General features: G+C 59.6%; 113 protein-coding genes and 1 riboswitch (2 of these 114 cut by a window edge). Of the genes, 52 read left to right on the top strand and 61 right to left on the bottom strand.

Annotated elements, in window-relative coordinates; genetic code table 11:
* Positions 1-758 carry the 5' portion of an autotransporter assembly complex protein TamA gene (locus BUQ90_RS04535; protein ID WP_074203910.1) on the bottom strand. The gene continues 1,348 nt to the left of window position 1, outside the view, so the window shows 758 of its 2,106 coding nt (coding positions 1-758); its start codon is at positions 756-758; the stop codon falls past the left edge of the window.
* 210 nt (positions 759-968) lie between these two features.
* Here BUQ90_RS04535 and BUQ90_RS04530 point away from each other — a divergent pair, with 210 nt between their 5' ends.
* A complete protein-coding gene (locus tag BUQ90_RS04530) occupies positions 969-1,550 on the top strand; it encodes a hypothetical protein (RefSeq protein ID WP_143182717.1) in 582 nt (193 codons plus the stop codon).
* A gap of 35 nt (positions 1,551-1,585) precedes the next feature.
* Here BUQ90_RS04530 and BUQ90_RS04525 read toward each other — a convergent pair whose 3' ends face one another.
* From BUQ90_RS04525 to BUQ90_RS04510, 4 genes are all read right to left on the bottom strand, one after another.
* A complete protein-coding gene (locus tag BUQ90_RS04525) occupies positions 1,586-2,506 on the bottom strand; it encodes a DMT family transporter (RefSeq protein ID WP_239447352.1) in 921 nt (306 codons plus the stop codon).
* A 49-nt stretch (positions 2,507-2,555) separates the two neighbouring features.
* Complete coding sequence (locus BUQ90_RS04520) at positions 2,556-3,002, bottom strand: acyl-CoA thioesterase (protein WP_074203908.1); 447 nt, start codon at positions 3,000-3,002, stop codon at positions 2,556-2,558.
* Positions 2,992-4,152 carry an iron-containing alcohol dehydrogenase gene (locus tag BUQ90_RS04515; RefSeq protein WP_074203907.1) on the bottom strand — a complete coding sequence of 387 codons (1,161 nt, stop codon included), beginning with the start codon at positions 4,150-4,152 and terminating at the stop codon, positions 2,992-2,994. Before BUQ90_RS04515 ends, BUQ90_RS04520 begins: the two co-directional genes overlap by 11 nt.
* A gap of 130 nt (positions 4,153-4,282) precedes the next feature.
* Complete coding sequence (locus BUQ90_RS04510) at positions 4,283-6,904, bottom strand: TonB-dependent receptor (protein WP_239447351.1); 2,622 nt, start codon at positions 6,902-6,904, stop codon at positions 4,283-4,285.
* A 235-nt stretch (positions 6,905-7,139) separates the two neighbouring features.
* Here BUQ90_RS04510 and BUQ90_RS04500 point away from each other — a divergent pair, with 235 nt between their 5' ends.
* The 4 genes from BUQ90_RS04500 (at position 7,140) to gpmA (ending at position 11,647) form a co-directional block, all read left to right on the top strand.
* A complete protein-coding gene (locus BUQ90_RS04500; protein WP_074203905.1) occupies positions 7,140-9,056 on the top strand; it encodes a DUF3604 domain-containing protein in 1,917 nt (638 codons plus the stop codon).
* A 17-nt stretch (positions 9,057-9,073) separates the two neighbouring features.
* Positions 9,074-9,919, top strand: coding sequence for a peptidyl-prolyl cis-trans isomerase (locus tag BUQ90_RS04495; protein ID WP_074203904.1), 846 nt, complete (start codon positions 9,074-9,076; stop codon positions 9,917-9,919).
* On the top strand, positions 9,916-10,893 hold the full coding sequence (locus BUQ90_RS04490; protein ID WP_074203903.1) for a HupE/UreJ family protein: 978 nt from the start codon (positions 9,916-9,918) through the stop codon (positions 10,891-10,893). The genes BUQ90_RS04495 and BUQ90_RS04490 overlap by 4 nt, the downstream gene beginning before the upstream one ends.
* Before the next feature lie 67 nt (positions 10,894-10,960).
* Positions 10,961-11,647 (top strand): 2,3-diphosphoglycerate-dependent phosphoglycerate mutase, encoded by a 687-nt coding sequence (gene gpmA, locus BUQ90_RS04485; RefSeq protein WP_074203902.1) that lies wholly within the window; start codon positions 10,961-10,963, stop codon positions 11,645-11,647.
* A gap of 24 nt (positions 11,648-11,671) precedes the next feature.
* Here gpmA and BUQ90_RS04480 read toward each other — a convergent pair whose 3' ends face one another.
* The gene (locus BUQ90_RS04480; RefSeq protein WP_074203901.1) at positions 11,672-12,253 is read right to left on the bottom strand and encodes a GGDEF domain-containing protein; all 582 of its coding nucleotides are present in this window, start codon (positions 12,251-12,253) and stop codon (positions 11,672-11,674) included.
* Positions 12,254-12,502: 249 nt separating this feature from the next.
* On the opposite strand from BUQ90_RS04480, the gene purE reads away from it, so the two are divergent.
* The 9 genes from purE (at position 12,503) to BUQ90_RS04435 (ending at position 21,869) form a co-directional block, all read left to right on the top strand.
* Positions 12,503-12,991: a 5-(carboxyamino)imidazole ribonucleotide mutase gene (gene purE / locus BUQ90_RS04475; protein WP_074203900.1), complete on the top strand. Its 489-nt coding sequence runs from the start codon at positions 12,503-12,505 to the stop codon at positions 12,989-12,991.
* Positions 12,992-14,062, top strand: a complete 1,071-nt coding sequence (locus tag BUQ90_RS04470; RefSeq protein WP_074203899.1) for a 5-(carboxyamino)imidazole ribonucleotide synthase — start codon at positions 12,992-12,994, stop codon at positions 14,060-14,062.
* Positions 14,063-14,089: 27 nt separating this feature from the next.
* A complete protein-coding gene (locus tag BUQ90_RS04465) occupies positions 14,090-14,584 on the top strand; it encodes a dihydrofolate reductase (RefSeq protein ID WP_074203898.1) in 495 nt (164 codons plus the stop codon).
* Complete coding sequence (locus BUQ90_RS04460) at positions 14,581-15,819, top strand: dipeptidase (RefSeq protein WP_074203897.1); 1,239 nt, start codon at positions 14,581-14,583, stop codon at positions 15,817-15,819. The genes BUQ90_RS04465 and BUQ90_RS04460 overlap by 4 nt, the downstream gene beginning before the upstream one ends.
* A gap of 7 nt (positions 15,820-15,826) precedes the next feature.
* Positions 15,827-16,750, top strand: coding sequence for a bifunctional riboflavin kinase/FAD synthetase (locus BUQ90_RS04455; RefSeq protein ID WP_074204873.1), 924 nt, complete (start codon positions 15,827-15,829; stop codon positions 16,748-16,750).
* Entirely contained in the window at positions 16,747-17,730 is a 984-nt protein-coding gene (locus BUQ90_RS04450; protein WP_084192483.1) for a glycerophosphodiester phosphodiesterase family protein, read from the top strand. The genes BUQ90_RS04455 and BUQ90_RS04450 overlap by 4 nt, the downstream gene beginning before the upstream one ends.
* A 73-nt stretch (positions 17,731-17,803) precedes the next feature.
* Entirely contained in the window at positions 17,804-20,869 is a 3,066-nt protein-coding gene (gene ileS / locus BUQ90_RS04445) for an isoleucine--tRNA ligase (RefSeq protein WP_074203896.1), read from the top strand.
* The gene (gene lspA / locus BUQ90_RS04440; protein WP_074203895.1) at positions 20,866-21,378 is read left to right on the top strand and encodes a signal peptidase II; all 513 of its coding nucleotides are present in this window, start codon (positions 20,866-20,868) and stop codon (positions 21,376-21,378) included. The genes ileS and lspA overlap by 4 nt, the downstream gene beginning before the upstream one ends.
* An 83-nt stretch (positions 21,379-21,461) precedes the next feature.
* Entirely contained in the window at positions 21,462-21,869 is a 408-nt protein-coding gene (locus BUQ90_RS04435) for a DUF3035 domain-containing protein (RefSeq protein WP_074203894.1), read from the top strand.
* A gap of 27 nt (positions 21,870-21,896) precedes the next feature.
* Here BUQ90_RS04435 and BUQ90_RS04430 read toward each other — a convergent pair whose 3' ends face one another.
* Complete coding sequence (locus tag BUQ90_RS04430; RefSeq protein WP_074203893.1) at positions 21,897-23,249, bottom strand: ABC1 kinase family protein; 1,353 nt, start codon at positions 23,247-23,249, stop codon at positions 21,897-21,899.
* A gap of 3 nt (positions 23,250-23,252) precedes the next feature.
* Entirely contained in the window at positions 23,253-23,762 is a 510-nt protein-coding gene (locus tag BUQ90_RS04425; RefSeq protein WP_074203892.1) for a DUF427 domain-containing protein, read from the bottom strand.
* A 145-nt stretch (positions 23,763-23,907) separates the two neighbouring features.
* Between BUQ90_RS04425 and BUQ90_RS04420 the strand changes: the two genes are divergently transcribed.
* Complete coding sequence (locus BUQ90_RS04420; RefSeq protein WP_074203891.1) at positions 23,908-24,882, top strand: NAD(P)/FAD-dependent oxidoreductase; 975 nt, start codon at positions 23,908-23,910, stop codon at positions 24,880-24,882.
* On the opposite strand, the gene purH is transcribed toward BUQ90_RS04420, so the two are convergent.
* From purH to htpX, 5 genes are all read right to left on the bottom strand, one after another.
* Entirely contained in the window at positions 24,854-26,446 is a 1,593-nt protein-coding gene (gene purH, locus BUQ90_RS04415; protein WP_074203890.1) for a bifunctional phosphoribosylaminoimidazolecarboxamide formyltransferase/IMP cyclohydrolase, read from the bottom strand. The two genes, BUQ90_RS04420 and purH, sit on opposite strands and share 29 nt — an antisense overlap.
* A gap of 10 nt (positions 26,447-26,456) precedes the next feature.
* A complete protein-coding gene (locus tag BUQ90_RS04410; protein WP_084192482.1) occupies positions 26,457-28,250 on the bottom strand; it encodes a heparinase II/III family protein in 1,794 nt (597 codons plus the stop codon).
* A complete protein-coding gene (gene rpe / locus BUQ90_RS04405; RefSeq protein WP_074203889.1) occupies positions 28,247-28,909 on the bottom strand; it encodes a ribulose-phosphate 3-epimerase in 663 nt (220 codons plus the stop codon). The genes BUQ90_RS04410 and rpe overlap by 4 nt, the downstream gene beginning before the upstream one ends.
* A 117-nt stretch (positions 28,910-29,026) precedes the next feature.
* Positions 29,027-30,313 (bottom strand): RsmB/NOP family class I SAM-dependent RNA methyltransferase, encoded by a 1,287-nt coding sequence (locus tag BUQ90_RS04400; protein ID WP_074203888.1) that lies wholly within the window; start codon positions 30,311-30,313, stop codon positions 29,027-29,029.
* A gap of 86 nt (positions 30,314-30,399) precedes the next feature.
* Entirely contained in the window at positions 30,400-31,305 is a 906-nt protein-coding gene (htpX, locus tag BUQ90_RS04395) for a zinc metalloprotease HtpX (protein WP_074203887.1), read from the bottom strand.
* 84 nt (positions 31,306-31,389) lie between these two features.
* Between htpX and BUQ90_RS04390 the strand changes: the two genes are divergently transcribed.
* Genes BUQ90_RS04390 through BUQ90_RS04380 form a run of 3 tightly spaced genes read left to right on the top strand, consistent with a single transcriptional unit; the run spans position 31,390 to position 32,848 of the window.
* Positions 31,390-31,596 carry a DUF1674 domain-containing protein gene (locus BUQ90_RS04390; RefSeq protein WP_074203886.1) on the top strand — a complete coding sequence of 69 codons (207 nt, stop codon included), beginning with the start codon at positions 31,390-31,392 and terminating at the stop codon, positions 31,594-31,596.
* A 39-nt stretch (positions 31,597-31,635) separates the two neighbouring features.
* Complete coding sequence (locus tag BUQ90_RS04385; RefSeq protein WP_074203885.1) at positions 31,636-32,529, top strand: alpha/beta fold hydrolase; 894 nt, start codon at positions 31,636-31,638, stop codon at positions 32,527-32,529.
* Positions 32,519-32,848 (top strand): hypothetical protein, encoded by a 330-nt coding sequence (locus BUQ90_RS04380; protein ID WP_074203884.1) that lies wholly within the window; start codon positions 32,519-32,521, stop codon positions 32,846-32,848. Before BUQ90_RS04385 ends, BUQ90_RS04380 begins: the two co-directional genes overlap by 11 nt.
* Before the next feature lie 3 nt (positions 32,849-32,851).
* On the opposite strand, the gene BUQ90_RS04375 is transcribed toward BUQ90_RS04380, so the two are convergent.
* The 3 genes from BUQ90_RS04375 to BUQ90_RS04365 form a co-directional block, all read right to left on the bottom strand.
* The gene (locus BUQ90_RS04375; protein ID WP_074203883.1) at positions 32,852-33,199 is read right to left on the bottom strand and encodes a nuclear transport factor 2 family protein; all 348 of its coding nucleotides are present in this window, start codon (positions 33,197-33,199) and stop codon (positions 32,852-32,854) included.
* Positions 33,196-34,161: a subclass B3 metallo-beta-lactamase gene (bla, locus tag BUQ90_RS04370; protein ID WP_159437027.1), complete on the bottom strand. Its 966-nt coding sequence runs from the start codon at positions 34,159-34,161 to the stop codon at positions 33,196-33,198. The genes BUQ90_RS04375 and bla overlap by 4 nt, the downstream gene beginning before the upstream one ends.
* Positions 34,162-34,263: 102 nt before the next feature.
* The gene (locus BUQ90_RS04365; protein WP_074204871.1) at positions 34,264-35,028 is read right to left on the bottom strand and encodes a helix-turn-helix domain-containing protein; all 765 of its coding nucleotides are present in this window, start codon (positions 35,026-35,028) and stop codon (positions 34,264-34,266) included.
* A gap of 130 nt (positions 35,029-35,158) precedes the next feature.
* On the opposite strand from BUQ90_RS04365, the gene BUQ90_RS04360 reads away from it, so the two are divergent.
* The gene (locus BUQ90_RS04360) at positions 35,159-35,596 is read left to right on the top strand and encodes a hypothetical protein (RefSeq protein WP_074203881.1); all 438 of its coding nucleotides are present in this window, start codon (positions 35,159-35,161) and stop codon (positions 35,594-35,596) included.
* Positions 35,597-35,607: 11 nt separating this feature from the next.
* Here the strand turns inward: BUQ90_RS04360 and BUQ90_RS04355 are convergent, their stop codons facing one another.
* Entirely contained in the window at positions 35,608-36,594 is a 987-nt protein-coding gene (locus BUQ90_RS04355) for an SDR family oxidoreductase (protein ID WP_074203880.1), read from the bottom strand.
* An 89-nt stretch (positions 36,595-36,683) separates the two neighbouring features.
* Here BUQ90_RS04355 and BUQ90_RS04350 point away from each other — a divergent pair, with 89 nt between their 5' ends.
* Both BUQ90_RS04350 and BUQ90_RS04345 read left to right on the top strand, forming a co-directional pair.
* The gene (locus BUQ90_RS04350; protein ID WP_074203879.1) at positions 36,684-37,508 is read left to right on the top strand and encodes a TauD/TfdA dioxygenase family protein; all 825 of its coding nucleotides are present in this window, start codon (positions 36,684-36,686) and stop codon (positions 37,506-37,508) included.
* Positions 37,509-37,530: 22 nt separating this feature from the next.
* Positions 37,531-38,403, top strand: a complete 873-nt coding sequence (locus BUQ90_RS04345) for an alpha/beta fold hydrolase (protein WP_074203878.1) — start codon at positions 37,531-37,533, stop codon at positions 38,401-38,403.
* Here the strand turns inward: BUQ90_RS04345 and BUQ90_RS04340 are convergent.
* Together BUQ90_RS04340 and BUQ90_RS04335 are read right to left on the bottom strand one after the other, a co-directional pair.
* Positions 38,380-38,607, bottom strand: coding sequence for a hypothetical protein (locus tag BUQ90_RS04340; protein ID WP_143182716.1), 228 nt, complete (start codon positions 38,605-38,607; stop codon positions 38,380-38,382). The genes BUQ90_RS04345 and BUQ90_RS04340 overlap by 24 nt on opposite strands.
* Before the next feature lie 122 nt (positions 38,608-38,729).
* Positions 38,730-39,791, bottom strand: a complete 1,062-nt coding sequence (locus BUQ90_RS04335) for a helix-turn-helix transcriptional regulator (protein ID WP_074203876.1) — start codon at positions 39,789-39,791, stop codon at positions 38,730-38,732.
* A 196-nt stretch (positions 39,792-39,987) separates the two neighbouring features.
* Here BUQ90_RS04335 and ribB point away from each other — a divergent pair, with 196 nt between their 5' ends.
* Positions 39,988-41,295: a 3,4-dihydroxy-2-butanone-4-phosphate synthase gene (gene ribB, locus BUQ90_RS04330; protein WP_074203875.1), complete on the top strand. Its 1,308-nt coding sequence runs from the start codon at positions 39,988-39,990 to the stop codon at positions 41,293-41,295.
* Positions 41,295-41,717 (top strand): 6,7-dimethyl-8-ribityllumazine synthase, encoded by a 423-nt coding sequence (ribH, locus tag BUQ90_RS04325; RefSeq protein ID WP_074203874.1) that lies wholly within the window; start codon positions 41,295-41,297, stop codon positions 41,715-41,717. Before ribB ends, ribH begins: the two co-directional genes overlap by 1 nt.
* 44 nt (positions 41,718-41,761) lie before the next feature.
* On the opposite strand, the gene BUQ90_RS04320 is transcribed toward ribH, so the two are convergent.
* From BUQ90_RS04320 to BUQ90_RS04310, 3 genes are all read right to left on the bottom strand, one after another.
* Positions 41,762-42,274 carry a hypothetical protein gene (locus tag BUQ90_RS04320; RefSeq protein ID WP_074203873.1) on the bottom strand — a complete coding sequence of 171 codons (513 nt, stop codon included), beginning with the start codon at positions 42,272-42,274 and terminating at the stop codon, positions 41,762-41,764.
* A 141-nt stretch (positions 42,275-42,415) separates the two neighbouring features.
* On the bottom strand, positions 42,416-44,086 hold the full coding sequence (locus BUQ90_RS04315) for a hypothetical protein (protein ID WP_143182715.1): 1,671 nt from the start codon (positions 44,084-44,086) through the stop codon (positions 42,416-42,418).
* A gap of 115 nt (positions 44,087-44,201) precedes the next feature.
* Complete coding sequence (locus tag BUQ90_RS04310; protein ID WP_074203872.1) at positions 44,202-44,639, bottom strand: RrF2 family transcriptional regulator; 438 nt, start codon at positions 44,637-44,639, stop codon at positions 44,202-44,204.
* A gap of 84 nt (positions 44,640-44,723) precedes the next feature.
* Here BUQ90_RS04310 and BUQ90_RS04305 point away from each other — a divergent pair, with 84 nt between their 5' ends.
* The 3 genes from BUQ90_RS04305 to BUQ90_RS04295 are packed head-to-tail and all read left to right on the top strand — an operon-like array spanning position 44,724 to position 45,905.
* A complete protein-coding gene (locus BUQ90_RS04305; protein ID WP_074203871.1) occupies positions 44,724-45,191 on the top strand; it encodes a group III truncated hemoglobin in 468 nt (155 codons plus the stop codon).
* Positions 45,178-45,621, top strand: coding sequence for a hypothetical protein (locus tag BUQ90_RS04300; RefSeq protein ID WP_074203870.1), 444 nt, complete (start codon positions 45,178-45,180; stop codon positions 45,619-45,621). Before BUQ90_RS04305 ends, BUQ90_RS04300 begins: the two co-directional genes overlap by 14 nt.
* A 5-nt stretch (positions 45,622-45,626) precedes the next feature.
* Positions 45,627-45,905, top strand: a complete 279-nt coding sequence (locus BUQ90_RS04295) for a TehB family protein (protein WP_074203869.1) — start codon at positions 45,627-45,629, stop codon at positions 45,903-45,905.
* Positions 45,906-45,917: 12 nt separating this feature from the next.
* Here the strand turns inward: BUQ90_RS04295 and BUQ90_RS04290 are convergent, their stop codons facing one another.
* Both BUQ90_RS04290 and BUQ90_RS04285 read right to left on the bottom strand, forming a co-directional pair.
* On the bottom strand, positions 45,918-46,682 hold the full coding sequence (locus BUQ90_RS04290; RefSeq protein WP_204244732.1) for an ion transporter: 765 nt from the start codon (positions 46,680-46,682) through the stop codon (positions 45,918-45,920).
* 83 nt (positions 46,683-46,765) lie between these two features.
* Entirely contained in the window at positions 46,766-47,593 is an 828-nt protein-coding gene (locus BUQ90_RS04285; RefSeq protein WP_074203868.1) for a class I SAM-dependent methyltransferase, read from the bottom strand.
* A 145-nt stretch (positions 47,594-47,738) separates the two neighbouring features.
* Here BUQ90_RS04285 and BUQ90_RS04280 point away from each other — a divergent pair, with 145 nt between their 5' ends.
* The 6 genes from BUQ90_RS04280 (at position 47,739) to BUQ90_RS04255 (ending at position 56,826) form a co-directional block, all read left to right on the top strand.
* A complete protein-coding gene (locus BUQ90_RS04280; RefSeq protein WP_074203867.1) occupies positions 47,739-48,647 on the top strand; it encodes an ImuA family protein in 909 nt (302 codons plus the stop codon).
* Positions 48,535-50,115: a Y-family DNA polymerase gene (locus BUQ90_RS04275; RefSeq protein ID WP_074203866.1), complete on the top strand. Its 1,581-nt coding sequence runs from the start codon at positions 48,535-48,537 to the stop codon at positions 50,113-50,115. Before BUQ90_RS04280 ends, BUQ90_RS04275 begins: the two co-directional genes overlap by 113 nt.
* Complete coding sequence (locus BUQ90_RS04270) at positions 50,112-53,573, top strand: error-prone DNA polymerase (protein ID WP_074203865.1); 3,462 nt, start codon at positions 50,112-50,114, stop codon at positions 53,571-53,573. The genes BUQ90_RS04275 and BUQ90_RS04270 overlap by 4 nt, the downstream gene beginning before the upstream one ends.
* Before the next feature lie 55 nt (positions 53,574-53,628).
* The gene (locus tag BUQ90_RS04265) at positions 53,629-54,258 is read left to right on the top strand and encodes a hypothetical protein (protein WP_074203864.1); all 630 of its coding nucleotides are present in this window, start codon (positions 53,629-53,631) and stop codon (positions 54,256-54,258) included.
* Positions 54,259-54,371: 113 nt separating this feature from the next.
* Positions 54,372-55,802 (top strand): glutamate-cysteine ligase family protein, encoded by a 1,431-nt coding sequence (locus tag BUQ90_RS04260; protein ID WP_074203863.1) that lies wholly within the window; start codon positions 54,372-54,374, stop codon positions 55,800-55,802.
* 13 nt (positions 55,803-55,815) lie between these two features.
* Positions 55,816-56,826 (top strand): M14 family metallopeptidase, encoded by a 1,011-nt coding sequence (locus BUQ90_RS04255; RefSeq protein WP_074203862.1) that lies wholly within the window; start codon positions 55,816-55,818, stop codon positions 56,824-56,826.
* Here BUQ90_RS04255 and BUQ90_RS04250 read toward each other — a convergent pair.
* Entirely contained in the window at positions 56,818-58,095 is a 1,278-nt protein-coding gene (locus tag BUQ90_RS04250) for an ACS family MFS transporter (protein ID WP_074203861.1), read from the bottom strand. The genes BUQ90_RS04255 and BUQ90_RS04250 overlap by 9 nt on opposite strands.
* Positions 58,096-58,237: 142 nt before the next feature.
* On the opposite strand from BUQ90_RS04250, the gene hppD reads away from it, so the two are divergent.
* The 3 genes from hppD to BUQ90_RS04235 all read left to right on the top strand — a co-directional run bounded on the left by hppD (position 58,238) and on the right by BUQ90_RS04235 (position 61,030).
* A complete protein-coding gene (gene hppD / locus BUQ90_RS04245) occupies positions 58,238-59,341 on the top strand; it encodes a 4-hydroxyphenylpyruvate dioxygenase (protein ID WP_074203860.1) in 1,104 nt (367 codons plus the stop codon).
* Positions 59,338-59,886 carry a VOC family protein gene (locus tag BUQ90_RS04240; RefSeq protein ID WP_074203859.1) on the top strand — a complete coding sequence of 183 codons (549 nt, stop codon included), beginning with the start codon at positions 59,338-59,340 and terminating at the stop codon, positions 59,884-59,886. The genes hppD and BUQ90_RS04240 overlap by 4 nt, the downstream gene beginning before the upstream one ends.
* A 133-nt stretch (positions 59,887-60,019) precedes the next feature.
* Entirely contained in the window at positions 60,020-61,030 is a 1,011-nt protein-coding gene (locus tag BUQ90_RS04235; RefSeq protein ID WP_074203858.1) for a fumarylacetoacetate hydrolase family protein, read from the top strand.
* A gap of 336 nt (positions 61,031-61,366) precedes the next feature.
* Here the strand turns inward: BUQ90_RS04235 and BUQ90_RS04230 are convergent, their stop codons facing one another.
* Together BUQ90_RS04230 and BUQ90_RS04225 are read right to left on the bottom strand one after the other, a co-directional pair.
* Positions 61,367-61,837 carry an Lrp/AsnC family transcriptional regulator gene (locus BUQ90_RS04230; RefSeq protein ID WP_074203857.1) on the bottom strand — a complete coding sequence of 157 codons (471 nt, stop codon included), beginning with the start codon at positions 61,835-61,837 and terminating at the stop codon, positions 61,367-61,369.
* A 48-nt stretch (positions 61,838-61,885) separates the two neighbouring features.
* Positions 61,886-63,403 carry a hypothetical protein gene (locus BUQ90_RS04225; RefSeq protein WP_074203856.1) on the bottom strand — a complete coding sequence of 506 codons (1,518 nt, stop codon included), beginning with the start codon at positions 63,401-63,403 and terminating at the stop codon, positions 61,886-61,888.
* A 98-nt stretch (positions 63,404-63,501) separates the two neighbouring features.
* Here BUQ90_RS04225 and BUQ90_RS04220 point away from each other — a divergent pair, with 98 nt between their 5' ends.
* Genes BUQ90_RS04220 through BUQ90_RS04210 form a run of 3 tightly spaced genes read left to right on the top strand, consistent with a single transcriptional unit; the run spans position 63,502 to position 65,772 of the window.
* On the top strand, positions 63,502-64,719 hold the full coding sequence (locus BUQ90_RS04220; protein WP_074203855.1) for a CaiB/BaiF CoA transferase family protein: 1,218 nt from the start codon (positions 63,502-63,504) through the stop codon (positions 64,717-64,719).
* Entirely contained in the window at positions 64,716-65,033 is a 318-nt protein-coding gene (locus tag BUQ90_RS04215; protein WP_074203854.1) for a DUF1330 domain-containing protein, read from the top strand. The genes BUQ90_RS04220 and BUQ90_RS04215 overlap by 4 nt, the downstream gene beginning before the upstream one ends.
* 7 nt (positions 65,034-65,040) lie before the next feature.
* Positions 65,041-65,772, top strand: coding sequence for a class I SAM-dependent methyltransferase (locus BUQ90_RS04210; RefSeq protein ID WP_074203853.1), 732 nt, complete (start codon positions 65,041-65,043; stop codon positions 65,770-65,772).
* Here the strand turns inward: BUQ90_RS04210 and BUQ90_RS04205 are convergent.
* From BUQ90_RS04205 to BUQ90_RS04165, 9 genes are all read right to left on the bottom strand, one after another.
* Positions 65,769-66,755, bottom strand: coding sequence for an MBL fold metallo-hydrolase (locus tag BUQ90_RS04205; RefSeq protein WP_159437026.1), 987 nt, complete (start codon positions 66,753-66,755; stop codon positions 65,769-65,771). The two genes, BUQ90_RS04210 and BUQ90_RS04205, sit on opposite strands and share 4 nt — an antisense overlap.
* Before the next feature lie 19 nt (positions 66,756-66,774).
* Positions 66,775-67,407: a TetR family transcriptional regulator gene (locus BUQ90_RS04200; protein WP_074203852.1), complete on the bottom strand. Its 633-nt coding sequence runs from the start codon at positions 67,405-67,407 to the stop codon at positions 66,775-66,777.
* A 23-nt stretch (positions 67,408-67,430) separates the two neighbouring features.
* Positions 67,431-68,303, bottom strand: coding sequence for a crotonase/enoyl-CoA hydratase family protein (locus tag BUQ90_RS04195; RefSeq protein ID WP_074204867.1), 873 nt, complete (start codon positions 68,301-68,303; stop codon positions 67,431-67,433).
* 63 nt (positions 68,304-68,366) lie between these two features.
* Positions 68,367-69,149 (bottom strand): SDR family NAD(P)-dependent oxidoreductase, encoded by a 783-nt coding sequence (locus BUQ90_RS04190; RefSeq protein WP_074203851.1) that lies wholly within the window; start codon positions 69,147-69,149, stop codon positions 68,367-68,369.
* Between the two features lie 25 nt (positions 69,150-69,174).
* Entirely contained in the window at positions 69,175-70,347 is a 1,173-nt protein-coding gene (locus BUQ90_RS04185; protein WP_074203850.1) for an acetyl-CoA C-acetyltransferase, read from the bottom strand.
* A 260-nt stretch (positions 70,348-70,607) separates the two neighbouring features.
* A complete protein-coding gene (locus tag BUQ90_RS04180; RefSeq protein ID WP_074203849.1) occupies positions 70,608-72,035 on the bottom strand; it encodes an aldehyde dehydrogenase family protein in 1,428 nt (475 codons plus the stop codon).
* An 81-nt stretch (positions 72,036-72,116) separates the two neighbouring features.
* The gene (locus tag BUQ90_RS04175; RefSeq protein ID WP_074203848.1) at positions 72,117-73,424 is read right to left on the bottom strand and encodes a cytochrome P450; all 1,308 of its coding nucleotides are present in this window, start codon (positions 73,422-73,424) and stop codon (positions 72,117-72,119) included.
* A gap of 1 nt (position 73,425) precedes the next feature.
* The gene (locus BUQ90_RS04170; RefSeq protein ID WP_074203847.1) at positions 73,426-73,866 is read right to left on the bottom strand and encodes a nuclear transport factor 2 family protein; all 441 of its coding nucleotides are present in this window, start codon (positions 73,864-73,866) and stop codon (positions 73,426-73,428) included.
* Positions 73,866-75,401 (bottom strand): acyl-CoA synthetase, encoded by a 1,536-nt coding sequence (locus BUQ90_RS04165; RefSeq protein ID WP_074203846.1) that lies wholly within the window; start codon positions 75,399-75,401, stop codon positions 73,866-73,868. The genes BUQ90_RS04170 and BUQ90_RS04165 overlap by 1 nt, the downstream gene beginning before the upstream one ends.
* A gap of 166 nt (positions 75,402-75,567) precedes the next feature.
* Here BUQ90_RS04165 and BUQ90_RS04160 point away from each other — a divergent pair, with 166 nt between their 5' ends.
* The 5 genes from BUQ90_RS04160 to BUQ90_RS04140 all read left to right on the top strand — a co-directional run bounded on the left by BUQ90_RS04160 (position 75,568) and on the right by BUQ90_RS04140 (position 79,003).
* Positions 75,568-76,020 carry a DUF3429 family protein gene (locus tag BUQ90_RS04160; protein ID WP_074203845.1) on the top strand — a complete coding sequence of 151 codons (453 nt, stop codon included), beginning with the start codon at positions 75,568-75,570 and terminating at the stop codon, positions 76,018-76,020.
* Complete coding sequence (locus tag BUQ90_RS04155) at positions 76,017-76,400, top strand: thiol-disulfide oxidoreductase DCC family protein (RefSeq protein WP_074203844.1); 384 nt, start codon at positions 76,017-76,019, stop codon at positions 76,398-76,400. Before BUQ90_RS04160 ends, BUQ90_RS04155 begins: the two co-directional genes overlap by 4 nt.
* 43 nt (positions 76,401-76,443) lie before the next feature.
* Positions 76,444-76,526, top strand: a riboswitch (ZMP/ZTP riboswitch).
* An 18-nt stretch (positions 76,527-76,544) separates the two neighbouring features.
* Positions 76,545-77,228: a DJ-1/PfpI family protein gene (locus tag BUQ90_RS04150; RefSeq protein ID WP_074204866.1), complete on the top strand. Its 684-nt coding sequence runs from the start codon at positions 76,545-76,547 to the stop codon at positions 77,226-77,228.
* Positions 77,229-77,280: 52 nt separating this feature from the next.
* On the top strand, positions 77,281-78,510 hold the full coding sequence (locus tag BUQ90_RS04145; RefSeq protein ID WP_143182714.1) for an MFS transporter: 1,230 nt from the start codon (positions 77,281-77,283) through the stop codon (positions 78,508-78,510).
* 52 nt (positions 78,511-78,562) lie between these two features.
* On the top strand, positions 78,563-79,003 hold the full coding sequence (locus BUQ90_RS04140; RefSeq protein ID WP_084192474.1) for a nuclear transport factor 2 family protein: 441 nt from the start codon (positions 78,563-78,565) through the stop codon (positions 79,001-79,003).
* Positions 79,004-79,006: 3 nt separating this feature from the next.
* On the opposite strand, the gene BUQ90_RS04135 is transcribed toward BUQ90_RS04140, so the two are convergent.
* The 8 genes from BUQ90_RS04135 to BUQ90_RS04100 form a co-directional block, all read right to left on the bottom strand.
* Positions 79,007-80,011 carry an NADP-dependent oxidoreductase gene (locus BUQ90_RS04135; RefSeq protein WP_074203841.1) on the bottom strand — a complete coding sequence of 335 codons (1,005 nt, stop codon included), beginning with the start codon at positions 80,009-80,011 and terminating at the stop codon, positions 79,007-79,009.
* A gap of 29 nt (positions 80,012-80,040) precedes the next feature.
* Entirely contained in the window at positions 80,041-81,114 is a 1,074-nt protein-coding gene (locus BUQ90_RS04130) for an MBL fold metallo-hydrolase (RefSeq protein ID WP_074203840.1), read from the bottom strand.
* A 14-nt stretch (positions 81,115-81,128) separates the two neighbouring features.
* The gene (locus BUQ90_RS04125) at positions 81,129-82,505 is read right to left on the bottom strand and encodes an L-serine ammonia-lyase (protein WP_074203839.1); all 1,377 of its coding nucleotides are present in this window, start codon (positions 82,503-82,505) and stop codon (positions 81,129-81,131) included.
* Positions 82,506-82,596: 91 nt separating this feature from the next.
* On the bottom strand, positions 82,597-83,331 hold the full coding sequence (locus BUQ90_RS04120) for a VOC family protein (protein ID WP_084192473.1): 735 nt from the start codon (positions 83,329-83,331) through the stop codon (positions 82,597-82,599).
* 30 nt (positions 83,332-83,361) lie between these two features.
* On the bottom strand, positions 83,362-85,224 hold the full coding sequence (locus BUQ90_RS04115; RefSeq protein ID WP_074203838.1) for a DUF885 domain-containing protein: 1,863 nt from the start codon (positions 85,222-85,224) through the stop codon (positions 83,362-83,364).
* Positions 85,225-85,314: 90 nt separating this feature from the next.
* Entirely contained in the window at positions 85,315-85,857 is a 543-nt protein-coding gene (locus BUQ90_RS04110) for a hypothetical protein (protein ID WP_074203837.1), read from the bottom strand.
* Between the two features lie 154 nt (positions 85,858-86,011).
* Entirely contained in the window at positions 86,012-87,664 is a 1,653-nt protein-coding gene (gene groL / locus BUQ90_RS04105; protein WP_074203836.1) for a chaperonin GroEL, read from the bottom strand.
* A 46-nt stretch (positions 87,665-87,710) separates the two neighbouring features.
* Complete coding sequence (locus tag BUQ90_RS04100) at positions 87,711-88,001, bottom strand: co-chaperone GroES (RefSeq protein WP_074203835.1); 291 nt, start codon at positions 87,999-88,001, stop codon at positions 87,711-87,713.
* A 317-nt stretch (positions 88,002-88,318) separates the two neighbouring features.
* Here BUQ90_RS04100 and BUQ90_RS04095 point away from each other — a divergent pair, with 317 nt between their 5' ends.
* The 7 genes from BUQ90_RS04095 (at position 88,319) to sppA (ending at position 93,947) form a co-directional block, all read left to right on the top strand.
* Positions 88,319-88,615, top strand: a complete 297-nt coding sequence (locus BUQ90_RS04095) for a BufA1 family periplasmic bufferin-type metallophore (protein ID WP_074204864.1) — start codon at positions 88,319-88,321, stop codon at positions 88,613-88,615.
* Between the two features lie 123 nt (positions 88,616-88,738).
* On the top strand, positions 88,739-89,611 hold the full coding sequence (bufB, locus tag BUQ90_RS04090; protein ID WP_074203834.1) for an MNIO family bufferin maturase: 873 nt from the start codon (positions 88,739-88,741) through the stop codon (positions 89,609-89,611).
* Positions 89,595-90,347 (top strand): HvfC/BufC family peptide modification chaperone, encoded by a 753-nt coding sequence (locus BUQ90_RS04085; protein WP_074203833.1) that lies wholly within the window; start codon positions 89,595-89,597, stop codon positions 90,345-90,347. The genes bufB and BUQ90_RS04085 overlap by 17 nt, the downstream gene beginning before the upstream one ends.
* The gene (locus BUQ90_RS04080; protein ID WP_074203832.1) at positions 90,331-90,771 is read left to right on the top strand and encodes a DoxX family protein; all 441 of its coding nucleotides are present in this window, start codon (positions 90,331-90,333) and stop codon (positions 90,769-90,771) included. The genes BUQ90_RS04085 and BUQ90_RS04080 overlap by 17 nt, the downstream gene beginning before the upstream one ends.
* A 39-nt stretch (positions 90,772-90,810) precedes the next feature.
* The gene (locus tag BUQ90_RS04075; protein ID WP_074203831.1) at positions 90,811-91,335 is read left to right on the top strand and encodes a sigma-70 family RNA polymerase sigma factor; all 525 of its coding nucleotides are present in this window, start codon (positions 90,811-90,813) and stop codon (positions 91,333-91,335) included.
* Position 91,336: 1 nt separating this feature from the next.
* Positions 91,337-91,978, top strand: a complete 642-nt coding sequence (locus tag BUQ90_RS04070) for an NrsF family protein (RefSeq protein ID WP_074203830.1) — start codon at positions 91,337-91,339, stop codon at positions 91,976-91,978.
* A 67-nt stretch (positions 91,979-92,045) separates the two neighbouring features.
* Positions 92,046-93,947, top strand: coding sequence for a signal peptide peptidase SppA (gene sppA / locus BUQ90_RS04065; protein WP_239447350.1), 1,902 nt, complete (start codon positions 92,046-92,048; stop codon positions 93,945-93,947).
* Here the strand turns inward: sppA and BUQ90_RS04060 are convergent.
* From BUQ90_RS04060 to mdh, 13 genes are all read right to left on the bottom strand, one after another.
* Positions 93,920-94,552: a trimeric intracellular cation channel family protein gene (locus tag BUQ90_RS04060; protein WP_074203828.1), complete on the bottom strand. Its 633-nt coding sequence runs from the start codon at positions 94,550-94,552 to the stop codon at positions 93,920-93,922. The two genes, sppA and BUQ90_RS04060, sit on opposite strands and share 28 nt — an antisense overlap.
* A complete protein-coding gene (locus BUQ90_RS04055; RefSeq protein WP_074204863.1) occupies positions 94,549-95,247 on the bottom strand; it encodes a PepSY domain-containing protein in 699 nt (232 codons plus the stop codon). Before BUQ90_RS04055 ends, BUQ90_RS04060 begins: the two co-directional genes overlap by 4 nt.
* A gap of 110 nt (positions 95,248-95,357) precedes the next feature.
* Complete coding sequence (locus BUQ90_RS04050) at positions 95,358-96,527, bottom strand: serine hydrolase domain-containing protein (RefSeq protein WP_239447384.1); 1,170 nt, start codon at positions 96,525-96,527, stop codon at positions 95,358-95,360.
* 78 nt (positions 96,528-96,605) lie between these two features.
* Positions 96,606-97,925, bottom strand: a complete 1,320-nt coding sequence (locus BUQ90_RS04045) for an amidase family protein (RefSeq protein ID WP_074203826.1) — start codon at positions 97,923-97,925, stop codon at positions 96,606-96,608.
* A gap of 34 nt (positions 97,926-97,959) precedes the next feature.
* Positions 97,960-98,583: a trimeric intracellular cation channel family protein gene (locus BUQ90_RS04040; RefSeq protein ID WP_074203825.1), complete on the bottom strand. Its 624-nt coding sequence runs from the start codon at positions 98,581-98,583 to the stop codon at positions 97,960-97,962.
* A 25-nt stretch (positions 98,584-98,608) separates the two neighbouring features.
* A complete protein-coding gene (gene lpdA, locus BUQ90_RS04035; RefSeq protein ID WP_074203824.1) occupies positions 98,609-100,015 on the bottom strand; it encodes a dihydrolipoyl dehydrogenase in 1,407 nt (468 codons plus the stop codon).
* 49 nt (positions 100,016-100,064) lie between these two features.
* Entirely contained in the window at positions 100,065-100,379 is a 315-nt protein-coding gene (locus BUQ90_RS04030) for a GIY-YIG nuclease family protein (RefSeq protein WP_275425806.1), read from the bottom strand.
* Positions 100,380-100,412: 33 nt separating this feature from the next.
* Complete coding sequence (gene odhB / locus BUQ90_RS04025) at positions 100,413-101,642, bottom strand: 2-oxoglutarate dehydrogenase complex dihydrolipoyllysine-residue succinyltransferase (protein ID WP_074203822.1); 1,230 nt, start codon at positions 101,640-101,642, stop codon at positions 100,413-100,415.
* A gap of 49 nt (positions 101,643-101,691) precedes the next feature.
* Positions 101,692-104,475 (bottom strand): 2-oxoglutarate dehydrogenase E1 component, encoded by a 2,784-nt coding sequence (locus BUQ90_RS04020; protein ID WP_074203821.1) that lies wholly within the window; start codon positions 104,473-104,475, stop codon positions 101,692-101,694.
* Positions 104,476-104,566: 91 nt separating this feature from the next.
* Positions 104,567-104,860, bottom strand: coding sequence for a GIY-YIG nuclease family protein (locus tag BUQ90_RS04015; protein ID WP_074203820.1), 294 nt, complete (start codon positions 104,858-104,860; stop codon positions 104,567-104,569).
* 94 nt (positions 104,861-104,954) lie between these two features.
* On the bottom strand, positions 104,955-105,845 hold the full coding sequence (gene sucD / locus BUQ90_RS04010) for a succinate--CoA ligase subunit alpha (RefSeq protein WP_074203819.1): 891 nt from the start codon (positions 105,843-105,845) through the stop codon (positions 104,955-104,957).
* Positions 105,842-106,438 (bottom strand): hypothetical protein, encoded by a 597-nt coding sequence (locus BUQ90_RS04005; RefSeq protein WP_074203818.1) that lies wholly within the window; start codon positions 106,436-106,438, stop codon positions 105,842-105,844. Before BUQ90_RS04005 ends, sucD begins: the two co-directional genes overlap by 4 nt.
* Before the next feature lie 392 nt (positions 106,439-106,830).
* On the bottom strand, positions 106,831-107,793 hold the full coding sequence (gene mdh / locus BUQ90_RS03995; protein WP_074203816.1) for a malate dehydrogenase: 963 nt from the start codon (positions 107,791-107,793) through the stop codon (positions 106,831-106,833).
* Positions 107,794-108,035: 242 nt separating this feature from the next.
* On the opposite strand from mdh, the gene BUQ90_RS03990 reads away from it, so the two are divergent.
* Both BUQ90_RS03990 and BUQ90_RS03985 read left to right on the top strand, forming a co-directional pair.
* Entirely contained in the window at positions 108,036-109,136 is a 1,101-nt protein-coding gene (locus BUQ90_RS03990) for an Rv3169 family protein (protein WP_074203815.1), read from the top strand.
* Positions 109,133-110,197, top strand: coding sequence for a phosphotransferase (locus BUQ90_RS03985; RefSeq protein WP_084192471.1), 1,065 nt, complete (start codon positions 109,133-109,135; stop codon positions 110,195-110,197). The genes BUQ90_RS03990 and BUQ90_RS03985 overlap by 4 nt, the downstream gene beginning before the upstream one ends.
* On the opposite strand, the gene zapE is transcribed toward BUQ90_RS03985, so the two are convergent.
* The 4 genes from zapE to BUQ90_RS03965 all read right to left on the bottom strand — a co-directional run.
* The gene (gene zapE / locus BUQ90_RS03980; RefSeq protein WP_074203814.1) at positions 110,184-111,314 is read right to left on the bottom strand and encodes a cell division protein ZapE; all 1,131 of its coding nucleotides are present in this window, start codon (positions 111,312-111,314) and stop codon (positions 110,184-110,186) included. The two genes, BUQ90_RS03985 and zapE, sit on opposite strands and share 14 nt — an antisense overlap.
* Positions 111,311-111,793: a PaaI family thioesterase gene (locus tag BUQ90_RS03975; protein ID WP_074203813.1), complete on the bottom strand. Its 483-nt coding sequence runs from the start codon at positions 111,791-111,793 to the stop codon at positions 111,311-111,313. Before BUQ90_RS03975 ends, zapE begins: the two co-directional genes overlap by 4 nt.
* Before the next feature lie 18 nt (positions 111,794-111,811).
* A complete protein-coding gene (locus BUQ90_RS03970; RefSeq protein ID WP_074203812.1) occupies positions 111,812-112,594 on the bottom strand; it encodes a succinate dehydrogenase iron-sulfur subunit in 783 nt (260 codons plus the stop codon).
* A 141-nt stretch (positions 112,595-112,735) separates the two neighbouring features.
* Positions 112,736-113,397 carry the 3' portion of an NTP transferase domain-containing protein gene (locus BUQ90_RS03965; protein ID WP_159437024.1) on the bottom strand. 148 nt of this gene lie beyond the right edge of the window, so only the last 662 of its 810 coding nucleotides appear in the window; the start codon falls outside the window, past its right edge; the stop codon is at positions 112,736-112,738.

Below are 113,397 nucleotides of genomic sequence, written 5' to 3'. Positions count from 1 at the left end.
CTGTTGACAATATCGCCGGGCTGAATTTCAAACGCATTGCGAAGCGTTTCCGGATCATCGCCAGTGGCTGTTTCCAGACCCTTGAGGTCGACCGTTGCCAGCCGATATTGCGGACCGGGGACAGTATGAATGGTGATGATCACGTCATTGGGGTCGGCGGTATTGTCAGCGGCAGCAAACCGCGTAGCGACAACCGCATCGAAATAGCCCTCGAAGCGGAGTAACCGATTAAATGCCTCGGCATCGGCCTCTGCCCGGCGTTTGATCTGGGCGAAATTCGCTTCGTCCCCCTTATACTCCACCAGCGCCGACAGGCTCTCAAAGCGTCTGATGAATTCGGATCCCAGTCCGGAAGGAAGCCCCGAATAGCGCAGCTTGTAACTGCTGTCCGCCAGGACATCTTCGGGCTGAAAATTGCCGGATGCCAGAGGAGGTGCCTGTTCTGTGTTCTCATCCAGTACCGGACCGTCGGCGATGTCCGGACTGCCCTGTTCACCGGGCGATTCTTGCGTCTCCGGAAGAGTGGCGGGATTGTCCTCAGCCTCGTCAAGATCCGGCCACTCCACGCCAAAATCCGGAAAATCTGCCAGTGGCTGGTCCGGGTCAAGAGGTGGCAGCGTCTGATTTTCGGCCGGATCAGGAATTTGTGGATCCGGATTTTGGGCCAAAACCGCGGAAGCGGAAAAAAACGCCAGACTCGTCAGGCCGCTTCCACACAGCAACAGCAAGAGGCGGCAACGATACGCAGTCAGGCCCATGGCCCGTCCTTAGCTGTTCACCGCACCGGAAGCCAATAAAATAGCTGACGGCCGGGCCAGAGCCAATTCGGTACGCGACCAATGCTGACATGGATGCTGCGGATGCCCTGTCACGTATTTTTAACCGGTCGTTAACCATAATATCGCATATCCTGCTCCAACAACCGAATGCCGGACGCCGTGCGGCAGATAACGAAATGGAAGACGCAAATGTCGACAATACGCACAGTCATGCTTGAAGCCACTTTTGTTGTCGCAGTGCTGGCAACTGGATTGACCGCCGCCGAGGCCGCCCGGGCAGCACCGGTCGCTGCCACGGTTCAGGCCGCCGCCGACCCGAGGGCCGACGTCAAGATTGAGAGCCGTGTGCAAGTGGAACGGGTCGAACAGGACGCCGCTGGCCAGCCGGTGAAGAAGCTCTATGCACCGGCTGACATAAAAGTCATCCCGGGCGATCTGCTTGTAATCACCAATGTCTTCCGCAACACCGGCTCCCGGCCTGTTACCGGATTTGTCATCAACAATCCGGTGCACCCCGCGGTGGATTTCATTTCGGTGGCCGAGGACTGGGCACGGGTATCAGTGGACGGCGGCAAGACCTTCGGAAAGCTCACCGAGCTGACGGTCATCAGCACCGACAGCGCTGCGAATGAAGGCGAAAACCAGACCACCGTCCCGTCAGTATCCCGTGCGGCCCAGCCGGCCGATGTCACACATGTCCGCTGGACATTCCCGGAAGCGATTGCGGCCGGAGAATCCGGAGAACTGAGCTTTCGCGGTTCTGTCAAATAGGCAGATACCGCGCTTTTTCGGGCAATTCGGACAAATCAGACAGCCGTCGTCTCGACATGCGCCACGGGCTTGTCCCGGCGGGTCGCCAGGATACAGCCTGCCACAATCAGAATCGTGCCGCCGACCGTTGTCAGCGTGAGCGGTTCGCTGAAGAATATCCATCCAAATATCGCTGCCCAGATGAACGCGCTATATTCCAGATTGATCAGATTCTGCGCCTCCGCCCGGGCATAGCCCCAGGCGATGAACACGGCCGACACAATGGACAGGATTGCCGCGCCGCCAATCAGCGGGACAAAGGTGACATCAGGCACTACGGCCAGATACGGCGCGAAAAGCAAAAACACCGTGCCCACGATCAGGTTTTGCGAAAAACTGATTTCAATCGGGTCGGCGAGCAGCGCCTGGCGCCGCTGAATCACCAGATTTCCGGCATAGAGCAGGGCCGACAGCAGGATGGCGCCGATACCCAGCAGGGAATCCTCACTATATCCGCCTTGTGCCCGGCCCACAGCAATGACGATGACGCCAATAAATCCGAGCAGCGATGCCCAGATTGCACTGCGCTGGATGGCCTCACCCAGAAACACCGCCGCGAGATACAGCGCGATAATCGGTGCGATGAAGGACAGGGCTATGGCTTCCGCCAGCGGCACCCGGGCCAGACCCCAGAAGAAGAGATAGGACATGAACACGACGATTATGCCGCGCTGGAGGTGAATTTTGCGAGCGGCCGGACTCGGCATGCGAGGACGACGGGCAAAGAAAATCACCGACACCATGACCAGCGAGGCCAGCACCCGCCAAAGGATGGCATTGTAAGCTCCCAGGTCCATGCTGAGGCTTTTCATCGCCACATCCATCATCGAGAAGGTCAGCAGGCCGAGAAGGACGGATCCCATCGGCAGAAGCGGTGCACTGTGCTGTTCGGAGGACGCAGGCGAGGACATGGCCATCGCTATTGCCGGACGCTCCCGCTTTGTCCAGCGGGTTCAGCACCGCGAACTAGATTGCGATGGCCTCCAGCGCATTCCGGAGCGGGCCAGGCAATGGCACGGGGCGGCGTGTTTCACGATTGACATATACATGGGTGAAACTTCCCGCGGCCGAGGCCGTCTGTTCCTCTCCGCGGAACAGGCCGACGCCATAGGTCACGCTGCTATTCCCCAGCCGGTCCACCCGAATCCGCGCGGTCACGTCATCCGGGAAGGCGATGGGGGCAAAATATTCGCATCCGGTCTGTACCACCAGTCCGATCGTGTCGCCGCCGACTATATCGAGGACATCCTGCTCGACCAGATAGCGGTTGACCGCCGTGTCGAACCAGAAATAATAGATGGCATTATTGACATGGCCATAGGGGTCATTGTCATTCCAGCGCGTGGTGATGCGCGACCCCGAGCGATAATCTGCGCGGACGGGAAGCACGCGATCCTGTTTTTTACCAGGCATCGGCGTAGATTTTCCGGGCGTCCTCGCGCTCCAGTTCACGGGGATTGTTGACCAGCAACCGGGTTTGCAACATTGCGGCCTCCGCCAGTTCGTCTACCGCCTCCTCGGCGATGCCGACGTCTCTCAATTTGCGCGGGGCCTTTACCGTCACCGCCAGATCTTCCAGATAGTCGACGAAGGCCTCCGCCCGGGCTTCGGCGCTGTTCGACGGTCCCTGCGGAATATCGAGAGCATCCGCCAGTTCGGCGTACAGGCCGGCCGCCGCGGATACGTTGAAGCGCATGACATGCGGCATGACCAGGGCATTCGAAAGACCATGTGGTATGTGGTAGATCCCGCCCAGCGGATAGGCCAGCGCATGGATCGCACCGACCGGACTGTTGGCAAATGCCTGACCCGCAAGCATTGATCCTCTGAGCATCGCTTCGCGCGCCTGCATGTCGGTGCCATTGCTGCAAGCGGTCACGATATTGCCCGTCAGCAGTTTGAGCGCCTCGATCGCCAGCATGTCGGATATCGGGTTTTTGGCATGACGACCGGTATAGGCTTCAATAGCATGGACCATCGCGTCTATACCTGTGGCAGCCGTTACATCCGCTGGAAGACCGGCGGTCAGGACAGGATCAAGCAGGGCGGCATCAGCGAACAAATGCGGAGAAACGATGCCGGCCTTGGTGGTCTCTCCGGTTGTCAGAATGGAAATTGCGGTCACTTCCGACCCGGTACCCGATGTTGTCGGGATGAGAATGGTTGGCAATCCCCGCGCCGCCAGCAAGCCCACACCATAGATTTCCGAAAGGGTCTGGGCGCCGTCTACTGCCAGTGCGGCCACCACCTTGGCCGTATCCAGCGAACTGCCTCCACCGAGGCCGATGACGATGTCCGCACCCATATCCTGTGCCTTGCCGATCGCGTCGAGCACGATCGATTCCGGCGGATCTGCAATGACAGCATCAAAGACAGATGCCGGGATTCCAGCCTCTGCCAGCGCAGCTTCCACCGGGGCGATCAGCCCGGCAGCAACAATCCCGCGATCGGTGACGATCAGCGGGCGAGTACCACCCAGCGCGGTGACCTGCTCCGCCAGCAATGCCAGGCAACCCTCGCCAAAATGCAGTACGGGCACGGTCTGAAAACTGTAATTGTTCATAAGCGCGTTTTTGCATCCCCGCGCCAGAACCGCAACCGGCCCGTTGCACAAAAACCATGTGGCGAAAAAAAGGGGCCGGAAAACCGGCCCCTTCTTCTGGGTGACGAAATGCCCCCGAAAATTGTGCGGATCAGAACTTGCCGCGCAAGGTCACGCCGTAGCTCCGCGGTTGCTGGATGAATGCTGACCGCGAACCGGACCGCAGGGTCGTGCTGAATGTCACGCCCCGGGTAATCTCGTTGGTCAGGTTCGTGACAAAGGCTTCCAGTGCCCAGCTGTCATCCTGTGCCCCGATTCCGGCGCGCAGGTTGATTTTGATATTCGAATCCTGAACATCAAAAGGCAGCAGCGGCGTGTTGCCGAGTGCAGCAGCCGTTGTCGGCGGCGTGCTTGGCTGGGTCGAGGTCCGGCGATCATCTTCAAAACGCAGTTGGCCGTTCAGGAAGAAGTCGAGCGAGTCGCCAATTTCCCGCTCATAGGTCGCACCCGCAATCGCGACGATATCCGGCGCGTTGGTCAGAGGCGCACCGCACAGGTTCTGGACCCGCAGCGGATCAGCGGCCGTTGCGCAATCACCCGGATAGCTGGCATCGATGATCGTGACAGCGCCGTTAAAGGTGAAATTGTCGCTCGGACGGATGACCGTTTCAATTTCCACACCCTTCGATTCCGCTTTGGGAACGTTGAAGGTCTGGAACTGGGCTCCGGTGAATTCGAGAACCTGGAAGTTGCTGAATTCCTCGAGGAACGCAGCAATGTTCAAGGTCACCGCATCATCGATGAACTTGCCTTTCAGACCGACTTCATAGGCGTCGACTTCTTCCGAATCGAACCGTGGATCGGTGCCGCCAATGGCTGCTGTCGTATCGAGGTTGAAACCCCCGGACTTGTAGCCATGCGTGAACCCGCCATAGACCGTAATCGGCGCAGTCGGGAACTCGTAGGACAGCTTCGCGGTATAGATCAGCTCTTCATCCGAGAAGGATCCGACATTGCTGAGCGGCCCAGGGAAGGTCCGTGGCAGTGGCAGGGCCGCTGCCGCTGCCAGATCGGCCGGAGCGACAAACGGGAAACAGCCAAGAACGAGAGCGGTTCCAGCAAATCCCGCGAGCGGATTTGCTGGGCCTCCCGGAGGGTTTGAAATTGAAGGTGCTCCGTTGACCGGTACTCCCGAGGCATTGGAAACAATATTGAGGCAGGCACCGGGATTAGACGCCAGCTGCTGATATCCGCCATCCTTGCTTTCGTCCGAATAGCGCAGGCCCAGTGTCAGTTTCAGTCCGTCGGTGACTTCAAAGACATTATGCGTAAAGACCGACCAACTCTGACTGCTCTGCGTATACTGGTTGATCGAGCTCGTACCAGCCGGGCTGACACCGCCTGCCAGCAGTGACAAAGGTGTTGCACCAAGGAAAATCGGGCTGGCGGGGTTCAGCGTAGCACCACCGGTTGCACCGGCGAACAAGGCTCCGGCAAACTGGTCGTAATCCGCTCCGAGCGACGCATCGACGGTCGAGACAATATCTTCATCCGAATAATAACCGCCGATCAGCCACTGCAGACGGCCGTCAAAGGCTTCGCCCTGCAGCCGCAGTTCGTGAGTCATGGTTTCAATGTCGACATTCAATGCGTCGATGTCGAAAAGATCCAGACCGGTGAAGTCAGAGTCATAATTTTCGAACGAACTGAAGTCCCGATAAGATCCGATATAGATCAGGTCAGCACTGTCGCTGACCGGCACTTCGACTTCCAGCGTTACACCCCACTGATCGACATCGGCGATCGGGGCGAAGTTGGAGGTTGCGATACGGTCTTCCCGCGCCTGCTCGGCCGCGTTCGTGTCAAATGGCGTGGTCGCGACATTGGGCTGCGCCTGACCGCCACGCAGTCCAAGGCCAACGGCAGCAAACAGTCCGGCGGGTTCCAGTCCGGACTGCAGTTGCTCGATGGCCGAACAACAGCCAGCGGTGCTCTTGGAATAATCTGCAATGAGCCGGCCGGAAATGCCGCCATCGGTTTCAAAGCCGAGCTGGCCACGGATCAGATACTGGTCCTGGCCATTGGATTCGCCAACACGGTTGCCGCCGCCATCAACAACCGTCACATAGCCGTCACGCTCGGTATAGGCACCGGTCAGACGGAATGCGAGGGTGTCCTGCACGATCGGCACGTTCACCGCGCCCTGGAGATTGATCCAGTCGCGATTGCCATATGTGGCATTCGCAAAGCCGCCAAATTCGCTCAGATCGGGGCGAACATTGGTGATGTTCAGCGCACCGGCCGAGGTATTGCGGCCAAACAGCGTACCCTGCGGTCCGCGAAGGACTTCGACGCGTTCCACGTCAACAAATTCGGACAGGGCCACGCCGGGACGCGACTGATAAGCACCATCCACGAAAATACCGACGGCAGATTCAAAGCCGATATTGTTGGAGGTCGTACCGACACCGCGAATACGCAGCACCACCGAACCGGAAGCGACCTGCGCGTTGGATGTCGAGAAACTTGGCGAGACCTGCGTGATGTTCTGGACATCGACCACACCCTGGCGCTCGAGCTGGGTCGGGCTGACAGCGGTCACCGCGATCGGAATGTCCTGGACATCTTCTGCGCGGCGCGTGGCGGTCACGATGATGATATTGTCATCAGCGGCTTCTTCGGCGCCCTGGTCCTGGGCATCCTGGGCAAAGGCCGGGGTGGCCAATGCGGTGCTGCACATGGCAGCCATAACTATTTTGTTGAGGGTTTTCATGACTCTCTTCTCCCGTTGAACAATTGCCGACACCGGTATTTTTCCTGGATTTGGGGAAGGAAAATACTCTTTTTTCGGCTGTAACCCTTGCACAAGTCGTTCAACCGGCTCATGAAATCAAGTTGCGAAGCGCAATTGATGCACGAAAACAAAAAAGCGTTGTAAAAATGATACAAGTGCAAATCGCGGGGAAAGCATTGATTTTCGATGCAAAAGGTTGAGGAGGAACCTGAAAATGACACGCAATCTGTTGGGACTGATGACCCTGGCCACATTGCTGGCGGGCTGCGCCGGCGGCAGCGACAGCACGGATAACTCCAGTGATAGCGCCGAATTGCTGGCCCCCGGGGAAACCGCCGGAGAGGCCGCCAATCCCAACCGCAATGTCTATTTCGGTGATCTCCATATCCATACCCGCAACAGCTTTGACGCCTATATTTTCAACGTCCGTGCCACACCGGAGGATGCCTATAAATTCGGACTTGGCGAAACGGTCAAGCATCCGGCGGGTTACGACCTCAAGCTCGAGGGACCCGCGCTCGACTTCATGGCGGTAACAGACCATGCCGCCTATCTGGGCCATTTGCCGGCTATGGATACAGAGGGCACCGAGATTTCCAAGCTCGATATTGCCAGGGACATGTTCAGCACCGATCCCGACAAGATCATCGCAGCCTTCCAGCTGATCGGCGGTGCCGTCCGTGACGGCCGGAAAATGGAAGGCGTGTTTGATCCGAAAATTGTCGGAGATGTCTGGAAGCAAACAATTGCTGCGGCCGACAAATATTATGACCCCGGAAAATTCACGACTTTCACCGCCTATGAATATACTGCCGTCCGGGTGACCCGCGGCGAAGGCGGCGGCTTTGCCGGCGGGAATCTGCACCGCAATGTCGTGTTCCGCGGCAGCGCGCCGGACATGCCGTTCGCCACCGTCGATTCCACCAATCCGGAAGACCTGTGGACCTGGATGGACGACCAGCGGGACGCCGGTCATGACGCCCTCTCCATTCCGCACAACAGCAATGTCTCGGATGGCGAGATGTTCAAGATGGAAACCTATCGCGGTGCACCGCTCACCAAAGCCTATGCCGACCAGCGCATGCGCAATGAACCGATTGTGGAAATCACTCAGGTCAAGGGCACGTCCGAAACCCATCCGTCGCTGTCACCCAATGACGAATGGGCGGACTTCGGCATTTACGAATATCTGCTGTCATCGGAAGTGAAATCCAAAACCGCGACCGGCGACTATGTCCGGCAAGCCTATGGCAACGGCCTGCTGTTGCAGGACAGGATCGGCGCCAACCCGTTTCACTTTGGCCTGATCGGATCGAGCGACACCCATGTCGTGGGCGGGTCGTTTGACGAAAAGAATTTCTGGTCCAAGATAGGAGTTGTTGATGGGACACCGGAATCGCGTGGATCGGTTCCGCCGGAAGGCAAGAAAAGCTGGGATGGTGTCACGGTAGATCCGCGCGCCGCGAACTGGTTTTCGCGCTGGGGCGCCTCTGGTTATGCCGCGGTCTGGGCTGAGGAAAATACACGGGAAGCAATATTCGACGCCATGCGCCGCAAGGAAACCTACGCGACCACCGGAACGCGGATGAAATTGCGCTTTTTTGGCGGCTTTGGTTATGACGAGAGCATGCTCGACGATCCGGACATGGTCAGCAAGGCCTATGCCGGTGGCGTGCCGATGGGCGGTGACCTGATCGGCCAGGGCGACGCGCCCGGCTTCATTATCTGGGCAATGCGGGACGCGCTCAGTGCGCCGCTGCAACGGGTGCAGGTGGTCAAGGTCTGGACCAGCGGCGGGGAAGTGATGGAAAAAGTCTTCGATGTTGCCTGCAGTGATGGCGGGACTGTCGACGCGAATTTCCGGTGCCCCGACAATGGTGCAACGGTGAACCTGACCGACTGCTCGATTTCGGATGACAAGGGCGCGCCGGAATTGAAGACCTTCTGGCGCGATCCGGAGTTCGAGACGGCACAGCGCGCATCCTATTATGTGCGGGTGCTGGAAAATCCGGTTTGCCGCTGGTCGACCTGGGATGCGCTCCGGGCGGGGGTTGAGCCCAATCCTGCGCTGCAAAAAACCATCCAGGAGCGCGCCTGGTCGTCACCGATCTGGTATGTGCCTGCGACTTGAATCCCGGATAGCGACACGTGAAAATATTTCGTGATCCGATCACGCATTTCCTCCTGATCGGACTGGTTCTGGTTGCGATCAACTCCATCTGGACTGCTTGGCAGGGCGAGCGCGGTCGAACGATCCATGTCAGCACCGAGGAAATGGCCCGGCTTGAAAAGCTCTGGGCAAATACCGCGGGACGTTTGCCCACCGGTGAAGACCGACAGATGATTATTGACCAGTATGTCCAGGACGAAGTGCTGATGCGCGAAGCAGAACGGCTTGGGCTGGGCGATGATGACACGATCATTCGCCGGCGGCTGGCACAGAAAATGGACTTTCTGATCAGTGACAATGCGCTCGCAGAACCGGACGAGGCCGAATTGCGCCAGTGGTTTGAGAATAACCGGGACCGGTTCGCGGCCAGCGAGCGGCGCAGTTTTGTCCATGTCTATCTCAGTCCCGAGCGCCATGGCGCGCAGGTCGATGCGGTCGCACAGGATGCCCGCCGCCGGCTCGATGCGGGCGCGGACTGGCAAACGCTTGGCGACCCGTTCATCCAGAAACGCAGCTATGCCGCTCTTCCGCAAAGCGAGATCACCCGGTTGTTCGGCACCGCATTTGCGGAACGCCTGTTTGCGCTGGAACGCGGACAATGGAGTGAGCCGATCGGATCGGCTTATGGTCTGCATCTGGTCCGGGTCGAAACCATCGACAGCGCTGCTGATGCCGAGTTTGAGCCGATCCGCGCCGAGGTGCAGGCGGCATGGCAGGAGCAACAGGCGATTGAGGCCCGGCAACAGGCCATTCAGGATCTGGTGGCCGATTATACTGTTATCGTGGAAGAGGCGGACAGTGAAACCGGGGACAACGGAAATTGATCGCACCGCGCTGCCTGTTGCTGATCATCCTGCTCGCACTGTTCTTTCCTTTCGAATCCGTCAGCGCCCATGAAATCCGGCCAGCCGCCTTGCAACTCACCGAAACGGCAGACGGAATGGTCGAGGTCGAGTGGAAGCAGCCGGTGCTGTCTGGCCGCAAACTGAAAATGCGGCCCGTTCTGCCGGACCAGTGCCCGGTACCGGAGACAAGCCGGCAGGTGCTGACCGGCCAGGCTGTCGTCGAGACATGGTCCGTGCCCTGCCGTCTGGACAAAGGCATCTTGAAAATCGAAGGGCTCGATCAGACGCTGACCGATGTTTTTGTCCGCATCACCCGGGCCGACGGCACCGAACGCACCGATCTGCTGCGCCCGGCCAGTGCCGCGTTGCAGCTGGGAGAAGCCGGTGGCTCGCCAGCAGCCAGTTATCTGCTGATCGGGGCGGAGCATATGCTGTTCGGCTGGGATCATTTGCTGTTCGTGCTCGGTTTGCTGCTGCTCACCCCGGTGCGCCAGCTGCTTTGGGTGATTACGGCCTTCACCGTCGGTCACAGCGTGACGCTTGCAATTGTCGCGCTCGGACTGTTCACTCTGCCCGGAGAACCGGTCGAGCTGCTGATCGCATTGTCTATCCTGTTCCTTGCCATCGAGGTCGTCCGCAAATGGCAGGGGAAAACCAGTCTTACGATCCGCCGGCCCTGGCTGATCGCCCTCGCCTTCGGGCTGCTGCATGGCCTCGGTTTTGCCGGTGCCTTGTCCGAAATCGGCCTGCCTGCAGGCACCGAGCTGCTGGCGCTGCTGCTGTTCAATATGGGAGTCGAGCTGGGCCAGATCCTGTTTGTCGGCCTCATCCTTGCGGCAATGTGGCTGCTCCGCACATTGTCTGTCGACCAGCGGAAATGGATCGAGATCCCGGCCGTCTATCTGGTCGGCGGCCTCGGCGCCTTTTACACGATGAGCCGGATCATCACCTGAGTTCCTGCTTGGCGGCTCCGGCGATCATCGCTAGAGAAATCCGGGAATCGCAATAACAGGACAAATCATGCCGCAACTCATTCTCCTCCGCCACGGCCAGTCGCAATGGAATCTGGAAAACCGTTTCACCGGCTGGTGGGATGTCGATGTCACCGACAAGGGCGTGCAGGAAGCGCGCGAAGCCGGGCGTCTGATGAAGGAAAAGGGCATCCATCCCGAACTGTGCTTCACCAGCCTGCAAACCCGGGCCATCAAGACACTCAATCTCGCGCTGGAAGAGATGGACAGACTGTGGCTGCCGGTGGAAAAGAACTACCGTCTCAATGAACGCCATTATGGCGGACTGACGGGTCTCAACAAGCAGGAAACCAGGGAAAAGCATGGCGACGAACAGGTGCATATCTGGCGCCGCAGCTTTGATACCCCGCCCCCGCCAATGGCCGCCGACAGCGAGTATCAGATGACCACGGACCCACGCTATGCCGGCATTGAAGTCCCGGCTACCGAAAGCCTGAAGGACACGATCGCCCGGGTGCTGCCTTACTGGAAAAGCCGGATTGCACCCGAATTGCAGAATGGCAAGCGCGTGCTGATTTCCGCACATGGCAACAGCCTGCGAGCCCTCGTCAAACATCTGTCCGGCATTTCAGACGACGAGATTACCGGCCTCGAGATTCCAACGGGTCAGCCAATTATCTACGAACTGGATGACAGTCTGAAAGAGATTGAGCGCTATTATCTTTCCGAGAAATAGGCGGGCGGTAGTAGGGTACAGGAGTCAGGTCCCGGCGTCTTTCTTCGCATACATGGCGGCATCAGCCCGCGACAGCAATTCCGTTACCGTATCCCGCGGTCCGACAAAACAATAGCCGATCGCCACACGCAGGCTGAGGGCCGTTTCCTGGTACTGAATTTCGGATTTGCTGATTCTGTCCAGCAGAATTGAAATTTTTCGTTCCACTTCATCCCCGTCGAGATTGTCGAGCAAGATCCCGAATTCATCGCCACCGATTCGGGCAACGAAATCCGATTGCCGGACATGAGTGGACAGCAATTGGCCCAGATGAGACAGCGCCAGATCTCCGGCACCGTGACCGTGGTTATCGTTGATTTTCTTCAGATTGTTCACGTCGAGAAACAGCAATGCGCTGTTGTCGCCATAACGCAGGCAGCGCGCCACCCTGTTTTCGAGGCTTTTGATGAAGTACCGGCGATTGGGCAAACCGGTCAGAACGTCATGATGGGCCAGGCGTTCCATTTCCTGCAGGCGTGCCTGCAGACCCTGCATTTGCTGCTGCAGGTCCTCACATTTGCTGCACTCATTTTGATCGCCGGACTGGCGCGACTCGTCATCGCTCACAATGCGTATCCTTTGGAGATATCCATTATTACTATTATATGCTGCGACGCTGTTTTGTTGTTGGTGGACGTCTACAGTCAAAAAAACGTAACGCAAGCCCTGTCTACTTTTGTCAATTCTGAGATTACTTGCTTTTGTTGTGTGAAATTGCCATCTGACCGGGCTATTTCATGTTGGTCATTCTGCATTGCACCGCGTTCGATTCGAGGCTAGACGAATGTGCTTCCGGCAGAAATTTCAGGTGGGTGCATGACCGAAGCAAATCCCCAGATAGGTATCATCATGGGCAGTCAGTCCGACTGGGCCACCATGAGTCTCGGCGCACAGATCCTCGATGAGCTGCAAGTGCCGCATGAGGTGCGGATCGTCTCTGCACATCGCACACCGGACCGACTGGTCGAATATGCCAAATCTGCTGCGGAGCGCGGTCTGAAAGCGGTCGTTGCCGGGGCTGGCGGCGCCGCGCATCTGCCCGGGATGGTGGCGTCGATGACACGGGTGCCGGTGCTGGGCGTACCGATCCAGTCGCGAGCGCTCAATGGCATGGACAGTCTGCTGTCCATTGCCCAGATGCCGGCCGGCATTCCAGTCGGCACATTGGCTATCGGCGAAGCCGGAGCCAAAAACGCGGCCTTGCTGGCAGCGGCCATTGTCGCCAATGAAGACACCGCCCTCGCTGGACGTCTCGATGCGTGGCGCCAGGCACAAAGTGATGCCGTTGCAGAAACGCCGGCGTAAATGAAACCGCTCGCACCCGGATCCACCATCGGTATTTTGGGTGGCGGCCAGCTTGGCCGGATGCTGGCGGTCGCTGCTGCACAGCTCGGCTATCGCTGCCACATTTATGCGCCGGATACAGACAGCGTCGCGGCCGATGTTTCGGCAGCGTTTACCTGCGCGAAAGATGATGATCTGGACGCGCTGGGCCAGTTTGCCGACAGCTGCGACGTGGTGACCTTTGAATTCGAGAATGTCCCGGTGGGGCCACTCCATGCGATCGAGAATCGTGCACCGCTGCATCCCCCGATTGGCGCGCTCGATATTGCCCAGAATCGGGTGGCCGAAAAAACCTATGCCCGCGACCAGGGCGGGACCACAGCGCCCTTTGCCGAAGTGACCGACCTGGCTTCGCTTGAGCAGGCCCTGGACGAAACCGGCTGCCCGGCTATCCTGAAAACTGTCCGGATGGGCTATGACGGCAAGGGTCAGGCGCGGATCAAATCGGCGGACAATCTGGCGAAGCACTGGGATACGGTGGGCCAGCAACACAGTATTGCCGAAGGCTTTGTCACATTCAGCCATGAATTTTCGGTGATTCTGGTGCGCGGACAGGACGGCGAAATCCGGTTCTGGGATACGCCTCATAATGTGCACGAAAACGGCATACTCGCCCACTCGCTGGCCCCGGCACCTCCGGAAATTCTTGCCCAGGAAGCACCGGCCCGGGAGCTGGCCGCCAGAATGGCCGAAGCCATGCAATATGTCGGTGTGCTGACCTGCGAATTTTTCGCCACTGCCGACGGTCCGATATTCAACGAAATGGCGCCGCGTGTGCACAATAGCGGCCACTGGACCATCGAAGGTGCGGTCACCAGCCAGTTTGAAAACCACATCCGCGCGATTTGCGGCCTGCCGCTGGGCGACACCGGACTGGCCGCCACCCGTGTCGAGATGCACAACCTGATCGGCAAACAGGCAGATGACTGGTCCGGCCTGCTTGCCGATCCGGCCAATCACCTGCACCTGTATGGCAAGGGCGAGACCCGGCCCGGACGCAAGATGGGCCATGTCACCAAGCTGCATTTCTGATCCGTTCGAGCTGGAGATCGACACAGCATGACCGATCCTGAAATCATCCTGATCTTTGCCCGGGCCGATAATGGCGTGATCGGTCAGGATGGCGGCCTGCCCTGGCATCTCCCCGCGGACCTTCGCCGGTTCAAGGCGCTGACCCAGGGCAAGCCGCTGATCATGGGTCGCAAGACGTTTGACAGTCTCCCCGGTCTGCTGCCCGGCAGGCGACATATCGTCCTCACGCGCGATACTGAATGGCAGGCCGAAGGCGCCGAAACCGCCCATCAGCTACAGGATGCCATCGCTCTCGCCAATACGCCGGAAGCCATTGTCATTGGCGGCGCGGAAATCTATCGTCAGTTTCTGCCACTGGCCAAACGGATCGAAATGACCGAAGTCCATTTTGCGGCAGAGGGGGACACATATATGGATGATCTGGATCTGTCGGACTTTGCCGAGACTTTTCGCGAAGAGCACCAGCCCGAAAACGGCCGACCCGGCTATGCCTTTGTGACGCTCGAACGGACAGCATCATGAAAAAAGCTCTCCTGTCCCTCACGGGACTGATCGTCATCGCCGCCATCGCCTGGTTCACTCTGTCGCCGAGCATTTTCGAAAAACAGACCAACATGATCGACGGCAAGCCGCTTCCCGGGATCCGGGCCGAGGCACAGGAACTGCATGACAGCCTGTTCATCGTCGACCTGCACAGCGACACGCTGCTGTGGAAGCGCAAGATCACCGACAGTGTCGATTATGGTCATGTCGACATGAAACGGCTGCAACAAGGCAATGTCGGCCTGCAGATTTTCTCCAGCGTGACCAAGACGCCCAAGGGTCAGAATTACGACAGCAACAGCGCCGAGACCGACAATATCACGCTGCTCGCGATATCGCAGCTGCAGCCCTTCCGCACCTGGTTCTCGCTGTTCGAGCGGCAGATGTGGCACATGACCAAACTGGACCGCGCCGTGGCGGATTCGGAAGGCCAGCTTGCCGCGATGGCGGTGTCGGACAATGTCACGGCACTGCGGTCCCTGCGCCAGTCGGAACGCGAGCAGGGCACGCAGCCCCGCACGATCGGCGTCATGTTCTCCGCCGAAGGCCTGCAGACCCTGGAAGGCAACCGCGAAAATCTCGAGAAATTCTATAATGCCGGCATGCGGATGGCCGGACTGGTGCATTTTTTCGACAATGAGCTGGCCGGTTCGATGCATGGCGAGGAAAAAGGCGGGCTGACCGAATTCGGGCGCGAGATTGTCCGCGACATGGAAGAAATGGGGATGATCGTCGATATCGCGCATTGCAGCCATGCCTGTGTGGCCGACATCCTCGCCATGGCCCGGCGCCCGGTGGTGTCCAGCCATGGCGGGGTGCAGGCGGTATGCGGCGTCAACCGCAACCTCAGCGATGAGGAAATCCGCGGTGTCGCCGCCACAGGCGGGATTATCGGACTGGGCTACTGGGACGGCGCCATGTGCGACACTGACCCGAAAAGCGTCGCGAAAGCGGTGCTCCATGTCCGCGATCTGGTCGGGATCGAGCATGCCGCGCTCGGCAGCGACTTTGACGGGGCGGTCACCACCCGATTCGACACCAGCGGCATCGTCCATGTCACCCAGGCCCTGATGGACGCCGGATTGAGCGAAGAGGAAATCCGCGCGGTGATGGGCGGCAATGCGCTCAGGGTGCTGGAACAGGGCCTGATTCCGTTGCTCCAGCTGCCGGAAGAAAATCCGGAGCTTGATCAATCCGGGGAATCTGGCCAATAGCCCCGGCATGACAAGGCTCAGTGGAAATGACCGGATCGAGGGCGACCTGCGTGGCGCGATCATCGCGCTGGGCAATTTTGACGGCTTTCATCTCGGGCATCAGGCGGTTGCGCAAGTCGCACTGGACTGGGCAAAGGCGGAAGGCCGCCCCGCAATCATCGCGACATTCGATCCGCATCCGGTGCGCCATTTTCAACCCGACACGCCGCCCTTTCGGCTGACCACGCTCGACCAGCGCGAACGGTTGTTCGGCGAGGCCGGGGCAGCGGCCATGCTGGTGTTCGAATTTGGGGCCGCTCTGGCCAGCACGACGGCCGAGGACTTTGTTGCCCGCCTGCTGGTCGCGCGATTTGGTGCCGCCGGGATCGTCACGGGCGAAGATTTCACTTTCGGCAAGGGACGAGGCGGCAATGTCGAGGTGATGCGAACTGTCGGCGCACCGCTGGGCCTGACCACAAAGATTGTCGGCCCGGTCAGCGACGGCGTTGCGGTGATCTCGTCCAGCCGGATTCGCGATGCCCTGAAGGCAGGCGACTGCGCAACCGCCAACAGCCTGCTGACCCGGCCGTTTGCAATTGAAGGCACGGTCATCCACGGCGACAAGAATGGCCGCAAGCTCGGTTACCCTACCGCCAATATCGACATGGGCCAGTATCTCCGGCCGAAATACGGGATTTATGCGGTCCGCGGGCGCCTGCCCGACGGGCGTGTTGTCAATGGTGCTGCCAATCTCGGTATCCGCCCGACATTCGATCCGCCCAAGGAACTGCTCGAACCCTATTTCTTTGATTTTGCTGAAGATCTCTATGGCCAGACCATCGAGGTGGAATTGCACCACTTCCTCCGCGGCGAGCAGAAATTTGATGGCCTCGATGAACTGAAGGCGCAAATGGAGAAAGACTGCGACCGGGCGCGGGACCTGCTTGCATGATGCGCAAACTGCTCTGGGGTCTCGGCGGCCTCTGGATGCTGATCCTGGTCATCTTGTTGCTCAACAGCTCGCGCTGGGCCCCGCCGCCATCAGGAAAAATGCAAATGATCGCCCATCGCGGCGTGCATCACATTTACGACCCGACCGGAGTCGGCCGGGATGACTGCACCGCGATCCGGATGTTGCCGGGTCAGGAAGATCTGGAGATTTTCGAAAACACGATCCACTCGATCCGGGCCGCGGTCAGTGCGGGCGCCGACATGGTCGAAGTCGATGTCGCCCCGACCAGCGACGGGCATATGGTCCTCTTCCATGACTGGACCGTTGATTGCCGCACCGAAGGCAAAGGTGAAACGCGCAGCCTGACGCTCGCCCAGTTGCAGGCGCTCGACATCGGCCATGGCTATTCGGCGGACGGCGGCGCGACGTTCCCGCTGCGCGGCAAGGGGGTTGGCAAGATCCCCACGGTCGAACAGGCCATTGCCTCGGAAACCTTCAAGCCGTTCCTGTTCAATTTCAAAAACAATGACCCGGCCGAGGCCGATCAACTGTTCGCCATTCTCCGGAAAGCCGGCCGCGATCCGCTGGCAGAAGGCGACGGCTTTTACGGCGCCGAGGTACCGGTACAGCGGATGCGGGAGCTGATGCCCGGGGTCTGGACCTGGTCGAAATCGGGCGTGAAAGCCTGTACCCGGGACTATGCCTGGATGGGCTGGCTGGGGATCACGCCCGAAAGCTGCCGGGACGGCACTTTGGTGGTTCCGCTCGACTATCAATGGCTGATCGCCGGATGGCCCAACCGCACGCAGGCGCGCATGGATGCGGTCGGCGCACATATTCTGCTGATCGGTCCGATGAATGACCGCGAATCCACGCGCGGACTGACCCGGGGGGAGCAGCTGACCGACATCCCGGCCAGCTTCGCCGGCCATGTCATGGTCGAGGATATCCGCAAGGTCGGGCCGGCGCTGGTTCGCTAGCTGTCGGGACGGGGAACACCGGCGTGAAATCCCGCTTGCACCAGCGCCTTGCCTCGCCTAATCCCCGCCAATCATGACTGACAGCCCATCTGACACCAAACCCGATTACAAGGACACGGTTTTCCTGCCGAAAACCGGATTCCCGATGAAGGCCGGCCTTGCCAACAAGGAACCGGGTATTCTCGAACGCTGGGAAAAGATGGATCTGTATGGCCGGCTCCGCGCCGCGCGCGACGGGCAGGAAAAGTTCATTTTCCATGACGGCCCGCCCTATGCCAATGGCAACATCCATATCGGCCACAGCCTCAACAAGACATTGAAGGACATTGCCGTCCGCTCGCAGAACCTGCTCGGCAAGGACGCGCCGTTCGTGCCCGGCTGGGATTGTCACGGCCTGCCGATCGAGTGGAAGATCGAGGAGCAATATCGCAAGAAAAAACGCAACAAGGACGAGGTTCCCGCCAGCGAATTCCGCGCCGAATGCCGCGAATATGCCGACAAATGGGTCAATGTCCAGCGCGAGGAATTCAAGCGGCTGGGCGTGCTCGCCGAATGGGACAAGCCCTATCTGACGATGGACTATGACGCGGAAGCCGCGATTGTCGCGGAACTGCTGAAATTCGCGGAAGCCGGGCAGCTGTATCGCGGTGCGAAACCGGTGATGTGGTCGCCGGTCGAAAAGACCGCGCTGGCCGAAGCCGAAGTCGAATATGAGGATATCACTTCGACCCAGATCGATGTGGCGTTTGAAATTGTCGAAGCGCCGAATGCACCCCGTATAGAAGAAATTATTTCTGGCGGAGACAAGGTTTTCGCAGCTATTTGGACGACCACGCCATGGACGATTCCGGTCAATCAAGCGTTGGCATACGGAACGGACGTCGAGTATGTGTTGCTGCAACCATGGGTAGCCTTTCCCAATGTAGACGAAGATCAGGTCAAAGGCGCACAACAACGTCTTGAAGAGCTCAACCTACATCCTGGCCCCAAGGGATATTTCTTGGTCGCCAAAGAACTGGTGGAGCAGTTTAATGCACGGCTGACTTCGACTTTACAGAAGGTTGATCTTTCCGAATTCGGTGTCGACGAAATTGAGTTTGATCCAGAATTGGATTTTTCGATCAATGAAGACGGGACCACACCGGATAGATTGATAGTCGGCTCCCAACTCGCCGGTGCCGTCGCGAAGCACCCGATGGCGGACAAATTCCCGAGCAGTGATTTCTTCACCAAACCGCGCCCCTTCCTCGACGGTTCAAGCTTCGTTACTACCGAAGCGGGCACCGGGCTTGTCCATATGGCGCCCGATCATGGCGAGGATGATTTCGAGTTGTGCAAGGCCAACGGCCTGAACCCGGTCTTCGCCGTTGATGCCGACGGCGTGTACAAGGAAGACTGGGCCTGGCTGCCGCGCACCGACGAGCGGGCGGGCAATGTCATCAACAAGAAATTCAACGCCCCCGACGGGCCGATCTGCAGCGACCTGCGCGACGCCGGGGCGCTGCTTTCGGCCAGCGCCGATTTCGCGCACAGCTATCCGCACAGCTGGCGCTCGAAGGCGAAAATCATCTATCGCTGCACGCCGCAATGGTTTGTGCCGATGGACACCGACCTGACCCATCTGCCGGCCAAGCATCTGCACGAAAAAAGCTGGGAAGATGAAGGCGGCGCGGTCGACATGAAGGACGAGACTTTGTGCGGCTCGCCCAGTCTGCGCCAGATCGCGCTGACCGAAATCGACAGGACCCGCTTCGTTCCCGAACGCGGCCACCGCCGGCTGCAGTCTATGCTGGAGGGGCGCCCCGACTGGGTGCTGTCGCGCCAGCGCGCCTGGGGCGTGCCGATTGCGCTTTATGTCGATCGCAAGACTGGCGACTATCTCAACGATCCCGACGTGAATGCACGGATTGTCGAAGCCTTCAAAAAAGGCGGTGCCGATGCCTGGTTTGATGCCGATCATCAGGAGTTTCTGGGCAATGCCTACAGTCTTGATGACTATGAAGTGATCACCGACATTCTCGATGTCTGGTTTGACAGCGGCTGTACCCATGCCTTTGTGCTGGAAAGCGGCAAATGGCCCGATCACCAGAGCCCGGCCGATCTCTATCTTGAAGGCAGCGACCAGCATCGCGGCTGGTTCCAGTCGAGCCTGCTCGAATCCTGCGGCACCCGCGGCCGTGCGCCTTACAAGACCGTGCTGACCCACGGGATGACGCTCGACAAGAACGGCAAGAAGATGTCTAAGTCGCTCGGCAACACGCTCGATCCGCAAAAGATCATCAACGTCAATGGCGCGGATATCCTGCGCCTCTGGGCGGCGAGTGTCGACTTTACCGAAGACCACCGGATCGGTGATGAAATCCTCAAAGGCGTGACCGACAGCTATCGCAAGCTGCGCAACACCTTCCGCTACATGCTGGGCGGTCTCAGCGATTTTGCCGAAAGCGAGCGGGTCGCGGTGGCAGACATGCCGGAACTGGAACGCTATATCCTGCACCGCCTCGCCGAGGTCGATCGCGAACTCGAACAGCATCTGAACAATTTTGCCTTCGGTCCCTATATGCGCACGCTGACCGCGTTCGCGCAGGACGATCTCAGCGCGTTTTTCTTCGATATCCGCAAGGACTGTCTCTATTGCGATGCGCCGGATGATCCCAAGCGCATGGCCTACCGGACAGTGATGGATAAATTGTTCCACGCGCTGACCCGCTATATTGCGCCGGTTCTGGTCTTCACTGCCGAAGAAATCTGGCAGAGCCGGTTCCCGGACGAGGAGGACAGCATCCACCTCAAGACCTGGCCCGAAGTCGACAATCGCTGGGAAGATGCCGCGCTGGCCGAAAAATGGCAGCAGATCCGCAGCGCCCGGATGAATGTGACCGAAGCCATCGAGCCGTTGCGGCGCGAAAAGACGATCCGGTCCAGCCTCGAGGCAGAAGTGGTCTATCCGCTGGCCGACGTGCCGGTAACCGCCGAGGAATTTGCCGAACTGTGCATTGTCGCCGAAGTGCAGGATGGTGCGGAGATTGCCGTTACCAAGACCGGCCATGACAAATGCGGCCGCTGCTGGCGCCTGCTCCCGGATGTGCCGGAAGACGGCGCACTGTGCGGACGCTGTGACAAGGTGCTGAACGGATGACTGACGACAAAGCTGTCCGCCGGTACAGAATGACCGGGCTGATCATCGCATTCCTGATTTTCGCTGCCGACCAGTTCACCAAATATATGGTGATGCATCCTCTTGATCTGAAAGCGAAGGGCCAGATCGTCCTGCTGCCCTTTTTCAACCTGACCTGGGCGGAAAATTACGGCGTTTCCATGGGCTTTCTGACCGCTTCCACGGATTTTCAGCGCTGGGCTCTGGTCGCCCTGACGGGACTGATCGGCTTCGCCGTGCTGATCTGGATGTGGCGCGAACAGGCGAAATGGGATATTTTTGCGCTGTCTCTGGTTCTGGGCGGGGCGATGGGCAATATTCTCGACCGCGCCCGGCTCGGTTATGTCGCCGACTTTGCCGACCTGCATATCAATGGCTTTCGCCCGTTTCTGATCTTCAACGTGGCCGATGCCTGTATCAGTATCGGCGTGGTCATCCTGCTCGGACGCGCACTGTTGTTGCGTGACCGGACTCCAGAGGCTAATGACTGACGGCAAGATATTCAGCTTGGCGAAAGTCAGGCTGTGGCACTGGGGCTGCGAATGGCCCCGTAGAGTTTTTGAGGGAATGGAATATGCGTAAATCACTTGTTGGTCTCAGCCTGTTGTCGCTGGCCGGATTGTCCGCATGCGGTTCGAGCGGCCTGTTTGACCGGGACCGCCCGGATGAATTCGCCGTATCCCGACAGCCGCCACTGGTCATTCCCCCCGATTTCACCCTGACTCCGCCCAAACCGGGTCAGCCGCGTCCGCAGACCGGCAACACCCAGCAGCAAACCCTGCAGGCCATGTTCGGTGGCAGCCAGCCACGCAGTGTCACGGAAAATGCCATTGTCGGTCAGGCCGGCGATGCCGATGCCGGGATCCGCTCCTCCGTGGGTGACCCGGAAACCAATACGGTCGACAAGGGCAGCGTAACGCGCGACATTATCGCCGCGCCCGAAGGCGACGGCCAGAACGCCCAGGCCGCGACACCCGAGTAATTCTGCCAGGCAGTATGATGCAACCCGCTATTCGGTATTGTTGACCGGATCGGTGGCGCCCAGCTGGGCTTCGACCAGACCCCGAACATCGATCCGCACCTTGAGCCGCGCCGCAAGCAGGGCCATGCCGCTGATCTTGCGCTGCACGAACAGCAGGTCCGTCGGGGGAATATGCCAGGCCTGCCGATCCGCCGCGATATCCATGCCTTCTTCGCTCAGCGCTGCGACATATTGGCGATCGCTGAAATCAAATAATCCCGGACGGTTCAGCTCGCCGATGATGACATCAATCATCTTGTCGATCCGGGTGCGGTGGCGGCTAATAGCTGCTTCGCCGACAAAACCCGCGATCAGTGCCTGTTCGCGCACCATGTCCCGATCGCCGTTCAGCGCGGCAAAGATCAGCTGGCGATATCCGTCCGCAACGGTCTTGCCGACCGGTCTGGTCGCACCAAAGTCGAGCAGCACCAGTGTGCCGCTGTCGGGCTGATAGCGGTAATTGGCGAAATTGGGATCAGACTGGATCACGCCAAACTCGAATATCTCGCGCAATACCAGCCGGAACAGCTTGTGCATGCTGTCGTCCCGCACCTCCTGCGGCGCGTCTTCCAGCTGTTCAATCGCCTTGCCTTCAACAAAGGACATGGCCAGCACCTGACTGGTGGTGAATTCGGTGTCGAGCGAGGGAACAACATAGTCGGGCGAATCCGCCAGCAGCTGGCCGAAGCGCGCCAGATATTCGCCTTCGCGCACATAGTCGGCTTCTTCATGCAACTGCAATTTGGCTTCGGCCAGCAGCGAAGAAATATCGAGTTCCGCCGGCAGGAGGCGGGACAGGCGGAGCAAGGTCGCGACATTGTCGACATCCGCATCAATGCTTTCCCGTACGCCAGGATATTGTACCTTGATCGCGAGATCCCGGCCGTCATGGGTCGTCGCCCGATGAACCTGCCCGATCGATGCCGCCGCGATCGGCCCGGGCCCGAACCGTTTGAACCGCCGGCGCCAGTCCCTGCCCCATTGCTCGGCGAGCACCTTTTGCAGCTGCTGCGGGGGCATCCGGTGGGCATTGTCACGCAGCCGCGCCATGATCTCCGCAAGTTCCGGAGGCAGCATGTCCCCGGCGTCCATCGAGATCATCTGACCCAGTTTCATGGCGGCCCCGCGCAGGTGAGACAGCCGTTCAGCCACCCGGGTCACATTGCGCGGCGTCAGCATCATGTCGCGCATGTCCGGTCGTTCACCGTCGGCGAGACGCCGGGCCCCTTCAGCAATCATCCCGCCGGCGACACCACTTGCGAGGCGCCCGAACTGGCCCAGCCGGGACAATCTGCCACTGGGAACGGCGCGATCCTTTGGATTATTTGTGTCCCTGGCCATGTCCTACCAGCCCCGGCTTCCCGGAATGCCCTTGAACGGCCCCGCCAGGTCGGAGGTAATCCATCCGCCGTAAAAGTCTCCAGGCTGAGCTGTGGCGGTTTCGCCATCTACATTGCACCGGTCAAACGGGCCGCAGTAAAAGGCAATATGATCGCGCAATATGGCAAAATCCGGAGATGGGCTGGGGTAACTCCAGCCGACACGGGGCAAGACCGTGTCGCCGACAACCACATCCCAATAGGCAGCCGCGCCTTTCCACTCACAGTAGGAGCTGCCTTCGGCCCGGCGCAACATACCTGGCGCGATATCATCCGGAGGGATATAGTAGCTCGGCGGGTGGCTTGTCTCCAGCGTGCGGATGCTTGCGTTGGTATCGGCGACGATCACACCCTGATGCTCGATGACAATATGGGACGAACAGGGGTCCGCGATCGCAGGCCGGGGAAAGTCCCAGACACTTTCCTGACCGGGTTGCACCGGTTCGGGTTGCGGTCTGAAGAAACGGGCATTCATAATCGGAGCTACTCCTTGCACGCCCTTATGGACATGTTGTCTGCACAAGCCTCGTGGCAGAAAGCATTGGGGTCCTGTTCCAGTCCGGCCTATTCTCCAATATGGGGATCGCGCGCCGAAAACCATATGTCCGAAAGACCCTGTTATGAGAATTGCCATTATCGGCTCCGGATTATCCGGCCTTGCAGCTGCCGAACGCCTGGTCTCGGGCGGCCACGAGGTCGAGCTGTTTGACAAGGCCCGCGGACCGGGCGGCCGCATGTCGACCCGCCGTGTGGATATTGAGGGCAAACCGGTCGGCTTTGACCATGGCGCGCAATATTTTACGGCACGAAATCCGGCGTTTCGGAAGATTGTGGCGGGCTGGGAGGCCGAAAACACTGTACAGCCCTGGCCGGCAGCAGGGACCGACGCATGGGTGGGCAGTCCGGCGATGAATACACCGGTCAAGAAACTGGCCAGCAATCATCAGATCAACTGGTCGACCCGGATCACCGGGCTGGCACGCACAGAAAACCGCTGGCAGCTGCAATGTCCAGAAGATTCCCTGCAAACCTGGTTTGATGCGGTCGTTATCGCCATACCCGCGGAACAAGCCGCGGACCTGTTGGCACCCTGGCATGCGGAATTTGCCGGACTGGCCCGGTCGACACCATCGGCTCCCTGCTGGACCGTCATGATTGCGTTCGACCGGTCGCTGGAAACGGAACAGGTCACGTTTCGTGATGATCCGGTCCTTGGCTGGGCCGCCCGCAACTCGGACAAGCCCGGGCGGGCCGAAACCGAAAGCTGGGTTCTGCAGGCATCGCCCGCCTGGTCGGCGGACCATCTGGAGGATGAGACGGCCGACGTGACCGCGAGGCTAGTTAAACGCTTTGAAGAGCTGTCCGGCACATCGCTGCCAAGACCTGTCTTCCAAACCGCCCATCGCTGGCGTTTTGCCCGGTCGGGCGGCACTGAGTTTACGGGACTATATGACCCCAGACTCCGGCTTGGCGTCTGCGGCGACTGGCTGATCGGACCGCGCGTCGAATGTGCCTGGCTGTCCGGAAACGCGCTGGGCGAAATGGTGATCGCAGAGGATTTCCGGATCAGTGCCGGAAGTGACGCCTTCCGGTAAACAGCATGGCGAGGCCGGCCTCGTCCGCTGCTGCAATGACTTCATCATCCCGGATCGAACCACCCGGCTGAATCACCGCCGTCGCTCCGGCTTCCACCGCAGCCATCAGGCCGTCGGCAAAAGGGAAAAAAGCATCTGAAGCCACGGCCGACCCGATAGTGCGCGGCTCCGGCCAGTCGGCCTTCTCAGCGGCATCTTTCGCTTTCCATGCCGCGATCCGCGCCGATTCCAGGCGGTTCATCTGACCGGCTCCCACGCCAGCCGTCGCGCCATCCTTTGCGTAGACAATGGCATTGGATTTGACATGCTTGGCAACGGTCCAGGCGAACAGGCAGTCCGCTTCTTCCTGCTCGGTCGGCTGGCGCTTCGTGACGCATTTCAGATCTCCCGGTGCAATCTGGCCATTGTCGCGAGATTGCAGAAGAAAACCACCAGCGATGGATTTGAAGGCCATGCCGCCGCGCGCCGGATCAGGCAGTTCACCGGTCAAGAGCAGCCGCAGATTTTTCTTTTTGGCAAATATTTCACGGGCCCCGGCATCGGCATCGGGCGCACAGACCACTTCTGTAAATATGCCGGTCATCGCTTCGGCTGCCGCGGCGTCCAGCGGCCGGTTGACGGCGATAATGCCGCCGAAGGCCGACACGCTGTCGCAGGCCAGCGCAGCCTTGTACGCGTCAAGAACCGTGTCCGCACTGGCCACGCCACAGGGATTCGCATGTTTGACAATCACCACGGTCGGCGGCCCGTCCCGAAACTCGCTGACCAGTTCCAGCGCCGCGTCGGCGTCATTGTAATTATTGTAGCTCAACGCCTTGCCCTGCAGCTGTTCGGCCTGCGCGATGCCGGAAGCCGATGGGCCAGCAGGCATATAAAGCGCGGCCTTCTGGTGCGGGTTTTCCCCATAGCGCAATTCGGTCGGCTGGTTCATCGTCAGCGGCAATGTGTCGGGGAACATCAGTCCCTGATCAGCAAAGCCGAACCACTGCGCAATCATGCTGTCATAGCTGGCCGTTGCTGCGAAAGCCTTGGCCGCCATTTTCTTGCGGAAGTCGAGACTGGTTGCGCCGTCACCAGACTGGAGTTCGATCACCAGTGTCGCATAGTCTGACGGGTCGGTGATGATCGTGACAAAGTCGTGATTCTTGGCCGCGCTGCGCACCATGCTCGGGCCACCAATATCGATATTCTCGATAATCTCGTCACGCCCGGCACCTTTCGCCACAGTCTGGGCAAAAGGATAGAGGTTGACCACCACGAGGTCGATTCCCGCAATGTCGTGTTCCTGCATCGATGCAACATGCCCGTCATCATCCCGCCGTGCGAGCAGGCCGCCATGGACCTTCGGGTGAAGCGTTTTGACCCGCCCGTCCATCATCTCGGGAAATTCGGTGACTTCGGAAATGTCCGCGACGTCCAGTCCCGCTTCGCGCAGAGCGGCCGCCGTGCCACCGGTGGATATCAGGGCCACGCCCATCGCCGCCAGTTCCTTGCCCAGTTCGGCGAGGCCGGTCTTGTCCGATACCGACAGCAAGGCCCGCTTGATCGCAATATTTTCCGTCATAATCTTTCGTCTATCCCATATGTTTGAGCAGCCAGCCGGTCGCGCCGCCGCCGCTGCCAACTGATCCCGTAATCACCATTTGCTGCACTTCGTGCGGTATGCCCATGCCGTCGACCCAGATGCTGTCTTCCAGTTCAATCTGTCCGCCGGTGGAACGGAACTGCCACAAATTTCCGTCTTTCAGCCGCAGCAGCACACCCTTGCCTTCGGAAATCAGGTCGCTTTCGATATCCGGGCCAAGATGAAAGCGCAGCGCAAATTCGACATCATCCTTGCGCCGACGCCGCTTCTTGCCATCGGGTATCAACATATCCTCACCGCGCAGTTCGAGTCCGTCGGACCGCAGCAACAGCAGGCGTTTGTGGATCAGCCCGAAGCGCCGGCCATAGCCGTCATGACTGGCTTCGAGCCGCGTGGCATTTTCGACATCGCGGCGGAACAGCTCCACTTCATTGACCCCGCGACCGAGCTTGCCATCCGGCAAAACCGAGGTGCTGTTGCTGTTGTTGATGCACAGGGTGCTGTGCGCCGCAGTCGTGCGCAAACCCCGGGCCAGCGAGGCGGGAATGGTCGCGCCAACCAGCCCGGCCCCGCCGCAATTGGAGATGATCCGGTTGTCGCCATTGGAAAATTCAAAGGCCAGGGTCGAGGCGCAGCCGGCGACGGCCATTCTGGCAATCGGTGGCGGAGCGGCATCCAGGATCAGCACCGACCGTCCCGAGGACACGCGCTGATAGCCCCAGTCCCGTGCCTGACGCAGCGGGCGAGCACGAATGCCGCTGGCGTCGACTATCTGGTCAATCGTTTCCACCGAGGTGGCGCCACTGCCCTGCCAGTTGCCCATGCTGCCGTCATAGTGGGTCAGGCCGGTGAGCGGCGGGACCGCCATGGCCAGCGCGTTGGCGACAAATTCGGGAGGATCTTCACCGCGGGCGATATAGACCTGGCTGAGCATCGAGAGAAGGATGACCGCATCCATCTGGTTAAGCGGGGATCGCGAGACCGATCCGCCATCAGCGAAGAAAAACTCGCTCATGGATTTTTCCAGCCCCGCCTCACCGACGATCCGGCGCACTCGGCCCTCGGGAATCAGGAGCGAAGCCGCGACGACGCCGCTCCAGGCCACGAGCCGCCCCAGACTGGAGGTCGCCTTGTCCGCCGTCCGGTCGAGATGCCGTGCGGTACGGGCGATATTGTTGAGAACCCTGGATCGGTAGACCAGATCATTGGAAGACAGGATCAGGGGGGCGTGACTGGCCCAGATCAGCAACCGCCAGCCGCAATTGTCCGGCCGCCAGGCTGGTTGCCGGACCCGGGCGCCATTGGCTTCCAGCCACTGGTCCATCAGCCGTTCCGCGACGGGTACGGCCTGGTCCCGGGACGCGGCGGTATCGAGATCCCGGAGCCACTGGAACCGGTGGACATAATCCTCAAAAGCCGGCGGAAGTTTCAGATCGGCGAAATCCACCTTGTCGAGTTTCTTCTTCAGGCCGCGAAACAGGAAATGTCCGGCGCGCACCGCCATGCCTTGCACCCGGTTGCCTTCCACTGGATCAACCGGAACCGCGAGCAGTCGCAGCGGCAATTTGCCAGATAGTCGCAAGCGGTGAAGCGGCATCCGCCAGGTCATGCGGTAGTAGAGCAGCGCGGCCTGTTCAGCGAGCGACTGGCCTCGGTCACCGCTGTGGCGCAGGGTCAGACTCCGCCCCTCGGGAGCCTCTGTCGCTTCCCCGGCATAGCGATCCCGTTCCGGCTTCACCTCTTCATCCTCGCGGGGATTTTTGTCAGGCCAGTCCTGAATCATCCACCCCTCAGGCCCCGGATATTGGCGGCATAGTGATCCGCCCCCCCGCGAAATGTCGCGGTCCCTGCGACCAGCGTGTCCGCACCGGCGGCTATGGCCTTCGGGGCCGTGGTCTGGTCAATCCCGCCATCAACTTCCAGACGGATATCCTTGCCGGTCGCTTCGATGCGCTGGCGGATCGCTTCGATCTTGCGCAACTGGGTGTCAATGAAGCTCTGACCGCCAAAACCGGGATTCACGCTCATCACCAGTATGAGGTCCAGATCATCGATCAGGTAATCGAGGCAGTCCAGCGATGTTGCCGGATTCAGCACCAGACCAGCCTGTTTGCCGAGGGCATGGATGGTCTGCACCGTCCGGTGCGGATGTGCCCCGGCTTCGGGATGGAAGGAAATAATATCGGCACCGGCGGCAGCGAAATCTTCCAGATACTGATCCACGGGTGCGATCATCAGGTGCACGTCAAACGGCTTCTCGCTGTGCGGTCTCAGCGCTTTGACCACGCCCGGCCCGATCGTGATATTGGGAACAAAATGCCCGTCCATGACGTCGATATGGACCCAGTCGCATCCGGCCTCGTCAATCGCGCGAACCTCTTCTCCCAGGCGTGCGAAGTCCGCAGACAGGATGGATGGAGCAATACGGATCGGGCTGGTCATGACAGTTCCTTTGCGCCCAGCCTCTAGGATTTTTGAACCGCCGCTGCAAGCCGTGAAACCCCCGAAAACCCAATGGCCTGTGGACAAATTGGGGACAGGCCGGATTTTTCTGCAGGATCAGCTTTTCCGGCGCATCCGGGCAATAAAAAACCCGTCGAGAGTGCCCTGTTCTTCGAGCATGCCGGGAAGAGTACGAACAGTGCCGTCCGCCGTTGGCGCAATCCCCTCCGGCAACTCCGACGATGCGACAGGATCGATCACATAATCGCTATTTTCTGCGAGAAATTCCGTGACCTGGTCTTCGCCTTCTTCCGGCTCGAGCGAGCAGACGGCATAGACCAGCAACCCGCCCGGTTTGACCCAGGCAGCGGCGCGGCGCAGCAATCCGGTCTGCACTTCCGCGCGGTCGGCGATCTGGCGCGCACCGATACAATGCAGCACATCCGGATGCCGGCGAAAAATGCCGGTCGCACTGCAGGGTGCATCCAGCAGCACGGCATCGGCCAGTTCGGGCGACTCCCAGCGCATCAGATCGGCAATGACGGTTTCGCTTTCGAGCCCGGTGCGTGTCATATTCTCGTGATAGCGGATCATGCGCTTTTCGGAGCTGTCGACAGAGACAACCCGCCAGCCTGACGCCGCCAGCTGCATCGATTTGCCGCCAGGCGCGGCGCACAGATCGAGAACCGTTCGCCCCTCGCCATGCCCCAGGAGACGCGCCGGAAGCGAAGCCGCCAGATCCTGGACCCAGAAGTCCCCCTCTGCAAATCCCGGAAGTTCGGTGACAGGAGCCGGGTCCGTCAGGCGCAAATGCCGGGATGCCAGCGACAGGCCTTGCAGAGCGGGAGCGGTTTGTTCCTCACGGAAAGACAGGTCAACCGGCGGAGGAACAGCCCAGGCGCGACAGGCGGCTGCAGCGGTGTCTTCGCCCCAGTTATGCGTCCACCGATCCAGTGTCTCACCCGGAATTTCGGGATATTCTGGTATTTTCAACTTGCCGTTGTCGATGCCGCGCATGACTGTGGAGAAGACCCCATGGACCAGCCGCCTTGGGCCGCCATGCACCAGTGGCAAGGCGGTGGCGATGGCAGCATGTTGCGGGGTTTCGAGAATCAGGACCTGCGCCAGAGCAATCCGCAAGGCCATGCGGGCCTTGGCATCATCAGCCAGCCGGTTGCGGGTGGCACTGTCGATCATGGCGTCGAGCGCCGTCATCCAGCGCAGCACATTGGCCGCAATATTGTGAGCGAGCGCCTTGTCGGACGGATTGGACAGCCGTCCGGTCGCGGCGGGCATGGCCTGATCCAGAGTCTCGCCACGCCGGCAGACGGCATCGAGCAGACGCAGGGCAGCCTGGCGCGCGGGAAGTCCGGGGACCTTCCGGTCTGGTCGGGAATTGTTCATTGCGGGCGCTTCCCACAATTGCCGCCAAAAGGCCAGATCAACAATCGGTCAATGCAGGATTTGCGGTGGTCAAGACTTCTGCGCGTCTAGCGCGAACGGGTCGGATCCAGCGCGCTGCGCCGGGCTTTCAGACGGCCCATGTCTCCAATCTCGTCCGATCGTCCGGACCAGCCATCGGCGCCGCCGCCACTGGCCATGTCCTGCAGCGCCGCAATGCGATCTTCGGTGGCGGGATGGGTCGAAAACATCTGCCGGACTCCGGCGGGCACGATATAGAGCTGGGCGGCGGCGGGATTGCGCTCGGCCACCGGATTGGGAATGCGCTGGGCCTTTCCCGAAATTTTGGCGAGCGCAGAGGCCAGCGCCAGCGGCTTGCCGCTGATTTCTGCAGCCGAGCGATCGGCGCCAAATTCGCGAGTCCGGCTGATCGCCATCTGGACAATCATCGCAGCAAAGGGGGCGATAAAAATCGCCATGATCCCCGCAATGCCGCGATTGCTGCGAAAGAACATGCCGAAATTGGCCAGCATCGAAACCGCACCTGCAATCGTCGCCACCATCGTCATGATCAGTGTATCGCGATTTTTCACATGTCCGAGCTCGTGCGCCATCACGCCTTCCACTTCTTCGTGGCTGAGCACTTTGAGCAGACCCGTTGTCGCCGCCACTGCAGAGTTTTCGGGATTGCGCCCGGTTGCAAAAGCATTGGGCTGGTCCTGATCAACGATATAGACTTTCGGCATGGGAAGGTCCGCCCGCTGGGCGAGGCGCTGGACCATCGCATAAAATTCCGGATGGCTCCGGGCATCCACCTCGACCGCCTTGTGCATTTTCAGGACGATTTTGTCGGCATTCCAGTAGGTAAACAGGTTCATGCCGGCGGCCACGATCAGCGCGAGAACCGCTCCGCGGCCACCGCCAAGAGAAAAGCCCATGACCATGAACAGAGCCGTCAATGCCGCCAGAAGCATGGTAGTCTTGAGAAAATTCATTGCTGTCACTCGCTTGATATACTTGCCTGTACGTTCAATATAGGAAGAGAGGCGGGATTTTCAATTTTGCGAAAGAGCGCAGTCATGTCGGAAAAAGAGGGGAAAACCCCGAGAACAGAAAAGCGAAAGCCGGGCGAACGGCCCGCACATATCCGGCCACCGGCCCATCTGTCCAAGAGCCCGCCAGTTCCCCAGCCCGACCCGATCGATGGGGAGGACGCAGCGAAAGACAAAAAGGGTCCGACCCGTTACGGTGACTGGGTGCACAAGGGCATTGCCATCGATTTTTGACTCCGTTGCCAGATTCAGCACATGCGAGGGAGGGCTGGCATGAAATATCTTTTCGGTGCCGCGGCGCTGATCGCCATATTGGCGGTCATCGGTTATAGCCTCTGGATGCCGCTTCCCGACACGCCTGCTCGTGACGCCGTCGGTACAGCCAAAATGCTGGAGCGGGATGATCGCACGCTGGGCTATCATGTCACCGGAAAAGGGCCGCCCGTCCTGTTGCTCGCGAGCGCCGGACGCGAAGCCAGCGACTTCAATGAACTGGCGCTCGCGCTGGGTCTGGCCGGGTATCGCACCATCGCCTTTGATGCCCACGGGATTGGTAGCACGACGCTGCCCGCCGGTCCCTTTACCTTGTTCGACATGGCCGACGACGTCCATGCGATTGTCGACGCTGAGACGGAATCGGGTGAAAAAGTGACCGTCATTGGCCATGCCTTTGGCAATCGCCTCGCCCGCGCCTTTGCCAGCCGGCATGACAATCATATGCAGTCGGTCATTCTGATTGCATCGGGCGGAGCCAGGCCCATTCCCCCCAAAGCGGATACCGCGCTGCGGGCGGTCTTTGACCCGCGCCGGACCGTCGCGCAGCGGACCGCGGATATAGACTATGCGTTTTTCGCCGACGGCAATGAGATTCCCGACTACTGGCTGGTTGGATGGCATCGCCATACCGCTATTCTGCAGGGCAAGGCCAAGGGCACGGACAGTTATGACCAGTGGGGCGCTGGCGGGACTACACCGATGCTGGTGCTACAGGCCGCGGAGGACACCATCGCCCCGCCGGAAGATGCCGGCATCCCGCTCGCCGCCCAATATCCGGACCGGGTTGAACTGGTTATGATCGCCGGCGCCGGGCATGCCCTGCTTCCCGAACAGCCAGACGCTATCGCCCGGGCAATTCTTGATTTCATGGAAAAGCAAAATGACAGTTAGTGCAGAAATTGCCGCCCTGATTGGCGCCCTCATCGGTGCCGGCGCCTCCATTCTTACCGCCTGGCTCGCCTGGTGGCTGGCGCAACGGCGCGAGAACCGGCTGGATGACAAACGCAAGCAGCGCCTGCTGCTTTTGCTGAGCGGGGAAAAGTACAAATGGCGATCGATAGACACGCTCTCATCCGCCGTCGGGGCCGACGAGATCAAGACCAAGGAACTGCTGCTCGAAATCGACGCCCGCCAGAGCCTCTCCAACAACAGCAGCTGGGGGCTGATTTCACGCAATCCCTATCCCGAGGATATTCAGCCAAAGGACTGAGGCCTATTCCTCCGGGACGGCATAAAAATCGCGATAGGAAACAAGCAACCCGTCGCGCACCTTGTAGAGACCAACGCCTTCCACGTCCCCGTCCGGACGTTTCCACAACCAGCGCGACCAGGCGACCGTCTCGTCTCCGGCAATTTCGAGCACTTCGAAATGCATTTTCTTGTCGGCCAGCTCCTTCGTCAGCTGATGCAGCAACTGCGTGATCGCTTCCTTGCCTTCCACCCGGCCAATGGCCGGATCCTCAAACACCGCGTCATCGGCGAAAAGCGGGATCAGTCTGGAATAGTCATGGCCATCCTGAATCTCCCAGAATGTTTCGATCACCTGCTTTGCGTTCTTCATTTTTCAGCCCCTTTCTGTTTCGCCAATGCTCGCTCAAAAGCCTTTTCCAGCCCGGCCATCAGCCTGGGAAAAGCGTCCTGGTCGACAAAGGCGTTGCTGTCTCCGGCGGTCTGTGCGGCGCGTTTCGCCTGAAGGCCGAAAAATTCGGGATGATTGGCGAGCAGGATATCCGGTTGCCAGTCCCGGGTCAGAGCAAATGTCCGGCGGTAATCGGCAACGATGCCTGCATATTGCGGCGGTCCGACCAGCCGGTTGGCGGCAACCGTCGCCGAACAAAAGAACAGCACCTGCAGTGATTTTCCTTCATGCGGCAGATCCATCATCCAGCTGGTGCAGCCCCGTGTATGGCCCGGCGTTATCCGGGCGGTGAGCGTAATCCCGCCAAGACCAACCTGCTCGCCATCGGCAATGATCCTGTCTACCTCGACGGGCGGGGCATTGAGGGCGCTGTCCTCTTCCGAGCCAAGATAGAATCCGTCCTCGAGAGCCGAACGGTCGCCTTCGCTGGCCACCATTTGTGCACCGCTGAGTTGCTTCAATTCCGCCAGACCGCCACTATGATCGAGATGCGCATGGCTGTTCAGCAGGATTTTGATGTCTGCCGGATCAAAGCCGAGCGTGCGGATGGCATCGGCAACATATTTCCCCTGCCCCGGCATCCCGCCGTCCAGCACGATATGCCCGTCCGGTGTGGGAATGAAATACATGCCGAGACCAGCGGTGCCGACATAATAGACCCCGCCCATTTCCGGTCCGGCGACACGAAAAGGGGGTACAGCAGCAAACCAGGAGGGAAAGGTTTTTTCCCAGTCAAAGCTCTCGGGAATTTCGCCTTCTGCAATTTTTGATATTGTCGCTATCGGATCATCATCTCCCGCTGGCGGAGCTTTGTCCGCCTCTGGCTGGACCGGCGCACAGGCGGCCAATGCCACGATTATCGATGCACAAACCGCTTTTCGCATCGCTGGATAATTTCCGCAAAAGCCCATCTTCTTCTCCCTGCCATGCCGGTGCTACCGGGCGAGAGATGAACAGGCAATGTCTTATCCCGCGTGACGGGAATCTTATCTTTGCGCAAAGAAGCGCCGGGTATCGTCGTCCATCGGGAACATCATTTCGATGCGGGTTTCCCCTGCCCGCGTGTCCTGCACCGAACCGAACTGGGCGATGGTCGAGAACAGCGACAGCCGGTTTTCTCCGACCCGGAAAATGGTCGGGATCACAGCCTGGTTGAAGTTGATCGCAGCGACATCAATCTGCTTGACCCGGTCAAGATCCGACAGCCTTTTCGCTAGCGCCGACAGCTTCTCGTCGCCGCCCAGTTCGAGTATCTCGGTTCGCAGCCGGGACAGCGACAGCACCGCCACTTCGTCCCAGTTTTCAATCAGGTCGAGATTGGCGCTGTTGATCAGGATATCCATCAGATTGGCCCCCCCGTTCGGGCTGGCCAGGCCCAGCATCATCGCCGCGCCCTGATTGGACTGCACCACATTCCAGTGCCGGTCGACAGCAATGCCAGGAAACGGATCATGATGGCGCAACATGGTGGCAATCGCCTCGTTCACCGGTGCCAGCTCGGGCGCATCCTGCGGCAGATTCGGATAGACCGGCGCAAACCCCGCAGCATGCAGGACCTGATTGGCGGCAGGCTTGGGCAGTTGCAGCGCGTCCGACAGACGCAGCACCATCGCCCGGCTGGGATTGGCGCGCCCGGATTCCAGAAAACTGAGATGGCGCGCCGACATGTCGGCTTCCAGCGACAGGTCCAGCTGGCTGAAGCGACGAATGCTCCGCCACTGTTTCAGCATCGCTCCAAATTCCGTCTGCATGTCCGGTTCCTTTCCTTCACTGCGGCCTGTCATGACATCTTGTAGCAGGGCTCGCACTTACCTGACAGGTAATTGCCCTGATTATGCGGCCATGCTTTGACCGGGAAACCATCAATCAAGGAGATTTTCCATGTCACCTCAGGCTGCTGCCCGGACCATGCGTATCATCGGCTGGATATCGATACCTGTCGCCCTGTTCTTTGCCTGGGGCAGCGTGTCCGATGTCACCGGTGCGAACAATCTGTTCTTTCAATATGCCGCTTCCGGCGACGAGGGCATTGCCGGGATCGCGACGCAGCAGGCCAAGCTGGCGCTGGCCATTGGCGGCGGGCTTTTTGGCGGTCTTATGGGTTATTACGTTTTCATTTCCGCACCCGGAATAGCGGAAGGCAATGCGTTGATCCGGCGCGGGACAATCTATGCCTTCCTGACCTGGTTCGTCATCGACAGCAGTGCATCGATCGGCACGGGCAACGCGTTCAATGCCGTGATCAATGTCGCCATACTTGCGCTGTATCTGGCACCCGTCCTGCTGGCGCGGACCGAAGCCTCAGCGCAGCAGGCCTGAGCATATCCGATTCAGCTGACGTTGTGTACGTCTTTGATCCAGGGGCCAAAGGGCGAATTGCCGAGCATTGCAACCTGCGTCTTTGCGCTCACCTCATTGATCGCAAGCGCAGGTTTGCGGCCCGGGTGCACTGGCAAACGTAGCGGTCGCTTGCCCGGCGCCATGGCGATGACATCCGCAATGGCCCGGGGGACATCCATCGGATCGGTGGAACCGCCGATATCGCGCAAGGCCCCGGCGACCAGTTCCGGATAGGCGGCTTTCTGCGCATCCGAGGCCCGTTCGAGCATCGGCGCCGTGAGTTTGCTGCCGTTAGTCCAGATTTTCGTCGGGAAGCCGCCGGGCTGGACGACCGTGACATCCACGCCGTGCGGCACCAGTTCATAGGCCATTTGCTCGCTCATCGATTCCAGTGCGAATTTGGTAGAGCTGTACAGCCCCATGCCCGGAATCATCACCCGTCCCAGCTGCGACGAGACGTTCATGATCAAACCCGATTTCTTCGCCCGCATGGCCGGCAGCACCGCACGCGCGACGCGTTGCGGCCCCATGACATTGGTGTCGAACAACAGCTGCATTGCTTCCATATCCTGAAGTTCGACCGGTGCTCCGGTACCGATACCGGCATTGTTGATCACGACTTCCAGCGCACCGCCATTCTGCTTTTCCGCTTCGGCGATCGCCTTGCTTACCGAATCATCCGACAGTACATCCAGTTCGAGAATCGTGACATCGCCCTCTCCCGCATCGGCTTTCAGGCTATCTGCCTCGGCTCGCGGGAGGTTACGCATGGTGGCAAAGACCTTCGCGCCCATTGCCGCATAGTGCAGTGCCCCGAGATAGCCGAAGCCAGAGGAACAGCCCGTAATCAGCACCGACTTGCCCTTGAGGCTGGCACTGCCTTCGGTGGCAGCAACCGACTGGCAGGCGGTCAGCGCGACACCGGTGGCAGCAGTTGCCGCGAGCAGCTGGCGGCGGTTGATCGTCTTGTCGGTCATGATTTGTCTCCTGATGGGGTTTCGGCTCTCAACATTGCACAATAATGCGGTATAGCTCGACGGATAACAAGAGTCGGGAGGAGTGATGCATGAAAATTTCCAACGCAAGCGTAGCTGTTGGTGGACTGGTGGAGGATGTAGATCTTGCCCATGTGACCGATGACCAATTTGCCGAACTGCGCGATGCCTTTCACCAGCATGGCGCCTTGTTCTTTCGCAACCAGTCGCTGACACCGGAACAGCATATTGCCTTTGCCGAGCGCTGGGGGGACATCGATATCAACCGCTTTTTCACGCCGGTTGAAGGCTACCCCCAGATCGCGAAGGTTCTCAAGGAACCCGATCAGCAGATGAATATCGGAGGCGGCTGGCATACCGATCACAGCTATGATGAAATCCCTGCCATGGGCTCGGTACTATACGCACTGGAAATTCCGCCCACGGGCGGCGACACCCTGTTTGCCGGCATGGCCGCAGCCTATGATGCGCTCGATGACGAGATGAAAGAGCGCGTTGACGGACTGAACGCGCGTCACGGCAATGCGCATATTTTCGGCAAGGATAGCGATTATCAGAAAAAATTCGGCGGTCGGTTCGGCAATACGGAATCGGCGGTGCAGGAAGCCGTGCATCCCGTGGTCCTCGAGCATCCGGAAACCGGGGTCAAAGGGCTATATGTCAATCCCGGCTTCACGCTGGGCATCGAAGGCATGGCGCCGGAGGAAAGCGGCGAACTGCTGGCGACGCTCTATGCCCATATCATGCAACCGCAATTTCATTTCCGTTTCCAGTGGAGCGAGGGCGCGCTGGCCATGTGGGACAATCGTTCCACTTGGCATTACGCGCTGAATGATTATCAGGGGCACCGGCGCTATCTCAACCGGATCACGGTTGCCGGTGTGCCGCTTCACTGATTTCGAAGGATTGCACAATATCATGGATTTGGTCGGCCCGGCTTCGCACAGCTATTTCTCCCAGCGCCTCAAACTGCATTATGCCGACTGGGGCAATGCGGACAAACCGCCGCTGATATTGCTGCATGGCGGCAAGGATCATTGCCGCAACTGGGACTGGGTCGCGCAGGAAATGCGCAGCGACTGGCATATCATCGCCCCCGACGTCCGTGGTCATGGCGACAGCCAGTGGAGCACCGACGGCAATTATGCGACCATGGCAATGGTCACGGACCTCGCCCAGCTGATCCATCAGCTCGACCTGTCACCGGTCACCATCGTCGCGCACAGCATGGGCGGAAACATCGCCTTGCGATACACTGGCCTGTACCCCGAAACCGTCCGCAAACTGGTGGCCATCGAGGGGCTCGGCCCGTCGCCGGAAATGCTCGCTGAACGCGAGAAGATCGGCCAGCTGCAGCGGGTGCGCAATTCGATCGAGGAAAAACGGCGGTCCGCTGGGCGGCAGGTCAAACGCTATGCAAGCTTCGACGCCGCTCTGAAACGCATGCAGGAAGCCAATGGGCATCTGTCCGATGATCAGGCCCGGCATCTCACCACCCATGCTGTCATCCGCAACGAAGACGGGAGCTACAGCTGGAAATTTGACCCTTATGTGCAGCACTGGGACAGCATCGACCTGCAGCAATCCGACATCCAGGAATTGTGGCGCAATATTACCTGCCCGACCCAGCTCCATTATGGTGCGGACAGCTGGGCCAGCAATCCGGAAAAAGATGGGCGGATGCAATATTTCGGAGACAATGTGGAGGTGAAGGAGTTTGCCGATGCCGGACACTGGTTGCATCATGACCAGTTTGATGCCTTCGTGTCAGAATTGCGCGCCTTTCTTTGAACCGCGGTCCCGATTGTGATCCCGTGCATCGCTGGCGAGCTTCGGGCGGTTTTCGCCATTTCCCTGCTCGCGCACGGATTTCAATTCTTCCAGTGCTTCGTTGATCCGGATCGCGGCAATGCGCAACTTCAGACCATCCGCTGTCTCCAGGCATTGCCGGAGGTCATGCTCAAGCTGCATGAGTTCACGCTCCTCGTTTGTCAACGCGGGTTCCTGTTTCAGGTTTCTGGCCTAACTATTGGGACAGGTTGTGCCAGATGCCCAACCCTGTCTTCTCAAAATGTGAAATTTTCCATTTTGCAAGAAATGAGAAGTGCAACGCCCCGCTAGCCAGACACCTGTCTGGCGGCACCAGGCTGCTGGTTTTCGGCTCGGTATTCCGACGGCGATACCCCGAATTCAGCCTTGAAGACGCGGTTGAAAGACGGGATCGAATTGAACCCGGCATCGAGCGCGATTGTGGTGATCGGCACGGTTTCAAATTCGGGACGGGACAGATGAGCCTGCACTTCCCGCAACCGGTAGCTGTTCAAAAATTCCCGGAAGTTTCGGTACCCCATCTCCTGGTTGATCAGCGCACGCAGCTGATATTCATGGATGCCGGTCTTTTGGCAAAGCTGGTTCAACGTCAGATCATGCTCCCGGAAGAGCCCGGTTTCCATCACCTCCCGCAGCTGCCGGATCTTTTCGTCATGCGATACCGGATCGCTGCCCGACGGGCGTTTTGAAACTTTTCCGGCCTGGGCGCGGACATAATCAAGGCCGCAGACGGCAAACAGCGTGATCGCCATCATCAGGGTTATGAACGACAGCACCAGATTCAAAACCGAATAATAGACCGAGCCCCGATATTCCGAATTGAGCAGTTCGCCTTCCACAGCCAGCACAGCCGCCGGCCGGACCACAAACTGGATCGCCATCAGGATGAAGAGAATGAACAGCCAGTAGTCAAGCCGATGGCTGTTGCGATTATGCCAGAGATTTCCGGCAGCGAGCAGCACAATGGCGGCATAGGAGGCATTGGCCACGATGATCCGGAGATTGGCGAGTCCGCTGACCGAATGAATCCAGATCAGGACAGGTGTTATGCCTGCCAAAATGACCAGCGCCAGCAGAGTGCCGGATTGATGACCCGCCCTTTCGCTCACCCCCCGGAAAAGCAGTAAGGCCGAAATGGAGTAGAATAAATGGGTTCCGAAAACATGCCAGCTACTCTCGGCACCAATCGCCACGTTCGACACGAATATCCCCGCACCAAAGGCCAGATAGGCCCCGGCAAAAGCCAGTATGTAGCGCTTGTCTTTCTGGACCAGCCAGAAAGCAAAAAAGGTCAGGCTGAAGGTCACCGCCAGCAACGGGTTTAACAGACCAATAATCTGTTGGCTCATAGAGGAATCCAGCACCTCATTAGAATTTACCCGCATGTCCTGCCTAAGAGCAAAAGGCCTTTTCGGCAAGCCGTTTGCACCTGTCACGGCTCCGGAGCGAAAGCACCTGACCGAACAGGGCCCCACATCACATCCTGTCACTTTTGATGTGATCAGCCTATGGACATATCACATTACAGTGTGATAGGCGGCCCGCATGAGCAAGATTTTGATAGAGCAACTGATCGAATTGATCGAATCCGGAACCGAAACACGCGCCGGCCTCGCCCGGGCTGCCGGCCTGCATGCCAACAGCTTGCGGCGGCTGGGGGAAGACGACTGGAACCCGACCGCGGAAACGCTGGGCAAGCTGGAGACCTGGCTGGCACGGGGCGGCAGTGATGTCATGGCCAGCGCCGAGGAAATCATCAACGAGGCGCGCAATGGCCGCATGTATATCCTCGTCGATGACGAGGATCGTGAAAATGAAGGCGATCTGATCATCCCGGCGCAGATGGCCACACCGGACGCGATAAATTTCATGGCCAAATATGGTCGCGGCCTGATCTGTCTCGCGCTCGACAAGGAACGGGTCGAGGAGCTGGGTCTCGACATGATGAGCCAGAATAATCGCACCCAGCACGAGACCGCCTTCACCATTTCGATCGAAGCGCGCGACGGCGTAACCACCGGCATCAGTGCTGCCGACCGGGCGCGGACCGTGGCTGTGGCGATTGACGGGACCAAGAACAAGGACGAGATTGTCACCCCCGGCCATGTCTTTCCGCTGCAGGCGCGCAATGGCGGCGTGCTGGTGCGCGCAGGGCATACCGAGGCGGCCGTTGATGTGTCCCGGCTCGCCGGGCTCAATCCTTCGGGCGTGATTTGCGAGATCATGAAAGATGACGGCGAAATGGCCCGGCTCGATGACCTGATCGAATTCGCCCAGCATCACGGCATGAAAATCGGAACCATCCGGGATCTCATCGCTTACCGTCTGCGCAACGATCACCTCGCGGAAAAACGCAGCGAGGCCCGGTTCCAGAGCCAGTGGGGCGGCGAGTGGAATGCCATCGCCTTTTACAACAAGGCGACGGAAACCGAACAGATCGTGCTCCAGAAAGGTCATGTCGATCCCGACCAGCCCACTCTGGTCCGGATGCATGCCTTCAACATATTCGGTGACATTTTCGGCAAGGACGGCGCCGGCGATCAGATCCTTCGGCGTTCCATGGAAATAATCGGAGAGGAAGGCGCAGGTGTCATCGTCATGATCCCGCGGTCCGACAGCCGCTTTCTGTCCAATCAGGTGCGCAAGCTCAATGGTGAGCCCATGCCCCCCATGGATCAGCTTCGGGACTATGGCGTCGGCGCACAGATCCTGACCGAGCTGGGTGTCAGTGATATGGAATTGCTGTCCAATGCCAGTCATGAGCTGGTGGGTCTGGATGCCTATGGGCTGCGCATCGTCGGGCAACGGGCCGTTCCCGCCACCAGATCCATCAAAGAAGCGGAGATTGCCTGATGGCCAAATTCCTGATCGTTGAAGCGCGCTTTTACGAGCATTTGAATGACATGCTGCTGGACGGTGCGCGCGGTGCACTGGAAGCCGCTGGCCATGAACATGAAACGCTCACCGTACCCGGTGCCCTCGAAATTCCGGGCGCGATTTCGCTGGCGATCGACAGCGGGGAATATGACGGATATGTCGCGATCGGCGTCGTGATCCGGGGCGAGACCTATCATTTCGAAATTGTCGCGGGCGAGAGCGCACGCGGGATCATGGCACTGACCATGGATGGCGCGGCGATCGGCAATGGCATTATCACCACTGAAGACGAGGAACAGGCTCTGGCCCGTGCGGACAAAACCCGCAAGAACAAGGGCGGAGAAGCCGCTGCAGCGGCCATCGCCATGTATGATCTGGGTCAGAAGTTCGCCGGTTAACGAGCGCCGTCTGCAAGACAGCGCTCGCATATCGGTCTTCCGCTTTACTGAACGCTTGCGACAGCCTGCTTGAACTGGTCAGCGGTCATGGCAATCGCAATGCCTTCGCCCTGCATCATGAAGGACGCAACCGGGAGCTGAACCTCCTGCCCTTCGCCATGCGCGACAGTGACATATTGCTCGTCGCGATCACTGATCGTCCCGATGATCGCCGTGCCGTTGATGCTTTTCACTTCCGTGCCAGGGGTCAGACTTGCCAGCAATTTCGCCTGCGCATCTGCTGCTGCCTTTTCCACGGCGGCGTCCAGATCTGCCTTGGTCATGGAAATAGACAGGCCAGAATCTGTCTTGGCAAAGGCACTGGTCGGCAGAGCGGCCTTGTTCTTGCCGGTGTCCACAACGACAACGCCGTTGCTGACGGATTCGACCAAACCAACATCACCACCTTGTGGTCCGGAAACTTTCATGCCGGGTGTCGCCTGAACGGCATCTTGGGCCAGTGACGGCGTAGCGGACAACAAAGCTGCGCCCGTAGCCAGCGCCAGAAGATTCTTCATCTATTACTCCTTGAATATAGAAAAACGGCGGATAACCGCCGAAGGCGTCTGGCTAAAAAATCAGCGCAGCGATTGTTAAGAATGTTGAGGTGAAAGGAGCCTCAGCTGCGACGGATGCACAGCCATTTCGGGCATTGCAGCTCAGTAGCGGGAAGTTTGCAGAGGCTTGTCCGCTTCCTTCCAGGCCAGTGCCAGACGCTTTTCGATCTCGGCCGCGACTGATGCATTATTCTGCGCCTTCAGACTCTGATGCAGGCCGAACAGGGCATAGCCATTATTCGGATTGCGGCGCAGATCTTCCCAGTAGACCGTCTCTGCCTCGGCCGGGAGACCGGCCTCCAGCAATACTGCTCCGAGCATATGCCGGGTCGGCATGTACCAGTCGGTGGGTTCATTGTAGCGCAGGCTGTCCTCCAGTCGCACCGCCCGTTCGAGATGGGCGATGGCGCGGGGGAAATCTTTCTCTTTCGCCAGTATTTCACCGGTCAGCAATTCCTCGGCGATGGTGAGCAGGTCACCCGCCACGGCAAATCCCGTATAATAGTCGGTGTCGGCAGCGGTCCTCTCCCGGAAGCTGATCAGCGCGGCCAGTTCCTTTTTGGCCTCATCGAGCCGGCCCTGATGGGCATGTGCGAGGCCCCGCCCATAGTGCCACACCCCGTTCATGAAACGCATGCGGTCAATCGGCTGCGGCTCGTTCAGCATCGCCTCCCACTGACCAAAGCGCATCATCACAAACATGGGCTGAGACCGGAACAGTTCGTTGAGCGCCCAGGTATCATCCTTGAGGTCAACGGGTATCTTGTCCTTTACCTGCCGGGCCGCAGCCATGGCCGCATCGGCCCGCCCCTGAAACATCGCTGACCAGACCATGAAATGGATATTGTGCGGATAATAGGTCACAGGATACATGCCCTGCGCCCGGCACTGGACGATATAGGCATTGTCCGCCTTTGCCGCACTGGCATTGGCCGCATAGGAATCCGCATAGCGTCCGACGCGCATGTAAATATGGGACGGCATGTGTACGAGATGACCGGCACCCGGCATGAGATCACCGAGCTGGTCAGCGCTGGCAACACCGAGCTCGGGCCGGAAGGCTTCGACTGCGTGGATCAGATAATGGTGTGCACCGGCATGATCCGGATGTTTGGTCACCACTTTCTGCAATGTTGACAGAATCGTTTCCGTGGATCCCTTCGGGGTCCCGTCACGATACCAATAGTCCCACGGATTGGTGTTCATGATCGCCGCAGCGTAGAGAGTGGCGGCGTCCGGATCGTCGGGATAGCGCGCCTGGAGCGCTGCCATGCTGTCGACATAGGCGGCATCCAGCGGCGCGCGATCCGCCTTCGGATCATCGGTGTAACGCACCGCGAGCGCCTCGATAAAGGCGCGCTCTTTTTCTGACACGCTGTCCTTCAGCGCGACTGCTCTTTGCATCGCCTGATAGGCGGGGGCGACGACATTTTCCTGCATCGGCAAATTCAGATTTGGCCCGAGCACCAGCGCCACGCCCCACCAGGCCATGGCATTGTCAGGATCGAGGCGTATGGCTTCCTTGAACGAACGCAGCGCCTCGCTGTGATTGAAGCCGAGAGTCAGGCGAAAGCCCTGATCGAAAAAATACTGCGACTCCGGATTGTCCGTCGTCACCGGGATATGGTGCTTGCCCAGGCCGGTCAGCCGTGGTGCAATCGCGCTGGTGGCTGTCGCCGGGTCGGCTTGCAGCGCGCGGGGATCATGAATTTGGGCAGCTGCCGGCAGGGAAAAAGCCATTGCCAGCGCCGCTATCATCAGGCGAATCGTCATTTTCAGGGCCTCCACTCTGCCCGGTTAATAACCGAAAAACCCTGTTTTGTCACATGGTTCGCAAGCAAGTGAAGACGGACGCATCACCGGAAACAGATTGAATCGGTCTGGTGCATCAGGTGTTCTGCAAATCAAATATTCTGGCAAAGTCCCGGCGGTTCCTGCTGATGTCGGCCAGCGTAAACTTGTCCAAATGGCTCAGAAAAGCCTCTACTGCATCAGCCAGCACTGGTTTCAGTCCGCAAACCGGGGTGAGAATACAGCTATTGTCTGAACGCATCTGACATTCGACAAATTGATCAGTGGTTTCCATTGCCCGCACGACGGCCCCGACATTGATCTCTCCGGGATCCCTGGCCAGAGTGAGGCCGCCGCCCCGCCCGCGCTGACTGACAACAAATCCGGCACTCACCAGGCGCTGCGCCACCTTCATCAGATGGTTTTTCGAAATCCCATAGGTCCGCGCGATGTTATCGATTTTCTGACTGCCTTCCTGCGTTGTCAGGAACATCAGCATGCGCAGGGCATAGTCGGTCTGAGCCGTCAATTTCATTAAACATGCATATTTTATATTGCTTTTATAATCAAGCGTTGTACAAAGAGGTATATTATATACATGTTTAAGTGAGTCGCACCGATGACCCATCCCCAAACGATTGCTGCAAGAGAGGAAAAAGCCGTCCAGGCGGCCGCCCTGGGCATCACGGAAGACCGGATTTCTGATCTGGTTGAAGCCTTTTACATTCGCGTCCGTAGCGACGAGATACTTGGCCCCATTTTCAATAACCGGATTACGGAATGGCCTCCACATCTTGCCCGGATGAAGGATTTCTGGATTTCCATCGCCATTGAAGCGGGCCGCTTTCATGGCAACCCGATGGTCAAGCATCTGGCAATCCCGGACATCGACCAGTCGCATTTCACCCGCTGGCTGTTGCTCTTCGACGAAACCTTGCCCGAAGTCATGCCCAATGCTGCCGCCTGCCGCTTCTTTTCCGAACGGGCAGCACGCATCGCGGACAGCCTGCTCACCGGCATTGCCATCCACCGCGATGGCCTTCCTGACATTCCCCAGAACAAGGAGAAGCACAATGTTGCTCGATGAAACCAGTCTTGCCGTTCAAGGTGACATATTCTCTGGCGAACCGACCACGGCCTGCTCAGCACCCGGCCCCGCACCGGTCCAGCCGGAAGCCGGGACCTTTGGAATACCACCGGTGATCTGGGGCGTCATGGCGGCCAGCTATGGCTTGTTTTTCGGAGGCCTGATCCTCGGCACGGGTCATGACGGGCGGGCGATGTTCATGATCGTCATCAGCATCCTCTACACATTGATGTATTTTGGTACGGCTTTCGCGCTCAACAGTTTGCGGCGTGGGAGTTCGCGGGAGAAAAGCCAGTGGATCAAAGGGCGCTTCGACACCCTTACCGGTCCCATGAGCTTCGGTTCCGTCTTTGGCCAGATGCTGATTGTCCCGATGATGTTCGCGGCGTTCGGGCTCGCCATCGCGGTCATCCGCTTCACGGTGATGTAACTGTCATGCCGGATCCACAGGAGCCCTATTCCTCTACCCCCGTTTTTGACGAGACCAGCCTGCCCAAGGCGTTGCAGAAGGCGCATGACACCAAGGCCGGAACCTGGGGCGTGCTCGAACTGATGGCTGGTGAACTGGTCTATGTGGTGGAGGGCACAGGCTGTCGCCGGGTCATGCAAGCCGGAGATTGCCAGTTGATCGAACCACAGCAATTGCATCATGTCGAGCTGATCGGACCGATGCAGATGCAGGTCCATTTTTACCGGCAACCGCCAGAGCTTTAGAAAGGCCGGCGACTAGAGCCTGGCTTTCAGTTCCGTCATCTCTTTTCTGAGGCCGCGGATTTCCTCCAGTATCTCGTCACGCTGCGCGGTCTGTTCCTCATCGGCTTCCTCGTGCATCGCATTGACGATGATCGCGATGAACAGGTTCAGCACCACAAAGGACGTGACCAGCACAAAGGGCACGAAAAACGCCCAGGCCCAGGGGTGAACCTCCATGATCGGGCGGACGATGCCCATCGACCAGCTTTCGAGTGTCATGATCTGGAACAGCGAATAGAGCGAGGCGCCGATCGAGCCGAACCATTGCGGGAATTCGGATCCGAACAATTTGGTCGCCATGACCGCGGCAATATAGAAGACCAGCCCGAGCAGCAGGATCACCGTACCCATGGACGGGATGGCGGCAAACAGCCCCTGCACCACCTTGCGCATTTTCGGCATGGCGGAAACCAGCCGCAGGGCGCGCAGGATGCGGAGCGCACGCAGCACCGACAGCGCACCGCCAGTCGGCATCAGCGCCACGGCGACAATCACGAAATCAAAAACATTCCAGCCGTTTTTGAAAAAGCTCAGCCGGTAGACCAGCAGCTTCAACAGGATCTCGATCACGAAAATCACAATCGCGATCTGGTCGAGCCCGATCAGGACCGGGCCGAACCGGTCCATCAGAGCCGGTGATGTTTCCATCCCGATGACAATCGCATTGAGCACGATCACCGCCATGATCGCATTTTGAAAACGCGATGATTCTATCAGATTTCGGATTTTCTCGATCACGAACGCACGACTCCCTGAGGATCTTTGGTCCATTTGGAAGTTCATGCGCTGCTAATCAAGCCGCGATACTGTTATTCCCGCGATTATTGATCCTTGCCCGGTTTCGGTTTGGTCAGCTTGAGCACGAAGCGATCGGTTTTGCCGCGCAGATCCGGTCCGAAAACATTGCCTGTATGATCATCCTGCGGATTGGCGAGCATGGTCCCCTGCTCGACCATGAAGCCGGCTGCTTCGGCGGCCCTGACCGCCAGCGCCGGATCCATCCGGTGCAGAGGCGTGTTATCCGCACCGGGTTTGCCGACATGATCAATCACGCCAAAGACGCCGCCCGGTTTCAGCGTCGCCTTGACTGCGGTGAGAAAACCGATCGTCGCCTGTTCTCCGAAACTGTTATAGACATCGTGCAGGTTGAGGCCGGTGATCGCGACATCGACGCTGTTCGGTGGAATCGACAGCGCGGTCATTTCCTCGTCCAGCCGGACCACATTGGGCAGACGGTTGTCGGCCAGCCGGGCGGTCAGCGCCTTGTCATTCGCACCATCGCGCATTTGCAGAAGCACGGCCGGATTCTGGGCATAAACCTTGCCCTCGGGTCCGACCGCAATGGACAGGGCTTCGCTGTACCAGCCGCCGGAAGCCAGAACGTCAAACGCCGTGTCGCCCGGTTTCAGTCCCAGAAAGTGCAGCACTTCCGACGGTTTGCGTCCCGCATCGCGTTCCTTGTCTGCATCAGACCGGCCCGGTGCACTGGCCAGAGCCGCGCGGGTCTGGGCGATATCCACAGCTGCGCTCGCCTTCTCATGATGCGCCGCCTGAGCCGGCCCCGACATGATCATCGCCCCGGCAAGTACGGGCCCCATTCCCAGGACAGCCGTTTTCCATGCAACGGATTTCAGTGGATTTGTCTTCATGGCATTTCTCCTCCCGCGCAAGGAGACACCCGGTTTGCCGACCGGTCAAGTTCTGTTCGACCAAAAGCCTTTGCAGACATTGTTCACCCGCATTTGATGCAGGTGGCTTGACCAGAGCGACATGTTCCTTACACTGGAACAAACCATGAACATACCCGATTCGAAATCTCGGCTGAGCGAACCGCTTTTGCCCGCAGGACAGACATCTGTGAACAGGAGAGCCGCGCTCAGGGCCCGGCTGGCGCGCATTCTTTCCGCCTCGCCCGCTGGCAAGACGGAACCAGCCGACCAACGGCCAACCCATTTCACCTTTGGGGTCGATGCGCTTGATCAGGCGCTGCGCGGCCATGGTGGTCAACCGGGCATGCCCTGTGCCGCCCTGCACGAAATTCATGGCGCTGGCCGGGATGATCTGACCAGCGCCGCCGCGATGAGCCTGCTGCTGGCCGAGCGCTGCCGGGATGCAGACAAAGTCCCGGATCGCCCGGTGCTGTGGGTGTCGGAAAGCGCAGAAGCGCGGCGACAGGGCCGGCTCTATCCACCGGGACTGGCGGAACTGGGTGTGGATCCTGCACACATCATCCATGTCGAGGCAGCAGACAGCATCGCGGCGTTGCGGGCTGCGGCAGAAGGCACACGCTCGCCTGCCATGGCGGCGGTCATTATCGCGCTGTCCGGCCGCAAACCCAGGGGTCTGAACCTCACCGCAACCCGGCGGCTGTCGCTCTCGGCCCGCGAGTCGGGCGTCCTGACCCTGCTGCTCCGTTCGGGCAGCGACAAGGACGATCCGATGCCGAGCGCTGCCTGGAGCCGCTGGCAGGTGGCCGCCGCCCCATCGGCACCACTCGCCGCCAATGCCCCGGGCCATCCGGCTTTTGATATCAGTCTGCTGCGCCATCGCAGCGGACTCTACGGGCTCAACGCCCGACTGGAGTGGAATCGTGAACACCGTATCTTCCGCGCTCTGCCGGCCGGACAGGACACGCCGGACACTGGCGCTGTTCCTGCCCTTCCTGTCGTCCGAGCGGATCATCCGGCAGCACAGGTCGCCTGATCCGGCACCGGACCCTGCCACCGCCCTGCCATTTGTCCTGACCGAAAAACAGCGCGGCGCGGTGGTGATCGCGGCTGCCGACCGGCAGGCCGTGGCGCTGGGGCTCGGTCCCGGCATGAAACTCGCCGATGCCCGGGCCCGGGTCCCCGAGCTGCAGGCCCGCGAACATGAACCGCTTGCCGATGCCGTACGGCTCGCCCGGCTCGCGGAGGCCTGCGAGCGCTATACGCCAATGGTCGCGATCGATGCGCCGGACAGCCTGATTCTCGACATTGGCGGCGCGACCCATTTTTATCCGTCCGAAACCGCACTCGCGCAGGACGCCGAGGACCGGCTCGATGCCGCCGGTCATGCCGTGCAATGGGCACTGGCCGGCACGCCGGATGCCGCGCTGGCCCTCGCCCGGCATGGCCTGAAGGAGGGTGCCGAAGCGCAGCTTCCGGTCAGTGCGCTACAGATGGACAGCAAGACTCATCAGGCACTGGAACGCGCCGGGCTCTATCTTGTCGGAGACCTTGCCGAGCGGCCGCGTCCGGCACTGGCTGCGCGTTTCGGCATGGAGCTAACCCTGCGGCTCGACCGGCTGCTTGGTGTGGAGGACCGCCCGATCGACCCGCTGCGCAGTCTAGGCAATGTCGTGACCGAACGCCGCTTTGCCGAACCGCTGACGCATATCGATGCTGCGCTCGACATTCTTGGCGAGCTGTTCGGGGAGGCGGCAGAACAGCTCGCCGAACGGGGCCAGGGCGCGCGAATGATCCGGATGCTGCTGTTTCGCTGTGATGGCGATGTTGCGCGACTGGGGATCGAGACCGGCCAGCCGACACGGGACAGCGCCCTGTTCAAACGGCTGCTGCGAGAGCGGATCGACGCGCTCAATGACGAACTCAATCCCGGTTTTGGCTATGATCTCATCCGCCTCACCATTGTTGCGGCCGAGCCGCTCGCCGCAAAGCAGCTGCGTCTCGCTGGTGGGGAAGACCGGGAGGGAGACCAGGCCGCCCTGATCAGCCAGCTCAGCACCCGTCTGGGCCGTGATGCCGTCCAGCATTTCGCCCCGGCGGACAGCCATATCCCCGAACAGGGCCTGCTCGCCCTGCCGGCACTTGATGTTCCCGCGCCTGCCCCGTGGAAAATTCCCGAAAGCGACCATTCCCCGCCGCGTCCGCTGCACATGTTTGACCCGCCGCAGCGTGTGCAGGTCATCGCCGAAGTCCCGGACGGTCCGCCCTGGCGCTTCACCTGGCGGCGCAAGACCCATCAGGTGCTGCGCTATGAAGGGCCGGAACGGATCGCCTCCGAATGGTGGACCCGGCGCGATGGCCAGCAGCCCGGCAAAGGCGGGCTGACCCGTGACTATTACCGCGTCGAGGACGCGCGGGGCCGGCGCTACTGGCTGTTTCGTCACGGGCTTTATGGCGACGAAAAGGCCCGTCCCGACTGGTATATTCACGGCCTGTTTGCATGACCCTCTTCGCCGAACTCTGCGCCGCCAGCCATTACAGTTTCCTGCGCGGCGCCTCGTCTCCGGCGGACATGGTGATGCAGGCCATGGCGCTTGGCATGACCGGGATCGGGATTGCCGATCGCAACAGTGTCGCCGGGGTCGTGCGCGCGCATGTCGCGCTGCGGACAGCCCGCGAGGATGCCGAGGAGGAAGGCCTCGCCCTGCCAGATTTCAAACTGGTCGTCGGATCACGGCTGGTCTTTGCTGACGCGACACCCGACATCATCGCCTATCCGCTGAACCGGCGCGGCTGGGGACGGCTGACCCGGCTGCTATCAACCGGCAATCTGCGCGCAGAGAAGGGGGATTGCTTTCTCCATGCCGCCGACCTGCTGCACTGGGCCGAGGACATGGCGCTGATCATCCTCCCGCCACCCGACATATGTCCAGACGACGAACTCATCACAGAGCTCCGTACCCGCGCACCCCATCTCTGGCTGGCGGCGACCATGCCGCGCCGCGGACCGGACCGGCGACACCTGGAGGAGCTGGCCGCACGGGCGGCGGGCTGGAATATCCCGCTTATCGCCACCAACGATGCGCTCTATGCCGATCCCGACAAGCGACCGCTGCACGATATCCTGACCTGTATCGCCGAGAAGACAACGATCACCAAAGCCGGCCGGCTGCTTGCCGCCAATGCCGAACGGCACCTCAAGAGCCCGGCGGAAATGGCGCGGCTGTTCCGGGACTGGCCGGAGGCGATTGCCGAAACGCAAAAGCTGCTCGGCATGATCGATTTCACACTGGACGAGCTCAGCTATCATTATCCCGACGAGCCGGTCCCCAGGGGCTGGACACCGCAGGACTGGCTCGAACATCTCGCCTGGTCGGCCGCGCACGAACAGCATGGCGAGACCCTGCCCGAACGGCTGCGCGACAAGGTCGAGGACGAATTGCGGCTGATCGCGCGCATGGAATATGCCCCCTATTTCCTGACCGTCCACGATATTGTCAAACATGCACGCAGCCTTGGCATATTGTGCCAGGGGCGGGGCAGTGCGGCGAACAGTGCGGTCTGCTATCTGCTCGGGATCACCTCGGTCGATCCGATGGAGCATGACCTGCTCTTCTCGCGGTTCATTTCCGAAGAGCGCCGCGAGCCGCCCGATATCGACGTCGATTTCGAGCATGAACGGCGCGAGGAAGTCATCCAGTATATTTACGAACGTTATGGCCGGCACCGCGCCAGCATTGCCGCAACGGTCGTCCATTACCGTTCGCGCAGCGCGATCCGAGAAGTCGGCAAGGCGCTCGACCTGTCGGAAGATATCACCTCGCGCCTGTCGAGTACGGTCTGGGGCAGCTATTCCAGCAGCGCGCCGGACAAGAGATTTCAGGAAACCGGACTCGATCCCGACAGTCCGGAAATCCGCCGACTCGGTGATCTGGTGAACGAGATCCTGCAATTCCCCCGTCATCTGTCGCAGCATGTCGGCGGCTTTGTCCTGACCCAGGACCGGCTCGACGAGACCGTGCCGATCCACAATGCCGCGATGGAAGACCGCACGTTTATCGAGTGGGACAAGGACGATATTGATGCGCTCGGCCTGATGAAAGTCGATATACTTGCGCTGGGCATGCTGACCTGCATCCGCAAGGCCTTTGACATGATCAACGATCTGCAGCTCCAGCCGGCTACGCTCGCTGGTGATGCGCTGACACTCCACAATATCCCGCATGAGGATCCGGCGACCTATGACATGCTGTGCGAGGGCGACAGCATCGGCGTGTTCCAGGTCGAGAGCCGCGCACAGATGAACATGCTGCCACGCTTGCGTCCGCGCGAATTTTACGATCTTGTCATCCAGGTGGCGATTGTCAGGCCCGGGCCGATTGAGGGCGATATGGTTCACCCCTATTTGCGGCGGCGCTCGGGAGTCGAGAAAGTCACCCTGCCCTCGCCCAAACCGCCCCATGACCCGGACGAGCTCAAGTCGGTGCTCGGCAAGACCTTTGGCGTGCCGCTGTTCCAGGAACAGGCGATGAAACTGGCGATTGTCGCCGCCGAATTCTCACCCTCCGATGCCAACAAGCTGCGCCGCGCCATGGCGACATTCCGCAATGTCGGGACGATCCATCATTTCGAGCAGAAGATGATCGAGGGGATGACCGCCAAGGGCTATGACCGCGACTTTGCCGAGCGCTGTTACAAACAGATCCAGGGTTTTGGCAGTTATGGTTTTCCCGAAAGTCACGCGATCAGCTTTGGCCGACTGGTCTATGTGTCGAGCTGGATCAAATGCCATCATCCGGCAATCTTTGCCGCGGCGCTGCTCAATTCCCAGCCGATGGGATTCTATGCCCCCGCGCAGATCGTCCGGGATGCCCGCGAACACGGGGTCGCGGTGCGCGAGGTGGACGTGAACCACAGCGACTGGGACAACCGGGTGGAGTCACAATCCCCCTCCCGCTTGCGGGAGGGGTTAGGGGAGGGATTGAACATATCGGCAGGCCCTCCCCCGACCCCTCCCGCAAGCGGGAGGGGAGAAGAGATCGCGCTGCGCATCGGGTTCCGCCAGATTGACGGGTTCCGTGAAGCCTGGGCGGAGCAGATCATGGCAGCCCGGCCGTTTCGCAGCATCGAGGAGCTGGCCCGCAAGGCCGATCTGCCGTCCCGCGCCCTTCGCTTGCTCGCTGACGCCGATGCCTGCCGCTCGCTCGGCCTCGACCGGCGACAGGCGCTGTGGGAAGTCCGCCGGACTCCGGTCAGCACATTGCCCCTGTTCGAGGCGGCGCAGGCGCGCGAACTGGGTCAGGAGGAGGATTCCCGATTGCCTGCCATGACCAAGGGCGAGCATGTCGTCACCGATTATCAGAGCATCCGGCTGTCACTCAAAGGCCATCCGATGGAATTTCTGCGCGAGGACCTGCGCCAGCATGGCATTCTCAGTTGCGCGGAACTGGCACAGGCCAGGAACGGGTCGTTCCAGCGCGTCGCTGGTGTTGTCCTGATCCGCCAGCGGCCCGGCAAGGGCAATGCGATATTCATCACGCTGGAGGACGAAACCGGCGTGGCCAACCTGCTGCTCTGGGCCAGCCGGTTCGAAAAGATGCGCCGCCCGGTCATGGCTGCGCGCCTGATGATCGCCAGCGGCGAGGTGCAGAAAAGCCGCGAGGGCGTGATTCACCTGATGGTCAGCCGGATCGAGGACGCGACAGCCATGCTGGACCATATCGGCGTGCGGAACCGGCCCGCCATTCCCGCTGCGCATGTCGATGCCGCCCGGAGCGGCGGTGATCCGCGCACCAGAACGCCGGTCGCCATGGCCCGGGCCGATGAAGTCAACCGCCCGGTCTATCGCAATGAGGACAAGCAGGCCGCGCTCCGCGAGCCAGCCGTCCCGCAGCCCGTCTATCCCCGCCACGGTCACCCGCGCAATGTCCGCATATTGCCCAAGTCCCGGGATTTTCATTGACCTGCGCCGCGGAACGACAATGGTGGACTTCCGGTTAACAGCCAAAGGATGATCCGTGACACAAAACCCCTCCATCTGGAGCTGGACCCTGACCGATGCCCCGGAACCGCTGTTCCGGAAACTGGTCTCTGCGTCCGACGAGGAATTCGAGTCGGAGGCCGCCACCGCGATGCTGGCCGCGGCGCCTGCTTTCGACGACAGTTTCGACGAAGCACTGGCCGAATCTGAGGCCGCCGAGTTTGCGGATGACGAAGACTGGGAAGAGGATTGGGATGGGGATGGCGAAGATGAAAATCTTGCCCCCCAGACCGATATTGCACTGTGCACCTCTCACATGTTTTTTGACGATCCCTGGGCATCGATGGAATATGAGGAGATCGACCGGCAGGTCGAGCAGCGCCTCGCATCCTACCGGGCCGCCATCAGCCAGGCAGTCGGCCATGAAGGCCAGCGATTCACCGATTTCATCGGCGCAGATCCCGCCACAATGGATGACGAAAAGGCGTTCACGCTGTATGAAATGGACGAATGGGCAGATCATGACCGGGTCTGGGAAAAAGGCGGGCATATCTACTTTCTGAACGTCCATCACGAGGACAAGGAACTGCCCATCGATATCGGTTTCGGGCGGACAACGGCAGACCGCTTCCGGAAACTCCGGGAAGTCGCCGCCCGGCTGACCTGAGGAGCGCCACCTCACCCGCCCGACGGCACCACAAACGATCCCGATGAATAAAAGCCTTGCCCGGGATATTGCCAAAGCTGGTCAAGGCGATATGCTGATTTCAGGGAGAGCCTATGGGGCAGGAAATCGAGACCACCAGTTTCACGGATGCTGATTCCCGCGAATTTGCGGAACATCTGCGAAAAGAAACCGACCTGCTCATGGCCTGGGAGAAGGAAGGCCGGATATCCGGTTCGCCGCGCACGGCAGGCTTCGAACTGGAATGCTGGCTGGTCGACCAGGACATGCAACCAGTTGCCCGCAACGAGGAATTTATCGCCGCGCTGGACAACGACCTGGTCGTGCCGGAGCTGTCCCGATTCAATCTGGAGTTTAACGGCGATCCGGAAATCCTGTCCGGAACCGGCATATCGGAGCTGCACAAAAATCTCGAGAAATTGTGGCGCGACGCGCGCGATACTGCAGCGCAGATGGATCTGCGGCTGGCGATGATCGGCATCCTGCCGACCGTGACCAGCGCGCATCTTTGCGAAGAGAACATGTCCGACGCCCGGCGCTACAAGGCGATCAACAACCAGATTTTCCGCCTGCGCAAGGGCCAGCCGATCCTGCTTGACATAGACGGTATCGAGCATCTGCAAAGCGAGCATATGGACGTGATGCTTGAAGCCGGAGCCACCTCGTTCCAGATCCATCTCAAGATTCCGGAAGGCGGCGGCACGGATTATTACAATGCCTCGAAATTGGCGTCAGCCCCGCTGATGGCGGTTTCGGCCAATTCGCCCTATCTGTTTGGCCGGGACCTTTGGGCCGAAAGCCGTATTCCCCTGTTCGAGCAGGCGGTGTCGGTCGGAAACTGGGACTATGCCGAGCGGGTCACATTTGGCGTCCGCTTTATCGAGGAGGGTTTTGGCGACATATTCTGCGCCAATCGCCAGCGCTATCCCGTGCTGCTGCCGCAATGCTCGGACCGGCCGCCGGAAAAAATGGACCATCTCCGCCTCCAGAACGGGACGATCTGGCGCTGGAATCGCCCGATTGTCGGCTGGGATGAGGACGGGACACCGCACTTCCGCATGGAACAACGCGTGGTACCGGCGGGCCCGACGATCGTCGATTCCATGGCCAACGCGGCCTTCTACTACGGTCTTGTCACCTGGTTTGCCGAGAATGAGGTCAGGCCGCATGCGCAATGCCAGTATCATACCGCGCGCGACAATTTTTATCTCGCAGCACATGATGGCCTAGACGCCAGAATCCGCTGGCAGCAGATTGACGACCGTCCGATTGACGAGCTGATCCTCGACCTGTTCCTGCCCATGGCCCATGCCGGACTGGAACAGCTGGACATTGCAAAAGCCGACCGCGAACTCTATCTCGGCATTATTGAACAGCGCGCCCGCACCGGGCAGACCGGTGCCGTCTGGCAGCGCCAATTTGTAAAGGAACATGGCGGCGACATGGCGCAGCTGCTCAAAAGCTACCTGCATTATCAGGATCTGGGCGAACCGGTGCACAGCTGGCCGCTGGACCCGTCGGAATAAACCGCTCACCATCATGCAACTTGCCCGTCCCGAACGCCTGCCGGATGCCTTTCTGACCTGCTCGCCCGCCGAGCTGCATGGCCTGCTTGACGGCCCGACTCTGGTATATCTGAAAGGCCGTCGCGATCCGCCGCTTTTTCTGACCATCCTGCAACATGGCAATGAACCGGTCGGCTTTCATGCCGTGCAGCGGATATTGCGCAAATATCAGGACAGCGAACTGCCGCGCTCGGTCTGGCTGTTCATCAGCAATGTGGAGGCAGCGGAACAGGGCGCACGGGTGCTGGGGCACCAGCAGGATTTCAACCGGGTCTGGCCGGGAACCGAATTGCCACCATGTCCCGAAAGCCGGATCATGCAGGAGGTGGTCGAAACCGTTACCGCCCGGCCACTTTTTCTCAGTATTGACCTGCACAACAATACCGGGCGCAATCCCCATTACGGATGCATCAACCGGCTCGATCCGGAATTTCTCCAGCTGGCGAGCCTTTTCGGGCGCACCGCCGTCTATTTTCGTCAGCCGGTAGGTGTCCAGTCACTGGCCATGTCGGAACATTGTCCGGCGATCACGATCGAATGCGGCAAGCCCGATGATCAGAGCGGCGTCGACGATGCGACCCGCTTTATCGACGACTGCCTGCACATGCATCATCTGCCCGACCATGATCCGGCCAGCGGCGACCTGATCCTGCTTCGGACGCACGCGAGGGTAAAGATCCGCCCGGAGCGGGATTTCAGTTTCGACAATAGCGGCAATGATGTCCGGTTCCGACCGGATATCGACCAGTTTAATTTCGGCCTTTTCCGGAAGGGCGAAACCCTTGCCGAGCTGGAAGCAGACGGTGACCTGCCGCTGACCGCGACGCTCGACAATGGGCAGGATATCGGATCAGAGCTGTTCGACATCCATGATGGCAAGCTGATCGCCAAAACCGATATCATCCCGTCCATGGCCACCACCGACGCGTTTGTGGCCCGACAGGACTGCCTGTTCTACGTCATGGAGCCGATGGACTCAGTGTGAGGTGGCGGGCTGTGATGTCTCAGGTGTGAACTGCCGCTCGCCGCTGCCGAACAGCAGATAGAACAGCAATCCGAAGGCTGATACAGCGGCCGCGACCTGAAAGACCAGCGCCCAGGACCCGGTACTGTCCAGTATCCAGCCGCTGACCATCACACCGACAATCCCGGGAATGGTGCCCGCCGTGTTGGTGATGCCCATCAACGTGCCGGCATGTTCCGGCGCGATGTCCATGTGGTTGACGAAAAAGCCGCTGACCGCAAATCCGCCAATGGCGCTGCCAACCGTCATGATGGCAATGGCGCCAACAGCGGATTCCACCTGCCCGACCAGCAGCAGGGCAATGATGCTGCCGCCAAAGCCGATGATCATCATCAGCTTGCGGACATGGGTGATGGTCATGCCCCGGCCAATCAGCCGGTCCGCGACCAGACCCGAAATGTTCATGCACAGAAACAGCGCGATGTGCGGCATCATCGCGAACAGGCCGACAGAGGCGTAATCCACGCCCAGCCCCTGTGTGACAAAGGTCGGTAGCCAGGCCAGCAGGACATAGAACCACCAGTTATTGCAGAAATGGGCGACAATGATGGCCCAGACCGGCATGTTGCCCAGCAAGGCGCCCCACGGTGTTGCCGTGGCCGGCGCCTCGGCGATCGTGTCGGCGGAAATCCGGTCGAGCTCGCTCTGGCTGATCCCGCTTTGCCGGGACGGGGTCGGAGCGATGGCATAGTACCAGATCACGCACCAGATAAAGCCGACGCCGCCGAACAGGTAAAACACCCATTCCCAGCCCCATTGCGCGACGATTATCGGCGTGGCGAGCAAGGCAAATACGGTGCCGAGCGGTATGCCGCTGTTCGAGAAACCGGCCGAGCGTGAGCGTTCCTTGACCGGGATCCAGCGGGCATAGAGTGCATAAATGGCAGGAAAGGTGACGGCCTCCCCCATGCCCATCAGAATCCGCGCAACGATCAGAACCGTGATGCCGAGCGCGGCTGCCGGCGGCGCGACCAGCGTGAACAGCGACCAGATGAACACACCGAAGCCGAGCACGACCTTGCCGCCATAACGGTCGGCCAGTTTGCCACCGACAACCTGGGTCAGCAGATAGCCGATGAAGAAACTGGAGAGCACCAGACCCTGAGTCGACAGGTCCCAGCCATAAGTCTCGACCATCGGGATGATCGCCACCGATATGGCGACCCGGTCCATGTAACAGATAAAGATGGCGAGAAACGCCATGAGCACCAGTTGATGGCGTTTTTGCATATGCTGACTTCCCCTGTTTTCGTCCCGATTCTTCTGTGATTTGCCGGGTGGCTATTTTCTTGCATATCTGGTGCGAATCCCCTATAGTTTCATTTGTAACTAAATTCTGCTTCCCTGAAACTATCTGTCCCAAGGAACAATCATGGCTGATCTGTTTGAAAATCCCGCTGGCCTGGACGGCTTTGAATTTGTTGAATTTTGTGCACCTGAAAAGGGTGTTCTGGAGCCTGTGTTCGAGGTGATGGGATTCTCCAAAATCGCCGAGCACCGGTCCAAGGACGTGCATCTGTGGCGCCAGGGCGGGATCAATCTGATCATCAATTACGAACCCAAATCTGCCGCCTGGTATTTCGCCCGCGAACATGGGCCTTCCGCTTGCGGCATGGCCTTCCGGGTACGCGATGCGCGCAAGGCTTGGGAACATCTGATCGCCAACGGGGCGGAACCGGTGCAGGTCGAAACCGGCCCGATGGAATTGCACATCCCGGCCATTCGCGGCATTGGGGGTGCGATTCTCTATCTGGTCGACCGCTATGACGGCGGTGAGCGCGGCGAGAATCTCAGCATATATGACATTGATTTCGAATATCTGCCCGGTGTTGATCGCCACCCGGTCGGTGCCGGTTTCAACATTATCGATCACCTGACCCATAATGTTTATGGCGGGCGGATGAAATACTGGGCGGACTATTACGAAACCCTGTTCAACTTCCGCGAAATCCGCTTCTTTGACATCAAGGGCGAATATACCGGCCTGACATCCAAGGCGCTGACCGCGCCGGATGGCAAGATCCGCATACCGCTCAATGAGGAAGGCGAAGGCGGCAAGGGCCAGATCGAGGAATTCCTGCGCGAGTTCAACGGTGAAGGCATCCAGCATATCGCGCTGATCTGTGACGATCTTGTGGCCTGCTGGGACCGGCTGAAGAAACTGGGCGTGCCGTTCATGACTGCGCCGCCGGCCACCTATTATGAAATGCTTGCGGAACGCCTTCCCGGCCATGGCGAAGACCCGGCAGCGCTCCAGACCCGGGGCATCCTGCTGGACGGAACCACAGAAGGTGGCGAACCGCGCCTGTTGCTGCAGATTTTCGCCGAACCGCAAATCGGCCCGGTCTTCTTCGAATTCATCCAGCGCAAGGGCGATGACGGTTTTGGCGAAGGCAATTTCAAGGCGCTGTTCGAAAGCATCGAACGCGATCAGGTTGCACGCGGTGTCCTCGACGTGAAGGAACCCGCCGAATGAGCGCGCCCAACCTTTCCGGCATCCACCATGTTGCCTATCGCTGCCGTGATGCGAAGGAAACGACCGAGTTTTACCAGCGCGTGATGGGCATGGATTTTGATATCGCCTTTGCCGAAAATGAAGTCCCTTCGACCGGCGAGCATGATCCCTATATGCATATTTTCCTGAATGCTGGGGGCGGTAATATTCTCGCCTTTTTCGAGCTGCCCGAACAGCCGGACATGGGCAAGGATCCCAACACGCCGGAATGGGTGCAGCATATTGCGTTCAAGGTCGAGACGCTCGACGAATTGCTCGCGGCCAAGGCCAATGCCGAGGCCGAAGGACTGGAAGTGCTCGGCCCGACCCATCACGGAATTTTCAAGTCCATCTATTTCTTCGATCCCAACGGGCATCGCCTCGAAATCGCCTGCGATATTGGTACGGATGAGGAAATGGCCGAATTGCGCCGCGTGGCTCCGGAGATGCTCGAGGAATGGAGCCAGACCAGGAAGGCACCCCAGCATGCCGCCTGGCTGCACGAAAAAGCCCGCGACGAGCATTGATCTCTCTCTTGATGCCCACCGATCATGCCGAGCTTGTCGAAGCATGAATTGCAGTGCATTGTCCCGTCATCTCTGCGTTCATCCTTCGACAAGCTCAGGATGAGCGGATCTGGAAAACCGCCGAAGGAAAAAGATGAAACTCGCCACGCTGAAAAATGATACGCGCGACGGCCGACTGGTTGTCGTATCCAGGGACCTGACGCGCTGTTGCGAAGCCGGTAATATTGCGCCGACGCTGCAGGCGGCGCTGGATGACTGGGAACAATGCGCGCCGAAACTGGAAGCGCTCTATCGCGATGTCGAGCATCAGGCGGTGCCCTGTGAGCGGTTTCACGAGAATGATGCCCACTCACCACTGCCCCGTGCCTATCAGTGGGCCGATGGCAGCGCCTATATCAATCATGTCGAACTGGTCCGAAAGGCGCGCGGTGCCGAGGTTCCGGAAAGTTTCTACCATGATCCGCTAATGTATCAGGGCGGCTCCGACGCGTTTCTGGGGCCCCGCGATGATATCCCGCTCGGTGATCCGGCCTGGGGCTGCGACATGGAAGGCGAAGTCGCGGTCATCACCGACGACGTGCCGATGGGCGCCAGCGATGCAGATGCCGCGGATCACATCAAGCTGGTGATGCTGTGCAACGACGTCTCGCTGCGCGGCCTGATCCCGGGTGAACTGGCCAAGGGCTTCGGCTTTTTCCAGTCCAAGCCGCCCTCGGCCTTTTCTCCGGTGGCGGTGACCCCGGACGAACTGGGCGATGCCTGGAAGGATTCCGTTGTCCATCTGCCGCTGCAGGTCGATTATAATCGCGAGCCCTTCGGCCGCGCCAATGCCGGGGTCGACGCGACCTTCAGCCTTGCCCAGCTCGTGGCGCATGCGGCAAAAACCCGCCCGCTCTGCGCCGGAACAATTATCGGTTCTGGCACGGTCTCCAATCAGGATGCCGATGGCGGGCCCGGCAAGCCGGTGTCCGAAGGCGGATTGGGATACAGCTGTATCGCCGAAATCCGGATGATCGAGACGATCAATGAGGGCGAAGCGAAAACCCCGTTCATGCGCCCAGGCGACACTGTCAAAGTCCAGATGCTGGATGCCGACGGACATTCGATCTTTGGTGCCATCCGGCAGGAAGTTGTGGCGGTTTGAGGGAGAGTTTATTTTGTTCCCTCAAGCGCCGGATTCTTTTTCTAACCTCAAGCGCCGGGCGCGGGAAGATTTTTTATTTGAACCTCAAGCGCCGGGCGCAGGCATCCGCCCGCTTGGCTACGCGCCATAAGGCGCGGCGGCCAGTCGGCCTTGCCTCCGCTTCGCGTCGGATTGGTGCCCTCTCGATAGATCGGTGAACCGAGCGCAGCGAGGCAAGCGCGACCGCGCGCCCGAGCTTATGCGAGGAAAGCCAAGGGCACGGATGTGCCCGCCCGGCGCTTGAGGGAAAAAATAGAGACTCAAGAGTCGCACGCGGAAACTTCTGTTTCCAGCCCGTTACACCGGCACCGCGGTTTCATATTTGATCCGCTCCATCGCAAAGCTGGCCGAGACGTCCGACAAAGGCACCGCCTTGATCAGCTTTTTGTAGACCCGGTCATAGTCCGCCATGTCGCGGACCAGCAGCTTCAGCATGTAGTCGACCTCGCCGGCCATGCGGTAAAATTCGACGACCTCATCAATCCCGGAGGCCGCGGCCGCGAATTTTTTCAGCCACTGGTCGCTATGGTCATTTGTCCGCACCGCAACAAAGGCGGTCATGCCGAGCCCGACCGCTTCCGGTTCGACAATGGCAACCCGCCGGGCGATAATACCGTCAGCCTCCATCCGCTTGATCCGGCGCCAGCAGGCATTGGTTGACAGGCTGAGCTGCGCCGCAAGATTTTCGAGGGACAGGCTCGCATCCTGTTGCAGCGCCTTCAATATGTTGCGGTCATTCTGGTCCAGTTTTTTGATTTCATTTGCCATTCGGTGAAAATATCACCGGAAATGGCAAATATACAGAAATATTTTCCGCTATCCCGTCAATGTTGCAACGTTACGATTGTCGTCGGTCCGCACGTCGACCGTCATGCCGATGAGATCGGTATCCTCCGGCGCGTCCGGCAGTACGCCGATCGCGGGCAACCCCTGTTCATCTTCCAGCCACAGGCTCGCGGCGCCGCGGCTTTTCTTGCCATAGGGCATGGCGTAGCTTTTGATCACGGCCTTGCCGTCAAAATAATATTCCTCCCGGATATGGTCGGTCTTCCCGATCCGGTGCGGAGCGGCAATCCGGTCTGGTGACCATCCGCCCTCCACCGGATGTGCGGCATAAATACCGACTGATTCCTTGTTGATCACGCCGCCATTGGCCGAGATCAGGCCGGGCCTGCTGCCGTCCCTGCGCAGTGCCTGGGTCAGGGCGACAATCCCGTGCGTGCTGTAGCTGTTGCCCGGCCCGCCGAAGAAACTGAGGCCACCGGTCAGCGTGTAGGAGCCCGGCGCCCGGTCGGGTGAGCCGAGCGCGTCGATGGCGAGCGACACCGCCACGGGGAAACAGCTGTAGATATCCATCGGGCCGATATCTTTCGCCTGCAGACCAGCGAGATCCATTGCGGTCGGGAAGGCATGTTCCATCGCGGAAGACACCGAAAGGTCCGGGCGCAGGCTCATCAGCGGTTCGCTCGCATCGGCCCCGCTGTGGAGGTAGATCATCTGGTCTTCGGCAATCCCGAGTTCCGCGGCATGACCCGCCGTCGTCATGATTACCGCAGCCCCCAGCTCCACCGCATCCTGTGCGACCATCCACCGGCGATAGGGATCGTTGAGGCGGTAATTGCCGTGCGCCTCTTCAAGCAGCTCTTCCGGAGTCCAGTGGCGTGCAAACTGGGCATGTTCGCGGGTCATCGAGACTTCAGAGAAGGCCGACCAGAGGCGGGCCATGTCCTGGGCATAGCTGTCCCGGTCCAAGCCCAGCCGGTCCCGTCGCGCATTTTCGACCATCGCATAAGCCATCGGCATATCGATAATCGCCTGCCGCCATTCATAAGGCGTGAGCATCTTGTCATCGTCCGTGCGCAGGTCGGTCATCTCGCGCGTGGCCGCCTGGTTCCAGTCCAGCGCCTTCTCGCTGCGCCGGGCCCGTTTGACCGTGCCGGTATTTTCCGCACTGGCAATGACAACCGCGGTATATTTGCCCGCATACAGGTCACAGGCCAGCTGGTTGACATGCTTTTGCGGACTCTGCCCGCCGACATCGCCATAAAGCAGTGTCGCAGGATCCAGCCCGGACGCGATGGCCACTGCTTCGGGATGGTTTTCCGGCGAGCCAAAAGGATGCGGCAATCCGCTGTCATGAAACAGGCGCGTGGACAGCAGACAATCAACGGAAGCGGCCAGTTTCTCCGCCGCTCCGCTGTCCGCCAGCGCGACCTTGACCGCAGCAGAAGCCAGCTCTGCCGTCGATGGCCACTCGGTGCCCTGCGCCGCTTTCAGAGCTTTTCCGCTCGATTCACCAACCCCGACCAGGACCGGCGCTTTCGGATCTGACATATTCAAAACAACATCCCTCAAATAAACAGTTCATCAATCGATTAAAACTGATAACAGACAGCCATATTCATGCACCTGTTAAATTGAGGATAGTGTCGATGAGCGGATGGCCCGAACTGGAATGGGACGAAGAACCAACGGGGCCGCTAAAGGGCCTCAAGATTGTCGACATGTCGACGGTGGTGCTCGGGCCCTTCGCCACCCTGAACTTCGCCGACATGGGCGCCGACGTGATCAAGATCGAAAATGGTCAGGGCAAAATGGCCGGTGACATGATGCGTCATGCCGGGGACAATCCCACCGGCGATCTCGGCCCGATTTTCACCGCGCTCAACCGCAACAAGAAATCGGTCACACTCAACGGCAAGGATGCGGCCGACAAGGCGGTCATTCTCGAACTGCTCAAACATGCCGATGTGTTTTTTCACAATGTCCGCCTCGCCGGCATGGAACGGCTCGGGCTGGACTATGAGAGCGTCAAGGCCGTGAATCCGGGTATTGTTTACGTCCATTGCGCCGGATTCGGTCAGGGCGGGGATTATTCGCATCGCCAGGCCTATGATGACCTGATCCAATGCGTGTCCGGCTTTGCCTCGCTTTTCGAAATGCGCGGTGACAGCGGCCGGCCGCTCTATGCCCCGTCTCTGATCGCCGACAAGACCATCGGGCTGTTCGCAGTCAATGCGACGCTGGCGGCCATGTATCACAAGGAAAAGACCGGCGAGGGACAGTTTGTCCAGGTGCCAATGTTCGAGGCCTTCACCTGGTTCAACATGGTCGAGAACCTGTGGGGGGAAACCTTCATCCCGGGCAATGGCCGGCTCGCCTATACCCGCTCGATCAACGCCAATCGCAAGCCCTATCCGACCAGGGACGGCTATATCGGACTGGTGCCTTACAATGACGCCCAGTGGCGAAAGTTTTTTGAACTCGGCGGTCGGCCGGGTGTGTTCGACGAACCGCGCTTCGCTACTTATTCGGAGCGGACAAAGAATATCACCGCACTCTATGGCATTATCGAGGAAATCGCCTCGACCAAGACATCCGAAGAATGGCTGGCACTGCTCGACGAACATAATATCCCGGCGATGCGCTACAACAAAATCGGTGATGTTCTGGAAGATCCCCATCTCGAGCAGGTCGGCTTCTGGCAGGAGCGCGAGGGCGAGAAAATCGGCAAATATCGCACCATCACCCACCCGGTCCACTATTCCGCAACCCCGGCCAATATCTATGCCGACCCGCCGACTCTCGGCGCGGACAATGACGAAGTTCGCGGCGCGCTTGGCATGCCGAAAGAGGAGAATGCAACATGAGCGACGCAGCGCCGGTCCACGTCATGGCGAACTTCACCGTACATGATGCGGCGAAATACCGGGTCTATGAAAAGGGCTTTTTCCCGATCCTCAAAAAACATGGCGGGACGTTCATCACCTTTGACGACGCATCCACCACGTTCGAAGGCAGTCATCCGCCGGAAGGCCGGGTGGTATTGTTCAAATTCCCCAGTGCCGAGGCTGCGACCGCCTGGTATAATGACCCCGACTATCAGGCCCTGTCCGAGCACCGCCGGGCCGGAACGGAGCTCAGGTTCCTGACCATGTTGCACGGCCTGCCACCCCGGGACTAGGCCCGGCATGGCGGCGCTTTATGACAGAATCGGCTCCGGTTATTCCCGTCTCCGCCAGCCCGATCCGCGCATTGCAAAGGTCATACATGCAGCGCTTGGTGACGCGCAATCGGTCCTCAATGTCGGTGCCGGTGCGGGGTCCTATGAGCCGGCGGATCGCACGGTAACGGCGCTGGAACCTTCCGCCGAAATGATCAGCCAGCGCCCACCGGATGCCGGCAAGGTCTTTCAGGGCGCCGCCGAGGCGCTGCCGTTCGAGGACCGGTCCTTTGACGCGGCCATGGCCATTTTGACGGTTCATCACTGGACCGATCTGGAAGCCGGTCTCCGCGAGATGCGACGCGTGGCAAAAGGGCCGCTGGTGATCCTCACCTTCGATCCCCACGCCCCCTATTTCTGGCTCGCCGACTATATCCCGGAGATCGTCGAACTGGACCAGCCGATCATGCCGGTTATGCCGGAATATGGACGGATTCTGGGTGATGTGGAAATCGCACCGGTTCCCATCCCTCATGATTGTACCGACGGCTTCCTCGGTGCCTACTGGCGACGACCGCATGCCTATCTCGATGCCGATGTCCGGTCGGCGATTTCCACCTTTGCCAAGCTGGATGATATCACCGCACCCTTGCAAAAGCTGGACGAAGACCTGGGCTCCGGTCTGTGGGAAGACCGCTATGGTGATCTGATGGAACGAGGCGCGCTCGATATCGGCTATCGGCTGGTGGTCACCAGCTAGTCCCGCGTCAGGCTGGCATGGACCCGGCTCAGGAAGCTGGGCACCATCATCGGATTGGCCTGGAACTCCTCATCGAAATCTGCCGTCGGTTTGGCTGCAACAATGTCATCCAGGCTTTTGCCTTCATCAATCAGTGCCTGCACCCGGTCGCGGACGATGGTCAGAACTGCGATATAGCGGGCCAGCTTCGCTCGCGTGGTGACAGGGCCGTGCCCGGGAACGACCTTGGTTTCGTCGTCAATCGCATCATGCACGGCCTGGCAAAAAGCAATCATGCCATCCATGTCCCCGCCATTGTCGGCGTCGATGAAGGGATAACCGGCATTGTTGAACACATCGCCCATATGCACCGCATTGACGCCGCGGAAAATCACCGCTGCGTCACCCGTCGTGTGCGCCGGTCCGACATGAACCAGCTCGATTTTCTGGTCGTTGATGTGGAACTGCATGGTCTTGTCAAAAGTGATGTCGGACAGGGCATGTTCCGGATAAGCCTTTTGCTCGGTTGCAAAGGGTCCGAAATTGATGACATGATCATTCAGCATCTTGTCACGGCTGTTGGATTGCGAGACGATCCAGCTGCCTTCCCTGCCCAGCGTCAGGTTTCCGTCGGCATGATCAAAATGCCAATGGGTATTGATCACGAAATCGACTTTCTCGCTGCCCAGTTCGGCCAGCGCGGCCTTGATCTTGGGCATCAGCTGCGGGAACTGGTCGTCCACGATCAGCGTGCCGTCCTTGCCCACCGAAACCGCGATATTGCCGCCCAGCCCGAACAGGACATGGAAGCCTTCGGCCAGCGTCTCGGTCCGGATTTCGGTTTTATCAAAGTCCCAGCCAAACAGCTTGAGCATCTGATCCATCGGCATGACCTCGACCGCCGGTGTGGTCCGGGCATGCGGATCTTGCGCGCCATGTGCGAGCGCAATCTGGCTCGCGCCCAAAGTCATCAGCGCGGCGGCATATCCGGCCAGTTTTTGCATTTTCATTCCCCTGAAAGGTCTATTTCGCCAATATTCCCGCCATGATCAGATCCACAGTCTGTTCCCGATAGGCATCGCGCATGCGTTCATCGAAATCCTCGCGGCCATAGCAATATTTCCAGACCAGCTTTCCGGTGAAAAACCGGTCCGCTGCACCGGTGACCGCCGAATAGAACAGATCCGGATTCATGTCGCGAAACACGCCGGATTTAATCCCCTCGCCAACAAAGATGTTATAGGCCTCGGACAGGGGTTTCAGATATTTGTCGGCAATATTGCGAGCCCCTTCCGGCGGAACATCGCGGATCAGCCGCATGGTCAAACGGTTGAGATAGGGAAATTCATAATAAGTATCGATCACCGCACCAATATGATGCCGCAGCTTGTCCTCGGGCGGCCAGTCCTTCTCGATGAGCAGGCCAATCTGCTCGAGGATATTGTCCATGTCGCGTTCGAGGATCGCCTCCATCAGGCCATCCTTGTTGCCAAAATAATATTTGACCAAAGCGCTGTTCAGGCCCGACCGCACCGACAGTTCGCTGAAGGAAATGTCGATCGTGTCACCTTCGCGCATGATCTGGCTGGCCGTTTCGATCAGCTTCTCGCGCGCGCCTTCGTCATTTGCCTTTGTCGCCAGTTTTTCGACACTCATGCTCTTCCCCCACGCAATACAGGTTACTTATAAACAGGTTCGTCCCACCAAGGGAAGGTGTCCGGCATGTCGGATGACACTTTGTCCGGATATTCCGGTGCGCGTTTCTCAAGAAAACTTGCCACGCCCTCGGCGGCATCGGCAGACTTGGCGCGATTGTAAATGAGCCGGCTGTCGACCCGGTGGGTATCCATCGGATGCGCGCCCTGGGGCAGTTGCCAGAGCATCTGGCGCGTCAGGGCTATCGAAACCGGCGCCGTGTTCTCGACAATTTCCCGGGCAATGGCATAGGCCGCCTCGAGCAGCTCTTCCCGCTTGTGCAGCGAACGCACCAAACCGCCCTTGAGCGCTTCGTCGGCATCGAACACGCGGCCGGTCATGCACCATTCGAGGGCCAGCGGACGCCCGACAATATGCGGCAGGAACCAGCTCGCCGCGGCATCGGGCGCAATGCCCCGCCGGGCAAAAACAAATCCGAAGCGCGCGGTATCCGCAGCAAGACGGATATCCATTGGCAGCTGCATTGTTGCACCAACGCCCACTGCAACGCCGTTGACCGCTGCGATTACCGGTTTGAGGCACTGAAAAATCCGCAAGGTCAGTTTGCCGCCGCCATCGCGCACGCGCAAGTCCGAATAATCCTCGACCGGGTCCTCGCTGGCGAAGGGCTTGCCGCCGCCTTCTGGCGTCAAGTCGGCGCCTGCACAAAAGGCGCGATCTCCAGCTCCTGTTACCACCACCGCACGGACATCATCATCCGCATCGATGCGATCAAAGGCATCGATCATTTCCTTCAGCATGACATTGGTGAAGGCATTCATCTTGTCCGGGCGATTGATCGTGATCGTCGCGATATTGTCGGCGACATCATAAAGGATCTGGGTATAGTCGGTCATCAGCTTCTCCTGCAGATACAAAAAGGGCCGCGAGTTTTTCGCAGCCCCCTTGTTCCAGTCTGTCTAGCGCGGGGCCATTCGGATACCGCCGTCAAGCCGGACATCCTCGCCGTTGAAATATCCGGTCTCGATCATGCACAGCGCCAGCTTCGCATATTCGTCCGGCACGCCCAGACGCGGCGGATGCGGCACCATGGCGCCCAGCGCATCGCGGACATTTTGCGGTGCACCGGCGAGCAGCGGTGTATCAAAAATACCAGGCAGGATGGTGTTGACGCGGATACCTTCGCGCGACAGATCGCGGGCGATCGGCAATGTCATGCCGACCACGCCGCCCTTGGACGCGGAATAGGCCGCCTGGCCGATCTGGCCATCTTCTGCCGCCACCGAAGCGGTGTTGACCATCGCTCCGCGATCGCCGTCAGCCAGCGGATCGAGCGTGAGCATGCCGGCCGCCGATTTGGCGATACAGCGGAAGGTGCCCACCAGATTGACCTGAATGACGAAATTGAAGGCATCCATCGGGAAATGCTTGATCGACCCGTCTTCCTTGGACCGGCTGGCGGTCTTGATCGCATTGCCGATCCCGGCACAGTTCACCAGGATGCGCTCCTGTCCGACTGCAGCGCGGGCTTTTTCAAAGCCGGCGTCGACGCTTTCGTCTTCGGTGACATTGACCTTGCAGAAGACCCCGCCCAGTTCCGAAGCGAGCGCTTCGCCCTTTTCCTCATTGAGATCGAACAGCGCGACCTTCACGCCTTTTTCCGCAAGACGCCGCGCCGTGGCCGCGCCAAGTCCGGAAGCACCGCCAGTGATCACGGCGGAGATATTTTCATTGAGTTCCATTATTGTGTCTTTCTTCTGTCTGTCGTCAGTTCAATCGTTCGATAATCGTGACATTGGCCTGGCCGCCGCCTTCGCACATGGTCTGCAGGCCGGTCTTCGCGCCTTTCTGCTCCATCGCGTTGAGCAAGGTTGCCATCAGCTTGGTGCCCGACGCGCCGAGCGGGTGACCCAGCGCAATGGCGCCGCCATGGACATTGATCTTGCTGCGGTCGGCACCGGTATGCTTGAGCCAGGCCAAAGGCACCGGGGCAAAGGCTTCATTGACTTCATACATGTCGATATCATCAATCTTCATGCCCGCCCGTTCCAGTGCGCGATCGGTTGCGAACAACGGTTCTTCGAGCATGATCACCGGATCACCCGCGGTGACCGTCAGATTGAGGATCTTCGCCCGCGGCGTCAGTCCATGGTCTTTCAAAGCCTGTTCCGAGCAGACCAATACAGCACTGGATCCGTCACAGATCTGGCTGGCATTGGCCGCGGTAATCGCGCCGCCTTCCTGCAGCACTTTCACGCCGCTGATGCTTTCCATCGAGGCGTCAAAGCGGATACCTTCATCGACCTTGTGCATTTCCTCACCTTCCGGGGTTTCGACTTTCATCGCGACAATCTCGTTGGCAAAGGCCCCGGATTCAGTCGCGGCAATCGCCTTCTGGTGGCTTTCCAGCGCAAACTGGTCCAGGTCGGACCGGTCAAAACCATGCTTTTTCACCAGCATTTCGGCGCCCATGAATTGGCTGAACTGAACGCCAGGATAGGCTTCTTCGAGCCGCTCGGACTTGTTGGTGCCGAGGCCGGCATCCTTAAACAGTTTGAAGGTTGATCCCATCGGTACACGGGTCATGCTTTCAATGCCATGCGCGAGGACCATATCCTGGGTGCCGGACATGATGCCTTGGGCCGCGAACTGGATCGACTGTTGCGAGGAACCGCACTGGCGGTCGATAGAAACCGACGGGATGCTGTCCGGCAGCTTCGATGCGAGAACCGCGTTGCGGCCAACATCGCCCGACTGCTCTCCGCCCTGCATCACACAGCCGGTGATCACGTCTTCGATCGCAGAGGGGTCAAAGTCATTGCGGTCGGCAATCGCATCAAGCGTTGCCGCGCCAAGATCTACCGGGTGAACACCGGCGAGACGGCCACCGCGGCGTCCTCCTGCGGTACGTACTGCGTCTACAATATAGGCTTCTGCCATGTTCCTGCTCCTTTGAGATATGTAATGGGATTCGAAATTTAACTGACCGATTAAACCGCCGACGCTCTAGCGTCAAATGAAAAAGCCGGTCATCACAATAGTGATAACCGGCCTGTTACTCCCCTTCCGCAAGCGGGAGGGGCTGGGGGAGGGATTGGTGAGAATGCTACCTCATGCCCTCCCAGTTTGCCGGCAGCTTCGTCCCCCGGACGAAGCCGGGAGCCGTCAAGCTCACCTCCCGTAAACGGGAGGGGGATTATTCAGGCAGGGACATTGTCTTTCTTGACCGTGATCACCTGCGGATAGGTGAACTCAAGCAGGCCTTCCTTGCCATATTCGGCGCCAAAGCCGGACTGCTTGTGTCCGCCAAAGGGGGCAAAGGGTGACAGGTGAAGGAATTCATTCACCCACACCGTACCGGTTTCCAGCTGCTCGGCAATTTCCACGCCCTTGTCGGGATCGGCGGTCCAGACCGCACCGGCAAGGCCATATTCGCTGTCATTCGCGCGGCTGATGGCTTCCTCTTCCGAACTGAACTTCATCAGCGGCATGACCGGGCCAAATTGTTCTTCCGCAACAATCCGCGCATCTTCGGGCGGGTTGTCGAGAATCGTGATCGGCATATAATAGCCCGGCACGTCCGGATCATGGTCGCCGCCGACCAGGAACTTGTAGCCATTGTCCTTGGCGTCCTGGACCAGCTCAATCACCCGCTCATATTGCTTCTTGTTCTGGATCGGGCCCACGGCAGTACCCTGCTGGGAGCCGTCACCGACTTTCACATGTTTCGCATATTCGGCGATCGCGGCGCTCAGCTCGTCATAGATATCCTCGTGGATATAGATGCGCTTGGCAGCCACACAGATCTGGCCGGCATTGGTGAAACTCGACCAGAACAGCTGCTCCGCGACCTTTTCCACATTGGCGTCCGGCAGGACGATCGACGCATCATTACCGCCCAGCTCCAGCGTGATCCGCTTGAGGTCCTGCGATGCGCCTTCCATGATCTTCTTGCCAGTCGCGGTCGAGCCGGTGAAGGTGATCTTGTCAATATCGGGATGTGCCGTGATCAGCGGCCCGAGGCTGTCTTCCCCGGTGATGATGTTCACGGTCCCGGCCGGCGCCACATCTTTGATCAGCTCTGCCAGACGCAGTGTCGTGAGCGGCGTGAAAGGCGACGGCTTGAGCACGATGGTGCAGCCTGACAACAGCGCTGGCGCAATTTTCTGCACCGCCATCATGACCGGGAAATTCCACGGCACGATGCCGCCGACAACACCGACCGGCACCCGGCGGGTGCGGCTCAGCCGTTCCTCGGTATCTTCGTTGATCTCGTCTTCCAGCTCCAGCGTTGCCTGGGATCCCGCCATATAGGCCGCGCCCATGATCTCGCCCTGGGCCTGCTGATGCGGCTTGCCCTGCTCGGTGGTCAGCAAACGGAACAGCTCGTCACTATTGTCGTTGATCACGCCGGCAATTGCCTGGACCACGGCGCGCCGTTCGTCGATGGGCTTTTTCGACCAGGTCTTGAACGCGGCCCGTGCAGCGGCCACCGCCTGATTAAGCTCATCTTCGCCGCACGCCGGAACCTGGCCGATAACCTCTTCATTGGCCGGATTGACGACGTCCAGCATGTCGCTGGTACTGATCAGCTCTCCGTTGATCAAATTCTTGTACTGGGTAACCATGTTGCTCTCCTTTGGGAATTTTGCCTGAATTCTGTTTCTATTTGAGTCGCTTGTAGCGCATTACAAGGGCGGCGACGCCTCTCATTTTGATAGAGTATATCTAACGGGGAGCGTCTTGAGCCCGCCAACAAAAGTGGAACGGGCGCGTTTCGGTTCTCCGGCAAGCTCGATCGTCTCGATCCGGTCGAGCAGCTCGTTGAACAGGATTCGCATTTCCAGCCGGGCAAGGTGCAGCCCGAGGCACTGATGCGCACCGGCACCAAAGGCCGCATGGCGATTGGGAGACCGCGCCGCGTCAAATTTGCGGGGATTTTCAAACTGGGCAGGATCATGATTGGCGGCGACATAGTTGATCATCAGCCAGTCATCCTTGGCGATCTTCTGACCGGCAATTTCCGTGTCCTCGGCCGCTGTGCGCATGAAATGCTGTACCGGGGTGGTCCAGCGAATCGCCTCCTCGACAATGCCGGGGAGCAGGTCGCGATCCGCCTTGACCCGCGCAAATTGTTCGGGATCCTGCGCCAGAGCCATCATCGCACCCGCGGTCGAGGCCGAGGTGGTGTCATGCCCGGCACTGGCGACGATGATATAATATCCGGCCATGTCCCGGTCATTCAGTGGTTCTCCGTCAACGGTGGCATTGGCAATTACACTCGCCACATCGTCGGTCGGATTGGCCCGGCGATCCGCCGCCATTTTTGCAAAATAGGCCTCAAAATCGGCCACTGCGCCGGCCACGATCTGGGTGATCTGCTCCGGTGTCATGTCCTTCATGCCGGAGCCCGACAGGTCTTCATCCTGCCCGCCGAACATCTGCTGGGTCAGGAACAGCATGCGCTGCTCATCCTCTTCCGGCACGCCGAGAATCTGCATCACCACATGGAGCGGATAGGGCGCCGACACCAGCGGCACAAAATCCGCCTCCCCGCCCGCTTCGGCCAGCCGGTCCACCGTGGCTTTCGCGATCGCTCCAATCTCTTCTTCCATCTTGCGGAGGTTTTTCGGCATGAACCAGTCCTGCGTCAGCCGGCGATATTTGGGATGTATCGGTGCATCGAACACGACCAGCGAGTCGACCAGCATCTTGCTGCCCGTCACTTTCAACGAGAATTCGATGGCCTCCCGGGTTGACAGGACCACGGGTCGCGGATTGTTCAGAAAGGTCGCATTGTCCTTCGAGATGCGCATCACATCTTCATAGCGCGTGACCAGCCAGAAGGGATCGAAACCGCCGTCGGCCAGGTCGACCCGGGCCACGGGCATGGTGTCCCGGATATGGTCGAACGTGTCGAGCAGGCCGTTCCATTCGGCATAACTGCCCGGATCGATGACGGCGGTCGCCAATTGCGGCGACAGGGTTGGCGTATCGCTTTCTGCTGTCTCGTTCATTTCACCTCTCTCCATGGTCTTTCTGTCGGGTCGCGCCTGCGGCAAAGCCTTCCGTCGGCAGGTCACTCATGTAGATCACGATCTTTTCGATCTGCCCGGCCGCATCGCAATGGAAGAAATTGCAATTGTGCATGTCGGTTCTGCTGCCATCGGCGACGCTGGTCAGCGCGATATGAAATCTGACGGCGACAGTGCCGTTCTCCGGATCCGCTGTCGTCTGGAAATCATCAATATCGATCGGCGCATAGCTCTCCAGAAATTCCTGAAAATGCGCCGCTATTGCCTCTTTTCCTTTAAAGGCAATGGCCAGTGGCGGAATGGCCATGGTCGCATCCGGGCTGATATTGCCCATTAGTCCATCCATGTCCCGCGCCACGACTCGCCCGAAATATCCGTCCACCGCCAGCTTGCGCAACGCTTCGGAAGACAGGCCGGGGTTCATCAGACGATCCGGCTGCCGGTCTTGCCCCAATATTCATCGCGGAGCAGCCGCTTGTACAATTTGCCCGTCGCCTCGCGCGGCAGTTCGGCGCGGAAATCGATCTGGCGTGGCACCTTGACGCCTGAGAGGCTTTCGCGCAGCCACGCTTCCAGTTCCTGCGCGAAATCTGCACCGGCATCGGCCATGTCCATCGGCTGCACCACCGCGACCACCTTTTCGCCCATATCCTCATCCGGCGCGCCAATCACGGCGGCATCGGATATTTTCGGATGTGTCACCAGCAGATTCTCGATCTCCTGTGGATAGATATTCACCCCGCCGGAAATGATCATGAAGCTCTTGCGATCGGTCAGATAGAGAAAACCGTCGGCATCGACTTTCCCGACATCACCCAGTGAAGTCCAGCCGTGGCTATTGGCCGCTGCTTTCGTTTTTTCCGGATCATTGTGATAGGAAAAGGGGCTGCCGCCCTCGAAATAGATCTGTCCTTCCTCGCCGGTCGGCACCTCATTGTCATTTTCGTCACAAATGCGGACCGTGCCCAGCAGAGCCTTGCCCACAGAGCCCTTGTGTTCGAGCCAGTCAGCGGAGTTGATAAAGGTAAAGCCGTTGCCTTCGGAACCGGCATAATATTCCATGATCACCGGTCCCCACCATTCGATCATCTTTTCCTTCACCGGAACCGGGCAAGGCGCTGCCGCATGGACTGCGCTCTTCAGCGACGACACGTCATATTTCTGGCGCACCTCGTCGGGAAGCTTGAGCATGCGGTTGAAATGGGTTGGCACCCACTGGCTGACATCGACCTGATATTTTTCGATCAGCGCCAGCGCCTGCTCGGGATCGAATTTTTCCATGATGATCGTGGTGCCGCCCAGTCTGTGCACGGTCATGCACCAGCGCAGCGGCGCCGCATGATAAAGTGGAGCAGGTGAAAGATAGGTACATCCCGGCGCAAATCCGAACGCGCCCTGCGCGATCGCGACGAGCGCATTGGGCTGGGCAATATCTTCGTTCTCGGGAAACGGTATACGCACCCCTTTCGGTCGGCCGGTGGTGCCGGAGGAGTAGAGCATGTCCATCCCGTGCCGTTCATCCGCAATCGGCGTATCCGGCTGCGCCGCCAGTGCAGGCACGACAGCACGTTCGTCATCCACGCCATAGGCATATTGCTTCACACCGGGATTGAGGTCTCGGAGCTCGTCAATGACGGCCAGTTTGGCCGCGGAACTGATCAGCATGTCGGCCGCACTGTCCTGCAGGATGTAGCTGACCTCTGCTGCGGTCAGCCGGCTGGGAATGGCGACATAATACAGCCCCGCACGCTGGGCGCCCCAGACGATCGAAAAATAATCCGGGTCATTGTCGAGAAAGACAGCAACCGTGTCGCCAATCTTCAGGCCTTCCGCACGATAGAGATGCGCATAGCGATTGCTGGCCCGGTCCAGCTCTGCATAGCTGCGGGTTTCACCGGAACCGGCCATGATGATTGCGGGTTTGTCAGGATGTTCTTGCGCATGCAGACTGGGATGCATTTTGTATTTCTCTCCATCAGGGCAGGATTCACCTCTCGGCGGGTGATTCGCTCAGCCTTATCATGTTTTAATTGTGTGATTAAATCAATCTGTATGTATGGCCATGTCGACCCGGATCATACCGGTGTGCGAAATGCGATCATCGTCAATTCTGCCTGGATGAATCATGCTTGCACCCGGAAAATCACTGCCTCCGTCCGCCCTGTGGCTGGGTCTGGCCGGACTGTTGCCGCAAACTCTCTGCCTGGTTCTGGTCTTTGATGACCAGCACCGCTTCTCGGCGCTGGCGGCTGGCTGGCTCTACGCCGCGCTGATCTTCAGTTTTCTGGGCGGGGTCTGGTGGGGTCTCGGCGTTGCAGATGAGCGGCCACCCGCCTGGTTGTTCCCGATAGCCGTCTTGCCCAGCCTGATCGCTTTTGCCAGCGGCATTCCCTGGATGATCGGCACGACCTGGCCGGGGCCCTCCATGCTCCTTCTCGGCGCGGGTCTGATCCTCGCGCTGTTCGTCGATCGTGCGCTGTTTCGGCGACAGATCATGTCCGCAGCGATGTTCCGGCTGCGCATTCTCCTGTCCGCCGGACTGGGATCCCTGACTCTGGCGCTCGGACTTCTGGCGTGACGACCGCGCCCAAATCCGGGAAACAGGTGAAGGTCTGGTATGACGGTGCCTGCCCGTTATGCATTCGCGAGATCCGCATCATGCAGCGGCTGGACCGGCATGACCGGATTGCTTTCATTGATATCTCTCCGGCAGAGGCGGCCTGCCCGCTCGACCGGCAACTGATGCTCGAACGGTTTCATGCGGAGGAGGGCGGGCAACTCCTGTCGGGCGCCGCGGCATTTGCCGCGATGTGGCGTGCCTTGCCGGCGATGCGCCCACTCGGTCAGATCGCCCGCAACCGGATTGTCCTGAAAATCCTCGAAGCTGGATACAGGTTGTTTTTGCACATCCGGCCGCGGCTCCAGAAACTGGTCCCCGCCCCGAAGACGGACAGCTGACCCGGTTTTTGTGCTTTTCGGAAATCGCGCGGATCGCTATGACCGGATTGTTCGCGACTGGCGAGACAGGATGGATCACCATCGGGGAGCGAACATCATTGCGTGCCGTTCGCCTGGGCAGTTCCATCACAAGGAGACATGCTCATGACCGACAATCCTGCCCCCTTTCATATCGTTTTCCTGTTGTTCGACGAGATCACCCAGCTGGATTTCACGGGACCGGCCCAATTTCTCGCGCGGCTCCCGGGAGCCGTCCTGCACAGTGCAGCCAAAACCGTACAACCGATCCAGACCGACAGCGGCTTTGCCATGCTGCCCACCACGAATTTTGCCGACTGCCCGCAAGCCGACCTGCTGTGCGTGCCGGGCGGGTTCGGGACACGGCAGGTTATCCAGGATGAAGACACTCTCGCATTTCTGCGCAATCAGGGCGCGGGCGCCAGATATGTCACCTCGGTCTGCACCGGCTCGCTGGCGCTGGGTGCTGCCGGGCTGCTCCAGGGCAAGCGTGCCACCACGCACTGGGCCTATACTTCGCTGCTCGAGAAATTCGGTGCGCAACATGAGAAATCCCGCGTTGTGCAGGACGGCAACGTCATCACCGCCGGGGGTGTGACCTCGGGAATCGACTTTGGCCTGACCATCCTGGCCGAAGTCGCCGGCCCGGAATTTGCGCAAATGATGCAGCTTTCGCTCGAATATGATCCCCACCCGCCGTTCGACAGCGGCCATCCGGACCGGGCTGATCCGAAACTGGTGCAACTGCTGCATGACCGGGTCTATGGCAAGGTGCTCGACAATCTCGATCAGATCATCGACGCTCCCTAAAAGAACAGAGGACGTTGCCCGCGTGTCTTGGCATGGGTGCTGTCTTCCGTGACTGAAAGTTTCCAACCTGTCTCAAACCGATCTCTCGACCAGGACCGCGCCGCGCCGGATCAGCGAGCTGAAGCTGTTCCTGTTTTCCGCCGCCTGCGCCGCCTCGGTCGCACACGGCTATTACATCCATCCGCTGATCGCGCCGGTTGGCGCGGAATTCGGCGTCAGCGGAACCTGGCTGGGACTGGTGCCGGCGTTCAACCAGATCGCGCTGGCGCTCGGTATCCTGCTGCTGCTCCCGCTCGGCGACAGGGTCAATAACCGCAAGCTGCTGACATATTTTGCCGCTGGGCAGCTCATCGCCCTGCTGGCCATGGCGCTGGCCGCCGATTTCCGGATCTTCGTCATCGCCTCATCGTTGCTCGGTTTTGCCACGATCGCACCCTATCTGGTTCCCGCCTATGTCACCAGGCGCGTCAAGCCGGAACGCGTCGGCCATGTCACGGGCATATTGACGGCCGGGATCACCGCCGGGCTGCTCGCCAGTCGCGGTGGCGCCGGCGTGCTGGGCCACTATTTCGGCTGGCGCGCGGCCTATTGGGTGGGCGCGGCACTGGCGCTGGCGGTGCTCGTCATCGTGCCGCTGATCATGGAGAAGGACGAGAAATTGCGTGATGACGACGCGCCGCGGGAAAGCTATGGCGCGCTGATCGCCTCGCTCTGGCCGATCATCCGGACCATGCCGGACGTCCTGCTCGCCGGTATTCTCCAGGCCCTGTCTTTCGGCTTTTTCCTCGCCCTGTGGCTGGGCATTGGTCTCCATCTGACCAGCGCGCAAATGGGATATGGTGTCGACGTGGTCGGCTATCTGGCATTGCTTGCCGCCAGCAACATTCTGGTCGCGCCCTGGTCCGGGCGCCTCGCCGACCGGATTGGTGCGGAAAAGGTACGGGTGCTGTTCGCGGTCATCCAGTGGATTGGTGCCATCCTGCTGTTCGTGGCCGGCACCAGTATCTGGATCCTGATCGTGCCGATCATCTTAAGCAATTTTGGCGGCGCCTCGATGGATGTGGCCAACCGCACCATTTTGTTTGGCCGGGCGCCGGAGATCCGCACGCGGCTGATGACCGTCTATATTGTCACCATGTTTCTGGGCGGAGGCTTGTCGAGCTGGCTCGGCACCGCGGCCTATGCCTGGGGCGGTTGGAACGCCATTGCTGGCATGTCACTAATATTCGCCACGCTGATCCTCGGCCTCGCCCTGTGGGGCCAGCATCGTCACAACACTTGACGGCCAGGCCAACCCGGTCGAAACTGGGCGAGGAGAACAGGGGAGGAAAATCATGACACGGTGGATGCTGGTATTAATGGCATTTTTGATGCCTGTGGCGGTTTCAGCAGAAACACCGCCACCTCCACCTGATCATCAGGTGCTGGTGGAAAAATATACCGCTGCGTTCAACGCGCAGGATGTCACCGCCATGAGCAACCTGATGCATTCGGAGATTCAGTGGATCATGATCAGCGGCGCCAAATCGGAAGTCGCCACCGACGGCAAGGATAACATGGTCCGCGACATGACATCCTATTTCCAGGGGCCCACCAAGGTCAGCAGCAGTCTCAGCGGCTGGTCGGTCAATGGCGACTATGTCACGGTGATCGAAACCGCATCGTGGCAGAACAGCAAGGGCGAGCGGCAGGCGCAGAGTGCAACCGCAGTCTATCAGATCATGGACCGGCTGATCCGCCGGGTCTGGTACTTTCCGGAACAGAAAGCCAAATAGCGCTCAGATTTTGACCAGCACCTTGCCGATATTGCCGCCGGTGAACAGCTTTTCATAGGCGGTCAGCACATTCCCGATACCGTCCGTCACATCAAAGGGCGTGTCGATCAGCCCCTGGTCATGCCATTTGGCCAGCTGGATCGTGAGCTCTGCGCCCTGATCCATGAAGTCGGGGGAGAAAAAGCCCTCGATACGCAGCCGCTTCATCAGGATCTGGTCAAAATGTTCGGGGCCGCGACCACGGCCGTCCCCCTGATATTGAGCAAGCAGACCACAGAGCGCGATCCGCCCGTGCATCGCCATATTGGGCAGTACCGCATCCAGTATCGGTCCGCCGACATTGTCGAAATAGGCATCAATGCCGCCATCCACCTTTGCCAGTTCAGCAGCGACGTCCGCATTCTTGTAGTCGATTGCCCGGGTGATGCCGAGTTCCTGTTCCAGCCACCGGCACTTGTCGGGGCCGCCGGCCAGCCCATGGACATTTGCGCCCAGGATTTTGGCAACCTGACAAGCGAGCAAGCCGGTCGACCCGGCCGCGGCCGACACCAGCACATTGTCGCCGGCTTTTACCGCCGCCGTCTCGCGGATGCCCCAGAGCGCGGTCCACCCGTTAAAGCCGAGCACTCCGAAATGCTGGCGGATGTCGGGGATTTGATCGTCCACTTTCATCAGACCTGCCAGTTCCGGCTGGACCACGGCATATTCCGCCCACTGGCCGAACCCGCGCACCAGATCGCCCTCGGCAAATTGCGGGTCGTTCGACCGGGCGACATGACCGAGCACCAGCCCAACCATTCTGGTGCCCAGTTCGAGGGGTGGCTGATAGCCGTCCTCGCGTTCGGTCATCCACATCCGGGTGCCCGCATCCATCGACAGCCAGGCGCATTTCACCAGCACTTCCCCGGCGCCAATATCCGGGACGGCTTCGGTTTCGAGCGACAAGGCGCCCGAGACATCACTGCCTTCCGGACGCCTGTTCAATTGCCAAAAGCGGTTGGACGTCATCTGCTCTCTCCCATCATGGAGCAGGCAGTCTAAAGAAGTTGGTCCTGATCGATACTGTTCTTATTGGCGGGCAGGCTGAACAGCATGCCGTCGCGCCCCAGCACGATTTCGCCGTCAAAGGCCTCCGCCGTGCCTTTCAGATAATAGCTTTCCAGATAGGTCAGCGGCACCGCCGGTACGATGTGGCTTAACACCAGCATGCGGGTTTCCGCCTCGCCGGCGATTTCCGCCACCTCAACCGGTGTCGCGTGATAGGAAGGGATGTCCGCCATGATCTTGGCCACCCGCGCATTGCCCGCCTGCTTCGCCGCGGCCTGCATCTTGCCCACCATCTCGGCGTTCAGCACTTCGTGCACCAGCAGGTCACAACCTGTGCAGATCCCGGCAATCCGCGGGTCTTTCGCTGTGTCGCCACTGAGCACGACCGAACGGCCCTTGTAATCGAAACGGTATCCGAAAGCCGGTTCCACCGGTTCATGATTCACCCGAAAAGCGGTGATCTTCAGGCCCTCTCGATTGTAGACAACCGCTTGCTCCTGGCCTTCCGGCAGCGCAAATGGCTGCGCGATACCGCCCGCACCAGAGGGCGGCATGGTGGCTGCGCCATGATGCGCGATGCGATATTGCACGTCAGCGGCATAGGCGCCGTTCAGGCCATCCACGATAGCTTCCACACCTTCCGCGCCATATACCGGCAGCGGACTGTCATGACCGCCGCCCGCCCAGCGCTGGAGCAGCAATTCGCCCATGCCGTCAATATGATCGCTGTGGAAATGTGTCAGCAGCAAAGCCTCGACATTCGCCATGGGCAGTCCCATTTGCCCGAGATTGCGGACCGCGCCGCCACCGATATCGACAATGAATATCCGCTCGCCCGCGATCACCGCCGTGCATGGCCCTGCGCGTGAAGGGTCAGAGAGCGGCGAGCCACTACCGCACAGCACGACATGCAGACCGTCAGGCAGATTGCCGATCAGGTCGCGGGCAAAAGCCTGTTCGACAGCCCGCGCAAACAGCCGTTCGCCAATCTGTTTCTGGAATATCCATCCGGCGGAACCGGCAAGCACCAGGATCAGGATTAGTCCGGTCAGCAGTTTTCTCATGATTCCTGTTCCCCTCAGCATTCAACCAGATTCACGGCAAGTCCGCCCTGCGATGTCTCCTTGTAGCGTTCCGACATGTCGAGACCGGTCTTGCGCATCGTTTCGATGACCTCGTCCAGACTGACCCGGTGCGTTCCGTCACCCAGAATGGCGAGGCGCGCTGCTTCGATCGCTTTCACCGCGCCGACCGCATTGCGCTCGATACAGGGCACCTGGACCAGTCCGGCAACCGGATCACAGGTCAGCCCGAGATTATGCTCCATCCCGATCTCGGCAGCATTTTCGACCTGCAGCGGCGTCCCGCCCCAGGCAGCGGTCAATCCGGCTGCGGCCATCGAACAGGCCACGCCGACCTCGCCCTGACAACCCACTTCCGCGCCCGAAATCGAGGCATTTTCCTTGAACAGTGATCCAATCGCTGCAGCGGTCAGCAGGAATGTCTCAACTCCCGCGGCATCGGCCTTGGGCGAAAAACGCTCATAGAAACGTAGCACCGACGGCACGATCCCGGCAGCACCATTGGTTGGTGCGGTCACTACCTTGCCACCCGCGGCATTTTCCTCGTTGACCGCCAGCGCCCAGAGATTGACCCAGTCCAAAATGGTCAGCGGATCCGAAAGTGCGCGTTCCTGACGCTCCATCAGCTGGCTGTAGATCAGCGGTGCCCGGCGTTTCACTTTCAGGCCGCCAGGAAGAATGCCTTCGCTGCGAATCCCCCGATCAATGCAGGCGGACATGGCATCGGCAATCGCGCGAATGTCGCGGCTGATCTCGGGGTCTTTTTTGCCGGTCTGCTCATTGCGGCGCATGATGTCGGCAATCGACAATGATTCCCGTTCTGTGATCTCAAGCAGGTCTGCGCCCGAACAAAAGGGAAAGGGCACATCCCACAGGCCCGCGTCCGGATCATTGCTGCCAATCTGGTCCTCATCGAGAATCGCACCGCCGCCGACCGAATAATAGACCCGGCTGGCGATCATCTCCTCACCCGAAAAAGCGCTGAGCCGCATGGCATTGCTGTGAAAATCCAGCCGTTTCTTTTGATCAAAAATCACATCCCGCACTTCGTCAAAGGGGATTTCGTGCGTGCCGTTCAGGCTAATTTTTGCGCTGTTGCGGATGTCCTCCACCTGACGATCTGCCGCATCAGGTTCGATCATGTCGGGACGCTGACCGGACAGGCCCAGCAATATCGCGCGGTCGGTAGCATGTCCCTTGCCGGTGAGCGCCAGCGATCCGAAAAGGCGGGTTTCCAGCCGGTTCACATTCTGCAGAATGCCGGAGTCCGAAAGACGCGCGACGAACAGCGCCGCTGCCAGCATCGGGCCCATGGTGTGCGAACTGGACGGCCCGACACCGATCTTGAACAGGTCAAAAGTACTCGCGACCATGGCTGGATTCTCTCCCCTTACACCCGCACGCTTTAGCCTGCCAGATCAGGCCTGGGCCAATGAAATAATCGCATCTGCTTCGGCTCCATGCTCATTGACCACCCGTTCCGAACAGAATAACTGTCCGGTCAGCCGCTTTGATCTGCGCCCTGAGAAACGGTTTTGGGGCCGTAACAATGGTGATTCCGATTCCCAGTGCGTCATAGATTTTCTGCAGGTCTTCCGGTGCAGGGTGACCGACTTCCCAGCTGATCAGCTGCGGACCGCCGACCGATGTTGCGGAAGGATGCGGGGTCCCGCCCCAATCGATGAAAAAGGGCACCAGAAAATCATGGGCAGGGTCGATGACGGACATCGTGCGCCACTGCAGCATCGTGCCATCCGGCGTCTTTCTCGATCCGGCCCGGATTTCACCTGTGGTCATTCCGGCGGCCTTTGCCGCTTCGCGGACGGCTTCGATATTGCGGGTCTGAACCGCAAATCCGATCAGCTCGGGATGGGTCAGTTTTGCCAGACGTTCGGCAAATCCGCCGCGATTATCGCGGCTCGCCGGACCGATAATTTCCAGATAGATCCCCTCGCCCAGTCCGACGAGGCTATTGGCGGTTCCGAGGTCAGGATGCTCGCCGCCCGGAGTGGGTTCCACGGAGAGCATCTCGCCCAAGTCCGCAGAACCGGACGCCAGGTCGGGGACGGCAAGAAGAATATGGTCAACCGGATGGTCAGCCATGGTTCCGGTTCCTGGACTTTGGGCCTCGACCCGATCTGCCAGCAACGTGGCGGCGACCAGCCCGGAGAGCAGAAAGCGCAGAATGATCTGATGCATGGCCGGATGCTCCGCTGTGAGGATGGAAGATCAGGATGATTTCATCTCTGCGATCCACTGGTCTACCTGTTTCTCCAATATGCTGAGCGGCACCGAACCGCCGCCGAGCACAGTGTCATGGAAGCCGCGAATGTCGAAATCCTCGCCCAGCTCCTTTTCGGCCTTTGCGCGCAAATCCTGGATCTTGATCATGCCTATCTTGTAACTGGTCGCCTGCGCCGGCATCACCAGATAGCGCCGGACCTCGCTGCGCACCGCGGTTTCCGGGATCGGGGAGTTGGCGAGGAAATAGGCGACCGCTTTCTCCTCGCTCCAGCCTTTGGTGTGCAAACCGGTATCAACAACCAGCCGGATCGCGCGCCAGATCTCGGTCGTCAGCCGGCCAAAATCCGAATAGGGATTTTCATAGGCGCCCATTTCCTTGGCGAGCAGTTCGGAGTAGAGCGCCCAGCCTTCCCCGAATGCCGGAATATAGGCACCCTGCGCCCGAAATTGCGGCACGCCTTCCAGCTCCTGGGCAATCGAGGATTGCATGTGATGCCCCGGATTGCCTTCATGATAGGCAATCACCTCAAGGCTGTGGATCGGCATCGCCCGCATGTCGGACAGATGCGCATAATAGGTGCCGGGCCGTGACCCGTCCGGTGTTCCCGAACGGTAATGCTGGGCCGCACCATCCTGCTCGCGGAACGGTTCCACCCGCTTCACCACCAGATCGGCCTTGGGCAATGTCCCGAAGAAATCCGACAGGCGCGTCTTGATGAAAGCCAGGTGTTTTTCGGCGGCGTCAATATAGTCCTGCGCGCCCTTGTCATCATTGGAGAAATAAAACTGGTCATCCTCGCGCAGGAACGTGAAAAAGGCCTGGAGATCACCCTCGAAATTGACACTCTCCCGGATCGCTTCCATCTCGCTGCGGATCCGCGCCACTTCGCTCAGCCCGATATTGTGGATCTGGTCGGCGGTCAGGTCCGTGGTCGTCTGGTTGGCGAGCCGGTAGGTGTAAAAGGCCGTTCCGTTGGGCAGTTCGGAGACGCCAAAAGACTCGGCCCTGGTATTCGGCAGGTCGGCCTCGAACCAGCTGATGATGCGGCGATAGGCCGGCTGCAGGCTGTCGGTCAGCGCCACACGGGCCTGGTCTTTCAGCGCATCCGCCCGTGCTGTGCCGATCTTGCCGTCTTTCACCAGCGCAGCGAGCTTGTTTTCCGTCGCTTGCCAAAGCGCCGAGGCCCCGCCGTTGTCAAAGGGCGCGCCTGTGGTGATTTTCTGCGACTGCTCAATCACCCCTTCATAGGCAAAACGCGGCGGCCGTGTGCCTGCAGCAGCATTGGCCTGGGACCGCGCGAGCAGCTGGTCCAGTGCTCGCGCACTGCCCTTGAGCCGGGCGATAAAGGCAAGCATGTCGGTCTCGCTTTCCACCCGGTGCTGATTGATCAGGAAGGTCGGGAAGAAGGACTGCTGTCCGTTAAACTGGTGCAGGACATAGGCATTGTTGCGAAACGGCACGCCCGATTCGGCTTCGGCGAGGCGGAATTTCCACATGTCCCAGGATATTTTCGCATCGGGCGAGAGCTTGTCATAATCAAATGACCGCTCCATCTCCGCGGTCGCGTCCTGCATCCATTTGAGCTGGCGGTCCGCAGCCGCAATCGAGAAATCATCGATCTGGTCATAGGCGGTGCGGCGTCCGAGAAATGTCTGGGTAATCGGGCTGAACGCCAGCTGTTCTTCGAACTTTGCATCAAACCAGGCGTTCAGGCGGTCCGTTTCCGATTGCTCCGGGGCTGGCGCAGATGTTTCGGAAGCGCTGGCCGCTGCTCCCGTGTTACCTGTTGTGGCACTGCATGCCGCCAAAGCTGTTGTTGCCAGCAAGATTGCGAAGATTCTTGTCATTATGCCCGGTCCTCACCCAATTGGTTTCCTGTGAAACGGCATGGCACAGATGACGGCGGCGGTAAATCGGAACCGGACGGCGGGACCTTTCTAGCGGCGGGCCAGCACTCCCAGGGCAAGACCGAATGCCGCTATCAGACCGGCGACGATCAGCAGCATCATGTCGGGAGACCGGACATTGCCCTTGACCCGCATGCCGACGGACTGAAGCTCGACATTTTCCCCCGGCCGAACGTCGACGGATATCCGCCAGGCCCCGGCCGGACGGTCGTTCAGTTTCACCGGGAAATATGTGTGAAAATAGTTGGCCTGACTCGAATTGGCCTTCGCCCGCGGACGGAATATATGCTCAACCGGTGGCAGCCCGTCACCAAAATGCAGGGTCATCGGAACCGCGCGATCCGCGCTTCCATGCGTCACTCCACGCCGGACACCTTCGGCATCGAGAATGATCCGCACCGGCCGGTCTTCCGGTCGGACAACTGCGATAATCGTCTCTGACGGTGCCCCCTGCTGATATACTGGACCTTCCGCAATAGTGGATCCGGAGAACATCATCGCCAGCACAAATTCTCCGGCCGCGACAAGCACGCCGCCCGCAAAAATCAGCCATCCGGCAATCGACAGGTTCACAAAGTCTCTCCGGCCAAAATTCAGCAAAAATCGATGGAAAGAAACCTTAGAGGCAACTGGTTAGAATTTCCTGACCATGGATGGAATGAACAAAAAAGGGCCGGAGGTTTCCCTCCAGCCCTTTCTGATTTCAGACTGTGCTGAACAGCGGGGCCTAGAAGCCCATGCCGCCGCCCATGCCGCCCATGCCGCCCATGTCGGGCATGGCCGGAGCCGCAGACTTGTCTTCCGGCAGTTCGGCAACCGCCGCTTCGGTGGTGATCAGCAGACCGGCCACGGAAGACGCATCCTGCAAAGCCGCGCGGACAACCTTGGTCGGATCGATCACGCCAGACTTGACCAGATCTTCGTATTTGTCGCTGAACGCGTTAAATCCGAAATTCTTGTCTTTCTGGTCGAGCAGCTTGCCAGCGACAACCGCGCCGTCAAATCCGGCATTTTCAGCGATCTGACGAACCGGAGCCTGCAGCGCCTTGCGGACAATGTCGACGCCGCGGGTCTGGTCTTCATTTTCGCCTTCCAGGCCCTTGAGCGCCGCCGTGGCGTAGAGAAGCGCGGTACCGCCGCCAGGGACAATGCCTTCTTCGACAGCAGCACGGGTGGCGTGCAGCGCGTCATCGACGCGGTCTTTCTTCTCTTTCACTTCGACTTCGGTGGCTCCACCGACCTTGATCACGGCAACACCGCCAGCGAGCTTCGCGAGACGCTCCTGCAGCTTTTCCTTGTCATAGTCAGACGTGGTGGTTTCGATCTGCGCACGGATCGCTTCGACACGGGCCTTGATTTCGCCCTTCTTGCCGCCACCGTCAACGATGGTGGTGTTGTCCTTGTCGATCGTCACCGACTTGGCCTGACCCAGCATGTTCAGTGTGACGCTTTCCAGCTTGATGCCGAGATCTTCGCTGATCATTTCACCCTTGGTGAGGATCGCGATATCTTCGAGCATGGCTTTCCGGCGATCACCGAAACCAGGGGCCTTCACGGCAGCAATTTTCAGGCCGCCACGCAGCTTGTTGACAACCAGGGTCGCCAGCGCTTCGCCTTCAATGTCTTCAGCAATAATCAGCAGCGGACGTCCGGCCTGCACAACAGCTTCCAGAATCGGCAGCATCGGCTGCAGGTTGGTCAGCTTTTTCTCGTGGATCAGGATGTAGGGATTTTCGAGTTCCGCGAGCATCTTGTCCGGATTGGTGATGAAGTAGGGCGACAGGTAACCGCGGTCAAACTGCATGCCTTCAACAACGTCCAGTTCAAAGTCGAGACCTTTGGCTTCTTCCACCGTGATCACGCCTTCCTTGCCGACCTTGTCCATCGCTTCTGCGATTTTCTGGCCCACTTCCTTGTCGCCATTGGCGGAGATCACGCCGACCTGGGCAACTTCTTCGCTGCTCTTCACGTTCTTCGAACGCTTCTGCAGCGAGGCAACGACGGCAGCGGCGGCCTGGTCGATGCCGCGCTTCAGATCCATCGGGTTCATGCCGGCGGACACGGATTTCATGCCTTCGGTCACGATCGACTGAGCCAGAACCGTTGCGGTGGTGGTGCCGTCGCCAGCCACGTCATTGGTTTTCGATGCGACTTCACGGAGCATCTGCGCGCCCATGTTTTCGTACTTGTCCTTCAGTTCGATTTCCTTGGCAACCGAAACACCATCCTTGGTGATGCGCGGCGCGCCGAAAGACTTGTCGAGAACAACGTTGCGGCCTTTGGGGCCGAGAGTGACTTTTACGGCGTCGGCCAGCGTGTTCACACCGGTCAGGATGCGTTCGCGGGCGTCACGGCCAAATTTTACGTCTTTTGCAGCCATGTTGATTTCCTCTGCTTACAAATGTGATGATTGGTGCTGGAAAGTCTTACTTCTCGATGATGCCGAGAATATCGCTTTCCTTCATGATGATCAGGTCTTCACCTTCCACGGTGACTTCCGTGCCGGACCATTTGCCGAACAGGATGCTGTCGCCTTTTTTCACGTCGAGCGCGGTGACCTTGCCATTGTCATCCTTGAGACCGCCGCCAACTGCGACAACCTTGCCTTCGGACGGCTTTTCCTGCGCGCTGTCCGGAATGATGATCCCGCCAGCAGTTTTCGCGTCCGCCTCTACCCGGCGCACCAGTACACGGTCATGTAATGGACGAAATTTCATATGTTTCCCTTTCTTGTCCAAATCTGCATTTCAGCGGCCGGCTCCTTTTGCCCGGGCCATCAGAAACGCCTGTGATGAGGATTAGCACTCACATGTGACGAGTGCTAACGACGCCCATATGGGCGCTTGCGCCGCTGGGTCAAGCTTATTTCGATTCTTTTTTGTCGCTTTTTCCGGCTGGTTTTTCGGGACTTGAACCCGGCACACCCGAACCCGCAAAAAAATTTGTAACCGCACAAGCCGAAGCAGCGAATGCCAGATTGAGCCAGCGTCAGCGGGCTCGTTCATATCCCCCCATTCCCAAGAGAGGAAAAACCATGTCCAATTCACTGATCAAGGCCACTGCCGCTGCTGCTGCCCTGGCTGCTGCCGCCACCATTGCCGTGTCCCCCACGACCGCCCAGGCTGCCGGCGCCAAGGAAAAATGTTTCGGCATAGCGCTCAAAGGCAAAAATGACTGCGCCGCAGGACCGGGCACCAGCTGCGCCGGAACCTCCACTGCCGACTATCAGGGCAATGCCTGGAAATATGTTGCCAAGGGCTCCTGCGTCAAAGCCGGTGGTTCACTGACCGCCAAAAAAGGCAACAAGAAGCCGGTTCCCCAGCGCGGCTAAGCTGCCTGGTCAGTTCCTGACCTCTGGCAAAACTCTGGTACAGCACCGGGTTTTGCGATAGGTTTTGCGGATGTTTCCCAACGCCCAGCCTCAATTTTCGGTCTGTTTGCTATGCTAGCACCCATGTTGCCCTCCCTCCCTCCATCAGGCGGCATTGGTCTGAAATCGGTACATTTCCAAGACGTGCTGAATGAAGAAGACGGAGCGAAACACCCCGGATGGGTCGAGGTACATCCGCAAAACTACTTCGGGGATGGTGGTCCGCTGCATCGCTGGCTGACCGCCATCTCCGGAGTTTACCCGCTCAGCCTGCACAGCGTCGGGCTGTCGCTGGGTTCCGCCGAAGGGCTCAACGCGCATGATCTGGAAAAGATCGCGGATCTCTGCGAACGCTATCAGCCGGCCATGGTTTCGGACCATCTCAGCTGGAGCGGCAATGCCCATGACCGCTATCCCGATCTTCTTCCCATTCCCTATACACAGGAATCGCTGGACCATTTCAGCGCCCAGATTGCCCGCGTCCAGGACCGGCTGCAACGGCCGATCCTGATTGAAAATCCCTCCCGCTATCTCAGCTACCGGGATGACGAGATGGGCGAAACCGATTTCATTTCCGCGCTGTGTCGTCAGGCCGGATGCGGATTGCTGTTCGATATCAATAATGTCGAAGTCACCGCCACCAATGTCGGACTCGACATGGAAGCCTATGTCGATGCGATCGATCCCGAAATTGTCGGGGAAATGCATCTGGCCGGCCATGCCCGTGAAGATCATGAATCCGGACCCCTGCTGATCGATGACCACGGATCGATTGTCAGCGATGTGACCTGGAAACTCTATCAGCGGTTTATCGAGCGCGCCGGTCCGAAACCGACCCTGATCGAATGGGACACGGACATTCCGGAATATGACGTGCTGATGACCGAGGTCGACAAGGTCGAAGCCATTTTGTCTGCGCATTCCGGAGAGGAAGAGCCACATGCCCTCGCTGGCTGACGGCCAGAACCGGTTCATGGCCTGCCTGCAAAAGGGTCCGGGCCATTTCCCGGCAGACCTGTTTTCCGAAACTGATGACCGCGCCCTGCTCGGTCTCCGCGCACATGCCAACACCGTGTCCCATGCCCGGCTGGTGGCGCTGGAAAACGCCTATCCCAAATTGCACGCCCATATGGGGCACGAGCCATTTCACAAGATCTCCCGCGACTATATCGAGCAGGATCATATCCTGACCTGCGACATGAACAACATCGCCCGCGACTTTCCGGAATTTCTGCACCAAAACGGGCTGGGTGCCAGCGAGATCGATCTCGCCCGGGCCGAGTGGGGCTGGATCGAGAGTTACAACAGCGCCGAAGCGCCGCCGCTGGTGCTCGAAGATATCGCTGCACTTGCAGAAGATCAGCTGCTCGCCTTCCCGGTCGCCGCCCATCCCGCTGCCCGCCTCATCCGGATGGCCGGCCCGCTGTCTCCCGAGCTGTCAGAACTGGGTGAAGAAACCCCTGCCGGACTGATTATTGCCCGTCCCGAAGCCGAGGTCCTGTTCCATCCTGTAGACGCCACAAGTGCGGATATTGCGGAAAAAATTGCAAATATTTCAACTATGGGTAACCTTTTGTCGCTGGCCATCGAACTGGGTGATGAAACCAGTGCCATGGACCGGATCGTTCACCTGATCCGGGCAGGCACAATGACCAAAAGAAAACAGGACCAAGACAATGATGAAACTGATTAACAAAGCCATTGATATGGTCAGCGGGTCCGTCCCCGAGGCCATTGCCCTGCTCTTCACCCGCGTCGCACTTGCCGGCATTTTCTGGCGTTCGGCCCGCACGAAGGTCGAGGAAGGCACCTGGCTGCAAATGAGCGACACCACGGTTTTTCTGTTTCAGGAAGAATATGGCATGCCATTTCCCGAGATTACCGGCCTGATCGCGACTTATGCGGAACATTTTCTGCCCATTCTCGTGGTGCTCGGACTGTTCACCCGCGTCGGCGCTGCCGGATTGCTGGTCATGACCCTGGTTATCCAGTTCTTCGTCTATCCCGATGCCTGGTGGGTCACGCACATCGTCTGGGTTGCACTGGCCAGTATCCTGATCGTTCGTGGCGGCGGCCTGCTCTCCGTCGATCGGTTGCTCGGACACAAGTTCGGGTAAGATCGCGAGAGATAATTTAGCCGGGGCCGGAGAGATCTGATGATAGCCAACGAAGAAACATTGCGCCACCTGATGGTCAAGGCCCAGGCCGGCGACAAGCAATGCTATTCGAGCCTGCTGGTGGAATCCGAAAAATGGCTCCGGCGCTATTTTGCGCGCAAGATCAACCCGGCCGCGATCGATGACCTTGTTCAGGAAACCCTGATCTCGCTCCACCGCAAGCGGGCCAGTTATGATCCGACCAAGGCATTTCTGCCCTGGCTTGCGGCGATTGGCCGGTACCGCTGGATCGATAGCCTGCGCAAGATCTATCGCCACGAACATGGCGAACTCAACGAGGAGCTGGTGGCCGATCCGCAGGACGAAACCGTATCGGCCAAGGTCAGCCTCGAACGCTTGCTGGGGATGATCCCGGAACGTCAGGCAGAAGTGATCGCCAAAGTCAAAATCGAAGGTTTCAGCATCGCCGAAACCGCTGCCATGACCGGGCAGTCTGAATCGCTGGTCAAAGTCAATATCCATCGGGGGCTCAAGAAGATGAGCGCCCTAATCGAGAGTGAATGAAATGAGTAATGTAGCCAACAGCCTGATAGATGATCTGGTCGACGACCTGTCTCCGGTGCGCTCGCTGAAGCCGTCCGGCGGCATGGCGGTCGCTGCCGCTTTGACCATGCTGGCCTGTGGATCGGTCGCCTGGTTCCTCGGCGTGCGCAATGACCTGGCCATGGGCATGGCCGACGAGATGTTCTTCCTGCGCAGCGGGGTTCTGCTGATGCTGGGCATTGCGACGGCCTATTCGGCGGTCAACCTGGCCCGGCCCGGCGTGGGCAATCTCAACCGGGGCTGGATCTGGGCTCTGGTCACCGCGGCTCTGTTCCCGCTGACTGCGGCAATCATGAGCATGATTAACACCCCGCCTGTCGAAGCGCTGCGTCCGTCCGAAGGCCTGCGCTGCCTGACGGTCAGCGGCATGTCGGCCTTTGTCATCGGTTCCGGTCTCACCCTGTGGCTGCGCCAGGGCGCTCCCACCTCGCCGGAACGCGCCGGCTGGCTGGTCGGAATTGCCTCCGGTGCACTCGGCGCGGCGGCCTATAATATTTTCTGCCCGTTTAATGACATTTATTATATCGGCCTGTGGTTCACGCTGCCGGTCCTTGCCAGCGCCATTGTCGGCCGGATTGTCATTCCGCGGCTTATCCGCTGGTAATTCGCCACAATCCTACCCATATTGAATGCGGCCGGCCGGAAACGGTCTGCCGCATTTTTTATGGAGAATGTTGACGATGCAATTTGCCCGGGCTGCATGGAAATTTCTGGTGGCGATCAAGGACGGTCTGGTTCTGATCGCAATGTTGCTGTTTTTCGCCGCGCTCTACGGCGCCCTTTCTGCCCGGCCCAATGTCGCGGCGGTCAGCGAAGGGGCATTGCTGCTCGACCTCAATGGTGTCATCGTCGAAGAACCCGCCCGACCCGATTTTGCAAGCTTTCTGTCCGGAAGCCAGAATGACATTACCGAATATCGCTTGCGCGACGTGGTGCGTGCGATCGACGCCTCCGCAGGTGATGACCGGGTCAAGGCGGTGGTTCTGGACCTCAGCCTGTTCATGGGCGGCGGCCAGACCAGCCTGACCAGCATCGGCGAAGCGCTGGCTCGCGTCAAAGAGGCAGGCAAGCCCATCTACGCCTTCGCAAATTTCTACAGCGACGACGCCTATCAGCTTGCGGCGCATGCGGACGAGATCTGGATGGATCCGATGGGCGGAATCATTTTTGCCGGACCTGGCGGCAACCGGCTCTACTACAAGAATCTGATCGACCAGCTCGGCATCACGGCACATGTCTATCGTGTCGGCACCTACAAGAGCGCCGTCGAACCCTATTTGCGCAGTGACCAGTCTCCCGAAGCGAAAGAAGCTTCGGCCGCGCTCTATGCGGTACTATGGGACAGCTGGGTCGGCGAAATCAAAAAGGCCCGCCCGGACGCCAATGTCGAAGCCTTTGCCCGGGACCCGGCCGCGATGATCCAGGCCGCCGGGGGCGATTATGCGGAACTGGCCATGGCCCAGAATCTGGTCGACAAGATTGGTGACCGGGTCGCATTCGGACGCTTTGTTGCCGAAAAGGTCGGGACCGACCAGACGCCGTCTCCGGATGATTTCAAGGCCATCGCCTATGATAATTATGTCGCCGCAAACCCCTTGCCAACCAGTGGTGACGCGATCGGCGTGGTCACCGTGGCCGGAGAGATTGTCAGCGGTGACGGGGGGCCTGGCATCGGTGCCAGCGGCCGGATTTCGGAACAGATCTACAAGGCGCTGGAAGCGGATGACATCAAGGCGCTGGTGGTCCGGGTCAATTCGCCCGGCGGCTCGGCTTTCGCCAGTGAGGAAATCCGTCTCGCCATCGAGGATTTCCGGAAAAAGGACATTCCGGTGGTCATCTCGATGGGCGATGTCGCCGCCAGTGGCGGCTACTGGATCGCTGCGGCGGGCGATCATATCATGGCCGAACCCGATACCATTACCGGCTCGATCGGGGTGTTTGCGGTACTGCCCAGTTTTGAAAAAGCGCTCGGAAAATGGGGTGTGACCGCCGACGGTGTGCAAACCACACCGCTGTCCGGTGAGCCCAATTTCGTCGGTGGCTTCAGCGAAGATCTCCACACCGTGCTGCAATCCGGTGTCGAAAACAGCTATGGCGATTTCCTCGGACTGGTCGCCAAGGCGCGTGACAAGACCCCGGGGCAGATCGATGAAATCGGCCAGGGCCGGGTCTGGGATGGCGGCACCGCCCGCCAGCTCGGGCTGGTCGACAGCTTTGGTGGCCTCGACGACGCCCTGAAAGAGGCGGCCAAACGGGCCGGACTGGAAGACGGCGGCTATCACGCCAAATATCTCGAAGAGCCTCTGGGCTTCGGCTGGTGGGCACTGGATGGCCTGCCCTTTGCGGAGGATCGGGAACGGGCACCGGTCAACGGCATTTTCGGCTGGGTGGCACAGGAACAGCAGCGCCTGTTCTTCCAGGCGCTGAATACCGCGCAGGGACTGATGGCGCGGCAGGATGTGCAGGCGCTGTGCCTCGAATGCGGTGCCGTCAATCCGGTCGCCGGATTCCGTCAGGATATCCGTCTGTTTGACTTGCTGAGAAGCTACTCGTCTTCCGCCGCGCCCCGGTAAACGGGCAGCGCCAGCCCCTTGACGATCGCCAGCGCGCGCAAGGCAAAACCGGCGGCAAAGGCAATAGCCGCCGCGACAATGCCATCCATCCCGGTTTGCATCAGCGCGACAAAGGAAAAGGCCGACAGCGCTCCCGCCGTGACGTAAAGTTCCGGGCGGATGATGATCGACGGCTCTCCCGCAAGCAGATCGCGGATCACCCCGCCGACACAGGCAGTGATGATGCCCATGATCGCCGCCGGCACCGGATCAATGCCGAGCTGCATGGCCTTCGCCGCACCGAATACCGAATAGGCCGCCAGCCCCATGGCATCGAACCAGTCGACGGCGCCGGCCCGCCAGATCCTGACCGGCGTGACCCAGATGATCAGCGCAATGGCAAGACACAGGATCGGCACCCGGCTGTCCTGTACCCAGAACACCGGTGCGCCGATCAGCAAATCGCGCACTGTCCCGCCGCCAACGCCGGTGACCAGCGCAAAAAAGGCAAAGGTGACAAGCGTCTGCCCCTTGCGCGCCGCGGCCAGGGCGCCGGACGTAGCGAACACCGCGATCCCGAAAAGGTCGAGCCAGCCCAGCAGACCAAAGAGAAAGGCGCTGTTCAAGCCGCTGACCCGTCTGTCGCAGACCGGCGTTTCCGGCGACGTGTAAACAGCATCACAAACCCGAGAATTGAGCTGAGCAGGGCGAGGGCCGCCGACCCGATCAATATCGGATGGCTGGTATCCTCCCGCGTCTGCAGGTCCATGATGTGGAGACCCCACATGAAATCAAACGTCCGCCAGAAGCGGGTTCGCACCGCCAGCGTTTCACCGGTCTCCGCATGCACATATATGTTCGTTCCGTCGGCAAATCGCACCTGCCATGCGGGCACCTCCCGTCGCAAATCGACAGGCGGCGCGCTGGCTGTAAACAGCCGGGTCGACAGGACATCCTCTTCGGGAAGATACAGCCGTTCCGCCGCGAGACGCGCGCTGTCACGGGTAACCGGCGGCAGGGCCGCACCAGATGTGGCGCTGTAACGTGCTGTCGCGCCGCTGGCATAGGTCACGATCCAGACCGGCTCGTCGCCTTGCCGGACCAGTTTCGCCCCGGTCACGTCATTGCCATTATCGGCAAACAGCACGATATTCTCGTAGGACAGGATCAGGTTTTCGGCCGGGGCGCGCAAATGCGTCCCGCGGACCTCTTCAATCGGCCGGGACACCATGAACAGCCCGCTCGCTGTCCACAATATCAGCGGCACACCGATCAGCCAGCCCAGCCAGATATGCCATTTGAAAAACAGTCGATGTTTCATGAGAGTCCCGCGCGTTGCTGTTCGCAAACCGCGATAGCGGTTCATGCGCGCAGATTCATCTCTTTCTTTGCTCTTCCTTCCGAGGCCGGGCCTTTCGGTCGCTGCCGCAATCAATTCCCGCCGGAGGATTCCATCAGCGCGATCAGGGCACTGTAATAGCGCACCAGGGGCAGGTCCGGGTCAACAGCCGCGATAATCTCGAGCCCGTGCCGGAAAGCATTGCCGCCGGTCATGAAGAGAACCATCCCGTTTCCGCTCTCGGTGTCAAACCACACCTGGGCATGTTCGGCAAAATCATTGCCCCCATGGTTGAGAATGACCTGCCCTTCATGTTCGAATACAGCCCAGCCGAGTCCATAGCCGAACCGGTCCGGGCAGAAACCGATATTGGGCGGACAGTCGTAACCCATGTCGCGCTTTGACCCCGAGGACAGCATGTGCCTTCTCTCGGTGGCCAACCGTTCCGGCAGGTTCCGGTTGGCGATGATCGCCGACAGCAACGCCGCATATCCCGGTACCGTCGCGTACATATTGTCCGCTGCGCTATAGTCGGAGCGTTCGATGATCGAACCGCCCTGGGATCGCCGGAACGCATCCTGCCACTCGCCGTCCTTGTTGATGCCGCGCGTGACTGCGACCTCGACATCCGCGCTGCGGCCGACACGGACCCCCTTGATGCCCAGCGGTGCCAGCAATTCGGCGTCGACCAGCTCCGGATAGGTCTTGCCGAAGCGTTGTTCGAGATAGCGCATCAGAATCTCGACGCCTGCGCCGGAATAGCTGATCTGGCCATCGCCGGGCTCGCCCTGAAAAGCCAGCTGGCCGTCTTCATAATTGTTCGGCCAGTTTTTGAGCGTCGTCTGGTGCGACAGGATGATGCGGGGCGTCAGAAGCGCATAGCGCGGATCGTCGGCGAGGTCGGGATGGCGATAATGTTCGGCAACGGGATCATCCAGACCCATGGCATCGCGCGCCACCAGCCGCAAAACGGTTTCGGCAATCAGTGTCTTGGCGACCGATGCGGTGTTGAACCAGTGTTTCTGGCTGACCGGGACACCCGGTTCGGCTTCGCCTGCATAGAGCGTGTGAACCAGGTCCCCGTCCCGGATGATAGCCATGCCAATGCCGCCCACATTGGCCTTGTCCGCCACTTTGTCCATCGTCGCCTGCAAGCCCACCACATTGACAGGGGCCGGTTCAGAATTGTCTTTTGCCAGCGCCGTCGGGGCGGCGAGGGACAGACTCCCTGACAAAATCAGGGCGGCGGCGGTTTTCAGCATTTTCACAAGAATCTCCATCTTGGTGACTTACTGTAATAAAACACTAAGATGGTCACAGGTCAAGGCCTGTTTCCCGGGTCAGCCGGTCAGCAGCGCTCCAATTTGCCGGGCGGCTTCGATGGTCTGAAAGTCCTCCAGCTTGTCACCGATCACCTGCATACCGACCGGCATGTCATCCACCTGCCCGACCGGCAATACCGTCGACGGCAGGCCCGGGAAGGTCACAATGCCGGCCCAGGCCAGTTGCGGGGCAGCCGGCAGGCTTTCACCATCCACGGCAATGTCACTCTGGAAAATCTGTCCGTCATGATGCGGAAAGGCCGGAGTAGAGCTGACCGGAGCCAGGACAAAGTCAAATTTACCGAACAGATCCCGCCACTGGCGTGTGATCCGCGCCTGAATGTCGCACAGGTCGAACCAGTCCCGCACCGTCGCCTGGGTGCCATCGGGCGCCGGTAGTCCTCCGGCCATCGCGATATTGAGCATTTTGAGATAGCTCGCATGCGACTGTTCCAGATCCGGCAGCAATTCGCTGCGCCGCTCCACCTGTCCGCCCGCATCTTCGATCTTCCCCGCAACCCGGTCGAGCTCGGCGCGATAGGCCCTGGCGCATCCGGTCATCGGCTGTTCGTCGATCAGCAGGAATTTTGCGCCCTGAATCCGCACCTCGCGCCGCGCCAGCGGATGATCCAGCGTGACCTCCAGCAAGGTCGCCAGATCTTCCGCCGAGCGGGCCAGCGGGCCACAGACCGACAAGGCCGGGCGCGCGGAATCCGTACCCGGATAGCTGTGCCCTTCCAGGCTGATCACATCAAAAGTCGGCTTGTGCCCCCAGATGCCACAATAATGAGCCGGGACACGGATCGACCCGCCAATATCGCTGCCATATTCGCACGGTACCATCCCGGCGGCTACCGCTGCCGCCCCGCCACCCGACGATCCGCCCGGAGACCGGCCGGGATCATGCGGGTTATTGGTCCGGCCATAGACCGGATTGTTCGATTGCCAGTCGGCCAGTTCGGGCGGGACATTGGTCTTGCCGATAATCACCGCGCCCGCCCGCTTGAGACGCTGCACAACCACGGCATCGGCCTCCGCGAAATTGTTGCGGGCATGCTCCAGACCCCATGTCGATGGCGTGCCTGTCAGATGGAAGCTTTCCTTCACCGTCATCGGTACGCCAAAAAGCGGCTGATTTTCGCCGGGACCGGCCGCGTCCAGCTGTTTCGCCGACTCCCGCGCCTTCTCAAAGTCCCGCACAACGACGGCATTTATCGGCTCGTTCAAATTGCCGATCCGGGCGATAGCAGCTTCGGTCGCATCCCGGACCGTCATTTGGCCCGCGCGGATTTGGGCCGCAAGCTCCGTCGCCGTCAATTCGTCCGTCACCTGAGTCATTACACTTCCCCGCTTCCCGTTCTTTCGTTGCCGTTCACCCTCTCTTATAGGCGGGTAACCGGAGATTGAAATGGATGGCTGCCCCGCGCAGCGCGAATCCGGCCAGCGCGCCGATCAGCCCGGCAAGCGACAGGGGGACACCCGATATGGTGAGAATGATGAATGAGGCGGCGGCCAGAAATGCCGCCGAGATATAGATATTTTCGCCCATCACGAGCGCCGTTTCCCCGACAATGACATCGCGCAATATACCGCCCGCCACGGCCGCAATACAGCCGATCAGCACGGCCGGTGCCGGATCGACGCCAAATTCCAGCGCCTTGGCCGCCCCATAGACTGCGTAGGCCGCCAGTCCGACGGCATCAAACCAGTCAATCATGTTTTCCCGCCACCAACTCGCAGGCACGAACCAGACCAATATCGAGGCCAGGATGGCGATGATCGGCAGTGCATTGGAATGGATCCAGAACAGCGGCGCGTCGATCATGATGTCGCGCACCGTGACCCCGCCCATCCCGACCACCAGGCCGAGAAAGACAAAGGTGACGATCGTCTGGTTTTTCCGTGCCGCCGCCAGCGCGCCCGTTGCCGCAAAAAAGGCAATGGCAATATAGTTCAGGGCGCCCAATACGGGCTCAAGGGACAGATCGACGGTCATCGCGGCATTGGGCGATCGCGAAGCATCAGATGTGGATCGGTTTGCCCTGCACTGCCATCGCCGCTTCCTTCACCGCTTCCGAATGGGTCGGGTGGGCGTGGCAGGTATAGGCGATGTCCTCGCTGGTGGTGCCGAATTCCATCGCCTGCGTGACCTGAGCGATAAGTGTGCCGGCCAGCGACGAGATAATGTGTGCGCCAAGTACGCGATCGCTTTCGGCATCGGCAATGACCTTCACATAGCCATCCGTATCACGATTGGTCTTCGCCCGGCTGTTGCCCATGAACGGGAATTTGCCGACCTTGTATTTGATGCCCGCTTCCTTGACCTCTTCCTCGGTCTTGCCAATTGAGGCGATTTCGGGATGGGTATAGACCACGCCGGGAATCAGGTCGTGATTCACGATTCCCTGCTGGCCGGCGACAAATTCGGCCGCGGCAATGCCCTCATCTTCGGCCTTGTGCGCGAGCATCGGGCCGGGCGTCACATCGCCAATCGCATAGACACCGGGCACGCTGGTCTGGAAATCATGTCCGACTTCGATCTGGCCGCGATCATTGGTACTGAGCCCCGCCTTGTCGAGCGCCAGGCCCTCGGTATTGGGCTTGCGGCCAATGGCGACCAGCACGACATCGGCTTCCAGCGTTTCCGCATCTCCGCCCTTCGCCGGTTCGATGGTGAGCGTGGCTTTCTTGCCCTTGACGCTGGCGCCGGTGACCTTTGTCGAGGTCTTGATGTCGAAACCCTGTTTCTTGAAGATGCGCGCAGCATCCTTGCGGATATCGCCGTCCATGCCGGGCAGAATCTTGTCGAGATATTCGACCACCGTCACCTTGGCACCAAGCCGCAGCCAGACCGATCCGAGCTCAAGTCCGATCACTCCGCCACCGATCACCACCATGTGGCCCGGCACCTTGGGCAAGTCGAGCGCGCCAGTGCTGTCGACGATGACATGCTTGCTATTGTCAATGTCGACGCCGGGCAGCGGTGTGACCGAGGAGCCGGTAGCGATCATGATGTTTTTCGCGGTCACGGTCTTCTTGCCGACCTTCACGCTGTTCGCGCTTTCAAACGCGGCATGGCCCTTGATCCAGTCGACCTTGTTCTTCTTGAACAGAAACGCGATCCCGCCGGTCAGCTCTTCCACCGCCTTCGACTTTTCCGCATGCATCTGTTTGAGATCCAGTTTTGTACCGGTCAGCTTGATGCCGAATTTCTCGAGCGCCCCCGAATGGGCTTCATGATAGATTTCCGAGGCATGCAGCATCGCCTTGGACGGAATGCAGCCGACATTGAGGCAGGTTCCGCCGAGCGTCTCGCGGCTTTCGACACAGGCGGTTTTCAGTCCCAGCTGCGCGGCGCGAATGGCCGCCACATAGCCGCCCGGGCCGGAACCGATTACGAGAAGATCATAGTCAAAATTGTCGGTCATTCTTTTAGCTCCTTTGTGCTCCGGGCGAAGACCCGGAGCCCAGGGTGGATCAGAACAGTGTCTCGAAAAGATCTTTCCATTGCGGATTGTCTTTTTCGATCAGTTCCAGCTTCCATCCCCTTTTCCACTTCTTCATCTGCAATTCTCTGCGCCGCGCTTCCTGAATATCGTCAAACGCTTCGAACCACACCAGCTTCACACATCCATGTTCCTTTGAGAATCCCTCCATCAAGCCTTCGCGATGCTGCCAGGCCCGTTGTTCCAGCCGACTGGTTACACCCAGATAGAGCGTACCGTTTCGCTTGTTGGCCATCAGGTACACAAAACCAGGCTTCGTTTCGGGTCTCCTTTCGTTTTTTGTCACTCTGGGCTCCTGCTTTCGCAGGAGCACTATTCCTTACAAATCAATCAGCAGTCGTGTCGGATCCTCGATCGCTTCCTTGATCCGGACGAGGAAGGTCACGGCTTCCCGGCCGTCGATCAGGCGGTGGTCATAGCTCAGTGCGAGATACATCATCGGGCGCGCCTGGATCGACCCGTCGGGCATGACGACCGGGCGTTTCTCAATCCGGTGCAGGCCGAGCACCGCCGACTGCGGCGGGTTGATGATCGGTGTCGACATCAGCGATCCGAACACGCCGCCATTGGAAATGGTGAAAGTCCCGCCCTTCATGTCCGCCATGGTCAACGTGCCGTCTTTCGCACGCTTGCCGAAATCGCCGATCGTATTCTCGACATCGGCAAAGCTCATCGCCTCGGCATTGCGGATGACCGGAACGACCAGACCATTGGGTGCGCTGACCGCGACCGAGATGTCGACATAGTCGTGATAGACAATTTCCTCGCCATCAATCTGCGCATTGACCGCCGGTACGTCTTTCAGCGCGAGGCAGGCCGCCTTCGCGAAAAAGCCCATGAAGCCCAGCTTCACGCCATGTTTCCTGGCGAACAGCTCCTTGTACTTGCTGCGCGTTTCCATCACCGCGGTCATGTCGACATCGTTGAAGGTGGTGAGCAGAGCTGCCGTGTCCTGCGCGTCCTTGAGCCGCTTGGCCACGGTCTGGCGCAGTCGGGTCATCCGCACGCGTTCCTCATTGCGGTTGCCGCCAGCAGCAGCCGGCGTCGCGGCCGGCGCTTCGGCACCGGTAGCCGCGCCTTTCTCGACCAACGGCGCCGAGGTGCCGGATTTCACATATTTCTCGACATCATCCTTGGTCAGCCGGCCATCCTTGCCGGTTCCGGAAATCTTGCTCGGATCGACGCCATGCTCCAGTACGAGGCGGCGGACCGCCGGGGACAGGGTCATCGACGCCGCCGGTTCTTCCGATGCAGCGGGAGCCGGCGCGGCCTCCGCCTTGGCCGCGGGCGCCGCTTTCGCAGCAGATCCGTTGCCCGCCTCGATGGTCGCAATCACGGCACCGACTTCGACCGTATCACCCACTTCGACCTGCAGCGGGCCGAGGACACCGGCTTCCGGCGCGGGAACTTCCAGCGCGACCTTGTCGGTTTCCAGGCTCGCAATCGGCTCGTCCGCTTCCACGGCATCGCCGGGCTGCTTCAGCCATTCGCCCAATGTGGCTTCGGTAATGGATTCGCCCAGAACCGGAACTTTTACATCTGTTGCCATAATCTCATGCTCACTTTCATCGGCGGATCACTCCGCTCCAATTTCAAACCTAGTTTGCGTGCCCCAATGCTTCCGCGACCAGTTTTTCCTGCTGCTCCTTGTGCCGCGATGCCAGTCCGGTCGCCGGTGACGCAGACGCCACCCGGCCGGCATAGACCGGTTCCACCGGACCCACCCCGGCCTGCTCCAGACAGTCCTCCAGATAGGGCCGGACAAAATGCCAGCTGCCATTGTTGCGCGGCTCTTCCTGTGCCCAGACCAAAGTCTCGAGATTTTTCATCCGCTTCAGACGCACCACCAGCGGTTCCGACGGGAAGGGGTAGAGCTGTTCGATACGGACGATGGACGTATTCTTGTCCCTGGCCGCGTCGCGTGCCTCGATCAGGTCATAGGCAACCTTGCCCGAACACAGCACCAGCCGCCTGATATCCTTGTCCGCGGGCGGACTGGTATCCGACTTGATCCGCATGAAATGATGGTCGCCCTGGAATTCCTCGGCCGTGGACACCGCCATCTTGTGACGCAGCAGCGATTTCGGTGTCATGATCACCAGCAGCTTGCGGAAGCTGCGCAGCATCTGCCGGCGCAGCACGTGGAAATAATTGGCCGGTGTGGTGATGTTCGCAACCTGGATATTGTCCTGCGCACAGAGCTGCAGGAATCGCTCAAGCCGCGCCGAACTGTGCTCCGGTCCCTGCCCTTCATAGCCATGCGGCAACAGCATCACGAGACCGTTGGCACGCAGCCATTTGGCTTCGCCCGAGGCGACAAACTGGTCGATCATGATCTGCGCGCCATTGGCAAAATCGCCAAATTGCGCTTCCCAAAGGACCAGCGTTTTCGGATCCGCACCGGCATAGCCATATTCAAAACCCAGCACGCCATATTCGCTCAGCGGGCTGTCGAGCACCTCAAACCGGCCATGTGGTACGGTGTCGAGCGGAATATGTTTGGCTTCCGTGTTCTGGTCGACCCAGACAGCATGGCGCTGCGAAAAGGTGCCGCGGCCACTGTCCTGGCCGGACAGGCGAACGCCATACCCTTCCGAGACCAGCGATCCGAAGGCCAGCGCTTCGCCGGTCGCCCAGTCGAAATTCTCGCCGCTGTCGAACATCTTCTTTTTCGCATCGAGCACCCGGCCCAGAGTCTTGTGGATCTGGTGACCATCGGGAACCGTGGTCAGGGTGCGGCCGAGGCTGTCGAACAATTTTCCGTCAATCGCGGTATCGACATTGCGCCGCGCGGTTTCCGGATCAGCCGGTGCATGCAACCCCTGCCAGCGTCCGCCAAACCAGTCGGCCTTGTCGGGTTCATAATCCGATGCGGCCTTGAACTCGCCTTCGAGATGTTCGGCAAAGGCCTTGCGTGTCGCCGATCCCCAGTCCGCATCAATTACGCCTTCCTCGATCAGGCGCTGCTCGTAAAGCTTGCTGACCTTGGGATGTTTCTTGATCGCGGCATACATGATCGGCTGGGTGAAGCCCGGCTCGTCGCCTTCATTATGACCGAAGCGGCGATAGCACCACATGTCGATCACAATATCACGGCCAAAACGCTGACGGAACTCGATCGCGATCTTGCAGGCAAAGGTCACCGCTTCGGGATCATCGCCATTGACGTGAAAAATCGGCGCCTGAACACCCTTGGCCACATCCGACGGATAGGGCGAAGACCGCGCAAATTGCGGGCTGGTCGTGAAGCCGATCTGGTTGTTGATCACAAAGTGGATGCATCCGCCGGTATTATATCCGCGGATGCCGGAAAAGCCGAGACATTCCCAGACGATACCCTGGCCGGCAAAGGCCGCATCGCCGTGGATCAGAACCGGGAGCACCTGCTCGTGCTTGGAAAGGTCATCGCGCGCCACCTGCTGGGCCCGGGCCTTGCCGAGCACCACCGGATCCACGGCTTCGAGATGCGAGGGATTGGGCACCAGCGACATGTGCACGTTGATCCCGTCGAATTCGCGGTCGCTCGACGTGCCGAGATGATATTTGACATCGCCCGAACCGCCGACATCTTCGGGATTGGCGGACCCGCCGTGAAATTCGTGAAAGATCACCTTGTAGGGCTTGGCCATCACGTTCGCGAGAATGTTCAGCCGGCCGCGATGGGCCATGCCGTAGACAATGTCGCGTACGCCGGACTGGCCGCCATATTTGATAATGTTTTCCAGCGCCGGCAGCATCGACTCCCCGCCATCGAGGCCAAAGCGCTTGGTGCCGACATATTTGCGACCGAGAAACGCTTCATATTCCTCGCCCTCGATCACCTTGTTGAGGATCGCCTTCTTGCCTTCCGGAGTAAACTGGATGGCGGCGTCCTTGCCCTCCATCCGGTCCTGCAGAAAGCGCCGTTCCTCGGTATCGGCGATATGCATATATTCGAGCCCCACCGACCCGCAATAATTGGCGCGCAGAACCGCTTCGATCTCGCGAATGCTGGCATGCTGAAAACCCAGTACGCCACCGAGATAAACCGGCTTGTCCATCTCGTCGGCCTTGAAGCCGTGAAATTCGGGAGTCAGGTCAGCCGGTTCTTCGAGCTTGGACAGACCCAGCGGATCGAGATTGGCGCCGAGATGTCCGCGCACCCGATAGGTGCGGATCAGCATCATCGCCCGGATCGATTTTTCCGCTGCCAGTTCCACCTCGGAATCGGACATCGCCGTGCCGGCTTTCGCCGCCGCAGTCTTGATCTCGATACCCATGGCCGTCGGATCGAGCGCGCTGTTCAGCTCGTCCGCATCATCGATCGGCCAGTGCTTCTTCTGCCAGCTGGGACCGGGTTCCTTTTCGGTACCTACGCCGAATTCCTGATTTTCAATGCCCATATCTAGTTCCGATCATCGTGCCCCGCCGAAGGGCGGGGTCCAGAAAAGTCCTGTGCAATCGCCTGGACCCTGCCCTTCGGCAGGGAACCAATCATCTTGCAATTTCATCCCACAAATCCCGCCACTCCGGGTTCATCCGTTCAATGCGTTTCAACTTCCACTGGCGGTTCCAGTTTTTCATGCGCAATTCTGCGGCCCGAGCCTCTTCCAAGTCGTCATATTGTTCAAACCAGACCAGCATTTTGCATCCATATTTTTGGGTAAATCCCTCGATCAAACCGTTCCTGTGTTCATAAATGCGCTTTGGCAGATCGCTTGCAACACCCAGATAAATTGTTCCGTTTCTCTTGTTGGCCATGATGTAAACATAGCCAGGTTTTGTCACTGCAATTTTCCGCACCGAAGGGCGGGCCCCAGTCTGGCAGATGCGCACATTCTGGACCCCGGCCTGCGCCGGGGAACAGAGTAATCATGATGCACTAAACCATCTCCTTCAGCATGGCGTCGAGTGTCGTGCCCAGCTCACTCGGCGAAGGCGAGACTCGGATGCCGGCGGCTTCCATGGCCGCGATCTTGTCTTCTGCGCCGCCCTTGCCGCCGGAAACGATCGCGCCGGCATGGCCCATGCGGCGTCCCGGAGGGGCGGTCAGGCCGGCGATGAAGCCAACGGTCGGCTTGCTGCGGCCCTTTTTCGCTTCGTCGGCGAGGAACTGCGCGGCTTCTTCTTCCGCGCTGCCGCCAATTTCGCCGATCATGATCATCGACTTGGTCTCGTCATCGGCAAGGAACAGTTCCAGCACGTCGATGAAATTGGTGCCGTTGACCGGGTCACCGCCAATGCCCACCGCGGTGGTCTGACCGAGGCCAACCGCCGTGGTCTGATGGACCGCTTCATAAGTCAGCGTCCCGGACCGGGAAACCACGCCAACCGAGCCTTTCTGGAAGATGCTGCCCGGCATGATGCCGATCTTGCATTCATCAGGTGTCAATACACCGGGGCAATTGGGACCGATCAGGCGCGACTTGCTGCCCTGCAGCGCGCGCTTGACGCGAACCATGTCGAGCACCGGCACGCCTTCGGTAATCGCGACGATCAGTTCGATCTCGGCATCAATCGCTTCAAGGATGGAGTCCGCGGCAAATGGCGGCGGGACATAGACCACCGACGCCGTTGCGCCGGTCGCTTCCTTGGCTTCGTGGACCGTATCATAATTGGGCAGGCCAAGATGTTCGGTACCGCCCTTGCCCGGCGTCACGCCAGCGACCATCTGGGTCCCGTAGGCCAGTGCCTGTTCGGTGTGGAACGTGCCGGTATTGCCGGTCATCCCCTGGGTGATGACCTTGGTGTTCTTGTCGATGAGTATGCTCATTTTTCGGTTTCTCCAACAAAATCTGCTTTCAGTGCGATGCCGTGAAATTGCGTCAGGGCAATAACCGGGCTGCCTTCCGGCACGTAAAAAATCTCGAAACTGTCATGGCTGGTGTCATAGCCCGGCGACCAGTTGGTCAGCGAGATTTCCTCCCGCTCGACGCTCCGGTTTGCTGCACGGTCGATCCATTTCGCGCCGTCTTCCGGACTGATCTTCCGGGTCTCGTCAACATCATAGAGCCGACAGCCATTGACCATCGTCCCCTCGGATTCGACCTGCGACAGGATGATATCGAGCCGTTCGCCGCTAACGGTCTTCGTAAACACGCTGGTGTCGGACATCCGGTCATCGGGACCGTCGAGAACCTGCTCCGCCTGCGCACGGCCAATCGCGAGCAGCTTGCCGAGCGGGCTGTCAGCCGGCGGTATTTCGGCGGCCCAGCCCTGATCGACGAGGTCTGTCTCGACCTGCGCGATATCCTGAATGTTCCGGCAGGCGTCGCCAAAGGCATCCAGCACCGATGCCGCCGGATATGGCGCTGGTGCGGGAGTGGCTGTGGCCGCCTGGGCGAGGAAGAGGAGCGCAAGGGTCATGATCTGGTTGGCGATGATTGCTTTAGATTGGACAAAATCGCATTTCCCGTCATTCCATGGGTGTGAGCCTCGTTGCTCCTATCAAAGAATATGCTCATTTCCGCTCCCTCGAAGGATTCAATACAATTTTGATTGTGACCGATGATACAGTGCGATTGCCGTACCTGTACCGCCAAGGACAACAAAAAACGCGCCGAGAAACATCAGTCCTAACCCCTCATAATCGCCGGTGGCCAGGTTTTGGATTGGGCGGAGGAAAGCTAACATCCCCAACAACGCGAGCGTCAGTCCAGCAATGGCCGGCATAAATGTCTTTCGCCAAGTTTTGATCAAAATTGCGAAAAGCCAGAAAATGGCAATCAAGCAACCGACCGCAAGAAAAACTAGGGTTATCACGCCAGGCTCGAGTCCAGCCCCTTGCACGCTTCCAGCAATTCCTTCACCGCATCGACCGACACGTTGAAATTGCCTTGGGCTTCGTCGCTCAGTTCGATCTCGATCACCTTCTCGACGCCATCCTTGCCGATGATCACCGGCACGCCGACATAAAGGTCATCAACCCCGTACTGCCCGGTCAGGTGGGCCGCGGCCGGGAGCACCCGGCGTTTGTCCTTGAGATAGCTTTCGGCCATCATGATCGCGCTGGTCGCCGGGGCGTAATAGGCGCTGCCATTGCCGAGCAAGGCGACAATCTCGCCGCCGCCGCCGCGGGTCCGCTTGACGATCGCGTCGATATTTTCCTGCGTGGTCCAGCCCATCTTGATGAGATCGGGGATCGGGATGCCGGCAATCGTCGAATAGGCCGGAACCGGAACCATGGTGTCGCCATGGCCACCCAGCACGAAGGCGGTGACGTCCTCGACCGACACGTTGAACTCTTCGGCAAGGAAGTGGCGGAAGCGCGCGCTGTCGAGCACGCCCGCCATGCCGACGACCTTGTTGTGCGGCAGTCCGGAAAATTCGCGCAGCGCCCAGACCATCGCATCCAATGGGTTGGTGATGCAGATGACAAAGGCGTCAGGCGCATGTTCCTTGATGCCGTCGCCGACCGCTTTCATCACCTTCAGGTTGATGCCGAGCAGGTCATCGCGGCTCATGCCGGGCTTGCGCGGCACGCCGGCGGTGACGATGATCACGTCCGCGCCAGCAATATCGGCATAGTCGCCGGTACCCTTGAGATTGCTGTCAAATCCGTCCACCGGCGCCGCCTGCGCGAGATCGAGTGCCTTGCCGGCCGGCATGCCTTCCGCAATGTCGAACAGGACAACATCGCCCATTTCCTTGGAAGCTGCGAGATGAGCAAGGGTGCCGCCGATCATGCCGGCGCCGATCAGCGCGATTTTGTTACGGGCCATGTGGGAATTTCTCCTGAAAACAGAGTCGTGAAAAGGTTCTCCGCGGGATTAGGCTTATCCACAGGCAATTTCAACCGCCTAAAGCCCGGATTCCCGACCTATCTTTGCTAATAGTTTGCAGTAGCAATTATGGTGCTGCTGATATCTCTGTTCTAGCGTCCAGCCGGTCCAATCTTTTGCTTTGCAATGGCTTTTTCGGGCAGGCATGATGCCGCAAAACACAAGGCGAGAGGATTACCGGCATGCTGACAAAGGGCGATGACTATCCGCTGCACCAGACCCCCGAACCCATGGCGGTTTCCGGGGACAACCGGAACTTTTACGACCGCTATTTCTTCAATGGCTACAGCGCGGACGGCAGCCTGTTTTTCGCCGCAGCCCTCGGCGTCTACCCCCAGCTCAACATCATGGATGCGGCCTTTTGCGTGTCGATCGGCGACAAACAGTATAATCTGCGCGCATCGAAGCGGATGGGCAGCGAGCGACTCGACCTCGAAGTCGGTCCGATCCGGCTAGAGATTGTCGAACCATTGCAGAGCCTGCGGCTGGTCATCAGCGACAATGACAGTCCGCTCCGCGCCGATATCCGGTTTCAGGCGCGCCATCATCCGATCGAGGAACCCCGCTTCATCCGCCGCGACGGGCCGCGCATGCTGATGGATTATACCCGTCTGACCCAGAATGGCGGTTGGTCCGGCACCCTCTCCGTCGATGGCGAGTCCTTGTCTCTCGACCCCGCCAGTCATCGCGGCACCCGCGATCGCAGCTGGGGCATAAGACCGGTTGGCGCGCCCGAATCCCAGCCTCCGCCGATGGGATCACTGCCGCAATTCTGGTGGCTTTGGACGCCGCTGAATTTCGATGACCATGCCTGTTTCTTCCACAGCAATGACGACGGCGAGGGCCTGCCCTGGAACCGGCGCGGCGTGGTTGATGCCATCGGATCCGGAGCGCGGGAATTTGAGCCGCCGGAGATTGATCTCGACTATCATGCCGGCACCCGACGGATCCGGAATGTGCGCCTCGATACCGGAAACGGGTCGCTGTCGATCACGCCCCGCACCGGCGATGCCGCGCGGACCTTCTACATGTCCGGCCTCGGCTACATGCATCCGGAATGGGGGCACGGCATGGACCATGGCGATCTTGCAACCGCCCATGACGTGATTGATCTCGGTCATGTGCCGGACCCGGACATGCTCTACCTCCATATTCAGGCACTCAGCGATGCCGTGCTCACCACCGATACGGGTGAGTTTCAGGGGGTTGGCATTGTCGAGCAATTGTTCGTTGGCCCGCACAAGTCGAGCGGTTTGCAAGGCGTCCTGGATCCCGCATCATGAGCCGGAACTTTCCCCTTCGTCCCGAAGAATTTGAAAAAGGCTTTGTCGAACAGGTGTTCGGTCAGTCTCTCGGATCGTTGCGGACCCTGGATCACGAGCCGGTCGGGACCGGTCAGGTCTGCGACAGCTACCGTTTCACCTGCAGCTGGGCCGAAGGTCCGGACGAGGCCAGCCGCCCCGAAACCTTCATCGCCAAATGCCCCAGCGCCGATCCGGTCAGCCGCAACGCCGCCGCAATCTTCCACCTCTATGATATGGAAACCGGCTGGTACCGGGACGCCGCGAACAGTGCGGGCGTAGCCTGCCCGCGATGCTATCATGCGGATATTGCCGGCAATGAGCAGGAATTTGTCCTGATGCTGGAGGATATGGCGCCGGCCAGTCAGGGCGATCAACTGGCGGGAGCGTCGCTAACCCAGGTCGAAACCACACTCGAACAGGCCGCGGCCCTGCACAGCTACCGCCCGGAAGCCGGATTTGCAGATCTGAGCTGGCTGCATCATGCGCAAGCGAACGGGGAGTTTTCAAAGAATACGCTGATCAACGGATATCCCGTTTTTCGCGAACGGTTCAGTCAGCTGTTGTCGGCCGAGGTGCTCGATCTTGGGCAAGAGCTGGTGGACCATATGGGGAGCTACATTGCCCGCGAGCCGCTGGAACAGACAATCACCCACGGCGACATGCGGCTCGACAACATCCTGTTCCATGCTGACGGGAAGCTGGCGGCGCTGGTTGACTGGCAGACCTGTACCCTGGGCAACCCGGCCAATGATGTCGCCTATATGATCGGGACCAGTTTTGCCGATCCGGCACAACGCCGGGAACATGAGGAACGGCTGGTGCAGGATTATCTGGCCCGCCGCTCTGCCAGTGCGGCACCCGCACCAGATTTCGAACCCTTCTGGGCCGAATACCGCCGCCATGCCTTTTCCGGCTTTGTCATGGCGATCAATGCGTCGCTGCATGTCGAACAGACTGACCGCGGGGATGCGATGTTCGCGGCGATGGCTGAGCGACCGGCGCAGATGGCGATGGATCTCGACAGTCTCAGTCTGCTCTAGCAGGCTCCATCGATCCGTGCCCCAGTGCCAGATAGTCATCCGACTGCATCTCGATCAGCCGGGAAGCCGTCCGTTCAAATTCAAAAGACCCGTCACCCTCGACATATAGCGCATCGGGTTCGGCATCCGCGCTGGCCAGCAGTTTGACCCGATATTCGTACAACGCATCGATCAGCGTGACAAAACGCGCCGCCTCGTTGCGATATTCTTTCGACAATTGCGGAATGCCGACAACAAATACCGTGTGATAATGACGGGCGATCGACAGATAATCCGGCGCGCCCCGGGCATCTGCACAGAGTCGCTTGAACGAAAAGACCGCCACGCCCTTGAGCGCTTTCGGCACATGCATGGTCCGGCCGCCCACAATATCCAGCTCTTCCGACGGCACATGTTCCGCATCATCCGGCGAATAGTCGGTGAGCCGGAAAAAGGCATCACGCAAGGCCGCAGTCGCCACCTCGCCATTTGGGACATGCCACAGATCAACACCGCCCAGCCGTTCCCGGCGATAGTCGGTCGGCCCGTTGAGCGAGATGACATCCAGCCGCTCCTTGACCAGATCAATGAAGGGCAGGAACAATTCCCGGTTGAGGCCATCCTTGTAGAGCTCATCGGGGTGACGGTTGGATGTCGTGACGATGGTGACGCCCTGATCCATCAGGGAGGTAAAAAGCCGTGACATGATCGCCGCGTCCGCCATGTTGTTGACGACCATTTCGTCGAAACAGAAACAGCGCCCCTCCTGCGCCAGGTCGCGCGCCACCTTTGGAATCGGGTCCCCGGGATCCTTGTCGCGCCAGGCCCGCATCATGTCGTGCACCCGCAGCATGAACTCGTGAAAATGGGCCCGCGTCTTGTGATTGATCTCGAGATTTTCGTAGAACAGGTCCATGAGCATCGACTTGCCCCGGCCAACCCCGCCCCACATGTAGACGCCCTTGGGCGAGGGCGCCTTTTTCCGCAGGGCGCGCCACAAGATGCTGCCCCGCGGCGGTACCGCTTCCAGTTCTTCCTGCAACTGCGCCAGCCGCTGCGCACAACCATCCTGATCGGCATCCGGTTTCAGTTCGCCCTGCGCAATCAGCTCCTGATAACGCTGATAGAATCTGCTCATTTGGTCTGGGGGGCTTTTTTGACGATCGCTGTCCACGAGGCGACATTGCTGTCCCCCTTTTTCCCCTGGACAACCAGCCCGCGCATGAACAGGAACTTGCGGGTTTCCCGGGCAATTTCCACCTGCGCCTCAAGCGGCTGGTCCATGCGGGCCGCACCAATAAAGTGCGTCTGCAGCTCCATGGTCACGGCCGGACCGGACGGCCCCAGTTCAAGCACCCGCATCGCGGCGAACAGCGCGCAATCGATAAATCCCATCATCGTCCCGCCATGAACAACATCGCCGAGATTCCGGTGCCGGCGCTCGGGGAACATCCGGACGCGCCCGATATCCTCGCCGAGCCCGTCGCCGCCTCGACGAATGATCATCGGGCCGAGGAAGCTGTTGTAACAATCAGGATCGTTGAGCACCCACTGATACCAGCCCGGATGGTCCGGGTCGGGGTTGCTCGTAAAAAATTCGTGTTCTTCGTCCGCCACGAGTCGGTCCGGACCAGATCAGATTTCGCGCGCGGCGGTCATCTTCTTGATCTCGGCAATCGCCTTGGCCGGCGACAGACCTTTCGGGCAGGCATTGGCGCAGTTCATGATCGTGTGACAACGGTAGAGACGGAACGGATCTTCCAGCTCGTCAAGGCGCTCGCCGGTCATTTCGTCCCGGCTGTCGGCCAGCCAGCGATAGGCTTGCAACAGGATCGCGGGGCCCAGGAACTTGTCGCTGTTCCACCAGTAGCTCGGGCAACTGGTCTGGCAGCAGGCGCACAGGATGCACTCGTACAATCCGTCCAGCTTCGCCCGGTCTTCCGGAGATTGCAGCCGTTCCTTGCCGGAAGGCGTCGGCGTCACGGTTTTCAACCAGGGCTGGATGGATGCATATTGCGCATAGAAATGCGTGAAGTCCGGCACCAGATCTTTCACAACCTCCATATGTGGCAGCGGCGTGATCTTCACTTCCTTGCCGCAATCTTCAATCGCCGTGGTGCAGGCGAGGCCATTTTTCCCGTCAATGTTCATCGCACAGGAACCGCAAATGCCTTCGCGACAGGACCGGCGGAAGGTCAGGGTCGCGTCCTGTTCCGACTTCATCTTGATCAGCGCATCCAGCACCATCGGTCCACAATCTTCGGTATCTATCTTGAACGTGTCGTAGCGCGGGTTCTCTCCGCTGTCGGGATCATAGCGATAGACCTTGAACGACCGTGTCTTGCCGCCGGTCAGCGCTTCGTGCACTTCTCCGGTCTTGCGGATCTTGCTGTTCTTCGGGAGCGTGAAAGTTGCCATGTGCCTGTCTCTTGTTTTGACCCGCGCGCCGGAATCGGCGGAAAATTGCTTGAATTCAGTCTTTCATAGCCGGTTTTGCAGTGATTTCAATGCCTGAATACTAGTGCTTTTGGCCGTACCGGCCCGGAAATTGGGGGATTGTCAGTCCTCTATAACGAGGCTGTCAACATTACCGTTCAGGACCGCTTCGACGATCCGGTAGGTGCGGTCATTATCGACATCAATCGCCTGTGTACCATCGGTCAATGGCACCCGGCGCATGGTGATACCGAACCGTTTTGACATGCGCCTGAACGCTCCGTCTATCGTGACCAGCCGGAACCGCATGAGCAAGATGTTGAACAGGCCAAAGGCGTTGATCAGCCGTTTCGGATTTTTCATGAACTGGCCCCCCTCCCGAAATATCTCTGCAGCCTTCAAAGCATGCATCCCGGCGATCCCGTACATGTTGCAATTGGCATAGCCATGATCGCGAAATTCATAATATCCGCCCTGCGCCTTCGGATGAATCGCGCGAATATCATTCCGGTTCGCCAGCCCTGCGACGGCATCTGCGCCGCCATTCAGCGCCGCCAACACCTTGTCGAATGTCTCATGCTTGACGAGCACATTGTCGGCAGTGGTGACAATGAATGGTGCGGTGCCGTTCTGACAGCCCAGAATGACACTTTCCGCAATGCTGGAGTCGGATGCGATAAAATGGATCGGCAAGTCTTCCCGCGCATATTTCATGGCCACGGGTTCCACCGATTCCCGTCCGTCCGGTTCGATCAATATATGGACCGCCCGGCATCCCGGATGGG

The organism is Parasphingorhabdus marina DSM 22363 (assembly GCF_900128895.1).
GTDB lineage: Bacteria > Pseudomonadota > Alphaproteobacteria > Sphingomonadales > Sphingomonadaceae > Parasphingorhabdus > Parasphingorhabdus marina.
This window is presented reverse-complemented; position numbering and strand designations above follow the sequence as displayed.

What these genes read in the sequence shown, in the direction of transcription:
- groL (WP_074203836.1), bottom strand. Translation starts at nt 87,664, where the DNA reads ATGGCTGCAAAAGACGTAAAATTTGGCCGTGACGCCCGCGAACGCATC.
- BUQ90_RS04270 (WP_074203865.1), top strand. Translation starts at nt 50,112, where the DNA reads ATGACCCTCTTCGCCGAACTCTGCGCCGCCAGCCATTACAGTTTCCTG.
- hppD (WP_074203860.1), top strand. Translation starts at nt 58,238, where the DNA reads ATGGCTGATCTGTTTGAAAATCCCGCTGGCCTGGACGGCTTTGAATTT.
- BUQ90_RS04225 (WP_074203856.1), bottom strand. Translation starts at nt 63,403, where the DNA reads ATGTCAGATCCGAAAGCGCCGGTCCTGGTCGGGGTTGGTGAATCGAGC.
- BUQ90_RS04210 (WP_074203853.1), top strand. Translation starts at nt 65,041, where the DNA reads ATGGCGGCGCTTTATGACAGAATCGGCTCCGGTTATTCCCGTCTCCGC.
- BUQ90_RS04500 (WP_074203905.1), top strand. Translation starts at nt 7,140, where the DNA reads ATGACACGCAATCTGTTGGGACTGATGACCCTGGCCACATTGCTGGCG.
- odhB (WP_074203822.1), bottom strand. Translation starts at nt 101,642, where the DNA reads ATGGCAACAGATGTAAAAGTTCCGGTTCTGGGCGAATCCATTACCGAA.
- BUQ90_RS04165 (WP_074203846.1), bottom strand. Translation starts at nt 75,401, where the DNA reads ATGCATCCCAGTCTGCATGCGCAAGAACATCCTGACAAACCCGCAATC.
- BUQ90_RS04310 (WP_074203872.1), bottom strand. Translation starts at nt 44,639, where the DNA reads ATGAAATTGACGGCTCAGACCGACTATGCCCTGCGCATGCTGATGTTC.
- BUQ90_RS04115 (WP_074203838.1), bottom strand. Translation starts at nt 85,224, where the DNA reads ATGACAAGAATCTTCGCAATCTTGCTGGCAACAACAGCTTTGGCGGCA.
- BUQ90_RS04185 (WP_074203850.1), bottom strand. Translation starts at nt 70,347, where the DNA reads ATGGCAGAAGCCTATATTGTAGACGCAGTACGTACCGCAGGAGGACGC.
- BUQ90_RS04280 (WP_074203867.1), top strand. Translation starts at nt 47,739, where the DNA reads ATGAACATACCCGATTCGAAATCTCGGCTGAGCGAACCGCTTTTGCCC.
- BUQ90_RS04385 (WP_074203885.1), top strand. Translation starts at nt 31,636, where the DNA reads ATGAAATATCTTTTCGGTGCCGCGGCGCTGATCGCCATATTGGCGGTC.
- BUQ90_RS03990 (WP_074203815.1), top strand. Translation starts at nt 108,036, where the DNA reads ATGCTGACAAAGGGCGATGACTATCCGCTGCACCAGACCCCCGAACCC.
- BUQ90_RS04170 (WP_074203847.1), bottom strand. Translation starts at nt 73,866, where the DNA reads ATGAACCCCGGCCTGTCTTCCGAAGCGTTGCGCAAGCTGGCGGTGGAC.
- BUQ90_RS04400 (WP_074203888.1), bottom strand. Translation starts at nt 30,313, where the DNA reads ATGAACAATTCCCGACCAGACCGGAAGGTCCCCGGACTTCCCGCGCGC.
- BUQ90_RS04515 (WP_074203907.1), bottom strand. Translation starts at nt 4,152, where the DNA reads ATGAACAATTACAGTTTTCAGACCGTGCCCGTACTGCATTTTGGCGAG.
- BUQ90_RS04390 (WP_074203886.1), top strand. Translation starts at nt 31,390, where the DNA reads ATGTCGGAAAAAGAGGGGAAAACCCCGAGAACAGAAAAGCGAAAGCCG.
- BUQ90_RS04055 (WP_074204863.1), bottom strand. Translation starts at nt 95,247, where the DNA reads ATGAAACATCGACTGTTTTTCAAATGGCATATCTGGCTGGGCTGGCTG.
- BUQ90_RS04365 (WP_074204871.1), bottom strand. Translation starts at nt 35,028, where the DNA reads ATGCAGACGGAATTTGGAGCGATGCTGAAACAGTGGCGGAGCATTCGT.
- BUQ90_RS04135 (WP_074203841.1), bottom strand. Translation starts at nt 80,011, where the DNA reads ATGACGTCCAACCGCTTTTGGCAATTGAACAGGCGTCCGGAAGGCAGT.
- BUQ90_RS04530 (WP_143182717.1), top strand. Translation starts at nt 969, where the DNA reads ATGTCGACAATACGCACAGTCATGCTTGAAGCCACTTTTGTTGTCGCA.
- BUQ90_RS04410 (WP_084192482.1), bottom strand. Translation starts at nt 28,250, where the DNA reads ATGATTCAGGACTGGCCTGACAAAAATCCCCGCGAGGATGAAGAGGTG.
- lpdA (WP_074203824.1), bottom strand. Translation starts at nt 100,015, where the DNA reads ATGACCGACAATTTTGACTATGATCTTCTCGTAATCGGTTCCGGCCCG.
- zapE (WP_074203814.1), bottom strand. Translation starts at nt 111,314, where the DNA reads ATGAGCAGATTCTATCAGCGTTATCAGGAGCTGATTGCGCAGGGCGAA.
- BUQ90_RS04070 (WP_074203830.1), top strand. Translation starts at nt 91,337, where the DNA reads ATGAGTAATGTAGCCAACAGCCTGATAGATGATCTGGTCGACGACCTG.
- BUQ90_RS04100 (WP_074203835.1), bottom strand. Translation starts at nt 88,001, where the DNA reads ATGAAATTTCGTCCATTACATGACCGTGTACTGGTGCGCCGGGTAGAG.
- BUQ90_RS04295 (WP_074203869.1), top strand. Translation starts at nt 45,627, where the DNA reads ATGCCGGATCCACAGGAGCCCTATTCCTCTACCCCCGTTTTTGACGAG.
- BUQ90_RS04095 (WP_074204864.1), top strand. Translation starts at nt 88,319, where the DNA reads ATGTCCAATTCACTGATCAAGGCCACTGCCGCTGCTGCTGCCCTGGCT.
- gpmA (WP_074203902.1), top strand. Translation starts at nt 10,961, where the DNA reads ATGCCGCAACTCATTCTCCTCCGCCACGGCCAGTCGCAATGGAATCTG.
- BUQ90_RS04525 (WP_239447352.1), bottom strand. Translation starts at nt 2,506, where the DNA reads ATGGCCATGTCCTCGCCTGCGTCCTCCGAACAGCACAGTGCACCGCTT.
- purE (WP_074203900.1), top strand. Translation starts at nt 12,503, where the DNA reads ATGACCGAAGCAAATCCCCAGATAGGTATCATCATGGGCAGTCAGTCC.
- BUQ90_RS04450 (WP_084192483.1), top strand. Translation starts at nt 16,747, where the DNA reads ATGATGCGCAAACTGCTCTGGGGTCTCGGCGGCCTCTGGATGCTGATC.
- BUQ90_RS04510 (WP_239447351.1), bottom strand. Translation starts at nt 6,904, where the DNA reads ATGAAAACCCTCAACAAAATAGTTATGGCTGCCATGTGCAGCACCGCA.
- BUQ90_RS04005 (WP_074203818.1), bottom strand. Translation starts at nt 106,438, where the DNA reads ATGACCCTTGCGCTCCTCTTCCTCGCCCAGGCGGCCACAGCCACTCCC.
- BUQ90_RS04205 (WP_159437026.1), bottom strand. Translation starts at nt 66,755, where the DNA reads ATGCAAAAACTGGCCGGATATGCCGCCGCGCTGATGACTTTGGGCGCG.
- BUQ90_RS04435 (WP_074203894.1), top strand. Translation starts at nt 21,462, where the DNA reads ATGCGTAAATCACTTGTTGGTCTCAGCCTGTTGTCGCTGGCCGGATTG.
- BUQ90_RS04200 (WP_074203852.1), bottom strand. Translation starts at nt 67,407, where the DNA reads ATGAGTGTCGAAAAACTGGCGACAAAGGCAAATGACGAAGGCGCGCGC.
- BUQ90_RS04195 (WP_074204867.1), bottom strand. Translation starts at nt 68,303, where the DNA reads ATGACCGACTATACCCAGATCCTTTATGATGTCGCCGACAATATCGCG.
- BUQ90_RS04380 (WP_074203884.1), top strand. Translation starts at nt 32,519, where the DNA reads ATGACAGTTAGTGCAGAAATTGCCGCCCTGATTGGCGCCCTCATCGGT.
- ribH (WP_074203874.1), top strand. Translation starts at nt 41,295, where the DNA reads ATGGCCAAATTCCTGATCGTTGAAGCGCGCTTTTACGAGCATTTGAAT.
- rpe (WP_074203889.1), bottom strand. Translation starts at nt 28,909, where the DNA reads ATGACCAGCCCGATCCGTATTGCTCCATCCATCCTGTCTGCGGACTTC.
- purH (WP_074203890.1), bottom strand. Translation starts at nt 26,446, where the DNA reads ATGACGGAAAATATTGCGATCAAGCGGGCCTTGCTGTCGGTATCGGAC.
- BUQ90_RS04305 (WP_074203871.1), top strand. Translation starts at nt 44,724, where the DNA reads ATGACCCATCCCCAAACGATTGCTGCAAGAGAGGAAAAAGCCGTCCAG.
- BUQ90_RS04420 (WP_074203891.1), top strand. Translation starts at nt 23,908, where the DNA reads ATGAGAATTGCCATTATCGGCTCCGGATTATCCGGCCTTGCAGCTGCC.
- htpX (WP_074203887.1), bottom strand. Translation starts at nt 31,305, where the DNA reads ATGAATTTTCTCAAGACTACCATGCTTCTGGCGGCATTGACGGCTCTG.
- ileS (WP_074203896.1), top strand. Translation starts at nt 17,804, where the DNA reads ATGACTGACAGCCCATCTGACACCAAACCCGATTACAAGGACACGGTT.
- BUQ90_RS04360 (WP_074203881.1), top strand. Translation starts at nt 35,159, where the DNA reads ATGTCACCTCAGGCTGCTGCCCGGACCATGCGTATCATCGGCTGGATA.
- BUQ90_RS04235 (WP_074203858.1), top strand. Translation starts at nt 60,020, where the DNA reads ATGAAACTCGCCACGCTGAAAAATGATACGCGCGACGGCCGACTGGTT.
- BUQ90_RS04120 (WP_084192473.1), bottom strand. Translation starts at nt 83,331, where the DNA reads ATGCATCAGATCATTCTGCGCTTTCTGCTCTCCGGGCTGGTCGCCGCC.
- BUQ90_RS04255 (WP_074203862.1), top strand. Translation starts at nt 55,816, where the DNA reads ATGCAACTTGCCCGTCCCGAACGCCTGCCGGATGCCTTTCTGACCTGC.
- BUQ90_RS04085 (WP_074203833.1), top strand. Translation starts at nt 89,595, where the DNA reads ATGCCCTCGCTGGCTGACGGCCAGAACCGGTTCATGGCCTGCCTGCAA.
- BUQ90_RS04335 (WP_074203876.1), bottom strand. Translation starts at nt 39,791, where the DNA reads ATGAGCCAACAGATTATTGGTCTGTTAAACCCGTTGCTGGCGGTGACC.
- BUQ90_RS04375 (WP_074203883.1), bottom strand. Translation starts at nt 33,199, where the DNA reads ATGAAGAACGCAAAGCAGGTGATCGAAACATTCTGGGAGATTCAGGAT.
- BUQ90_RS04285 (WP_074203868.1), bottom strand. Translation starts at nt 47,593, where the DNA reads ATGAAGACAAATCCACTGAAATCCGTTGCATGGAAAACGGCTGTCCTG.
- BUQ90_RS04460 (WP_074203897.1), top strand. Translation starts at nt 14,581, where the DNA reads ATGAAAAAAGCTCTCCTGTCCCTCACGGGACTGATCGTCATCGCCGCC.
- BUQ90_RS04080 (WP_074203832.1), top strand. Translation starts at nt 90,331, where the DNA reads ATGATGAAACTGATTAACAAAGCCATTGATATGGTCAGCGGGTCCGTC.
- sppA (WP_239447350.1), top strand. Translation starts at nt 92,046, where the DNA reads ATGTTGACGATGCAATTTGCCCGGGCTGCATGGAAATTTCTGGTGGCG.
- BUQ90_RS04425 (WP_074203892.1), bottom strand. Translation starts at nt 23,762, where the DNA reads ATGAATGCCCGTTTCTTCAGACCGCAACCCGAACCGGTGCAACCCGGT.
- BUQ90_RS03970 (WP_074203812.1), bottom strand. Translation starts at nt 112,594, where the DNA reads ATGGCAACTTTCACGCTCCCGAAGAACAGCAAGATCCGCAAGACCGGA.
- BUQ90_RS04430 (WP_074203893.1), bottom strand. Translation starts at nt 23,249, where the DNA reads ATGGCCAGGGACACAAATAATCCAAAGGATCGCGCCGTTCCCAGTGGC.
- BUQ90_RS03985 (WP_084192471.1), top strand. Translation starts at nt 109,133, where the DNA reads ATGAGCCGGAACTTTCCCCTTCGTCCCGAAGAATTTGAAAAAGGCTTT.
- bufB (WP_074203834.1), top strand. Translation starts at nt 88,739, where the DNA reads ATGTTGCCCTCCCTCCCTCCATCAGGCGGCATTGGTCTGAAATCGGTA.
- BUQ90_RS04130 (WP_074203840.1), bottom strand. Translation starts at nt 81,114, where the DNA reads ATGAGAAAACTGCTGACCGGACTAATCCTGATCCTGGTGCTTGCCGGT.
- BUQ90_RS04250 (WP_074203861.1), bottom strand. Translation starts at nt 58,095, where the DNA reads ATGCAAAAACGCCATCAACTGGTGCTCATGGCGTTTCTCGCCATCTTT.
- BUQ90_RS04040 (WP_074203825.1), bottom strand. Translation starts at nt 98,583, where the DNA reads ATGACCGTCGATCTGTCCCTTGAGCCCGTATTGGGCGCCCTGAACTAT.
- BUQ90_RS04150 (WP_074204866.1), top strand. Translation starts at nt 76,545, where the DNA reads ATGACCGACAATCCTGCCCCCTTTCATATCGTTTTCCTGTTGTTCGAC.
- BUQ90_RS04350 (WP_074203879.1), top strand. Translation starts at nt 36,684, where the DNA reads ATGAAAATTTCCAACGCAAGCGTAGCTGTTGGTGGACTGGTGGAGGAT.
- BUQ90_RS04075 (WP_074203831.1), top strand. Translation starts at nt 90,811, where the DNA reads ATGATAGCCAACGAAGAAACATTGCGCCACCTGATGGTCAAGGCCCAG.
- BUQ90_RS04140 (WP_084192474.1), top strand. Translation starts at nt 78,563, where the DNA reads ATGACACGGTGGATGCTGGTATTAATGGCATTTTTGATGCCTGTGGCG.
- BUQ90_RS04470 (WP_074203899.1), top strand. Translation starts at nt 12,992, where the DNA reads ATGAAACCGCTCGCACCCGGATCCACCATCGGTATTTTGGGTGGCGGC.
- BUQ90_RS04220 (WP_074203855.1), top strand. Translation starts at nt 63,502, where the DNA reads ATGAGCGGATGGCCCGAACTGGAATGGGACGAAGAACCAACGGGGCCG.
- BUQ90_RS04315 (WP_143182715.1), bottom strand. Translation starts at nt 44,086, where the DNA reads ATGACGATTCGCCTGATGATAGCGGCGCTGGCAATGGCTTTTTCCCTG.
- BUQ90_RS04125 (WP_074203839.1), bottom strand. Translation starts at nt 82,505, where the DNA reads ATGGTCGCGAGTACTTTTGACCTGTTCAAGATCGGTGTCGGGCCGTCC.
- BUQ90_RS04345 (WP_074203878.1), top strand. Translation starts at nt 37,531, where the DNA reads ATGGATTTGGTCGGCCCGGCTTCGCACAGCTATTTCTCCCAGCGCCTC.
- ribB (WP_074203875.1), top strand. Translation starts at nt 39,988, where the DNA reads ATGAGCAAGATTTTGATAGAGCAACTGATCGAATTGATCGAATCCGGA.
- BUQ90_RS04160 (WP_074203845.1), top strand. Translation starts at nt 75,568, where the DNA reads ATGCTTGCACCCGGAAAATCACTGCCTCCGTCCGCCCTGTGGCTGGGT.
- BUQ90_RS04230 (WP_074203857.1), bottom strand. Translation starts at nt 61,837, where the DNA reads ATGGCAAATGAAATCAAAAAACTGGACCAGAATGACCGCAACATATTG.
- bla (WP_159437027.1), bottom strand. Translation starts at nt 34,161, where the DNA reads ATGCGAAAAGCGGTTTGTGCATCGATAATCGTGGCATTGGCCGCCTGT.
- mdh (WP_074203816.1), bottom strand. Translation starts at nt 107,793, where the DNA reads ATGGCCCGTAACAAAATCGCGCTGATCGGCGCCGGCATGATCGGCGGC.
- BUQ90_RS04050 (WP_239447384.1), bottom strand. Translation starts at nt 96,527, where the DNA reads ATGCTGAAAACCGCCGCCGCCCTGATTTTGTCAGGGAGTCTGTCCCTC.
- BUQ90_RS04240 (WP_074203859.1), top strand. Translation starts at nt 59,338, where the DNA reads ATGAGCGCGCCCAACCTTTCCGGCATCCACCATGTTGCCTATCGCTGC.
- BUQ90_RS04020 (WP_074203821.1), bottom strand. Translation starts at nt 104,475, where the DNA reads ATGGGCATTGAAAATCAGGAATTCGGCGTAGGTACCGAAAAGGAACCC.
- BUQ90_RS04215 (WP_074203854.1), top strand. Translation starts at nt 64,716, where the DNA reads ATGAGCGACGCAGCGCCGGTCCACGTCATGGCGAACTTCACCGTACAT.
- BUQ90_RS04520 (WP_074203908.1), bottom strand. Translation starts at nt 3,002, where the DNA reads ATGCCTGGTAAAAAACAGGATCGCGTGCTTCCCGTCCGCGCAGATTAT.
- BUQ90_RS04355 (WP_074203880.1), bottom strand. Translation starts at nt 36,594, where the DNA reads ATGACCGACAAGACGATCAACCGCCGCCAGCTGCTCGCGGCAACTGCT.
- BUQ90_RS04260 (WP_074203863.1), top strand. Translation starts at nt 54,372, where the DNA reads ATGGGGCAGGAAATCGAGACCACCAGTTTCACGGATGCTGATTCCCGC.
- BUQ90_RS04190 (WP_074203851.1), bottom strand. Translation starts at nt 69,149, where the DNA reads ATGGAACTCAATGAAAATATCTCCGCCGTGATCACTGGCGGTGCTTCC.
- sucD (WP_074203819.1), bottom strand. Translation starts at nt 105,845, where the DNA reads ATGAGCATACTCATCGACAAGAACACCAAGGTCATCACCCAGGGGATG.
- BUQ90_RS04045 (WP_074203826.1), bottom strand. Translation starts at nt 97,925, where the DNA reads ATGACTCAGGTGACGGACGAATTGACGGCGACGGAGCTTGCGGCCCAA.
- lspA (WP_074203895.1), top strand. Translation starts at nt 20,866, where the DNA reads ATGACTGACGACAAAGCTGTCCGCCGGTACAGAATGACCGGGCTGATC.
- BUQ90_RS04320 (WP_074203873.1), bottom strand. Translation starts at nt 42,274, where the DNA reads ATGAAGAATCTTCTGGCGCTGGCTACGGGCGCAGCTTTGTTGTCCGCT.
- BUQ90_RS04300 (WP_074203870.1), top strand. Translation starts at nt 45,178, where the DNA reads ATGTTGCTCGATGAAACCAGTCTTGCCGTTCAAGGTGACATATTCTCT.
- BUQ90_RS04180 (WP_074203849.1), bottom strand. Translation starts at nt 72,035, where the DNA reads ATGGTTACCCAGTACAAGAATTTGATCAACGGAGAGCTGATCAGTACC.
- BUQ90_RS04175 (WP_074203848.1), bottom strand. Translation starts at nt 73,424, where the DNA reads ATGAACGAGACAGCAGAAAGCGATACGCCAACCCTGTCGCCGCAATTG.
- BUQ90_RS04465 (WP_074203898.1), top strand. Translation starts at nt 14,090, where the DNA reads ATGACCGATCCTGAAATCATCCTGATCTTTGCCCGGGCCGATAATGGC.
- BUQ90_RS04455 (WP_074204873.1), top strand. Translation starts at nt 15,827, where the DNA reads ATGACAAGGCTCAGTGGAAATGACCGGATCGAGGGCGACCTGCGTGGC.